Consider the following 114,431-nt stretch of genomic DNA (forward strand, 5'->3'; position numbering starts at 1 on the left):
CCGCGTTGGCGACGGCCGTCGACCCTGCCGTGGCGATCACCGTGGCCGCGACTGTCGCCGCCACCATCCTGAACAGATTCGTTCGTCTCATCACTGTCCTGTCGTTGGGGGGACGGTGCCGCGACGGGCTGGCCACGGCGTGGGGCGTGATTCGGCGCGTCGTCGGCCGACGCGCGGGGGCGTGCCGGCCGGTGTGGGGAGGTGCCGAGGAGGCGAGGGTGGTGGTGGCAGCGGGAAAGGGGAGAAAAGACGCCAAAGAGTCAGCCCGCCGAAACTTGCGGCCCCATGCAAAGAATCAAGCACATCTTTGTCGAGATTTTGCATGACGTTGACCAGATGTTACTGACGTGCTACGAGGGCGTCAACACTTCGACCACCGTGACTATTGACGGCCGCCCATCCGTCGGCGTTCGGCGGAAATGAAGGGGCCCCTGTCAACGCCTGACGTCGACAGGGGCCCTTCCTTCGCGTCGCTGGCGGTGGTCAGTCGGTCGGGGCGGGCAGGACGAAGGTCTCCAGCTCCTCGCCGCCGTACCAGTCGGTGCGCCGGCCCACGTGAGCCATGCCGAGTCGCCGGCAGACCGCCATCGACGGATCGTTGCCCGGCGAGACGACCGCGTAGATCTGCGGGGTGCCGGTGACGAACTCCCGCGCCGTCACCGCGCGGGCCGCCTCGGTGGCGTAGCCGTGACCCCACGAATCCGGGTGCAGGTGCCAGCCCACCTCGATGTCATCGGTACGCCGCGCCTCGTCCCGCCCCGGCAGCGGCTTGAGCAGCACCGTGCCGACCACCAGACCGGTATCGCGCACCTCGATCGCCCAGGTGCCGTACCGGCCATGGTCGGCGGCGTGGCGGTCCCGCCAGATCCGCAGCCGGTCGGCGGCCTGCGCCGGGTCGGTCAGCGGCAGCCCGGGTGCCGCGCCCAGCCATCGCGTGATCTCGGGGCGGGAGTAGATGTCGTAGATGCGGGCCAGGTCGACCGGGTCCGCGGTCCAGTCGCGCAGGATCAGGCGTTCAGTGGTGAGAACGGTCATGGCGGGCGATCTTAATGAGTGACCGATCCTGGACAGGCAAAGGCATCAGCGGCCGGCTGGTGCACCGCGGCGACCGCCCTGGTGCTGGTGATACCGATGGCGCCGCCGACCACCACGCCCCGGAATCCGCCCGAGCCGGCCACGACGCCCACCCCCTCGTACCGGACCGGTGTGCCGCCGCCCGGCTGCGGGTGACGTTACCGAGACAGCCGGCACCCCGTACGGCGATCACGGACCTCGGCCGTTGCCGAAGGGTTGGGAAAAGTGCGGCGATAGTCGTTGGGATTCGTAACAGCGCCGGTCCCTTCGATTGCGTTACATTATGGAATCTGGGCCGCCCTATTTCATGCTTTGCGCATTCGAACTAATGACGTGTACCGGCCAGTTCGGCGCTTAGCGCACCTGGCAGGGTCGCCGGAGAATGAGCGACGGCAATATGCTCCCCGACGCGCCCCTTCCCTTGTCAATAGAGGAATGTCAATCAATCCTTTCCCCATCCACGATCGACGCACGAAGCGGAAATCGAAAATAGGACTGCCGCCCAGAGCGGATGCGCCACCATTGGGGGACACATGGCCGTCGTCGTAGTGCTCGATATCGATGAAACTCTGCGCGAGCAGCACTGCCTGACGATCGAAGTCCGCTCGGACGACGCCGGTGTGCCCGTGGCGGTGGCCGCACTCCGGCAGGCTCTGCTGCGGCTCGAAGCGACGGGAGCCGGCGGGGAGCCGGTGGGCCCGGCCGTCGTCTCGTCACCGATCGCCTTGCCCGGCGCGCTGCTCCTCGTGATCGACTTCGGCCCGCTCCCCGCCGAGCATGTCCTCGCCATACCGGAGATGCTGGCCCGGCAACTGCGCGATGCCGGTGTGCGCGACGCTCTGGTCTCGGTGGCCCGGCGCGGCCCGAGCCACGACATCGAGGAGTTCGGCGTGTCCGCGCGGGCCTACCTGCGCGGGCCACTCGGCGCGCCGTTCGGCGACGCCTCGTGCCAACTGCCCCCGCCCCTGCTGAACGTGGCGCTCGACTGGTTGCACGCCGAGCGCGGGCCCGCGGACGAGCTGAGCGCGGTCGTGCTCGGTGTGCGGGTTCCGCTCACCGCCGAGGCGGCCGGCTCGGCCACCGCCGCCGTACTGTCCACCCTGCCCACAGCCATCACGGTGACCCTGCTCGCCGGCGACCTCACCAACCGGCTGGTGGCCGCGACCGTCGGCGGCTACCACGACGTGCTACCCGCGGCGGCGTTCACCGTCGCGCCGCCGCGCGCCGACCCTACTGACGCTGGCGACCTGGCCGGGTCGATGCACCGGCTGCGCGACAAGCTGCACGCACACAGCGGATTGCTGGCCTGGGCCGGGGTGAACGCCGAGCCGGACAGCCGTCGGGTGACCACGCCACAGTGGTCGCAGTGGCTCCCGAGCGACGGAATGCCGGTGACCCGGCGGCCCGGGGTGGAGATGCTCGCTGACGCGCTCATTCCCGACGCCATGTGGTATCAGATCCTCTCCGCCGGGCACCTCGACCGGCTCGGCGGCCTGCCACCCGGGGCGACGCCGCTGCCCGGCCGGCGGGCCGAGTTGACCGTCGGGGACGCCGAGCAGTGGCTGCCGGGTCACCCCGACGCCCTCGCGGTCCTCGCCCGGGGCCGCGAGCTGCTCGCCGGCTGCCTGGTCGACGAGGCGCAGGCGTGGCAGATGACGGCCGACCGGATCCGCCGTGCCACGCCACCCGCCGGCCATTGGTCGCGCCGTCGCGATACGAGAGGTTGAGGCGCAGATACCAGCGGACCGCGACCACGATCACCTCGGTCGGGAACAGGAACCCGGCGAACGCCGACGTCGGAGGCAACCACGGGCGAGAGCGGGTCGATGACTTCACCGCTCAGGCCCGCCTCGATCTTGCCAACGCTCATGCAACGGTGCCGCGCAGTGTCACGTGCGTCCAAGTCCGCCTGGTGTCGTATGAACTTTCGCGTTTGTGCCATCGCTCAGTAGTGGTCGCTGTTGAATCGTGGATGGGATGCGTCCTGATCGGGAGCTTAGTGATCACGAGGTGAGGCGGGGGTGGGGGACGTGCAAGGTGGTGTCAGATTCGCCAGGCCGGGGCGGGGTGCGTTGGCGTGGTATGCCAGCGCGGGTGTGCTGGCGTTGGTGGCCGCGACCGGTGGCGCGGGCCTGGTGTCGGAGGTGGCTGACGCATCGAGTCACCGGGAGGCGCCGTTGATCGCGGGCGATCCGGAGGTGGACAACACCGACGTGTATGCCTTCGTCAGCCCCGACAAGCAGGACACGGTGACGCTGATCGCTAACTGGCTGCCGTTTCAGGAGCCCAACGGGGGGCCGAACTTCTACTTCTTCAAGCCCGGCGCCCAGTACGACATCAACATCGACAACAACGGTGACGCCCGCGCGGACGTCACCTACCGGTGGGTGTTCGCCAACGACGACAAGCGCGATGGCACCACCTTTCTCTACAACAACGGCGTGGTCAACAACCTGAACGATCCGACGTTGCTGTTCAAGCAGACCTACACCCTCAGCGAGATCAAGGGTGGGCAGTCGCGGGTGCTGGTGCGGGACGGGATCGTTGCGCCGTCGAACGTTGGCCCGGCCTCGATGCCGGACTACGGACGGCTGCGGCAGCAGGCCGTGACGTCGGTCGAGGGTGGCGGTCAGACGTACGCGGGTCAGGCCGAGGATCCGTTCTTCCTGGACCTGCGGGTGTTCGACCTGATCTACGGCGCGAATCTGTCCGAGCGGGGGCAGGACACCCTGGCCGGCTACAACGTGCAGACCGTGGCGCTGCAGGTGCCCAAATCGGCGCTGGCGTTGAACAACGACGACACCCGCAACCCGGTGATCGGCGTGTGGAGCGCCACCTCGCAGTCTGGGATGCAGGTCTCCGACCCCAAGGCCGGCGGGGATCAGGTGCAGGTGTCGCGGCTGGGTAATCCGTTGGTCAATGAGCTGGTGCCGGCGGCTAACCAGAAGGATGGCTTCAACGCCAGCACGCCGGCGGACGACAGCAAGAACCAGGCGCTGATCGACCGCGTCCTCAACCCGGAGTTGCCGCGGGTGATTCAGCAGATCTACAACATTCCGGCACCGGCCACGCCGCGCAACGATCTCGCGGAGATCTTCCTGACCGGGATCGCGAAGAACGCGCCGACCCTGGACGGGTCGACGCCGCCGATCCAAGCGGATCTGAACTCGCAGATCCTCAACGCGGACGTGGACGCGAAGTCGTTCGTGCCGGCGGAGGAGCTACGGCTGAACATGAGCGTGCCGGTGACGGCCAACCCGAACCGCCTGGGTGTGCTCGGCGGTGACCTGCAGGGCTTCCCGAACGGACGCCGGCTCGCCGACGACGTGCTGGACATCGAGCTGCAGGCCTTCGAGGGCGCGGCGCAGACCGGGCAGCTCGTTCCCGCGCTCGCCGCCGGGGACAAGGTCAACACGAACAACGTGCCGTTCGGAAACACCTTCCCGTATCTGGCGCTGCCCAGCAACGTGGCGGTGAACCAGATCGACGCCGACGGGATGCCCTCCGGTGGCGTGCCCAGCGGCGCCGGCGGCACCGCGTCCACGGGCGTGGTCTGGGTGAGGATCGCAGGCGGCCTCGCTGCGGCGGCCTGTTTCGGCGCCGGCCTGCTGGTCAGCCGCCGCCGTCACCGGCTGACCGTCTCGAGCCCTGCCAGCAGCTGATTGAGGGGTGCGGCGCGGCCAGGTGGGCGCGCCGCACCCTGGCGCCCGAGCCGGGCGGGCGGAAGCCGTCGGCGGCGCTGGGCGGGGCCGGACTGTGGTCAGCCGATCTGAGGCGGGAGAACTCTTTGATGGTTGCCATGCGGCTGCGCAGACGCGCACGACTGGCCGTACTGCCGTTGAGGCGGCGACCCCTGCGCGCGCTGCTCATGATCGTTGGAGGACTCATCGTGCTGATGACAGTCGCGCTTACGGCGGTCGAGCGACCCTTGACGGGAGCACCCGGGGTGCCGGCCGCAGCGCCGCCGGGTGCGCTGGCCGCACCCCTGGATCCCCGTCCCGGCCAGAGCGGGTCCGGGTCGCCCGCACAGCCGACTGAGGTGGCGATACCGTCGATCGGGGTGCGGTCTGAGCTGGTCGACCTGGCCCGTGAGCCGGACGGCTCACTTCCTGCCCCCAGCGACTATCAGGTGGCCGGTTGGTATGCGGGCGGCCCGATGCCGGGGGAGCCAGGAGGTCCACCGGCGGTGATCGTGGGTCACGTGGACTCGCACACCGGCCCAGGAGTCTTCTACCGGTTGCGGGACCTGGTGGTGGGCAGTGAGGTTCAGGTCCGCGACATCGCCGGGTCGGTGATGAGTTTCCGGATTTATCGGCTCGACGAGTATCCGAAGGACAGGTTTCCCGCTAGCGCGGTCTACGCCCGCAGTGAGCGGGCGGAATTGCGGCTGATCACCTGCACCGGCACGTTCGACCGGCGGGCGGGCAGCTATCGGGACAACCTCGTCGCGTACGCCACGCTTGTCGGCGGTGGCTCATGAGCCGTCTGCGGCGTCGGCTGTCCGTCGTGTGCCGGGGGCTCACCCGGCTGCCCGTCGTGTTGCTGCTGGCCGGCGTCGTGCTGCTGGTAGGCACCCCGATCGTCACGGGTCAGCTGCAGGAACAACAACGTTCCCCGGGCCCGGTCGGCCCGCCCGCGCGGACCGGGCCGCAGGCGGGTGCCGACGCCCTGCGATCCACCATCGCGAAAGCCCAGCGGCGGCTCGTCGATGTGCCAAAGGACTGGTCGACGTGGGCCGAGCTCGGCTCGGCATACGTGCAACAGGGCCGGATCACCGGTGACCCGTCGTACTACCCGAAGGCCGACGGCGCGTTGCGGCGCTCGCTGGAACTGGAGAGCGCCACGAACTGGAAGGCGATGGTCGGCACGGCGGCGCTGGCCAACGCCCGCCACGACTTCAGCGCCGCACGTGACTGGGGACGCCGCGCCGAGGCCCTCAACCCCCACTCCGGCAACGTCCACGGCGTGCTGGTCGACGCGCTCACCCAACTCGGCGACTACGACGGCGCGCGTGTCCAGGTGCAGCGCATGCTGGACGTCGAACCAGGGGTGGCGGCGTTCACCCGCGCCTCCTACGACTTCGAACAGCGCGGGCAGGTCGCGGCAGCCCGCGACGCGCTCAACCGTGCCCTGGCCCAGGCCAGCAGCCCCGCCGACCGGGCCTTCTGCCGCTACTACCTCGGCGAGTTGGCGTTCCACAACGGCGACCCGCAGGCAGCCCTGCGGGAATACGACGCCGGCCTCACCGCCGATCCCACCTACCAGCAGCTTTACGCCGGACGCGGTAAGGCGCGCGCCGCGCTCGGCCAGAACGACGACGCCCTCGCCGACTACGCCCGCGCCGTGCAGGCACTCCCGCTGCCCGAGCTGCTGATCGAATACGGCGACCTCCTCACCGTCACCGGCAAGGCCGACCAGGCGCGCCAGCAGTACGACCTGGTCGCCGCAGCCCGGCAGCTGTCCGCCGCCAACGGCATCTCCGATCACCTCACCGCGGCGACCTACCTCGCCGACCACGACCAGGCCGCCGAAGCATTGACCGAGGCACAGGCGGAATGGTCCGCCCGTCGCACCGTCCTGACCGCTGACGCCCTGGCATGGGCGCTGCACCGCAACGGACGTGACGCCGAGGCTCTGGACTACTCCCTGCAGGCCACCCGCCTCGGCTGGCGAAACGCCACCTTCTACTACCACCGTGGTGTGATCCGCCACGCCCTCGGCGACCGGGACCACGCTCGCGAAGATCTCAGCCTCGCGATGACGATCAACCCGCACTTCGACGTCGTTCAAGCGCCGATCGCGCGACGCCTGCTCGACATTCTCGGCGGCGGCGGATGAGGCGGCGACAGGCCGGCGCCGCGGTGGCGGTGACCTTCATCGCGGTCGGGTGCGCTCTGGCACCGACGAGTCCGGCCACCGCCCACCCGCTGGGAAATTTCTCCGTCAACCACTATCACGGCCTGCAGCTGCATCCCGACCGGATCGAGGACCTGGCCGTCCTCGACGAAGCGGAGCTGCCCACCCTGCAGCAGAAACCCGCCGTCGATCGGGACGGCAACGGCACGATCGAGCCGGCCGAGGCGGCAGCCCGCGCTGCCACCACCTGCGCGGCGATGGCAGGCGCCCTACACGCCGAGGTAGCCGGCCACACCCTGACGTGGACAGTTCTTGCCAGCAACCTCACCTACCACTCCGGGGCGGCGAACCTGGTCACCGGTCGAACCGAGTGTCACCTCACCGCCACCGTCGACCTGCGGCGGGCCACCACGATCAGCTTCGAGGACACCTTCCGCACCGACCGCGTCGGCTGGCACGAGGCCACCGCCGTCGGACACGGGATCGGACTGCGCGACTCGCCGTTGCCGAGCACGAGCATCTCCGACGAGCTGCGCACCTACCCCAACGACCTGCTGTCATCACCGCTCAACCACCGCTCGGCGCGGATCCAGGCCCTGGGCGCAGGCACCGCCTCCAGCGGCGAACGTCAGTTCGCGATCGCCGCCGCCGGCCCGATCGCCCGATCGATGACCGCCCTCGGTGACCGACTCAACACGATTGCCGGCGCGGACCGACTCACGCCGCTGGCCGGCGTACTGGCGATCCTCCTGGCCCTGCTGCTCGGCGGCGCCCACGCGATGCTGCCCGGGCACGGCAAGACGGTCATGGCCGCCTACATCGCCGGCCGGCGCGGCACCTACCGCGACGCCTTCACTGTCGGCGCCACCGTCACCGCCACCCACACCGCCGGCGTCCTGACCGCAGGGCTGCTGCTCACCACCGCGTCGACCCTGGCCGGTGAAACCCTCCTCGGCTGGCTCGGTGTAGTCAGCGGCCTGCTCATCGCCGGCATCGGCGCCAGCCTGCTCCGGTCAGCGCTCCCCGCCCGGAGGAAGCACCAGCTGCCACAGCCGCAAACACTTGTCCTCGCGGGATCGGCACCCGGCGCCCACGTCACCGCCGAGTCCGACGTCACGGCATCGGGTCACCATCACGGTGACAGCCACCGCCACGACCACGATCACGAACATGAGCATCACCGTGGGCACCACCACCATCACCATGCCCGCGGCAGGGCCGGCCTACTCGGCATGGGCATCGCCGGCGGCATCGTGCCCAGCCCCTCCGCGCTCATCGTCCTGCTCGGCGCAGTCGCGCTGGGCCGAACATGGTTCGGCGTTCTCCTGGTCCTCGCCTACGGCCTCGGCATGGCCGCCACCCTGACCCTCGCCGGGCTCCTACTCGTCGGACTACACCAACGACTGCATCGCGGAATTTCCCCGCGGCCGGGGAGCTGGACCGGCCGACTCGCCACCGCCACCCCGATCCTCACCGCCAGCCTCGTCCTCGTCGTCGGCGCCGTCCTCACGCTGCGAGCGGTATGGCCCCTCCTGACACCTACGACATAGCCATTCCCGCGGATGCCTCAGCCGCTTCGCGTCGACCGACGAGTCGGCAGGTCTCAACGTCAGGTCCCTCCAGGCCAGGACGCCGGCGCGCCCCGGGCGGTGGCCGCGCTGGTCAACGCCGGGGCGGTTCACGTAACTGAGCCGCTGGGCGGATTTCGACTTCGTCGAGGTGGCATAGCCTGGGCGGGAAGGGCTGGGCTTTGAGCAGGCCAGGTCTTGTCGGTGGATTCGCCTAAGGTCTTCTGACCATGCGCAGTCATGAACAGATCCGGGCGGCACTGGTCGGCTTCGTTGCCCGATGGCAGGCCTACGCCGGCACCGAGCGTTCGGAGGCGGAGACCTATCTGGACGAGTTGTTCGAGTGCTATGGGGTCAGCCGCAAGGACCGCGGTGCGGTCTTCGAAGACGCACACTCGTCCACGGGGATCGTGGACCTGCACCTGACCGCTCAGCTCATCGTGGAGATGAAGGCGCCGAAGGAGACGACGCGCCTCGTCCAGCACCGCAAGGACGCGCTGGAGCACTGGCGCGACTGGACGAGCGTAACCACCAGGCGTCGTCCGCAGTTCGTCATGCTCTGTTCGTTCCACCGCTTCGAGATCTGGGCGCCGGACGCGTATCCCAAGGCTCCGCTGTGTGACTTCCCGCTCGCCGAGTTGCCGGACCGGTACGGGTCGCTCTGGATGCTGCCCGGCATCTCCTTCGTACAGGCTCAACACCCGCCGGACAAAGCACAGCGGATCACCCTGAACGAGGGAAAATGTCAACAGGGCCCGAGCCCGATGGGTAAGGGCTTCATCCTGACCACCGAGGAGGCGAGGTCACTCCTCGATCGGACGGATGCCTCGTACCCGGACGTGGTCCGGCCCTATCTGATGGGTGACGATATCGCCGACGATCCGGCTCAGCGGCCCCGGCGCTGGATCATCGACTTTGGCCTACGGCCTCTTGAAGAAGCTATGAGGTATCCAGCCGCCCTGGAGATCCTGCGAGATCGAGTCAAACCGATCCGCGACAATGACCGCCGCAAGGACAGACGCGAAAAGTGGTGGCAGTTCGGCAAGGATCATGGCCTGCGGGTTCGGTGGTATTACCTTCCTCGCTACATCGCTGTGCACGTACGAGACACACGCCTACTGACGACCTGGTGTGAGCCTTGGACCTGCCCCAGCAATCAGATAGTCACCATCACTCTTGATGACGACTACTCGATGGGAATCCTCTCCTCCTTCACTCACGGCGCCTGGGCGTGGTTTCAGTCCTCGACTGTCAAAGACGATCTACGCTATGCCCCGACCTCCACATTCCTGACGTTCCCGTGGCCTTCCCCCGTCACGGACGACCAGCGGGCGCGGGTGGCGGAGGCAGGTCGGCGGGTGATCGCCCGCCGGCAGGAGATCTGCGCCGAGCAGCAGTTCGGGCTGAACAGGCTCTACGACCTCGTGGACGAGGGCGCCTACGCCGACCTCAGGAAGCTGCACAGAGAGCTGGACGAAGCGGTGGCCGCCTGTTACGGATGGCCCACGGCGATCGCCCAGGACAAGGACGAGATCGGCCGACGACTGTTCGCTCTCAACGTCGAGATCGCTCGGGGGCGAGGCTATGACCCGTTCGCTTGGCGGGCCGGCGAAGCGTCCGCCGAGCAACTCGGTTTCCCGGCCGTTTGACGCCCCGATCTCCGGCGCCCGCACGGGGCGGGGCACCGGAGGATCGTCACAACGGGCGGTCGAGGGTTCCCGACCGCGTCACCGACCCCCGCCACCTCGACACAGTCCCCGTCCCCGCCGGATCGGGAAGACGTGCGCCACGCACCGCCGCAGGGACCGCCACCGGGAGATTCATGAAGGTCTCTTTCAATCATCGATGGTTGTTGGTTGAATATCTTCACCCAACCGACCTTCGTGCCCCTTCGACCCTCGGAGAGACCTCGTGAAAATCGCCACCGCCGCGCGCGCTCTGATCACCGGGGTGACGGCGGCCGCCATGGTGCTGTTCGGGCCGGTGGGATCCGCGTCCGCGGCGACCACCACCGTGGACAACGCGACCGCCGGACGCTTCACCGCCAGCGCCAACTGGGGCATCTCGTCCTGGTCCGGCCAGAAGTACGGAGCCGACTACCGGTTCGCGACACCCTACACCGGCGGCAGCGACGCCGCCTGGTTCTCCGCCTCGATCCCGACTGCCGGCGCCCACCTCGTCGAGGTGTGGTACCCGGCGGACGCCGGATACAACAGCGCCACCCCGTTCATCGTGGCGACCACCGGCGGCAACCAGACCGTGGTCGTGGACCAGCGCTCCAACGGAGGCCGTTGGGTCGGCCTCGGCACCTTCACGCTGGCCGCCGGCGACCACCCCGTGGTCGGGGTGAGCCGCTGGAGCACCGGCACCGGCTACGTCGTCGCGGACGCCGTCCGGATCACCTCCACAACCGGCGGCTCCGGCTTGTCCTTGCCGCTGACGAAGAGCGCGCTGCCGCGCTCCGAGTACGACGACCCGCACCACGACTACCCCGCCATCGACCTTCCCGTCGGCACCGGCACCCGGGCGTACGCCGTGCGGGCCGGCACCGTGACCATCATCAACGACAGCTCCTGCGGCCAGGGCGTCAACCTCACCGGCACCGACGGAGCGGTCTACACCTACTGCCACTTCTCGGCGTGGTCGGTGAGCAACGGCGCGTCGGTCGCGCCCGGCCAGCAGCTCGGCCTCACCGGCAACACCGGCAACTCCACCGGGCCGCACCTGCACTTCGGTATCCGCACCGGCAGCACCCGGCGGTGCCCGCAGAACTTCCTGCTGGCGCTCTACGACGGGGTGACCCCGCCGGCGGCGACGAGCCTGCCCACCACGGGCTGCTTCTACACGAGCCTCGGCGCGGCCCGGAGCCTGCCGCTGGGCTGACCACCGGCGCACCGTACGCCGGAGCCGCCGGATGACATCCGTCCGGCGGCTCCGGCATGCGGCACGGCGGGCGATCCCGTGCGTGACGGGAGGCGGTACGGGGAAAGGAACCCCGATGGGCGGCGGGCTGCAACAGACAAAGCGGATCATCAGTGCGGCGTTCCGCCCTGTGCAGGGGCGGGACCTGTCGCTGCACGCCGCCGCGATCACCTTCTACGGCGCGATCGCCGTGGTGCCGGTGGCTCTACTGGCGATCTGGCTCACCTCTCTGGTCGCCGGGGCCGACCGGGTAAGCAGGCTCACCTCGTACGCCGTGGAGGCGCTGCCCACCGCGATCGGCGCGCCCCGGGCGGTGGCCGCGCTGGTCAACGCCGGGGTGGAGTTGACGCCGCTGCTGGCGCTGGCCTCGCTGCTGCCCGCGTCGCTGTACGGCGAGGGCCTACGGCGGGCGTTCGTCTCGGTGGCCGAGCCTCGCTCGGACGAGCACCTGGTCGGATGGCGGGGCCGGCTGCTCCTGCTACCGCTGCTCGCGCCGGCCCCCGCGCTACTGCTGTCGATCCTGCTGGCGCTGCCGCTCACCACCGGCCTGGTCAAGCAGGGCGGCTGGGTGGGTGCGTTGGGCGTGGTGGTGTCCTTCCTGGCGGTCTGGCTGGTGCTCACGCCGGTGCTGCTATGGGTGTTCCGCGTGGTCGGGCCGGCGTCACCGGACTGGCTCTCGGCGCTCGCGATGGGGTCGTTCACGGCGGCGAACCTGTCCGGTTTCATGCACGGCTTCGTGCTCTTCGCCTCCCTTCCGCTGGACCTGGGTGTGCCGTTCGGCGGCTTCGACGAGATCGGCGCCGGCGTCGCCGTGCTGCTCTGGCTCTACCTGTTCCACGTCATCGTGCTGTCCGGCTACTCAGCCACCCTGGTCCTGTCCCGCTGGCGCGCCCAGCGCAGCCCCCAGCGGGTCAGCGGCGGAAGGGGCCGGTGACCTCGTAGGTGATGCCGCCGCTGCCGGTGGAGGTGCCGGAGGGGCCGCGCTGGGAGGAGAAGTAGAGGCGCGATCCGTCCGGGGAGAAGGCCGGGCCGGTGATCTCGGAGGAGGACTGCCCCAGGATCCGCACGACCGGCGCGACCACGCCGGCCGGCGTGATGACGTTGATTTCCATGTTTCCGCCGTCCTCGGCGACGTAGAGGTCACCCGCAGCGGTGCCGGTGATGTTGTCCACGCCGGTCAGCGGTGCGGTGCCGGCCGGCACCAGCGAATCGTCGTAGGCCAGGTCGAGGCGCTGGTTGACCGCGTCGTACGCCCACACCCGGTTGTCGCCCTTGGTGGTGAACCAGCAGGTCCCCCGGTCGTACCAGCAGCCCTCACCGCCGTCGAAGTGCTTCGCCGCGCCGACCTGGAAGCGGGTGGGGATCGGGAAGCCGTCCCGGTCCGGCACGTCCCGCCACGTGACCGGGCCGGCGACCTGCCCGGCCGGCGCACAGAGCACCTGGACGCGTCCGGTGCGCAGGTCGCCCCAGGTGTCCGGCACGAACCGGTAGAAGCAGCCGTCCTCCTCGTCTTCGGTCAGGTAGACCACCCTCCGGTCCGGGTCGCAGGCAGCGGCCTCGTGGGTGAAGCGACCCATCCGGGTCCGCTCCTCGGCCGCCCGGCTGCCGTCCGGCCACGTCTCGAAGACCCGGCCGAGCGGCACCTCCTCACAGGAGAGCCACGTGCCCCACGGAGTGGGGCCACCGGCACAGTTGACGTTGGTGCCGCCGAGGATCCGGTACGCCGAGGCGACCGAGCCGTCCGCGTCGAACCGGACCGCCGAGGCACCGCCCACCAGCGGGATTTCCGAGTTCGACACATAGATCCAGCCGTCGCCGGCCGGGAAACAGGCACCCCCGTCCGGCGCCCAGTGCCAGAGGTACGAGGTGCCGGCGACCCGCTGACCGGAGCGGGCGATGACCCGGCTGGTGAAACCGGCGGGCAACTGGACGCCATTGGCGTCGGCTTCCAACAGTTCCCCGTAGGGACCGGGCCCGGGCTGGGCGGGGGCGGCCAGCGCCGCCCCGGCCCAGAGACTGCCGGAGAAGGCGGCCGCCCCGGCGACGGCGGAACGCAGGACAGTACGACGATCCACGGATACCTCCAAGATGACGGTCGATGCCCCGATGACGCTAGGGCCATCGGGGCATCGGTCGCATCCACTATCCGGTAAACGCGAAATGACGCCTCCCGGGCTCCGTATCCCGCCGGCACCCCCACAACCGGCCCGGCGCGACTAGGCTGCCCGGGCATGAGCAGCCCCGATGCGCTTCCCGCTCGCGCCGACGTCGTGATCGTCGGTGCCGGGCACAACGGCCTGGTCTCCGCCATCCTGCTGGCCCGCGCCGGGCTGGACGTCCTGGTGCTGGAGGCCGCCGACGTGATCGGCGGTGCGACCCGCACCGAGACCCCGTTCCCGAAGGTGCCCGAGCTGCGTCACTCCACCGGGTCGTACCTGCTCGGGCTGATGCCACCGGAGCTGCTCGCCACGCTCGACGTGCGGATCCCGGTGCTGCGCCGCGACCCGCACTACTTCCTGCCCACGCCGGGCGGCCTCGGCTCGCCCTACCTGCTCTTCGGCAGTGACACCGCGGCGACCCGGGCGCAGCTCGCCGAGTTCTTCTCCCCCGCCGATGTGGCCGCCGACGACGCCATGCAGGCCGAGTTGGCCGCGCTGCGCGAGGATCTCGCCCCGGCCTGGCTGGCCGAGCCGCTGACGGCCCAGGAGACCGCCGAGCGGCACGTCCGCCCGGCGCTGCGCCAGGTGTTCGTCGACCTGGTCCAGGGCTCGGTCGCCGACTACCTCGCCCGCTTCGAGTTCCGCTCCGAACTTCTGGTCAGCATGTACGCGGTGACCGACGGGCTCTCCGGGCTCAACGCCGGCCCGGACGACCCCGGCACCGGCCACAACTTCCTGGTCCACAACATGTGCCGGCTGCCCGGCTCGGGCGGCACCTGGATGATCGCCGAAGGCGGGATGGGCACCGTCTCACGTACGTTCGCCGACGCCGCCCGCGCCGCCGGCGCGACCATCCTGACCGGTACGCCGGTCACCGCGGTGACCCTTGACGGCGGCGCGGCGAGCGGTGTCGTGCTCGCCGACGGCCGGCAGGTCGCCGCCCAGGTGGTGCTCGGCGCGTGCGACCCGTACCGGCTGATGGACCTGTTGCCCGACGGCGCGCTACCGGCGCCGCTCGGCGAGCGGATGGCGGCGGTCCGCCGGCCCGGCACCACGCTGAAGCTCAACCTGGCGTTGACCGGGCTGCCGCACTTCTCCTGCCTGCCGGCCGGCACGCCGAGCCCGTTCGGCTCGACCATCCACCTGCTGCCCGGCTCCGCGTCACTGGTCGGCGGGGAGGCCACCTCGCCCATGACCGCGCTGCGCGCCATGTGGGCGGACGTGCAGGCCGGCCGGCTACCGGCCGAACCGACCATCGAGTGGTACCTGCACACCACCGTCGACCCGTCACTCTCCGACGCGGCGGGGCACCACTCGTCGGCGCTCTTCGTCCAGTCGGTCCCCTACGAGCTGGCCGGCACCACCTGGGACGCGGCGCTGCCCGGCTACGTCGACCGGCTGATCGAGATCGTCGAGCGGTACGCCCCCGGCACCGGCGACCTGATCGCCGACGCGGTGCCACTGCCCCCGCCAGGCATCGAGGCCCACTTCGGCATCACCGGCGGGCACATCCACCACGTCGACAACACCGTCTCGTTCACTGACCGGATGCCCTACGCCACCGGGATCGACGGCGTGTACGCCGGCAGCGCCGGCTGCCATCCGGCCGGCAGCGTGATCGGCGCCGCCGGCCACAACACCGCCCGCCGCATCCTCGCCGACCTAGGCCGCTGACCCCTCCCTGGACGGGCCGGCGGACGGCCGAAGGTCGCCGGGACCCCCGATCAGGTAGAAGGCGACCAGCAGGAGGTACGCGCCGAGGCTGAGGATGGGGTCGATGAAGACGAAGGCGAAGGCGACCAGGTAGAGCAGGGGCTTTATCAGGATCCGCCGTGCGATCGCCCGGGCCAGCCGGGGATCCAGGTCGGGGTGGAGCAGCCCGCGCCGACGGGCCCACCACCAGCTCAGGTTGACGAAGAGCGCCTCACCGAGCACGGTGCCGAGGTAGAGGGCGGCGGTCAGCCGCTGCTCGGTCGCACTACCGCGCAGGTTGTCCGACAGCAGGTCGGCGGTGAACGGGATCGTGGCGATGAAGAGCAGCACGAGCAGGTTGAGGACCAGCAGCATCTGGTCGACCCGGACCACGTACCGCCACAGGTTGTGGTGGGCGAGCCAGACCTGCCCGGCGATCGCGAAGGTGATCACGTACGCCAGGTAGGACGGCCAGGCGTGGGCGAGGGCGTCCGGAAGCTCCCGCCCGCCCTCCCGGGCCGGGCCCGTCTGGAGCAGCTCGACGGCCATCACCGTCAGCACGACCCCAAAGACCCCGTCGCTGAACGTCTCCACCCGGGCAGCGTCCCGAGCCTTCTCCCGGCCGCGCCCGTACCGGTACTCGTTCTCCCGCGCGTCCGCCCCCGCCACGACCGCCCCACTCTCGGTGGTGTCCGGCTGCTACCGGCCCGCGGCTTTCGCCACTCCACTGATCGTGGCGCACGCAGGGGCCGCGCGGACGCGGATCGAGGTGCGACCGGGGCACGACGTCGCGCGCCCCGGCCGACTCGTCAGATCACGGCTTCGCCGGCCGGGGCGGGGGCCTCCGCGTCAACGCGGTGGGCGCGGACCTTGTGGCCGACGCTGGTCAGGCAGCGGCCGCTGGGCAGGTCGAAACGCCAACCGTGCAGCTGACAGGTGAGCTGGTCGCCCTCGACGATGCCGAACCGGGTCAGGTCGGCCTTCAGGTGCGGGCAGCGCCGCTGGATCACCCAGTCGCCCAAGGTGACGTCCTCGGCGTCGGTGCTCCGCTCGTGCTCGTCGTACCAGCCCTCGGCGTACTGGAGCCGCTCCTCGGAGAGGCACTTGAAGAACGCGTAGACGAACTCGTTGTACTGGCCGATCCGGGCCGCCGAGAACCGGCAGGAGAGGAAGAGCGAGTTGACCCAGTCCACCTCGTCGATGAACAGCAGGTGCTCGATCAGCGCCCGCTCGGTACGGAACCGGTAGCGGACCTTCTCGTCGGCGTACGGACGGACCTCCTTGCCCGGGAAGTCCACCACGATGGATTCGACACTCTCGCCGTCGTAGCCCACGAGGTCGAAGCGGACCGGGCCTCCGACCCCCTTGGCCAGGTAGATCGACTCGTCGAGCAGCGGCTCGATCCGGGCCTTCATCTGGCCGAGCACGTCCACCTCGGGGTGCCGCCAGGACGCCTTCTCCGCCTCGATGATGGGGCGCTTGCGCTCCCGCATCTCCTCCAGGTGGGCGACCTTGTTCGCGAAGAACTCCTCGATCGGCACCGGGTGGGTGGTGGTCGCGCCCTCGGTGGTGACCTCGGTGACGCTGCCCGGCAGCAGCACGATCCCGTTGGTGCCGCCGACCTTGGCGTACTCCGCCAGGAAGACGGACTGGTCGGGGAAGATGTTGCCCTCGTCGCCGTGGATGTCGTTGAACTGCCACAGCGCGTCGTCGAGGAAGCACGGCGGGCCGGCGATGGGGAAGACGTGCGACGCCTTCAGGTCGTCGATGTAGCGCCAGGTCCGGTCGAACTGCCGCTCGCGCTTCTGCTTGCCGAACGCGGTCTTCGCCGCCTGCGGCAGCTCGTAGACCATCGGGTACCAGATCGCACCGGAGAACTGGAGCATGTGCGCGTGCACGTGCCCCAGCTCGGTGAAGACGCTCAGGTCGGTCGGGCGGGCGTCGTTCTGGTTGAGCAGCCGCACCCCGTCGTACTCCACCCAGAGCGAGGAGTCGCCGATCGGGCCGTCGGTGGGGCTGGTCAGCGCCTGGATCATGACCTTGAGCCCGCCGTCCAGCTCGACGACCTGCTCGTTCGGCGCCTTGAGGAACTTCGTGAAGCCCAGCTCCCGCAGCTCGTCCTCCATCTCGGAGGTGGGGAACTCGGGCAGCAGCACGGTCGCCTGCTTCGACACGTACCGCCTCAGGTGCTCCGCGTCGAAGTGGTCCCGGTGCAGGTGGGAGACGTACAGGTAGTCGACCTGGCCCAGGTTCTCCCAGTCCAGCAGAGAATTATCCGGGAATGGGAACCATGAGGCGAAATAGGCCGGATTGACCCACGGGTCGCACAGGATGCTGCCCGCGGCCGTGTCGATCCGCATACTGGCGTGCCCGGTTCCGGTCACTCGCACCGCACAGTCCCCCTCAAACAGACAATCAGGTGTACGCCAAACGCTACCGGAGGGAGTCTGACCGCCGCCCCGCGACGCCCGTAGTGCCATTGGGCCCGGGCCGGCAGGGCCTGACGGCCGGGAAACCCCCACCGCGCCGCCCCGGGCAGGAGGCGTGCCAGACTAACCAAAGATCCGATCGCGAGGGAAGGACCGACAGTGGCAGGAAGCGAGCCGGTAACGTCGCCAGACCAGCACAAGCCCGGGCACCGTAAGTCCGGGCGCATTGGCGCAGTGCTCTCCGCGCTGGCGCTGCTGGCGATGATCTGCGGCAACCACGAGGGCAAGGTCGAGGACATCTGGCTGGTCGGCCTGGCCGCGCTGCTGCTGATCATCGTGATCGGCGACGCCGTGCTGCGGCGCAACGGTCTGCGCTCCTGACCGACCGACCGTCGGACAACCGGCCGACAACGCCGAGGGCCCGCCCCCACCCGGGGGACGGGCCCTCGTCCGTACGCGCCGGGGTCAGCGCCCGAAGAGGATGTCCTGCACGTCCTTGAGCGCGGCGTCGACCTCGGCCTCGAAGTAGCCGCCGGGCACCAGGCCGAACCGGAGCGTGTCCAGGTCCTTCGGGTTGACCGGCATCGGGTTGCGGCCCTGCATACCGCCGAGCAGGGTGTCGAAGAACCGGTCGACCTGGTCCGGGTCGTACCCGCTGCCGAACCGGCGCACCTGGAAGCTGCGCCGGATCTGATCGACCCGGTACAGGTCACTGCCGGGCGGGCCGGCCATCGGCGGACCCCCGACCGGCGGGCCGGCAACGGCGGGCGGACCGGCCATCGGCGGGCCACCGATGCCCTGCTGCGGCATCGGGGGCGGGCCGGCCGGACCACGCCGCATGTCGCGCAGGTCCCGCTCGGGCATCCGGATCTCGGCGGTCATGTCGGCGCGACCGTGCCGACCGGCCTCGAAGCCGTCGAAGCGCGGCTCCTCCGGGGGGTAGCCGCCGGGCGAGCGCTGGTCATCGGGAGGGCCGTAGCCACCCGGCATCCGCTGGTCGTCGGGGGGGCCGTAGCCACCGGGCATCCGCTGGTCATCCGGGGGGCCGTAGCCGCCGGGACCGGCGGGCAGGCCGCGCTGCGGGGCACCATGCCCACCCATCGGGCCGCCAGGCCCCATCGGGCCGGGGCCGCCCGGACCGCGTGGCCCGTCGTAACCACCGCGGGGGGCGTCATACCCGCCGGCGAAGGCGCCGGTCGGCTCGTCGTAGCGGCCGTAGCGATCGGCGGGTGGGCCGGCCTGCGCCGGCATCGGCCGGGGCGGCATCGGCTGCGGAACCATGCCCCGGTCGTCGCGCATCGGCGGACCCAGCCGGTCCGGCGGGCCCATCCGGTCACCCATCCGGGGGTCGCCGCCGCGCCCGGCGGCACTGCGCTCCTCCAGCTCGGCCAGCTGCCGCTCGACCCGGTCCAGGTGCAGGTCGACCTGCCACTCGTCGTAGCCGTTGAAGCGGACCCGGAAGACGACGTCGTGGACCTCCTGGGAGGCCACCGGCGCGCCGACCTGTCGGCCGTCGAGCGTCGCCTCGACCCGGTCGAGGAAGGCATCCACCTCGTCGACCTTGTATCCCCGGCGGAGCGCCTTGCGCCGGAAACGCTGACCCTGACTCGCCACTATGTCTCCTGGTCTCGTTCGCCACGCCCGGTCACGCCGGTGCCTCTCCGGCGCGGTCGGTGTCGGTGTCGGTGTCCTCGGCGGCGGCGAGCTGGCCACACGCGCCGTCGATCTCGCGACCTCGGGTGTCCCGTACGGTGGTGGACACCCCGGCGTCGCGCAACCGCCGGACGAACTCCCGCTCAACCGGCTTCGAGCTCGCGTCCCAGCGACTGCCCGGCGTCGGATTGAGCGGGATGAGGTTCACGTGCGCCAACTTGCCGGCCAGCAGCCGCCCGAGCAGGTCGGCTCGCCACGGCTGGTCGTTCACGTCCTTGATCATCGCGTACTCGATCGACACGCGACGGCCCGTCCGGGCGGCGTAGTCCCACGCTGCGTCCAGCACCTCGGCTACCTTCCAGCGCTGGTTTACCGGCACGAGTTCGTCGCGCAGATCATCATCGGGCGCGTGCAACGACAGCGCAAGGGTCACTGAGAGGTCTTCGCTGGCCAGTCGGTGGATGGCCGGAACCAGGCCGACCGTGGAAACGGTGATGTGCCGCTGGGACAGGCCGAGCCCCTCCGGAGCCGGGCTGACCAGGCGACGGATCGCGCCGATCACCCGAGAGTAGTTGGCCAGTGGCTCGCCCATACCCATGAAGACGACGTGCGACAGTCGCGGCGGAGAGCCGGCGACTGCGCCGGAGGCCGCGACCCCCGCCAGGTACACCGCCTGGTCGACGATCTCGGCGGTGGACAAGTTACGGGTCAGCCCGGCCTGGCCGGTGGCGCAGAACGGGCAGGCCATGCCGCAGCCGGCCTGGCTGGAGATACAGACGGTGACCCGGTCCGGGTAGCCCATCAGCACGCTCTCCACCAGCGAGCCGTCGTGCAGCCGCCAGAGCGCCTTGCGGGTCGCGCCATCGTCGCAGGCCAGCTCCCGCACCGGGGTGAGCAGCTTGGGCAGCAACTGGTCGGCCAGCCGCTCCCTGGTCGCCGCCGGCAGGTCGGTCATCGCCTGCGGGTCGCGGACCAGCCGCCCGAAATAGTGGTTGGAGACCTGCTTGGCGCGGAAGGCCGGCTCGCCCAGGCCGGCGACCAGCGCCTGGCGGCCGGCAAGGTCCAGGTCAGCGAGGTGCTGAGGTGGCATCGAGGCTCGGCGTGCGGCGGGGGCGTCCGAGGTGGCGGGGATCAACGGCAGGCTCGTCATGGCTGGTCCAGTGTGTCACGCCATCGGCGACACGTACCTGTCCGGAGGTGTCGAACCGGCCCCGACCGCTGGATCGGGCTGACCGCGCCGACGTGTTCCATGCCTCACTTCACCAACGGCACGAAGATCGCCAGCAACAGGTACGCGGTCGGCACCGCGAAGAGGATCGAGTCCAGTCGGTCCATCAGCCCGCCGTGGCCGGGCAGCAGGTTGCTCATGTCCTTGACCCCGAGGTCGCGCTTGATCATCGACTCGGCGAGGTCGCCGAGGACCGCCGCGCAGGAGACGGCCACCCCGAACACCGCACCCCACCAGAGAGCCACGTCGAACATCAGCCACAACAGCAGGGCACTGCCCAGCGCCGCCGCGGTGACCGAACCGGCGAAGCCCTCCCAGGACTTCTTCGGGCTGATCGACGGCGCCATCGGGTGACGACCGAACGAGACGCCCGCGGCGTAGCCGCCGGTGTCGGAGAGGACCACCGCGATGAGCGTGGCCAGGATGCGCAGCGGGCCGTCGTCCGGTGCCGCCGCCAGCAGCGCCGCGAATCCGGCGAGGAACGACACGTAGACGGCGATCAGGGTGGCCGCGGTGAGATCCCGCTGAAAACCGGCCGGGCCATCGCCCAACCGCCAGATCATGGTGCCCAGGACGGTGACCAGCAGCCCCAGGCTGAGCGCGTCCGGGCCGGCGAACCAGGCCAGACCCACGGTCAACACGCCGCCAGCGATCAGTGGCACCAGCGGCGGGTGCGCGCCGCTGCGCCGGACCGCCCGGGCCATCTCCCAGATACCGACGCCGACGGCTGCGGCGATCACGAACAGGAACGCCAGCGGGTAGAACACCAGCGGCACCACGATCAACGCGCCGAGACCGAGACCCACCCCGATCGCCGCCGGCAGGTTCCGGCCAGCCCGCCCGGTGCCCCCCTGCTGGGTGGCCGGTCGGTCGGCGCTCGCGCGGCGTCGGCCCTTCGACCGCCGGCCGGGCGGAGGCTCCGACTCGGTCGCCGGGTCCTGGTCCGGCCCGAGGTCGTCCCGCACCGGTTCGAGCTGTGCGGTCGGATACCCGGCATCGTCGTCGTACCGGACCGGGCCATCGCGGTCGTCGTGGCGCATCGGGCCGTCGTAACGGTCAGGCCCGTCGTAGCGCTCGGGGGCGTCGTAACGCTCGGGGCCGTCAAAACGGGCCGGGCCGTCGCCGCCAGCGGGCGGTCGGGCGTCGTACTGGCCGACACGGCCCCGCTCGTCGTACCGGTCCGGCTGGTTGCGGTCGTCCTCGTACCGGCCCCGGCCGTCGAAGCGGTCGTGCCGGTCCCGGTCGTCCGGGCGGACCGGCCGGCCGGGCTCGTCGTACGGCTCTGCCGGATACGGGCCGGCGGGGTACGGCTCTGCGGGATACGGGCCGGCGGGGTACGGCTCAGCCGCGTACGGGTCGGCGGGGTACGGGTCGGCCGACGGGCGGGTGCGCGGCTCGGCATACAGCTCAGCGCCGGCAGCCGGACGGCGGCTCCGATGGCCCGGCTCGAACTCCGGCTCGGGCCAGGGCAGGGCCACCGGGTGCTCCGGCCGGTCCCAGCTACGAGGCTCGCTGCTGTAGGGGTCGGGGTGGGACATCACGCACCGCGACGCGGCACGAGTACCACCACATGACGCAAGACCACAAGCATCCCCTACACGCGCGACTTTTGTTCCTCCGGTTGACCGCCCCGACGGTCGGTCGATTCCCGGTGTTCACCGCCCGGTGGCCGGGAATCCTGCCGAGCCTACTGCACCGGCCTCCGGCGCGAGGTGGACGATGGCGCCCCCGCCTCCCCGCCCTGGCAGCGAGCGGGGCGAAGGCGGCGCCGGCCAGGGCCCACCCGGACCGGCGGATCCCTCGCTGACCGGCCGGATCCCTCCCTGACCAGACGGCAAGAGGCCCGTCCCCGAATGGGGTCGGGCCTCACGTCGACTGCACACCCGGCGGATGCCGGGCCGGAGGTCAGACCTCCAGCAGCTCGGTCTCCTTGTGCTTGACCAGGTCGTCGACGCTGGCCGCGTAGCGCTGCGTCAGGTCGTCCAGCTCCTTCTCGGCGCGGCGACCGTCGTCCTCGCCGGCCTCGCCGTCCTTGACGATCCGGTCCAGCTCCTCCTTGCCGCGGCGGCGGACGTTGCGGATCGCCACCTTGGCCTCCTCACCCTTGTGCCGGGCCACCTTGATCATGTCGCGGCGGCGCTCCTCGGTCATCTGCGGGAGCAGGATGCGCAGCTGGGTGCCCTCGTTGTTCGGGTTCACCCCGAGGTCCGAGTCGCGGATCGCCTTCTCCATCGCGTTGATCTGCGAGTTGTCGTACGGCTTGATGATGGCCATCCGCGGCTCGGGGATCGCGATGGACGCCATCTGGGTCAGCGGCGTCGGGGTACCGTAGTAGTCGATAATGATCTTGGAGAACATGGCGGGGTTGGCGCGACCGGTACGGATGGCGCCGAACTCCTCCTTGGCGTGCTCCACCGCACGCTCCATCTTCTCCTCGGCCTCGAGGAGGGTGTCGTCGATCACCGGTCTCCTCGCCTCCTTCTGTGCTCGTCGTGGGCTCTGCTGAAAGTCGCCGGGACCGCTGCTGCCGTCGCCGCGGGCGGGGCCGGGCTCAGGCGGTGATCAGGGTGCCGATCTTGTCGCCACCCACCGCGCGGATGATGGTGTCGTCACCCTGCGCGCCGAAGACCAGCATCGGCAGGCCGTTCTCCATGCAGAGGCTGAACGCGGCCGCGTCGGCCACCCGCAGGTTGCGGCGCAGCGCCTCGGAGAAGGTGATCGAGTCGAGCTTGCGGGCGGTGGGGTCGATCCGGGGGTCGGCCGTGTAGACGCCGTCCACGCCGTTCTTGCTCATCAGCACCACGTCAGCCCGGATCTCCAGCGCCCGCTGAGCGGCAACGGTGTCGGTGGAGAAGTACGGCATCCCGGCGCCGGCGCCGAAGATGACCACCCGGCCCTTCTCCAGGTGCCGGATCGCCCGCAGCGGAATGTACGGCTCGGCGACCTGGGCCATAGTGATGGCACTCTGCACCCGGGTCTCGATGCCTTCCTTCTCCAGGAAGTCCTGCAGGGCGAGGCAGTTCATCACGGTGCCGAGCATGCCCATGTAGTCGGCGCGGGCCCGATCCATCCCGCGCTTCTGCAGCTCCGCGCCGCGGAAGAAGTTGCCGCCGCCGACCACCACGGAGACCTGCACACCGCGGCGGACCACGGTGGCGATCTGCCGGGCGATGGCCTGGACGACGTCCGGGTCGACGCCGATCGCGCCGCCACCAAACACCTCACCGGAGAGCTTCAGCACCACCCGGCGGGCCCGCCCGGGCGGCGGTGCCGTCGGATCGTCCGCCGCCAGCGTCCGGTCACTCACAACCTGCGTCATCCGCCCCGCCCTTCCCCACGCGCACGCCCCGTGCGCCGCGTACAGCGAACCTGCCGCTGCCGACCTTATGTGACGAGGAGGCCGCGGTGCCTGTCACGTACACCGGCGGCCTCCTCGTCGACGTTTCCTGCCCACGGGCGCCTGCGGCGCCCGGTGGCGGCTCAGGCCTGGCCGACCTCGAACCGCACGAAGCGGGTGACCTCGATGCCGGCCTCGGCCAGCACCTGCTTCACCGACTTCTTGTTGTCAGTGACCGACGACTGCTCGACCAGGACGTAGTCCTTGAAGAAGGCGTTCACCCGGCCATCGACGATCTTCGGCAGCGCCGCCGCGGGCTTGTTCTCCTCGATGGCGGTCTGCTCGGCGATGCGCCGCTCGGACTCGACGACCTCGGCCGGCACCTCGTCACGGGTGAGGTACTTCGGCCGCATCGCGGCGATCTGCATCGCGACGCCACGAGCGTCGGCGTCGCCGGCCTCGTCCGCCTTGCCGGAGTACTGCACCAGCACGCCGACCGCCGGGGGCAGGTCCTGGGCCTTGCGGTGCAGGTAGACGGCCGTGGTGCCGTCCAGCTTGGCGAAGCGGTTGAGCACCAGCTTCTCGCCGATCTTGACGGACTGCTCCTGGATCAGGTCAGCGACCGGCTTGCCGTTCAGCTCGCTGGCCAGCAGCTCCTCGGCGCTGTTCACGCCGGAGCGCTCGCCGTGCTCGACCAACTGCTGGGCCAGGGCGATGAACGAGTCGGTCTTGGCCACGAAGTCGGTCTCGCAGTTGAGCTCGAGCAGCGCCTGGCCGGAGTGGGCCACCAGGCCGTTGGCGGCCGTCCGGCCGGCCCGCTTGCCGACGTCCTTGGCGCCCTTGACGCGCAGGATCTCGGTTGCCTTGTCGAAGTCGCCCTCGGCCTCGGTCAGCGCCTTCTTGCTGTCCATCATGCCGGCGCCGGTGAGGTCGCGGAGCTTCTTGACGTCCGCGGCGGTGAATTGGGACATGGCTCTCTCTTCGGTGTTGAGACGGCGTGTGGATGGTCAGAGGTGCCGGTTACCCGGATCCGGGCCGATCGTGCCCGGCATACCGCCGCTGCCCCGCCGTACGAAAAAACGGACGGCGGGGCAGCGACGGGGCGGTCACTCCGCGGTGGCGGTCGCCGGCTGCTCGGTGGCGGCCTGCGCCGGCTGCTCCGGGGCGGCGGTCGGCTGCTCGGTGGCGGCCTGCGCCGGCTGCTCGGCCGGGGCGGCCGACTCGTCGGCCTTCTTCGGCTCCTCGAGCAGCTCGCGCTCCCACTCGGTCAGCGGCTCGTCGCTCGCGACACCCGGCTCGGGCTTCTCGTCGGTGCCCCGACGGCGGCCGGAACGCGCGATCAGACCGTCCGCGACGGCGGCGGCGACGACCTTGGTCAGCAGCTCGGCCGAGCGGATCGCGTCGTCGTTACCCGGGATCGGGAAGTCGACCTCGTCCGGGTCGCAGTTGGTGTCGAGCACCGCGATCACCGGGATGCCCAGCTTGCGGGCCTCGTCGACGGCGATGTGCTCCTTCTTGGTGTCGACGATCCAGACCGCGGCCGGCAGCTTCTGCATGTCCCGCAGACCACCCAGCGTGCGGGTGAGCTTGATCTTCTCGCGGGAGAGCTGCAGCGTCTCCTTCTTGGTGTACCCGGCGGCCGTGCCGCTCAGGTCACCCAGACCCTCCAGCTCCTTCATCCGCTGGAGCCGCTTGTACACCGTCTGGAAGTTGGTCAGCATGCCACCGAGCCAGCGGTGGTTGACGAACGGCTGGCCGACCCGGGTCGCCTGCTCGGCGATAGCCTCCTGGGCCTGCTTCTTGGTGCCGACGAACAGGATGCTGCCGCCCTCGGCGACGGTGCCACGGACGAACTCGTACGCCTTCTCGATGTAGTCGAGGGTCTGGCGCAGGTCGATGATGTAGATGCCGTTGCGCTCCGTCATGATGAAGCGCTTCATCTTCGGGTTCCAGCGCCGGGTCTGGTGCCCGAAGTGGACACCGCTCTCCAGCAGCTGGCGCATGGTCACGACGGCCATGGTGGGGTACTCCTCAAGATCCCTGGTTGTCACGCCCGGCCGGTGGCCGGGCGTCCTGGCGCCTGGTCGCCGGCCATGGTGCTCCCGACAAGATCGGGACCAGGGAGGCCGTCGCTCCACGACGATTCGTGGAGAGGGCGCGCGAGGTCGACCGCGCAAGGCGGTCGCCAGTTGGCAGTGTACGCCCCTCACCCGTCCGACCGCCCCGGGGTGCGCGCCGCCCCACTCTGGCCGCACGGCCCCCGCCGGCCCCGTCCGCCCGCCGCGCTGCATGATCCGCACTACTTCCAGGAAAGAGTGGCCTCCGCGTCCCCCGAGGCCACTCTTTCCAGGATGTTGCGCGGATCATGCAGTTTCGGCTTGGCGTGGCCGGGCCGCGGCCCGGTCCGACGCGGCCCCCGGCCCGGCCCAACACGGCACGGCCCGGCCCAACACGGCCCGGCCCGGTCCGACGCGGCGCGGGCGCGGCCACTCCCGAGCGGTGCGGCCCGCCCGGGAGTGGCCGCGGCGGGTCAGCCGGCGGCGAGCGCGGCGGCGACGAAGAGCACCAGGCCGGCAATCAGGTAGGCCGCCGGTGGGCGCAGCCAGCCCCGGCCGTCGGAGAGTGCCAGACCGCCGGTTCGTAGCCCATACAGCCCGGTCGCGAGGATCGGCAGACCGGCGACCAGGGCGATGCCCGTCACCACGTTCCCGGCCGACAGCGGATCACCGGTCACACCGGCCAGTAGCACCCGCAGCGCCGGGACCTCGAAGATCAGCACCAGCAGGGTGAAGAGCGCAGCCAGTGCCGGGCGGCGGGTCCGGTAGACGCCGTCGGCGACCGGCGGGTACGCCGGCGGCTCCCCCGCGGGCAGATCGCCGCCCCGGGGGCCGACCGGGGCCATCGGACCGGTCGGCATCTCCAGCGGATGCGGCTGATCGCCGCTCCGGGCCGGTTCGACGATCGGGTACCCGCCGAGCGGGGCCGGACGAGTCTGGTCGGCGAGCAGACCGGCCGCCGGGTCGCCGACGGGTGCCGCCTCGCGGGCGCCGGTCGGCGGCGTCGACTCCCGGCCGGCGACCAGCGGCGAGCCCGCCGACGCCGCGTCCCGGGCAGCCCGCCGCCCGGGTAGCTCACCGGAGACCTCCGACGGGTCACGCTCTGCCCGCCGTGAACGGGTCGCCCGGTAACCGTCGGCCTCCGGCCGGCCGTCACTCAACGGGTCGACCACGCCGAACCGTCCCGACTCAGGCTCCGACGTACCGAAGCGGCCAGCCTGAGCGTCGACGGCGCCGAAGCGGCCAGAGTCCGGCTCTGGCGTACCGAAGCGACCGGTGTCCACCGCGCCGAAGCGGCCGGAGTCGGGCTCTGGCGTACCGAAGCGACCGGTGTCCACCGCGCCGAAGCGGCCGGAGTCGGGCTCGCCGAGCCGGTCGGGCACCGCCGCGAACCGGCCCGAGGTGCTCTCGGGCGGCGTCAGGTCGGTCCCGGTCGAGCCGACCCGAGCCGACTCCCGGCGCCGACCCGCACCGGTGTCCTCGCCGTAGCGCCCCTCGTCGGCACCGCGCTGCTCGGGAACCTCGTCGTCCCGGTACCGCGGTTCGCCCGCGCCACGCCACTCCGACTCGCCGTAGCCGCGACCCCGCTCGTCGGGATTCCAGCGAGACTCCTGATCTTCCGGAAAGCTCCGTCGTCCGTCCACGTCCGGCACCGTATGCGACCAGCCGCGACCGCGCCATTTCAGCCCCGCCCGCCGCCACCGCTGCTGACCCCTCCACGCGTGCGGCGACGCGGTGCGGGCAGGTCACGCAAGGTGGGTGGTGACGCGGCGGCTCAGCGGTCCGGCCGCCAGAGCAGGTCCACATCGGCGAGGAACGCCAGACGCTGATCCCGCGTTCCCACGTGCGCCTAGCACAGGGCGGGCTTGATCGTCCGGTTGTCCACATGACGCCCGTCATCCACAGCCGTCCACCGGAAGGGTCGCGGTGTGTGTGCCTCGGGGGGCACCGTGCCGGCCATGACGAAGCGGAACCAGGCGGTCGGCGCGTACGGCGAGCGCTGTGCCACCCGGCACCTGATCGGCGCGGGACTACGGCCAATCGCCCGGAACTGGCGCTGCCCGGACGGGGAGATCGACATCATCGCCTGGGACGGGCCGGTGCTCGCCTTCTGCGAGGTGAAGACCCGCCGGGGCGACGGTTTCGGCACCCCGGCCGAGGCGGTTGTGCCGGCCAAGGCCCGCCGCCTGCGCGGGCTCGCCGCGCGCTGGCTGGCCGAGACCGGGACGACCGCTGACGAGGTGCGGTTCGACGTGCTCTCGGTGCGGCTGCCCGACGCCGGTCCGGCCCTCGTCGACCACTTGAAGGGCGCCTTCTGAGATGCAGGCTGCGGGAGAGCGGGTCGGCGGTGACGCGCCGTGAGCTATGCGAAGGTGCTCTGTGTGGGGCTGGTCGGGGTCACCGGTCACCTGGTGGAGGTGGAGGCCGACCTGGCGGCCGGCCTGCCGGCGGTGGTGATCTCCGGGCTGCCGGACACCGCCCTGCACGAGGCCCGGGACCGGGTCCGCGCCGCCGTGGTCAACTCCGGCCAGCGCTGGCCGAACCGGCGCATCACCCTGAACCTGCTGCCGGCGACGCTGCCGAAGTTCGGCTCGGCGTTCGACCTGGCCATCGCCGCCGCGCTGCTGGGCGGCTCGGGTGAGTTGCCGCTGCTCCCCCTGGAGGGCGTGGTGGTCCTCGGCGAGCTGGGCCTGGACGGGACGGTCCGGCCGGTGCGCGGCGTGCTGCCGATGGTCGCCGCCGCCGCACGGGAGGGCATCGGGCGGGTGATCGTCCCGGCCGGCAACGCCGCCGAGGCGGCGGTCATCCCGGGGGTACGGGTACGAGCGGTGGACAACCTGCACCGCCTGGTCGCCTTCGTCCGGGACGGCAGCCCGTTGATCGAACCCCCAGCGGACATTCCGGAGCCGGCCACCGGTGGTCCGGACCTGGCCGACGTCGCCGGGCAGGAGATGGGCCGGCGTGCACTGGAGGTCGCCGCCGCTGGCGGGCACCACGTGGCGCTGCTCGGCCCACCGGGTGCCGGCAAGACGATGCTCGCCGAACGGCTGCCGTCGATCCTGCCCGAGCTGGACGACGACGCGGCGCTGGAGGTCACCGCGCTGCACTCGGTCGCCGGGCTGCTGCCACCGGGCGGCCGGCTGCTGCGCCGCCCGCCGCTCCAGGCACCGCACCACACCGCGACCGTGCCGTCGCTGGTCGGTGGCGGTTCGGGGCTGGCCCGGCCCGGCGCGGTGTCACTGGCCCACCGCGGGGTGCTCTTTCTGGACGAGGCGCCGGAGTTCAGCAAGGGCGCGCTGGAGGCGCTGCGCCAGCCGCTGGAGCACGGCCGCGTCCAACTGGCCCGCAGCGGGGGCGGCACCGTGTATCCGGCCCGGACCCAGCTGGTTCTGGCCGCCAATCCCTGTCCGTGCGCGAAGCCGGCCGGCGACGCGCACTGCGAGTGCACGCCGCTGGTCCGCCGCCGCTACCTGGGCCGGCTGTCCGGGCCGCTGCTCGACCGGATCGACGTCCAGGTGCGGCTGATGCCGGTACGGGCAGCGGAGCTGATGGCGTCCGAGAGCGACGCCGAGTCCTCGGCCACGGTCGCCGCGCGGGTTTCGGTGGCCCGGCAGGCGGCGGCCACTCGCTGGGCTGGCCTCGGGCGACGGCTCAACGCCGAGGTGGACGGCCCGCACCTGCGCCGACCGCCGTGGCGGCTGCCCGCCCGGGACACCGCCGAGCTGCGCGGCCGTCTCGACTCCGGCTCGCTGTCCGCACGCGGCTTCGACCGGGTGATCCGGATGGCCTGGACGATCGCCGACCTGGACGGCCGCGACCGGCCGGACCGGGAGGACGTCCGGGAGGCGATCCAACTACGGACAGGGGAGGCGACGTGAGCACCGACGAGGAACGCAGGCTGGCCCGGGTCGCACTGACCTGGCTGGCCGAGCCGGGCACCCGCGCGGTGCACCGGCTGGTCGAGCGGCTGGGCCCGGTGGCAACGCTGGATCTGCTGCTCGACGGTGGCAGCCCGGACGGCTGGCTGCACACCACCGTGGCCGCCCGCTCGGCTGCCGGCGACGCTCGGGCGGTGGCGGCCGAGGCGCTGGACCGGGCGGACCGGCTCGGCGCCCGGCTGGTCACCCCGGACGACGAGGAGTGGCCAGTCCGGGTGGCCGGCCTGACCACCCTGCAACTGCCGGACACCACCAGGCGGGTGGACGGCGAGACCGCCCCGCCGCTCTGCTTCTGGGTACGCGGGAGCTGGCCGCTGGGCGAGGCGCTGGAACGCTCGGTGGCCGTCGTCGGGGCGCGGGCGGCCACCGGCTACGGCCAGCATGTCGCCACCGAGTTGGGGTACGGGCTGGCCGAGCGGGACTGGACCGTCGTCTCCGGTGGCGCGTTCGGCATCGACGCGGCCGCCCATCGGGGCGCCCTCAACGCCAGCGGGCTGACGGTCGCGGTGCTGGCGTGCGGGCTTGACCGGCCGTACCCGGTGGGCAACACCGCTCTCTTCGACCGGATCGCCGACACCGGGCTGCTGGTCAGCGAGTGGCCGCCCGGTGCCGAGCCGCTGCGGCCCCGGTTCCTGATCCGCAACCGGGTGATCGCCGGCGGCACTCTCGGCACCGTCGTGGTGGAGGCGTCAGCGCGCAGCGGCGCGACGCAGACCGCCCGGCGGGCCATCTACACCGGCCGGGCGGCCATGGTGGTGCCCGGGCCGGTGACCTCGGCGATGTCCGTCGGCGCGCACGAACTGCTCCGCGAGTTTCCCAAGGCCCGGCTGGTCACCGGGGTGGGGCACGTGCTCGAGGAGGTGGGCCGGATCGGCGCGGACCTGGCCCCGGTGGCGCGAGGCCCGCAGCGGCCGGCCGACGGGCTTGACGACGATGCCCGATCGCTGCTGGAGGCGCTCCCCCGCCGAGGCGCATTGGGCGTGGACAGGCTCGCCGCCCGAGCCGGGGTCGGGGTGCGAATCGCGCTGCGCAAGCTGTCCCTCCTGGAGGAACTGTCGCTGGTCGTCCGCCGCGAGGACGGCTACGCCCTCGCCCCGCCCACTCGACCCAAGCGCGGGACGCCGGCACCGGAGACGCCGACGGCAGCAGCGCACGGAACGCCGACCACAGGGGCGGTGAACACACCGGCGGTGACCACAGTGGCGCGGCCGGCGGTGGACGACGCTCGGCCGTAGGCTGGTGCCGTGCCAGCTGTCAGCGGGGATGCGCGGGCCGATCGCCCGGCCCGCACCGCGACGCCGCCGGCCGGGCCGCGATGAGCCGGCCTGCCCGGGGCACCCGGGCCGTGCACCAGGAGTTGCCGCCTGCGCTGCGCGATGCGGTCGACGACTTCGCCGAGCACCTGTCCAGGGTCCGCAACCGGTCGGCGCACACCGTCCGCGCGTACGTCACCGACCTGGTCTCACTGCTCGACCATGCCGTCCGGATGGGCTGCGTCGACCTGGCCGAACTGGACCTGTCCGTGCTGCGAAGCTGGCTGGCCCGACAGCGGACCACCGGTGCCGCCCGTACCTCGCTGGCCCGGCGGGCCGCGTCGGCGAGGGCGTTCAGCGCGTGGGCGCACCGGGCAGGGCTGCTCCCCGCCGACGTGGGCGCCACGCTGGCCAGCCCTCGCGCGCACCGGGAGCTGCCCTCGGTCCTGCGCGCCGACCAGGCCGCCGCCCTGGTCGAGGCACCGACCCGGCTGCCACCCGTCCCCACATCAACGCTGAAAACACCGGCCGGCCCGGCACCGGCGGGGCAGACGCCCGGCCGGGCAACGCCGGGCGGGCCGACACCGAGCAGGGCCACGCAAAACAGCGCAACGCCGGGCGGGCCGACACCGGACGGGACAACGCCGGATGCGACGCCTGGCACGGCAGAAGGTGCGGCGGCCGAGGCGGTCCCGTTGCGCGACCGGCTGCTGCTGGAACTGCTCTACGCCACCGGGGTGCGGATCAGCGAGGCCTGCGGGTTGGACGTCGGAGACGTCGACCACGGCCGCCGAGTGATCCGGGTGTTCGGCAAGGGCGGGCGGGAGCGCTCGGTGCCGTACGGGGTGCCGGCACAGCGGGCGCTGGATGACTGGCTGCGTCGGGCGCGCCCGATTCTGGCCGGCGCCCGCTCGGGTGACGCGCTGCTGCTCGGCGCCCGGGGCGGCCGGCTCAACCCGACCACCGCGCGGCAGATCGTCGGCGGGTACGCCGAGGCCACCGGCCTGCCCCGGACCAGCCCGCACGGGCTGCGCCACTCCGCCGCCACCCATCTCCTGGAGGGCGGCGCGGACCTGCGCGCCGTGCAGGAGCTGCTCGGCCACTCGTCGCTGGCCAGCACACAGATCTACACGCACGTCTCGGTGGAGCGGCTACGCGCTGCCTACCGCCAGGCCCACCCCCGCGCCTGACCCCGGCGGCCGGCTCCGCATTGACGCAGCCCAGCAGATGCAACAGCGAACGCCACCAGCGGCCGCAGCCAGCGACGAGCAGCCAACCGAGCCACGGCGGATCGGCGCCGGCCCTGCCCGGTTGGCGAACCGCTCGGTGATGATCGACCGGCGGTTACGCTCATCGGGTGAGCGTCCCGCAACCCCCCGAGCCGATCCCGGGCGCCCGCCTGCTGTTCGCCCTCGACCCGGCGGTCAGCCATCTCAACCACGGCTCGTTCGGGGCGGTGCCGATCGGCGTGCAGCGCGCCCAGCAGCGCCTGCGCGACGAGATGGAGAGCAACCCGCTGCGCTTCTTCACCCAGGGGCTGGTCGATCGGATCGCGCACACCCGCCGGCACCTCGCCGGGTTCCTGGGTGCCGACCCGGATGGCAGCGCCCTGGTCGGCAACACCACCACCGGTGTCGCCGTGGTGCTCCAGTCGCTGGGCCTGCAACCCGGTGACGAGGTGCTCAGCACCGACCACGGGTACGGGGCGGTGAGCCTGGCCATCCAGCGGGAGTGCCGCCGGACGGACGCGGTCAGCCGGGTCCTGCCGGTCCCGCTGGCCGCCACCGACGAGCAGGTGGTGCAGACCATCCGTGCCGGCCTGCGCCCAGGGCGGACCCGGCTGCTCGTCGTCGATCAGCTCACCTCGGCCACCGCCAAGCTCTTCCCGACCGCCGCCATCGTCGGGGTGGCCCGTGAACACGGCGTGCCGGTGCTGGTGGACGCCGCGCACGCGCCGGGCATGCTGCCGACCCCGGTGAGCAGCATCGGTGCCGACTTCTGGGCGGGCAACCTGCACAAGTGGGGGTACGCCCCACGCGGGACCGCCCTGCTAGCGGTGGCCGAGACGTGGCGGGACCGGATCGAGCCGCTGGTGGTCTCCTGGGAGCAGGACTCCGGCTTCCCGGCCCGGATCGAGTGGCAGGGCACCCTCGACTACACCTCCTGGCTGGCAGCCCCGGCGGGCCTGTTCACGTTGCGCAGTCTCGGCGTCGACCGGGTGCGGGCGCACAACGCCGCGCTCGCCGCGTACGGCCAGCGGGTGGTGGGCGACGCGCTGGGGGTGTCCCCCGCCCACCTGCCCGACCCGGGCGGACCGGGGGTTGCTCTGCGTCTCATTCCGCTGCCAGCTGGCACGGCTACCACCATCGACGCTGCGCGGGCGCTGCAGACGCGGATCGGCGAGCGGCTGGCTGCCGAGGTGGCGGTGACGAACTGGAACGGGCGGGGGTGGCTGCGGCTCGCCGGTCAGGTCTACAACACCGCCGACGAGTACGAACGGTTGGCAGTGCGGCTGCCGGCGCTGCTCGCCCAGCGCTGACCCCTCCGAGAGGGAGCAGTCGGACCGGTCCGAGGCCGAGCAGGGCCAGCGGGTCGAGGTATTCCGTACCTCGGCGCAGCCCCCAGTGCAGGCAGACCACGGCCGGGCAGCCCGGATGCCCGGGCAGCAGGTCGCCCAGTGGCGCACCGGCGGTGACCGGCTGGCCGGGGCGTACCGCCGGGCGCACCGGCTCGTGGGTGGTCCGCAGCCCGCCGGCGTGCCCGACGGTGACCACCGGTCGACCGGCCACCGGGCCCGCGAAGAGCACGGTGCCCGGCCCGGCGCTGCGGACCACCGCTCCCGGCGGGGCGGCCAGGTCCACCCCCCGGTGCCCGGCCAGCCACGGCCGGGGCGGCGGGTCGAACCGGCGCACTGGGCGGGGCGGCCCGTCGACCGGCCAACGGAACCGCCCCGGCCCGGCCTCGGCCGGGACGGACGCCACCACCGCGACCGGCACGACCGGTGCCGGTGGACGACCGGGCACAGCCGCGACCAGCAGCGCGAGGCAGCAGAGCTGGATGGTGAGCGCGAGTGGAAAGGCGGCGCAGAACAGCACGGTGCGGCGGATCGAGCCGGTACGCGGGGCGGGTGGCGGTCGCATGACGGCAGCCTCCGACGGGCCCCGGTCGCCCACCACCCCGGGCGGCCGAGCTGTGGATGACCGGCGGTGCTGTGGACGACCACCCGAAGCCGTCGACGATCTGCTATGTCAGAGCCGCCCGAGGCTCCATAGGCTGGGCGGATGAACCGGGACTGGCTCGCCTGGCACAGCGACTACGACCAGCCGGGTTCGGCGCTGGCCGCCCGGCTGGCCGAGGTGCGGGGTCAGGTCCGGGCTGCCCTGGACCGGGCGCCGGCCGGGCCGCTGCGGGTGGTCAGCGCCTGCGCTGGCCAGGGTCGGGACCTCATCCCGGTCCTCGCCGTGCACCCCCGCCGCGACGACGTGACCGCCCGCCTGGTCGAGCTGGACCCGCGCAACGCCGCAGTGGCCGTGGACGCCGCCGAGGCGGCCGGTCTCCCGGCGTGCAGGTGGTGGTCGGCGACGCGGCGGTGACCGACGCGTACGCCGATCTGGCCCCGGCCGACCTGGTGCTGCTCTGCGGGGTGTTCGGCAACGTCTCGGACGCCGACGTCCGGGCCACCATCGGACACAGCGCCGCGCTCTGCGCGAGTGGCGGCACGGTGATCTGGACTCGGCATCGGCGTGAGCCCGATCTGGTGCCCACCATCTGTGACTGGTTCGCGCAGGAGGGGTTCGCCCCGGTCGCGGTCGGTACCCCGGCGGACGGGGTCGGTGTCGGCGTGCACCGCCAGCTCGGCTGTCCCCGGCCGCTGCCGTCCGGGGTGACGATGTTCCACTTCCTCCCCCGCTGACCCTGCCCGACCACGCCGCCGACCCGCCAATCTGCCGCTCCCGTCGCGCGACCGGCCGGCCCTGCTGCCGGCAACTCCCTCCGCTCCGGGAGGCCGCGCACGGGGCAGTGCTGGGACCTTCGCGGAGGGCCTAGGCTGGGCCGCGAGCGCGGCGCAGCGCCGCCGCACGGACCGGGGAGGCCCACATGACCGTTGTCGATGACCGGAAGTCGGGGCCGGGCAAGGACGACAGCACGCCGTACCCCGGGGCCGTCGGCGCGCCGACGGTGGCCGACGTGAGCGGCCCGTCCCGGCTGGCCGAGGCGGACGAGGCGATCAGTGCCGAGGAGTTGCAGCTCGCGGCTCGCAACCACGGCATCCCGTTGGAGGCGCTGCGCTACGACGTCACCCCGGCCGGGCTGCACTACCTGCTCATCCACTACGACATCCCGGAGCTGGACCCGGACACGCACGCGCTGACCCTCGGCGGTGCGGTGGACCGGCCGCTGACCGTCACCCTGGCCGAGTTGCGCGAGCGGCCCCGGGTCACCCAGCAGGTCACGCTGGAGTGCGCCGGCAACGGTCGGGCCCTGCTGCACCCCCGGCCGGTCAGCCAGCCCTGGCTGGTCGAGGCGGTCGGCAACGCCGAGTGGACCGGCACCCCGCTGGCGCCGCTGCTGCGCGAGGCGGGTCTCGGGCCGGACGCGGTCGACGTGGTCTTCACGGGCGCCGATCACGGCGTCGAGCGCGGGGTGGAGCAGGACTACCAGCGGGCGCTGCCGGTCGCCGACGCACTGCGTGAGGAGGTGCTGCTGGCGTACGAGATGAACGGGTCTCCCCTGCTGCCGCAGCACGGCGCGCCGCTGCGGCTGATCGTGCCGGGCTGGTACGGCATGGCGCACGTCAAGTGGGTCCACTCGATCGACGTCCGGACCGAGCCGTTCGAGGGCTACCAGAACGCGGTGGCCTACCGGGTGCGCCGTGACGCCGACGACCCGGGGGTGCCGGTCACCAGGATCGAGCCGCGCGCGCTGGTCCGCCCGCCCGGCTTCCCCGACTTCATGTCCCGCCGTCGGGTGCTTCGGGCTGGACCGTGCACTCTGGACGGTCGGGCCTGGTCGGGGCACGCGCCGGTGGTCGCCGTGGAGGTGACCACCGACGGCGGGGCGAGTTGGGCACAGGCCGAGCTGGACCCGGCGGAGGGCGGGGATTTCGCCTGGCGGCGGTGGCGCCACGAGTGGACCGCGACGCCGGGCCGGTACGTGCTCGGCGCGCGGGCGACCGACGCGTCCGGGCGGACCCAGCCGGTCGAGCAGCCGTGGAACCGTGGCGGCTTCGCCAACAACCTGGTGCAGCGGGTCGAGGTCGTGGTGCCGGCCGAGTGACCGGTCGCGAGGGCTACGCCACGGGTGGGGGGCCCGTGGTACGCCCGGGCGGGACGGGCGCGGTCAGCCGCCGAAGCCGGAGTCGGCGGGCAGCGAGATGTCGGGCTTCTCCAGCTCCTCGACGTTGACGTCCTTGAAGGTCATCACCCGGACGTTCTTCACGAAGCGGGCAGGACGGTACATGTCCCACACCCAGGCGTCGTGCATCTCGACCTCGAAGTAGACCTCGCCGTCGGAGTTGCGCACGTGCAGGTCGACCTGGTTGGCCAGGTAGAACCGGCGTTCCGTCTCCACCACGTAGGAGAACTGGCGGACAATGTCGCGGTACTCCCGGTAGAGCTGCAGCTCCATCTCGGTCTCGTACTTCTCGAGATCTTCCGCGCTCATCGCACTCCGCCTTCCATGACCACATCTTCCCCCACCGGCGCCGGAGGCCGAGGCTGCTCGCCCAACGCCACGCCGACGGTACCCCCTGACGCCCAGGAGCGCTCCATCGGCTCGTCCGCACCGGGACCGACGGGCCGACGGGCGCGCGGCGGCCGGCCGTCACGGCCGGAGATCGCGGCGACATTGATGTACGAGAACCGGTGCTCCCGGCACGGCCCGTGCTCCCGCAGCGCCGCGGTGTGCTCCGGGGTGATGTAGCCCTTGTGCTCGGCGAAACCGTACGCCGGGAACACCCCGTCCAGCTCCACCATGATCCGATCCCGGGTGACCTTGGCGAGCACGCTGGCCGCCGCCACGCAGGCGGCCACCCGGTCGCCCTTCCACACCGCCAGCCCCGGCACGCCCAGGCCGTCCACGCCGAAGCCGTCGGTCAGCACGTACTCCGGTCGGGTGGTGAGCGAGGCGAGCGCCCGGCGCATCGCGGCCAGGTTGCACACGTGCAGACCTCGGGAGTCGACCTCGTCGGCCGGAATGACCACCACGGCGTACGCCAGTGCGCGGTCCACGACCTCCGCGTACACCCGCTCCCGGCTGGCCGGGGTCAGCAGCTTCGAGTCGGCCAGCTCGTCGATCTCGCCGCGCCGCCCCTCGGGAAGGATCGCCGCGGCGGCGACCAGTGGACCGGCGCACGCGCCTCGGCCGGCCTCGTCGGCCCCGGCCACCTGCCGGAAGCCGCGCCGTTGCAGCGCCCGCTCCAAGGCGTACAGCCCGGCCTCCCGGCGCACGACGGTGCGCGGCGGGGTCAGCACGACGCCTCGTCCCGGCCGGCGCCGGCGGTCGGGCGCAGGAGCCGCGTCAGCAGGGCTGGCAGCTCGGCCGGGTAGTACCGCTCACCGCTGGCCGCCAGCTCATCCGGCGGCCACCACCGGTGACCGGCGATGCTGCGCTGCTCGATGTCGTCGAAGCCCGCGGTGTCCACCTGCCACGACGGCACCCGGAGCAGGAAGAAGTCCTGCTGCTGGCGGTACCACCTGCCGTCGAACGGAAACTCGGTGGTGTCGGACCAGACCGGCTCGCCCAACTCGGCGGGGTCGAGCCGCAACCCGGTCTCCTCGGCCAACTCCCGGGCCGCGCCGGCCGCGGGCGACTCCGCCGGATCCAGCCCGCCGCCCGGCGTGAACCAGTAGCGGTGCCCGGGGCGGGCCGGGTCGAAGCCGTGAAAGAGCAGGACCCGGCCGGCCGCGTCGACGAGCAGCACGCGGGCCGCGCGTCGAGGGGTGTAGACGGTCACCGCCCCAGCCTGCCAGACCGACGGCGGATCGCCCACGCCCCGGTCGGCCTACGGCTTCGGGATGCCCTCGAACTGCTCCGGCACGGTCAGCCAGGTCGCCCGGTTGACCGGCCAGAAGACGGTGAACGCCCGCCCGACCACCTCGTCCTCGGGGATGGTGGCATCGGTGATGTTCTGCCCGGACTGCTGCCAGTGCTCCAGCGAGTCGCCCGAGGCCGAGCGGTGGTCGCCCATCACCCACAGCCGACCCTTCGGCACGGTGATGTCGAACTCCTGGTCGGCCGGCTTGTCGCGGACCCCGTCCATCGAGAAGATGTACGGCTCGTCGAGCGCCTTACCGTTGATCACCAAGCGCTCCTGCGGGTCGCAGCAGACCACGTGGTCGCCGCCGACGCCGATCACCCGCTTGATGAAGTCCTCGCCCTTGGGGTTGCCGCTCCACTCGATCGGAGCCTTGAACACGATCACCTCGCCGCGGTGCGGTGATCGGAAGTCATAGACCAGCTTGTTGACCAGCACCCGGTCATCGATCTTGAGAGTGTTCTCCATGGACGGGGAGGGGATGAAGAAGGTCTGCAGCACGAAGGCGCGGACCAGCACCGCGACCAGGATCGCCACACCCAGCAGGATCGGCAGCTCCTTCCAGAAGGAGCTGCGGGGCTTGTCGGTCTGCTCGTCAATCACGCCAAGGAGCCTACGTTGCCGGACTGGACGGCACCGTCCGGAACGCGCGAGAACCACGCAGCACGGCTATCAAAGGAAGAAGCAGCAGCACACCGCCCTGCGGAGTCGGTCGGACCGGGGGCGCCCCGGAGGACGCGGCGGCCGGCCCGGCCACGTCGTCGAACGTCGACGGCACCGACAGCGCGGTCCACCGGGAGGACGGCCAGACCACCATGAAGGCCCGGCCCACCACGTTGTCGATCGGCACCGGGCCCTGGCAGCGCGCGTCCTGGGAGACCTCCCGGTGGTCGCCCATCACGAAGATCTGGCCGGGTGGTACGACCACCTCGTCGAAGCGCCGGGAGCGGCACTCCCCCGGGTTGGGTGGCAGGTCCAGCGGGGAGTCCCGCAGCACGTACGGCTCGTCGAGCGGGGTGCCGTTGACGGTGACCCGGCCCTGGCTGTCGCAGCACTTGATCCGGTCGCCGGGGAGGCCGATCACCCGCTTGATGAAGTCCTTCTCACCGGGGCGGCTCACCCCGACCAGGTCGCCGACTGTCCGGGTGAGCTTGCCGGCGAAGCCCGGCTCGGGCTGCTCGTCGACCTGCGGCGCCCAGCGGTCGGTGCCCCGGAAGACGACCACCTCGCCACGCACCGGGTCGCGGACGTCGTAGACGACCTTGTTGACCAGAACCCGGTCACCGATCAGGAGGGTGTCCTCCATCGAGCCGGACGGAATGAAGAACGCCTGGAGCAGGAAGGTGCGGATCAGCACCGCGAGGCAGAACGCGACGACCAGCAGCAGCGGCAGCTCCTGCCAGAGGGGCATCTGCCGGCGGGTGCGCCGGGCCCGTCGGCGCCACGGATCGACGGTGCCGTCCTCGTCAAGCGTCTGCACCACGCCACTCCCCGGTCCGCAGATACACAACCGCCCGGGAGCCTCGTCGAGGCTCCACGGGCGGTTGTGGACGGCTGCCCGCCACGTGGGCGGGGCCGCCGCCTCGCTGCGCCCGTACGACCAGGGTAGTGCGGTCCGGTCGGTACGGCATACGCGCAGTTCAGGCGGCGTGGCGAGCGTGAAGTCAGCTGGGCTGCTTCTCCCGCTTCTCCTTGATCTTGGCCTTCTTGCCGCGCAGCTCGCGCAGGTAGTACAGCTTGGCGCGACGCACGTCACCGCGGGTCACGATCTCGATCCGGTCGATGCCCGGGCCGTTGATCGGGTAGGTCCGCTCGACGCCGACACCGAAGCTGACCTTGCGGACCGAGAAGGTCTCGCGCAGACCGTCACCCTGGCGGCGGATGACGACGCCCTGGAAGATCTGGACACGGGACCGGTTGCCCTCGACGACCCGGGCGTGCACCTTGACGGTGTCACCGGCCCGGAAGTCGGGAAGGTCGGTCCGCTTCGACTGGGCGTCAAGGGCGTCCAGGATGTTCATCGCTGCGTCCTCGTAAGGCTCACGGCGCACCGTCACTCGGCGCGCGGGTGGGTGATTCTGATCTCCGGGTGGTGGTCGGCGAGCCGACCCCGGTCGGGGATCCTCGCAACCGCCCGCGGGCGCGGACGGATGCGGCAACCCCCCTACTTTGCCACATCATCCGGTGGCGACTGAAATCCGGCCCGGTCCAGCGCCGCGATGTCCCGTTTGTCGAGCTGATCGGGCGGCAGGGCGGCGAGCAGGTCCGGGCGCCGGGCGGCGGTGCGCAGGAGCCCCTCCTCGCGCCGCCAGCGGGCGATCTTCCCGTGGTCGCCGGAGCGGAGCACCTCCGGCACCTCGTGCCCGCGCCAGCTCGGCGGCTTGGTGTAGATCGGTGCCTCCAGCAGCCCGTGCGCGTGCGACTCCTCGTCCAGCGAGCCGGCGTTGCCCAGCACGCCGGGCAGCAGCCGGGTGACCGCCTCCAGGATCACCAGCACCGCCACCTCGCCGCCGAAGAGCACGTAGTCGCCGAGCGACACCTCGGTGACCGGCATCCGGGTCGCGGCGTGCGCCAGCACCCGCTGGTCGATCCCCTCGTACCGGCCGCAGGCGAAGAGCAGGTGCGGCTCGGCGGCCAACTCGTAGGCCATGGCCTGGGTGAACTGGGCACCGGCCGGTGAGGGCACCAACAGCCGGGGCGGCGGGGCCTCGGCCGGCGCGAGCGCGTCCAGCGCCTCACCCCACGGCTCCGGGCGCATCACCATTCCCGGCCCGCCGCCGTAGGGGGTGTCGTCGACCGTGCGGTGCACGTCGTGGGTCCAGGTCCGCAGGTCGTGCACGGCGAGCTTGAGTACGCCGTTGGCCCGGGCACGTCCGATGAGCGACAGGTCCAGCGGAGCGAAGTACTCCGGAAAGATCGACACGACGTCGACGCGCATGCGGGGGTGCTCCAGCGGGCTAGAGATCGAGCAGTCCGGCCGGCGGGTCGACGATCACACGTCCACCGGCCAGGTCGACCTCCGGAACGATCGCCCGGACGAACGGGATCAGCGCGGTACGCCCCTCGGGGCGCCGCAGCACCAGCAGGTCAGAGGAGGGCGCGTGGTCGATCCGGGCCACCTCGCCCAGCCGCTCACCGGTTGGGGTGACCACGGCCAGCCCGACCAGCTGGTGGTCGTGGAACTCCTCCGGGTCCTCCGGCGGCTCCACGTCGGCGCTGTCCACCACGAGCAGGGTGCCGCGCAGCGCCTCGGCGCCGTCGCGGTCCAGTACACCGTCGAACGCCACGAGCATCCGCCCCTGGTGCCAGCGGGCCGCCTCGATGGTCAGCTCCGCCGGGACCCGGAACAGCACCCCGGGCCCGTCCGCCGGCTCGGGCGGCGGAGCCGCCCCCGGCTCAGTGCGCAGCACACCAGTGCTCCGCTCGGATGCAGTCGGGGGCGTCGCCCCCGGCTCAGTGCGGAGCACTGTGCCAGGGGCGAACCGCGCTTCGGGCTCGTCGGTCCGCACTTCCACGGTGACCTCACCGCGGACGCCGTGCGGCTTGCCGATCCTGCCAATGACGAGCTGCATCAGTACGAGTCGACGATGTCGACGCGTACCCCGCGCCCGCCGATGGAGCCGATCACCTGGCGCAGCGCCTTGGCGGTCCGGCCGGACCGCCCGATCACAGTGCCGAGGTCCTCGGGGTGCACGCGGACTTCCAGCCGCTTGCCCCGACGGGAATCGACCATCCGCACCCGGACGTCGTCCGGGTGGTCGACGATGCCCTTGACCAGGTGCTCCAACGCCGGACGCAGAGGCATGTCAGGCCTGCTCACCGGCGTCGGCAGCGGCGGCCGGGGCCTCGGCCGGGGCCTCGGTCTTCGGAGCCTCGGCCGGGGCCTCGGTCTTCGGAGCCTCGGTCTTCGGGGCCTCGGTGGCCTTGGCGGCCTTCTTGGCCGGCTTGGCCGGGGCCTCCGGGGCGAGCCCGGCGGCGGCCTTCGCCTCAGCCTCGTACGCCGCCTTGCGGTCGGCCCGCTCGGGGGCGACCAGCAGCGGCGGCGGGGCCGGCAGGCCCTTGAACTTCTGCCAGTCACCGGTCAGCTCCAGCAGCCGCTGCACCGCCTCGCTCGGCTGAGCGCCGACGGACAGCCAGTACTGGACCCGCTCCGACTTGACCTCGATGACCGAAGGGTCCTCCTTCGGCTGGTACACCCCGACGAACTCGATCGCCCGACCGTCACGCTTGGTGCGCGAGTCGGCGATGACGATGCGGTACTGCGGGTTGCGGATCTTACCCATCCGCAGGAGCCGGATCTTTACGGCCACAGTTGTTTCGCTCCTGTTGCGATCTCACCAGCCCGGCACGGGCGGTGTGTATGGGTGAGCGCCGACGGCACAGTGGGGTTGGGCCGGAGACCACTCGGTGGACTGGCAACGCGCCTGGGTTAGAGGGCGCCGGACGCGCGCCGGATACCAGCGACCCATTCTGCCAGATCCGACGCCGATCTCTCGCACCGGACCCGGACACCGCGCCCGGCTCACCCCGGCCGGTGACCGGGGACACCTCTCAGCGCACCGGCGGGCGGTCCCATCCCGGCGGCAGTTCGTCCGGTACGTCCCAGTCGTCCGGAGGTGCGAAGTCGCACCAGGTGCCGTCGAACGGGAACTCACCCGCCTCGGCGAGCGCGATCACCCGCTCCCCCTCGGCCCGGACCGCCTTCTCGTCGGTCACCCAGTAGTCGTCGGGGAAGGCGAGACGCTCGACGAACTCCTCCTCGTCCTTCCACTGCCAACGGCGATCCGGGCGAACCAGCACGTCGAGGTCCTGGTCCACCACGTCGACCCCGGCCACCGGGCCGTCATCCCAGCAGACGCCGGGCTCCTCCAGGTTGACGTACCAGTGGGCGAACCGGCCCTGCTCATCGCGGAACCACCAGACAGAGTGCGCCGCCCCGGTGGGCAGGAACTTCAGCAGCGGCGGCCCGTTCCAGCGGCCGTGCGCCAGCCGGTACGTCGACGAGATCCACTGGGCGAACGGCATCGCCCGCATCCCCAGCCCCGCCTCGGTGACCTCGTGGGCCACCGGCGAGTCCCGGGCGATCCAGACCAGCAGCCCGCGCTCGTCGTCGCTGACCACCCGGCCCGGCCGGACCCACCCGATCCGGCCGTGCCGCACGTTGCGGTGCATGATCAGCCGACCCGGCGCAAACCGGTCGGCGGGGCCGCTCGGACGCACCTCAGTAGGCGCGGGCGAGGATCGCGACCAGGTCGGGCTCGTCCTCGGAATCCGGCACCGAGCCATCGGCGCGGAGCAGGCAGCGCACCGTGACGCCCTGGCCGTTCGCCTCGGCCTCGCCGGCCACGCCGACCGCCGACCACGGCACCCGCGCCCAGCCGGTCGCGGCGGCCTCGATCGCCTCGGCGAGGGTGGCCACCTCCACCGTGCGCGACTCCCGGTTGGCCAGCGCCTGGTCGTGCAGCACCTGCTGGTCGGTCTCCAGGGCGGCGAGCACCGCGCCGACCACGTCGGCCACCGGCGTGGGAGCCTTCGATCCGTCGGTACGGCGCACCACCACCGCCTTGCCGGCGGCCAGGTCGCGGGGGCCGACCTCGACGCGTACCGGATAACCACGCAGCTCGGCGTCGACGGCCCGGCGGCCGAACGGGGTGTCGGTCCGGTCGTCGAGCGCGACCCGGACACCGGCGTCGCGCAGCCCGTCGCGCAGCTTGGCCGCCGCCTCGCGCACGCCGTCGCCGTCCTTGACCACCATGACGTACGCCTGCACCGGCGCCAGCTTCGGCGGCACGCGCAGGCCGTTGTCGTCACCGTGGGCCATGATCAGGCCACCGAGCATCCGGGTCGACGTGCCCCAGGAGGTGGTCCAGGCGTGCTCCCGACCGCCCTCGGCCGAGGAGTAGCTGATGTCGAACGCCTTGGAGAAGTTCTGGCCCAGCTCGTGGCTGGTGCCCAACTGGAGCGCCTTGCCGTCGCCCATCATGCCTTCGCAGGTGTACGTGGCGGTCGCGCCAGCGAACCGCTCGCGGGCCGTCTTCAGGCCCACCACCACCGGGATGCCGATCACGTTGACCATCAGGTCCTCGTACGCCTCGTGCAGGATCCGCCGGGCATAGGCCCGGGCGTCCTCGCGGGTGGCGTGCGCGGTGTGCCCCTCCTGCCAGAGAAACTCACTGGTACGCAGGAAAATCCGCGGGCGCAGCTCCCACCGGACCACGTTGGCCCACTGGTTGAGCAGCAGCGGCAGGTCCCGGTACGAGTCGATCCACTTGGCCATGAACTCGCCGATCACCGTCTCGCTGGTGGGGCGCACCACCACCGGCTCGGCGAGCTGCTTGCCGCCACCGTGGGTGACCACCGCCAGCTCCGGCGAGAAGCCCTCGACGTGCTGGGCCTCACGCTTGAGGTAGCTCTCGGGGATGAACAGCGGGAAGTACGCGTTCTCCGCGCCGGCCGCCTTGATCCGGGCGTCCATCTCGGCCTGCATCCGCTCCCAGATGGCGTAGCCGGCCGGTCGGATGACCATCGTGCCGCGGACCGGGCCGTTGTCGGCCAGCTTCGCCTTGGCGATCAGGTCCTGGTACCAGCGGGGGAAGTCCTCCGCGCGGGGAGTGAGCACGCGTGCCATGACCGCATATCCTATGCGTCGCACGGAGGGCCGCCGCGTCCGGGAGGCGTCGCGCCGCGCCGGGCGGTGTTCCGCACCCACTCGTCGCGGCGACTGTGTCGGCCCCTGGGCGCGCCGCCGGGGCGACCGTACACTTCGACCACCATGACTGCATCGACGGACTCACCGCGACAGCGACTGCGGGACACGATCGTGGACGCCGCCCGCGCGCGGACCATCGCCGCCGGCTGGGACGCGGTCCGGATGGGTGGGGTGGCCACCGCGGCCGGGGTGAGCCGGCAGACCGTCTACAACGAGTTCGGCAGCAAGGCCGGCCTGGCCGAGGCGCTCGCCCGACAGGAGGTCGACCGGTTCGTCGGCGACGTCCGGGCCGCGCTGGTCGCGAACGGTCCCGACGTCCGGGCCGGCGCGTACGCGGCGATCGCGCACACCCTCGCCGCGGCGGCGGACAACCCGCTGGTCAAGGCGATCCTGACGAGCGCCCGGGGCGGCTCGGACGAGCTGCTGCCGTACCTGACCACCCGGGCCGAGGTGGTGCTCACCGAGGCGTCCGGCGCGCTGATCGAGTGGGTCGGCGACTACCTGCCAGACGCCGACCCGGCCGCGCTGGCCTTCGCCGCCGACACCATCGTCCGCCTGGTGGTCAGCCACATCGTGCTCCCCCGGGACCCCATCGACCAGACCGCCGCAGCCCTGGCCGACCTGGCCGTGCGTCTCTTCATGACGGCCGCCCGCGCGCCCCGCTGACCCCCACGGACCAGCCCGGCACACCACACCACCCACAAGATCAACCCACGCGCGGCTCTGCCGCCCCGCAAGGCCACCCACCGAGGGGCGCTGCCACCCCGCAAGATCGCGCTGCTTCCTGGAGCTTGTCTCATCCTGTTTGGGCTGGTGGGGTGGTGTTGACAGGACGAGTCGTGGGGTCGCGGCGCTGGTCAGGGTGTGGTGATCTTCGCTGATGATCGACTGCCCTCGGGAAGGTTCGATCTGTTCCGGTGTTGCGCGTGGCTCATAGCAGGGCCCTCGGTGAGGGTTGCAGGTCGTGACACACGACAACACGCCCACCGAGGGCCATGCTCTGGTCTACCAGGTCCATCTGCCCTTGTCGACGAAGTCGCTGACCATGATCACTCAAGCGATCCGCCGGTATCGCCGTGGTGTGCGCTCGCGGTGGCGCAAGCTGCCCGATGAGCAGGTCGCCCTCATCGTGCTGGCCGTGCTCCGCCATGATCAGCGTCCCGCCGACCTCGCCGCCGCCTACGGGGTGTCGCATCACAGCGTGCGCCGCTGGGTTCGGCAAACCATCACCACTCTCGCCGCGATGGCGCCCCGCCTGGACCGAGTCCTCACCCACACCGCCCGCACCAGCAGTGAGGACCCGCTGCTGTTCGACGGCACCTGCCTGCCCGTGCACCGCCCGAGCGGCCGCGCCGAACGACGCCTGTGGTGCGGCAAACACAAGGCTCACCACCTACGCGTACTCACCCTCACCGACCACCACGGCCGGCTGCTCTGGATCTCCGCCGCCGCCGGCGCCCGCACCCACGAAGCCACCCAAGCCAAACGCCTACGCCTACCCACCCGGCTACGCCGTCATGACCTCGCCGTCATCTGCGACCGCATCCACACCCGCCTCGACGACCAACCCGAGAACCCCACCGTCATCACCGGACGACGCGGCAACCGCCACCACCCCTCACCCCCGCCCAACACAGCGTGAACACCCTGCTCAGCCGCGAACGCGCGGCCAATGAACACGCCCACGCTCACCTCAAGAACTGGCGCATCCTCACCCGACTACGCCACGGCTGGCGCCCACACGCCACCACCCTGCTACGCGCCCTACTCGTGCTGACCAACACCGAAATCAACCGCTAGACAGATGATCAACACCGAAGATCCACACCCGCACACCAGCACCCCAACCACACCACCACGACCTGTCAACCATCCCTGAGCAGCCCAAACAGGATGAGACAAGCTCCTGGATGTAGTGGCATCCTCTTGACATCCTCCACCGCCCTGAAGGGCGGGGATTCCCTCGGTCACCCGAGGGGGTTCCTGCTTCACCGGGCCGCGCCTTCACCGCTTTCGCGGGTCGGGTCTCACCGTCCCTCCACAGGCGTTTCACCTCTCCGCCAGCCCGGCGGCGAGAATGTTCCTGGCGGCGTTGACGTCCCGGTCGTGCACGGCATCACAGCCGGGACACGTCCAGACACGAACGCCGAGAGTCATCGCCGTGTTGATCCGCCCGCACGCCGAACAGGTCTTCGTGCTCGGATACCAGCGGTCAACGGCGATAACGGTCCGCCCGTACCAGGCGGCCTTGTACTCGATCATGCCGCGCAGTTGCGTCCACGCCGCGTCGGAGATGGCGCGGGCCAGACTGTGGTTGCGCAGCATGTTGCCCACACTGAGACCTTCGATCACGACCGTTTGATTCTCACGGACGAGTCGAGTCGACAGCTTGTGCAGGTGATCCCGCCGCCGATCGGCGATGCGGGCGTAAATCCGGGCCACCGCGAGGCGGGCTTTCGCCCGGTTGGCGGAGTCCTTGGCCTTGCGAGACAGGTTGCGTTGCGCCTTCGCGAGCTTGCGGCGGTCAGCGCGCTCGTGGCGCGGGTTGGTGACCTTCTCCCCGGTGGAGAGGGTGACCAGGCTGGTGATGCCCGCATCAACGCCCACCGCCGTGCTGAGCGGGGGAAGCGGCTTAACGGTGGAGTCCTCGACCAGCAGGGACACGAACCACCGGCCGGACGCGTCGCGGGACACCGTGACCGTGGACGGCTCGGCGCCGTCGGGCAGAGGCCGGGACCACACGAGGGTCAGCGGGGCGTCCATCTTGGCCAGGGTGAGCTGCCCGTCGCGCCAGCGGAACGCCGAGCGGGTGTACTCCGCCGACGCCCGAGACTTGCGCTTGGACTTGAAACGCGGGTACCGCGACCGCTTGCCCCAGAACGCCGCGAACCCGGCTTGCAGGTGCCGCAGCGCCTGCTGCAAGGGCACGGAACTGACCTCATTGAGGAACGCCAACTCCTCGCAGCGCTTCCACTCCGTCAGCCACGCCGACGACTGCACGTAGGTGCTGCGCTGCCGGTCAACCGCCCACGCGCGCGTGCGCGCCTCCAGCGCGAGGTTGTAGACCTTTCGCACACACCCGAAGGTGCGATTCAACTGTTCAACCTGCTCAGGGGTCGGATAGAAGCGGTACTTGTACGCCCGCTTCACCACCTCACCCATGTCTCACATCCTAGCAGTCCATTCTGTAAGACGATTATCGAGGTGAGAGGGCGGCGATTCCTCCTCCGCCCGAGGGCGGAGGTATCCACGCCGCGATCCTGATGACGCCGAGGCCACTACATCCAGGATCGAGCGCGATCTTGCAGGCCGCGCGGGCCGTGCGCGGACCCACGACCGCGCGGGCCGCGCGGGCCGCGCGATCTTGCAGGACAGTGCGGGCCGCGCGTGTGTCAGCGGATGACGTGGCCGCGGAGGATGGTGCGGGACGGGGCGCGGACGACGCGCAGGTCGTGGCGGGGGTCCTCGGGATAGACGGTCAGGTCGGCGAGGCCGCCCTCGACCAGGCCGGGGAAGCCGAGCCACTCCCGGGCGCCCCAGGAGGCGGCGGCGAGCACGTCGAGCGGTGCCATTCCGGCCCGTTCGTGCAGCAGCAGCATCTCCTCGGCGGCCAGCCCGTGGTCGATGCCACCGCCCGCGTCGGTGCCCACGTAGATCGGCACGCCCGCCTCGTGCGCGGCCCGCACCACCTCGGGGAAGCGGTCCCGCAGTGCCAGCATGTGTTCGGCGTACCCGGGGAACTTGTCCCGCGCCTGCTCGGCGATCCCGCCGAAAGTGGCAATGTTGATCATCGTGGGGATCAGCGCGGTGCCCTGGCGGGCCATCTCGTCGATCAGGTCGAGGCTCAGCCCCGTGCCGTGCTCCACCGAGTCCACCCCGGCCCGCACCATGATCTCCACGGCCGACTCGGAGAAGGTGTGCACCGCCGCGCGTACCCCGGCGTCGTGCGCGGCCCGCACGGCCGCGGTGAGGGTGTCCGCGTCCCAGGCCGGCGCCAGGTCGCCCACGCCGCGGTCGATCCAGTCGCCGACCAGCTTGACCCAGCCGTTGCCGGCGCGCGCCTGCGCGGTCACCGTGGCCGCCACCTCGGCCGCGCCGACCTCCACCCCGATGTCGCGCAGATAGCGCTTCGGCGGCGCCACGTGCCGGCCGGCGCGGGCCAGTCGCGGCAGGCCCGGCTCGTCGTCCAACTCCGGGTACGGGTACGGCGAGCCGGCGTCGCGGATCGCCAGCACCCCGGCGTCCCGGTCGACATGGGCCAGCTCGCAGGCCTGGTCCAGGGAGGTGATCGGCGCCCCACCACGGGCGATGCCGATGTGACAGTGCGCGTCGACCAGCCCCGGCAGGACGAAGCCACCGTCGGAGACCGTCTCCGCTCCGGGCACCGGAGTGAAGGTCACCCGGTCGCCGACCAGCCAGAGATCCCGGACCTCGTCGTCGGGAAGCAGCACACCGCGCACATGAAGAGCCATGTGCACAGTCCTACCGGATCATCCCGTCGTCCGCGATGTCGCCCGCCCTCACCGACACCCGTTCACCGGGGACGGTTGTCGCCCTTGCCGAGCTTGTTGAAGTCGATCTTCGGGAGCTTGAAGCCGGGTGGCAGGCCCTGACCGCCGGCCAGGTCGTTCGGGTCCATCCCCGGCGGGAGCTGCGGCATGCCACCCGGGAAGCCGCCCGGCATCCCCGCGCCCGCCCCGGTACGCGGCCGACCGCCACCCTTGGTGCCCTTGCGCTTGTTCTTGGGCGACTTGGTCGCCTTGCGCCGGCCACCGCCGGGCAGGCCCATCATGCCGCCCATCTGCTTCATCATCTTCTGCGCGTCGGCGAAGCGGTTGAGCAGCTGGTTGACGTCCATCACGGTGACCCCGGAGCCGTTGGCGATGCGCGCCCGGCGGGAGCCGTTGATGATCTTCGGGGTGGTGCGCTCGGCGGGGGTCATCGATCGGATGATCGCGGTGACCCGGTCGAAGTGGGTGTCGTCCAGATCCGCGAGCTGGTCCTTCATCTGCCCCATGCCCGGCATCATGGCCAGCACGTTGGCGATCGGCCCCATCCGCCGCACCGCGATGAGCTGGTCGAGGAAGTCCTCCAGGGTGAACTGCTCGCCGCCCATCAGCTTGGCGGTCATCTTCTCCTTCTGATCGGAGTCGAAGGCCTGCTCGGCCTGCTCGATCAGAGTGAGGACGTCGCCCATGCCGAGGATCCGGCTGGCCATCCGGTCGGGGTGGAAGACGTCGAAGTCCTCCAGCTTCTCGCCGGTGGAGGCGAACAGGATCGGCTGCCCGGTCACCTCGCGCACCGACAGCGCGGCACCGCCGCGGGCGTCGCCGTCGAGCTTGGAGAGCACCACGCCGGTGATGCCGACGCCGTCGCGGAACGCCTCTGCGGTACGGACGGCGTCCTGACCGACCATCGCGTCGATGACGAAGATGACCTCGTCCGGGTTGACGGCGTCGCGGATGTCGGCGGCCTGCTGCATCATCTCGGTGTCGATGCCGAGCCGGCCGGCGGTGTCGACGATGACGATGTCCCGGGCGGCCCGCTTGGCGTGCTCGATCGAGTCGCGCGCGACCTGCACCGGGTTGCCGACGCCGTTGCCGGGCTCCGGGGCGTACACCTCGACGCCGGCACGGCCACCGAGCACCTGGAGCTGCCCGACGGCGTTGGGGCGCTGGAGGTCGGCGGCGACCAGCAGCGGCTGATGCCCCTGGCCCTTGAGCCAGCGGGCCAGCTTGCCGGCCAGGGTGGTCTTACCGGAGCCCTGGAGGCCGGCCAGCATGATCACCGTCGGCGGCTGCTTGGCGAACTGGAGCCGCCGGCCCTCGCCGCCGAGCACGTTGATCAGCTCTTCGTTGACGATCTTGATGATCTGCTGGGCCGGGTTCAGCGCCTGGGAGACCTCTGAGCTGCGCGCCCGCTCCTTGACGTTCGCGATGAAGCCCTTGACTACCGGCAGCGCGACGTCCGCCTCCAGCAGCGCGAGACGGATCTCGCGCGCGGTGGCGTCGATGTCGGCGTCGGTGAGCCGGCCCTTGCCGCGGAGCTTGGTGAAGATCCCGGACAGGCGGTCACTCAAGGTGTCAAACACGCGAACATCCCGTTTGTCAGTGTTCCGGCGGGCACAACGCGGCCGGCAGTGCGGAGTCCGGCCACCGCAAGGGTAACCGGCCGGCCGCACGGCCGCTGTCGGCCGGCCCGGCCCCGCGTCCCGGCCGCCCCGGCCGCGCCCCGCGCCGGGCCGCCGGCGCCGTCAACCGGACACCAACCCCGACTGGTACGCGAAGACGACGAGCTGGGCCCGGTCCCGGGCTCCCAGCTTGCCCATCGCCCGGCTGACGTGGGTCCGCGCGGTCGCCGGGCTGACCACCAGCCGGGCGGCGATCTCCTCGTTGTTCAGCCCTTCACCGACCAACCCGACCACCTGGCGCTCCCGGTCGGTCAGCGCGTCCAGTCGGGGGTGCGGACGGGCGACCCGGGACGGCCGGGTGGCGAACTCCCGCACCACCCGACGGGTGACCGAGGGCGACAGCAGCGCCTCCCCCTCGGCGACCAGCCGGATCGCCCGCAGCAGCTCGGCCGGTCGGGTGTCCTTGGTGAGGAACCCGCTCGCACCGTGCCGCAGCGCGTCGAAGACGTACTCGTCCAGCTCGAAGGTGGTGAGCACCACCACCCGCGTACCGGCCAGGTCGGGGTCGGCGACGATCCGCCGGGTCGCCTCGATCCCGTCGATGCCGGGCATCCGGATGTCCATCAGCACCACGTCCGGCCGTTCCTGGCGGGCCAGCTCCACCGCGCGCAGCCCGTCGGCCGCCTCGCCGGCCAGTGCCAGGTCGTCCTCGCTCTCGACCAGCGCGCGCAGCCCGATCCGGACCAGGTCCTGGTCGTCGGCGATCAGCACCCGGATCACGGGGACGGCTCCACCGGCAGCCGGGCGTGCACCCGGAACCCGCCGTCGGGGCGCGGCCCGATGGCCAGCCGCCCGCCCAGCGCGTCGACCCGCTCGCGCATCCCGGCCAGACCGTGCCCGCCACTCTCGTCGCCGGCATTCTCGAACCCGGCGCGGGCGGCGCCCGTGCCCCGGTCGGTGACCTCGACGGTCACCTCGTCGGAGCGGTAGCCGACGGTCACCTCCGCGCTGGCCACCCCGGCGTGCCGCAGCACGTTGGTCAACGCCTCCTGCACCACCCGGTACGCGGCCAGATCCACCGCCGCCGGCAGCTCCCGGGGATCACCGACCAGCCGCACCTCGACGGCGAGCCCGGCCCCGGCAAGCCGGTCACGCAGCGCCGGGAGCCGGGCCAGGCCGGGTACCGGCCCACGCTCCGCTCCCCGCCGTACGGCGCCCAGGGTGACCCGCAGCTCGTCCAGGGCCTCCCGGCTGGTCCGGCTGATCGCGGTGAGCGCGGTCTCCGCCTGCTCGGGCCGTTTCGGCAGCAGATGCAGGGCGATCTCCGCCTGCATGCTGATCGCGGCCAGCCCGTGTCCCACCACGTCGTGCACCTCCTGCGCGATGCGCAGCCGCTCCTCGTCGGCCTGGCGCCGGGCCTGCTCGGCACGGGTGCGGGCCTGCTCGGCACGGCTGCGCTCGGCGGCCTCGCGGTTGACCCGCACCACCACTCCCACCGCGAACGGTACGACCGCCCAGGCCGACGCGGGCAGCACTCCGGCCCAGCCGGGCGCCGGGCCCCGGGACCAGAAGACGTGGGTCAGCAGCAGCACGAACGCGCCACCGATGGCGAGCGACGCCGGGCGCACCGGCAGCCGCACCGCCACGGTGTACACCGCGACCAGGAAGGTGAGCAGGACCGGCCCGTACGGGTACCCGAGCACCAGGTACGTCGCGGTGGCCACGGTAACCACGGCGAGGGTCGCGACCGGAGCACGCCGCCGGGCCAGCAGGGCCAACGCGGCGAGCGCGATCAGCACCCGGCAGGTGGCGTCCACCGGTCTCGACCCCGGCTGGTTGTCCCCGGCCAGGCCGGTGGCGAGCAGCCCGAATCCGAGCAGCACCAGGGCGAGCACGGCATCGGGAGCCGCCCGCCTCGCCCACTGCCCACTCCGCCGCATGGCCGTCATTCTGCCGGCGTCGACGCCAGTCGGCGTGCGTCCACGGGCGGCACCGCCACTACGCCCCCGGACGTACCCGCCGCCCCAGCGCCACCACGCCTCCCTGTTTGCCCCGCCCCGCCGAACCCCGCCGCGCCGGCTGGCACTCCCGCCAGCGCACCCGTACAGCCCACCGGCCGCGCCCAGCAGGCACTGCACGTTCTGCGGGGCGATGTGCCGGTCGGACAACCGCGCCGTCACCACCGCCTCGGTCGGTCAGCGCACCCGGCAACGCGCCCCGGGCGACGCACCCCGCTGCGACGCACCCGGGGCGGCGAAAGCGGGCGGAAGTCTCGGTCGCACCGGGTCTGTGGCGGACAGCCTAAAGAGCGTGATGACCCTGAGGCATGAATATGACTCTGAGGTATCACGCTCGTGGGAGTGACCGGCTGGAACGAGGGTCCGACGGCCGAGCATCCAGGGGGCACCGCGCGCGGCAGCCGGACAGCGACTACCCCCGGGGCGTCTGCAGCACGCACGAGATCCGAGGGCAGCGCGGCGGCTAGGCAAACGCCGCGCAGGGCCGTGAAGCGCCGCGCAGGGCCGGGTGGCAGGCCGGATCCGAGGGTGGTTCAGACGGCGGCCAGGACCGCGGCCTCCAGGCGGGCCCGGGTGGCGTCGTCCGGCCAGCCGCCCACCAGGTAGAAGGCGTCGACCACGTCGGCTCCGAGGGTGGAGATGCGGGCCGCGCGGACCAGGGCGCCTGCTTCGTCGAGCGCGCAGGTGACCCGGTAGAGCAGCCCGGCGGCGTCCGCGGCGCGCAGCTCCAGCAGCACGGCGTCGGTGGCCGCCTCCCGGTGCCAGACCACCCGGGGGGCCGCGCCGCCGCTCCGGGCGGCGAGCGCACGGCCGCGCAGTCGCTGGGTGACCGACACATCGCCGGCGACCGCTCTGCGCAGGTCGGCGCGGAGCGAAACCGGGTCCGGCGGCAGCCCGTAGCGGGGCTGCACCCGGCATTCGACCAGGGCGCGCCCGTCAACCGCGGAGGCGTCCGCGGAGATCACTTCCAGCCGGTGCAGGGCCAGGCAGCCGGCCACCGTGGCGAGCAGGCCCCGACGGTCCGCGGCGGCCACCGCCACCCGGTCCCCGGTCAGGTGGACGACCGGCAGTGGCCCGGCCAGCAGCGCCGGGTCGGGGGCCGGCGGTTCGGGCAGCACGCCGGTGTCCAGCGCGGTGCGGACCCGGGCGACCAGCTCTGCGACCAGTCGACCCTTCCAGTCCGACCAGGCCGCCGGCCCGGTGGCCGCCGCGTCCGCGCGGACCAGCGCGTGCAGCAGGTAGAGGGTGCCGGTGTCGCCGACCGCCTCGGCCACCGAGGCGATGGTGACCGGGTCGGCCAGGTCCCGGCGGGTGGCCACGTCGGGCAGCAGCAGGTGCAGCCGGACCAGCTTGCCGATCAGCTCGGCCTCGGCGGTGGGTAGACCGATCCGGGTCGCCACCGCCTCGGCCAGCGGTACGCCGACCGTGCTGTGGTCACCGGGCAACCCCTTGCCGATGTCGTGCAGCAGTGCGCCCAGCAGCAGGAGGTCGGGCCGGTCCACTTCGCGGGCGTGTCGGCTGGCCTCGTGGGCGGTCTGCACCAGGTGCCGGTCGAGGGTGTACCGGTGCACCGGGTTGTGCTGGGGCAGGCTGCGCAGCCGGGTCCACTCGGGCAGCCAGCCGTCGACCAGCCCGTACCGGTCGCAGGTCTCCCAGGCCGGCACGAGGCCGGGCCCGGCGCCGAGGAGCGTGGTCAGCGCGGCCCGGGCCTCGGCCGGCCAGGGCGCGGGCAACGGCGGGCAGTATGCCGCCAACCACTCGCAGGTGGCGCGGGCGATCGGCAGTCCGGTGGCCGCCGCGGCGGCGGCTACGCGCAGCGACAGGCTCGGGTCGGGGCGTGCGCCGATCGCCGTGCGGGCGAGGACCAGCTCGCCGTCGTGCTCGACCACGTCCCGGGCCACCGGGCGGCGGGCGGGGCGGGTGTTCCCGCCCCGGGAACGGCCCGAGCGCAGCCGGTCGGCGGCCCGGAAGGCGTCGTCCAGGGCGTGGCTGACCGTGCGCGCGTCGCCGGCGACCCGGCGCAGGAGGGTGTCACCGTCCTCGACGACGGCTCCGGGTCGCCGCGCGGGGTCAGACCCGCCCAGCTGGAGTTGTCGGAGGCCGAGTAGCGCGGCCACCCCGTCCCGTTCCTGGGCCAACAGCCGGTCGACCCGGCGGCCGACCTGCTGGTGCAGGGCGTCCCGGGTGTCCAGCAGGCGCAGGTGGGCGGCGCGCACGGCGGGGCGCAGCGCGTCGGTGATCCCGGCGGCGGAGATCGCCCGCAGCAGCCCCACGTCGCGCAGCCCGCCGGCGGCCTCCTTGAGGTCGCCCTCCAGCAGGAAGGCCAGCTCACCGTGGGCCTGCCAGCGGGCGGCGGTGACCTCCCGCAGCCCGGGCAACTGGCGGACGGCGGTCCGCCGCCAGTGGTCGGCGGCGGTGCGGATCAGTGCGTCGGCCAGCGACCGGTCACCGGCCACCAGCCGGGCGTCGAGCAGCCCGAGGGCGACCTTGACGTCGTCCTGGGCCACCGAGAGCGCCTCGGCGACGGTACGCACCGAGTGGTCCAGCCGCAGGCCGGCGTCCCAGATCGGGTACCAGACCGAGGCGGCCAGCTCGTCCGTGCCGGGCACCCCGGCGTGCAGCAGCACCAGGTCGAGATCGCCGTACGGGGCGCACTGCCGCCGGCCCAGCCCGCCGACGGCGACCAGCGCCACCCCGTCGCCCTCGGGCAGCAACCCCCGCAGGAACCTGTCGTACGCCGCGGCACGGGCCAGCCGGGCCGGCTCGCCGATCCCCCCGGGTACGCCGACGACCTCGTTGATCAAGAGGTCCGCGTCGCCGTCACCGGCGTGCCCTGACGCGTTCCCCTTGATCAACGAGGTCATGTCGGTCGTGGTCCGGGTCAGAGTGCGTCGAGGCCGCGCTCGCCGGTACGCACCCGGACGACCTCCTCGACACCGGTGACCCAGACCTTGCCGTCGCCGATCTTGCCCGTGCGGGCAGCCCCGACGATGGCGTCCACGATTTTTTCCACGTCGATCTCGTCGGTGAGCACCTCTACCCGGATCTTGGGCAGGAACTCGACCGTGTACTCGGCACCCCGGTAGACCTCGGTGTGCCCCTTCTGCCGCCCGTACCCCTGTACCTCGCTGACGGTCAGCCCGGCCACCCCGAGGGCGTGCAGAGCCTCCTTCACCGCGTCCAGTTGGTACGGCTTGATGACTGCGGTCACCAGCTTCATGTCCAACCCCTCCATCCCAGGAACGTTAACCGGCTACCTTCGCGCTGACCGGCTCGGCGGAGTCCGCCTCCGGCTTGGCACCGCTCGCCGCGCCGCCACCGGGGGTGCCGATGCCGGCCATCGCGAACGCGCTGCCCGTGCCGCCGCCGGACGGGGACAGGTCGTAGCTGCTCTCGGCGTGCTCGGCGATGTCGATGCCATCGACCTCAGCCTCGCCCTTGACGCGGAAGCCGATCGTCTTTTCGATGACGAAGGCGAGCACCCAGGCGATGCCGAACGACCAGACGGAGACGATCAGGCCGGCGAGCGCCTGCCGACCCAACTGGGTCGCGCCGCCGCCGTAGAAGAGGCCGTCCGAGGCACCCACCACGTCGCTGATCGCGGCGTTGACCGAGTTGGTGGCGAAGAGACCGAGCCAGAGCGACCCGATCCAACCGCCGACGAAGTGCACGCCGACCACGTCGAGAGAGTCGTCGTAGCCGAGCTTGTACTTGAGGCTGACGGCGAGCGCACACACGGCTCCGGCGACGATGCCGAGCAGGACGGCGGCCCAGGGTGCGATGAAACCACAGGCCGGGGTGATGGCGACCAGGCCGGCCACGGCACCGGACGAGGCGCCGACCATGGTCGGCTTCCGGTCCTTGATCCACTCGACCGCGATCCAGCCGAGCACCGCCGCCGCCGTGGCGAGCTGGGTGTTGATGAAGGCGAGCCCGGCGACCGAGTCGACGGTCAGCTCCGAACCGGCGTTGAACCCGAACCACCCGAACCACAGCAGGCCCGCACCGAGCGCGACCAGCGGGATGTTGTGCGGCTTCATGCCCTCGCGCGGCCAACCGAGCCGCTTACCGAGCACCAGCGCCACAGCCAGCGCGGCCGCACCGGCGTTGATGTGCACCGCGGTGCCACCGGCGAAGTCCAACGCGTGGATGTCACCGCCGATGATCCCGCCGCCCCACACCCAGTGGGCGACCGGGAAGTAGACCAGGGTGGCCCAGCCGAAGGCGAACAGCAGCCAGCCGGCGAACTTGGCCCGGTCGGCGATGGCACCGCTGATCAGCGCGACGGTGATCACCGCGAAGACCATCTGGAAGGCCATGAACACGTAGAGCGGTACCCCGATGCCGCTGGGGTTCTCCGCCGTCGCGCCCCACAGGTCGGTCTCGGCGAGGAAGGTCTTGGTGCCGAGGTACGCGCCCGGGTCGCCCCAGAATCCGTTCACGTCGGTCCCGAAGGCGACGCTGAAGCCGTAGAACCACCACAGAATAGAGATGAGCCCAATGGCGGAGAAGCTCATCATCATCATGTTGAGTACGCCCTTGGCCCGGTTGAGGCCGCCGTAGAACAGCGCCAGTCCCGGGGTCATGAGCAGCACGAGCGCGGTCGAAACCAGCAGCCAAACGGTATTGGCGCCGCCGATCGTCGGTGCTTCAGGCACGCTGGCCTCCTAAAGGTGAAGTCCTCCTTCGCGGCTTTCCGGGGCAGCGTCGCCCGTAGGCCGGTTGCGCGGAAGCTTCGCGGCCGGCTGTTTCACCCAGGGTCTCGTGCCGGTTTCCGTTTCGTGACGGGTTGTTTCGTACGTGTCACGAAGTCCGCACAGCCAGCGGCATGGACGGTGGTGGATCATCCAGACGACGTACGCCGATGGCTGACCGGCCAGGCACATCGACCGACGCGCTCACCGAGGCCGGCCGGGCATCGACCGGCCAGGGCTCAGCGGAGGGCGTTCTCCAGCGCGTGCCGCTCGTAGTCGAGCAGCCGCAGGTCGCGCATCGGCCGGCGCAGGTGCCCCTTGTGCACGATCCGGACGAAGGCCGGCTCACCCGCGGCGGCCATCCGGCGGATCCCCTCGACGTGGTCCACGATCCGCTTGCGAATGGTCCGGATGAGCCGGTGCCGGTCCCGGGGGATCAGCCCGTACGCGTCGGCGAAGAGCCGCAGCCGGCGCGGCCGGTCCGGACGCTTCCAGCCCAGCGTGATCGAGTCCCGGTCGGCGAAGATCGGCACCCAGGTCCAGGCGGCGTACGCCACGTCGTAGATCCGGGAACCCGGCGAGGCGAGATCGAAGTCGATCAGCCCGAGCGTGCCGTCCGGCCGCCAGATCACATTGTGCGGCGCGGCGTCGTGGTGGCAGATCACCTCGGTGTCCGGTGGCGGCGGCCCGAACGAGCGCCAGACCGCCCCCTGCGGCGGGGTGAAGCCGTACTGCGCGTCGTGGAACATCCGCAGCATGGTGGCGACGGTGACCAGCGCCTCGTCGGTCACCCAGTGCGGGGCGAGCGGGTACTCCCCGCACTCCCCCTCCAGGTACGACAGCACCTCGCGGTTGCGCTCGTCCATGCCGAGCGCCCGGGGGGCGCCGGTGAACCCGACGTACTCCAGGTGCCGCAGCAGGGCGTGCACGGACGGGGTCCACGGCCCGGCGTTGCGGCGGACCGTGTCTCCGACCCGGACCACGGTGCTCACGTTGCCGCCGTGCAGCGGGATCTCCTGCGAAGTCACGTACGGTCTCCCGAGGCGCTGCGAGGGGTGGCCGGGGTCGCGCCAGCCCGCGTACGCGCGATCGTCGGTGGTCACCCGAGACTACGCGTCCCGTCCGGCGGCCTCGGTCCCCAGCAACGCGTCCACGAACTGCGCCGGGTCGAACGGGGCCAGATCGTCCTTGCCCTCACCGAGGCCGACGAGCTTCACCGGGATGCCGAGCTTGCGCTGCACGGCGATCACGATGCCGCCCTTCGCGGTGCCGTCGAGCTTGGTCAGCACCACGCCGGTCACGTTGACCACCTCGGTGAAGACCCGTGCCTGTTCCAGGCCGTTCTGCCCTGTTGTGGCGTCCAGGATGAGCAGTGTCTCGTCGATCGGCCCCTGCTTCTCCACGACCCGCTTGACCTTGCCCAGCTCGTCCATCAGGCCGATCTTGTTCTGCAGACGACCGGCGGTGTCGATGAGCACGGTGTCCACGCCGGTGTCGATGCCGCGCTTGACCGCGTCGAAGGCGACGCTGGCCGGGTCGGCGCGCTCCGGGCCGCGGACGGTCTCCGCACCGACCCGCGACCCCCAGGTCTCCAGCTGGTCGGCGGCGGCGGCCCGGAAGGTGTCGGCCGCGCCGAGCAGCACGCTGCGGCCGTCGGCCACCAGCACCCGGGCGATCTTGCCGCAGGTGGTGGTCTTGCCGGCGCCGTTGACGCCGACGACCAGCAGCACCGCCGGCACGCCGTCCTTCGGCGCGGTCCGCAGGGACCGGTCCAGGCTCGGGTCCAGCGCGTTGACCAGTTCGGCGGCGAGCAGCGCGCGCAGCTCGGAGGCCGAGCGGGTGCCGAGCACCCTGGTCCGCTCGCGCAGCCGGTCGACGATGTCGCGGGTGGCGTCGACGCCGACGTCGGCGGTGATGAGGCTGTCCTCGATCTCCTCCCAGACGTCCTCGTCGAGGTGGTCGCGGGCGAGCAGGCCGAGCAGGCCCTTGCCGAAGACGTTCTGTGAGCGGGACAGCCGGGACCGGAGCCGGACCAGCCGCCCGGCGGTCGGCTCGGGCACCTCCACGGCCGGCGCGGGCGCCTCGATGACCGGCGGCTCGACCAGGACACCGGTGGACAGATCGGACTCCGGTGCCTCGACCGGCGGGCCCGCGAGATCCTCTTCGGCCCGGGTGTCGACCTCGGTGCGCGGTAGCGGAGGCTGTGGCCGCCGCCGCAGTCGCGGCACCACCAGCCCGACTGTGCCGACGATCAGCACACCGAGCAGGACCAGAACGAGGACGAGATATTCGGCCATGCCGGAATCCTGTCAGATGCCGGCGATGGCGTCCCAGCCACCGCACCCGACCGGTGCCAGGAACCGGCGGTAGGCTCGGCCGCATGCCCGCCCCACACCTGCTCATCGGCCCCCTCCTGCGGCGAGTGGTGGACACCCGGGCGACCATCTGGGTGGAGACGGCGGCGCCCGCCGTGGTCACGGTCCGCACCGCGTCCGGCGCCGGCGGCACCACACCCACCTTCTCGGCGTACGACCACCACTACGCGCTCGTGGTGGTGGAGGGGCTCACCCCGGACAGCGCGACGACCTACGAGGTGCTGGTCGACGACGAGGTCGTCTGGCCGGTGCCGAGCAGCGGCTTCCCGCCGAGCGTGATCCGCACCCGGGCCGCCGACGACCGGGACCAGCCGGTCAGCCTGATCTTCGGCTCATGCCGGGAGACCACCCAGCACGCCACCACCCGCAAGCTCCCGCCGGACGCGCTGGACGCGTACGCCCGGCGGTTGATGGCCGACCCGGAGTCGGCCGCGCGGCCCGACCTGCTGGTGCTGCTCGGCGACCAGGTCTACGCCGACGTCACCTCGCCGACGGTGCGCCGGCTGCTGCGCCGGCGCCGGCGGCGGCCGAAGGGCGCCCCGGCCGACCAGGTGGTGAGCTTCGACGAGTACACCAAGCTCTACCTGGAGTCCTGGCGGGATCCGGAGATCCGCTGGCTGCTCTCCACCGTGCCGAGCGTGATGATGTTCGACGACCACGAGATCATCGACGACTGGAACACCTCGGCCAGTTGGCGGGCGGAGCTCCGCGGGCAACCGTGGTGGGCCGAGCGGATCGGCAGCGGGCTCGCCTCGTACTGGGTCTACCAGCACCTGGGCAACCTCTCCCCGGACGAGGTCGCCGCCGACCCGGTCTTCGCCAAGGTCGTGGCCGCCGAGGACGCCACCGGCGTGCTGCGGGATTTCGGGCACCGGGTCGACCAGGAGTCCGACCTGGCGCACGACACCGAGCGCTGGCGCTCGGTGCAGTACCAGTGGAGCTACGCACTGGACCTGGGCCGGACCCGGCTGGTCATGCTGGACAACCGGTGCAGCCGGGTGCTCGACCAGGGCAACCGGGCCATGCTGCCGCCGGGCGAGTGGTCCTGGTTCCTCGACCAGGCGCACGGGGTCTACGACCACCTGGTGGTCGGCGCCTCGCTGCCCTGGCTGTTGCCGCAGGGCATCCACCACGTCGAGGCGTGGAACGAGAAGCTGGCCGACTCGCACCGGCCCTGGGTGGCCCGCGGGGCGGAGAAGCTGCGCCGCGCACTGGACCTGGAGCACTGGGCGGCCTTCCGGCAATCCTTCGAGGCGCTCGCGGAGACCTTCGCCCGGATCGGCACCGGCACGCCGAGCGAGCCCGGCGCGCGGGTCGGCGCAGGGCCGGCGTACGCCCCGCCAGCGTCGATCAGCGTGCTCTCCGGTGACGTGCACCACTCGTACGTGGCGAGGGCCCGGTTCGCCGATCCGACGGTGGTCACCCCGGTGCACCAGCTCACCTGTTCGCCGATCCACAACCAGGTACCGGCCGGCATGCGTCCCGTGATGCGGCTGGGCTGGTCGTCCGGCCCGGCCGGGGCCGCCCGGGCGCTGGCCCGCTCGGCCGGTGTCCGCCGGCCGGGGGTGCGCTGGCGCAAGCTGGCCGGCCCGTACTTCGGCAACGCGGTGGCCACACTGACCCATCAGGGCCGGGGGGCCGACGTGACCATCGAGGGCACCACGAGTGACGGACGACTACGCCCGGTGATGGCCCGCCGACTCTCCCACGACGGCTGATCCGACCCGACCGTAGTCTTGAGCCCGTGGACGAGCACCTGTCGGAGCCGATCCGGGCGGTCGAGCACGAACTGACCGCCCTGCTGCGCCGTGGTCGGGCGGTTTCCTGGGAGATCGGCCGGGAGGTGCACCCGAACCTCGAACCGAACACCTACGGGCTGCTGCTCTGGCTGCGCCGGAGCGGGTCGATCCGGTTGACCGAGTTGGCGGCGCGGCTCGGGGTCGGCAAGGGAACGCTGAGCCGGCAGATCAACGGGTTGGAAGCGCTCGGCCTGGTCCGCCGCGACCCCGATCCGAGCGACCGGCGGGCCGCGCAGATCAGGTTCACCGAGGAGGGCCAGCGCCGGTTCGATGCCGCCCGGTCCGCGCGGGTGGGAGAGTTCCTGCGCACCCTGAACGACTGGCCAGCACGGGACGTCGAGGAGTTCGCCCGGCTTCTCGCCCGGTTCAACGACACCCGGAAATGACCCCCGCCGACCCGGAATGTTCCTCCCCTCCGACAAGTTGTTGCTTGAGGCAACCAAGAGGCATGGTTGCCTCAGGCAACTCCCAGGCGGCCGCCGCACCGCAGGCCCCCGCCGTTCCACCTCGACTCCACTCGGAGGCAGCAACGATGAGCCAGGCGACAGCGCCCACCCGGGCGACCGGCGTCGACATGACCCACCGGCAGATTCTGGAGGCTCTCTCCGGGCTGCTGCTGGGCATGTTCGTCGCAATCCTCTCCTCCACGGTCGTCTCGAACGCGCTGCCGCGGATCATCACGGAGCTGCACGGCGGTCAGTCCGCGTACACCTGGGTGGTCACCTCGGCCCTGCTCGCGACCACCGCGACCACCCCCATCTGGGGCAAGCTCGCCGACCTCACCAGCAAGAAGCTCCTGGTCCAGCTCTCCCTGGGGATCTACGTGCTGGGTTCGGTGCTGGCCGGCGCCGCGCAGGGCACCGAAGAGCTGATCGCCTGCCGGGTGCTCCAGGGCATCGGCGCCGGCGGCCTCACCGCGCTGGCCCAGGTGATCATGGCGACCATGATCGCGCCACGCGAGCGCGGCCGCTACAGCGGCTACCTCGGCGCCGTGATGGCCGTCGGCACCATCGGCGGCCCGCTGATCGGCGGCGTGATCGTGGACACCTCCTGGCTCGGCTGGCGCTGGTGCTTCTACGTCGGCGTCCCGTTCGCCATCGCCGCGCTGGTCGTGCTCCAGAAGACCCTGCACCTGCCCGTCGTGAAGCGGAAGGCGCAGATCGACTGGTGGGGCGCCACGCTGATCACCGCGGCCGTCTCGCTGCTGCTGATCTGGGTCTCGCTCGCCGGCAACCAGTTCGCCTGGGCCTCCTGGCAGAGCGTCGCCATGGTGGTCGGAGCCCTGGTGCTCGCCGCGCTGGCGATCCGGGTGGAGACCCGCGCCGCCGAGCCGATGATCCCGCCACGGCTGTTCCGCAACCGCACCATCACCCTGGCCGTCGTCGCCAGCATCGCGGTCGGCGTGGGCATGTTCGGCGCCTCGGTCTTCCTCGGCCAGTACTTCCAGATCAGCCGCGGCCAGAGCCCGACCATGTCCGGCCTGATGACCCTGCCGATGATCCTCGGCCTGCTGGTCTCCTCGACGCTGAGCGGCCGGATCATCACCCGTACCGGCCGCTGGAAGCGGTTCCTGGTGATCGGCACTGCGCTGCTCACCGTCGGCTTCGCGATGATGGGCACGCTCCGGGCCGACACCAGCTTCACCCTGCTCAGCGTCTACATGGCGCTGGTCGGCATCGGCCTGGGCATGACCATGCAGAACCTGGTCCTCGCCGTGCAGAACACCGTCGGCACGCACGAGCTCGGCGCGGCCAGCTCGGTGGTGGCGTTCTTCCGCAGCCTGGGCGGCGCGATCGGCGTCTCCGCGCTCGGCGCGGTGCTCGCCCAAAAGGTCACGGGTTACACGTCAGACGGCCTGGCCCGGCTCGGCATCTCCGCGTCCAGCTCGGGCAGCGGTGGTGTCCTGCCCGACGTGCACACTCTGCCCGGCCCGATCCGGGCAGTGGTGGAGAGCGCGTACGGTCACGGCGCCGGCGACATCTTCCTGGCCGCCGCCCCCTTCGCGCTGATCGCGCTGATCGCGGTGAGCTTCATCAAGGAGGTGCCGCTGCGGCAGCACAACAGCTCCCCGGTCGGTGCCGAGATCGAGCAAGAATCAACCATCGCGGCCGGCGCTGGTGCCGCCGTGGTCCGTACCGGCGAGCAGAGGTGAGGTAGCCAGCCATGAGCGTGGGAGCACCGGACCGCGAGGAGTACGGCCCCCGGACCCGCCCGCTGCCGTTCGAACGCGGCACGGACGGGCCCCGGGTGGTCCTGGTCGGCGTGGACGGCACCCGCACCTCCGAGCGGGCCGGCTGGTACGCCGCCGGCCTGGCCCGCCGGCAGGGTGCCGCGTTGGTGGTGGTCTTCGTCAGCTCAGCGAGCGGGTTGACCGCCCTGGTGCCCGGGATGGACGCCGGCGCGGTGCAGCGGACCCACAACGAGCTGGCCGACGAGCTGCGCCGGGAGTGCCGGCGCGGGGCCGAGGAGCTGGGCGTACCGGTGACCTTCCTGTGCCGGCGCGGCGACGCGTACGGCGAGCTGCGGGCGGCGGCCGACGAGTTCCAGGCCGACATGGTGGTGGTGGGCGCCTCCGAGCAGGCCGGTCACCGGCTGGTCGGCTCGGTCGCCACCCGTCTGGTCCGCACCGGGCGCTGGCCCGTCGTCGTGGTGCCCTGACAACCCGTCGCGGACTGTCCGGGACGCCGGGCAGGATACGCGGCATGACCTGGACCGCACCGGAGATCACCCGGACCCCCGAACCGTACGTCGGCGACGAGCGCACGATGCTCGAGGGCTGGCTCGACTACCACCGCCAGACGCTGCTGCTCAAGTGCGCCGGGCTCACCGAGGACCAGTTGCGCACGCCCAGCGTGCTGCCCTCCGGGCTGACCCTGCTCGGCCTGGTCCGGCACCTGGCCGAGGTGGAGGCGTGGTGGTTCCGGGAGAGCTTCGCCGGCCAACCGGTCGACTACCCGTACTTCACCCCGGAGACGCCGGACGCCGATCACGACGTCAGCGCCGCCGACGCCGAGGCGGACTTCGCCATCTTCCACCGCGAGGTGGCGTTGGCCCGGGAGGCCGCCGCCGGGCACTCGCTCGACGAGACCTTCACCGAGGTCGGCGCCAAGAAGCGCGTCTTCAACCTGCGTTGGGTCTACGTGCACATGATCGAGGAGTACGCCCGGCACAACGGCCACGCCGACCTGATCCGGGAACGCATCGACGGCGCCACCGGCGAGTGACCCGCGCTCAGTACGCCAGCGCCGCCCGCAGGTAGCGCAGGTCGCCGTGGCCGCCCCAGCGGTGCGCCGACAGCCCGGCCGCGCGGGCGCCCCGGATCGCCCAGTCCTCGTCGTCGACGAAGAGCACCTTGGCCGGCAGGATGCCCAGCGCCGCGCAGGCCGCCTGGAAGTACTCCGGTGCCGGCTTGTGCACGCCCAGCGTGGAGGAGTTGACCACCACGTCAACCTCGTCGGTGAGGCCGAGTGCGGCCAGGTCGGCGTCGAGCAGGTCGGTGGCGTTGGTGGCCAGTCCGACCCGGATCCCGGCGGCGCGTACCTCACGGACGAAGTCGAGCACCTCGGTGTCCACCTCGCCCCGGTAGCGCTGCCACTGCTCCACCGCCGCCCGGGCCTGGTCCGGACCGCCGGCCGGCTCGGCCAGCGCATCGGCCACGCTGCTCACCCAGTCGGCGTGACTGACCTGACCGGTGAGCACCGGCTGGAGCCGCCCCCACTGCATGGCGATCTCGGTGAGCACCCCGTCGGCGAGGCCGAACTCCCGTTCCACCCCAGCGGCCACCGCCGGGTCGAACCGGCGCAGCACGCCGTCCAGATCCAGCAGCAGCGCCGTCGCGCGTTCCCGAGCCACTACCTGTACTCCTCGCCGCGGTCCTGCCGCTGGTCGTCCTCGTCGGCCCGGTTGAGCCGTTGGCTGATCACCTGGGTGACGCCGCTGCGCATGGTCACTCCGTAGAGCGCGTCCGCGATCTCCATTGTCCGCTTCTGGTGGGTGATGACGATCAGCTGGCTCTTCTCCCGCAACTGTGCCAGCAACGTGATCAGCCGGCCCAGGTTCACGTCATCCAGGGCCGCCTCCACCTCGTCCATGATGTAGAACGGGCTGGGCCGGGCACGGAAGATCGCCACCAACATGGCCACCGCGGTGAGCGACCGCTCGCCACCGGAGAGCAGGGACAGCCGCTTGATCTTCTTGCCGGGTGGGCGGGCCTCGACCTCGACGCCGGTGGTGAGCAGGTCCTCCGGGTCGGTGAGGATCAGCCGGCCCTCGCCGCCGGGGAAGAGCACGGTGAACACCTGCTCGAACTCCCGCGCGGTGTCCTCGAACGCGCTGGCGAAGACCTCCAGGATCCGCTCGTCCACGTCCTTGACCACGGTGAGCAGGTCCCGCCGGGTGGCCTTGAGGTCCTCCAACTGCTCGGAGAGGAACTTGTAGCGCTCCTCCAGCGCGGCGAACTCCTCCAGCGCGAGCGGGTTGACCTTGCCGAGCAGGGCCAGTTCGCGTTCCGCCTTGCCGGCCCGCTTCTCCTGCACCGGCCGCTCGTAGCGGACCGGCTCGGGCACCGGCAGCCCGTCACGTTCGGCGGCCGCGACGTCGGCCTGGGTGGGCGGGACGGGCTGGGTGGGGCCGTACTCGGCGACCAGGGTCTCCACGTCCAGCCCGAAGTCCTCGGCCGCCTTGGCCTCCAGCTGCTCGATGCGCAGCCGCTGCTCGGCGCGGGCCACCTCGTCCCGGTGCACCTGACTGGTCAGCCGCTCCAGCTCCGCGCCGAACCGCTTGGCGGCCCCGCGTACCTCCTGGAGCTCCGCCTCGCGGGCGGCCCGTTCCCGGGCCACCGCGTCGCGGTGCTCCTCGGCTGCCGCGATCGAGGTGGTGAGCCGGGTGAGCGCCTCCCGGGCGCCGCCGGCGACGGCCCGGGCGATGCCCGCGCCCCGGGTGCGCGCGGCCCGCCGGGCTGCGGCACGTTCCCGGGCTGCCCGCTCCGCGGTGGCCTGCCGGGCCAGCGAGTCGGCCCGGCCGGCGATCGAGGAGACGCGCTCCTCGGCGGTACGCACCGCGAGCCGGACCTCCATCTCGTTCTGCCGGGCCTGCGGCACCATCGCGGCGAGCTGGTCCCGCTCCTCGGCCGAGGGCTCGGCGTCGACCGGGGTCTCCTCGGCCAGCCGCAGCCGTTCCTCCAGCTCGTCGAGCGCGGTGAGGTCCCGCTGCCGGGCCGCCTCGGCGCGGGCCCGGGACTCACCGAGCCGGTCGGTCTCCGCCTTTGCCGAGCGGGCCGCCGCGCCCAGCTCGGCCAGCCGGCGGGCGGCGGCGTTGCGGTGGCTCTCCGCCTCGCGCTTCTCGGCGGCGGCGTGCTGCACGGCCTCCTTGGCAGCGGTCACCTCGGCACGCGCCTCGACGAGCTGGTCGCGCAGCTCCGCGCCGCTGCGCTCGGCGGCGAGCCGGTTGGTGCGGGCCTCCTCGACGGCAGCCTGCACCTCGATGTAGCTGGGCGCCTTGGCCGACCCACCGGCCGCCGCGTACGCCCCGACCACGTCACCGTCCGGGGTGACGGCGCGCAGTTCGGGGTTGCCGGCAACCAGCTCGGCGGCGGCGGCCAGATCGTCGACGAGCGCCACGTCGCGCAGCGCGCGGTGCACGGCGGGGCGCAGCTCGGCGCTGCACTCCACCAGGTCGGGTGCCCACCGGGCCCCGTCGGGCAGCTTCGGCCGCAGCGCGTCGGCGGAGCCGGTCATGCCCGGCCCGGCGGGGCTGCCGACCAGCAGGCCGGCCCGGCCAGCGTCGGAGATCTTCAGCAGCCGCATGGCCTCGACGGCCTCGTCCACCCCGCTGACCGCGACCGCGTCGGCGAGGCCGCCGAGCGCGGCGGCCAGCGCGGCCTCGTTCCCGGGCGCGACGGTGAGCAGCCCGGCGAGGCTGCCGAGCAGGCCGGGCACGTCGCCGGCACGGGCGAGCAGCGCACCCGCGCCGTCCTTGCGCCGCAGGCCCAGGGCGAGCGCCTCCTCCCGGGCCTTCCAGGTGGCCGCGTCCTTCTCCGCCGCCCGCTCGGCGTCGGCCAGCGACCGGGCGGTGGCTTGTGCCCGGTCCTGCACGGCGACCGCCTCGGCGTGCCGGGCGTCCAGGTCGGCGTTGTCCCGATCCGCCTCGGTGGACTGCGCGGCCACCGCGTCCAGGTCGGCCTGCGCCTGCTCGGCGCGGCCCAGCGCGTCGGCGTGCGCGACGGCGAGCCGTTCGATCTCTTCGCCGGCGCTGGTGGTCCGGGCCCGGGCTGAGTTGACCTGGCCGGTGAGCCGGGCCATGCCCTCCCTCCGGTCGGCGATGGCCTTGGCGGCGGCGACCAGTTCCCGTTCGGCGGCGGCGAGCTGCCGTTCCAGCTCCTGGCGGTGCTCCACCGCCTCGGCCAGTCGGATCTGGTCGTCGGTGAGCGCCCCGCGCAGCTCTTCCTCCTGCTCGCGGACCCGCTCAGCCTCGGCCTCCAGCTGGTCCGGGTCGCGGCCGGTCCGCTCGTCGTCGCCGCTGGTGCTCAGGTGCCGCAGCCGCTCCCGGGCCAGCTGTTCGATCGAGCGGAAGCGTTCCTGCAGGGCGGAGAGCTTGTACCAGGTGTCCTGGGCGGCGGCGAGCAGCGGGGCGTCCTCGGCCAGCGCGGCCTCCAGCTCACCGAGCCGGCCCTGCACCTCGGCGTGCTCGGCCTCGACCTGCTCGCGCCGCTCCCGCACCGCGGTCTCGTCGGCGATCTCCCGATCGAGGGTGCTCCGCAGGGTGGCCAGGTCATCGGCGAGCAGCCGCAGCCGGGCGTCGCGCAGGTTGGCCTGGATGGCGGCGGCACGGCGGGCCACCTCCGCCTGCCGGCCCAGCGGCTTGAGCTGGCGGCGCAGCTCGGCGGTGAGGTCGGTCAGCCGGTTGAGATTAACTTGCATCGCGTCGAGCTTGCGCAGCGCCTTTTCCTTGCGCTTGCGATGCTTGAGGACTCCGGCCGCCTCCTCGATGAACGCCCGGCGGTCCTCCGGCTTGGCGTGCAGCATGCCGTCGAGCCGGCCCTGGCCGACGATGATGTGCATCTCCCGGCCGATGCCGGAGTCGGACAGCAGCTCCTGGATGTCCAGCAGCCGGCAGGTGCTGCCGTTGATCTCGTACTCGCTCTCGCCGGAGCGGAACATCCGGCGGGTGATGGAGACCTCGGTGTACTCGATCGGCAGCGCGCCGTCGGTGTTGTCGATGGTGAGGGTGACCTCGGCGCGACCCAGCGGCGCCCGGCCGGCGGTGCCGGCGAAGATCACGTCCTCCATCTTGCCGCCACGCAGCGCCTTGGCGCCCTGCTCGCCGAGCACCCAGGCGATGGCGTCGACGACGTTGGACTTGCCGGAGCCGTTGGGGCCCACCACGCAGGTGATCCCGGGCTCCAGCTTCAACGTCGTGGCGGAGGCGAAGGACTTGAAGCCCTTGACCGTCAGGCTTTTGAGATACACCTTCTCGATCCTCGTCCGGTGGCCGCCGTACCGTCGCCGGCTGCGCGGACCTGGGTGAACCCGCAGACTAACCCGGTGGCGGGAACGGTCGGGCACTCGACCCGCCCCGGGTCACACCCGTCGTGAGTGCGGGAAGCGACCGCGAGCCGGTCGCGCTGTTGTTGCGGTGGTGACGAGAAAGGCAAACACCATTCATGATCGACCCGCCAGCCGACACCTTTTCGGAAACAGTCGGCGCGGTTCCCAAGCGGTCAACAACAAGATCATAAATCGTCGTCCGCGATAGGAGCCGGACAGCGTTGCGCGCCGGCACAGAGGTGTCGGCGCGCATTTTTGCGATGGTGCGATTCAGTTTTCCGACCCCGAAGATCAGGTCAGCGCCGGCTCGGCCAGACGGAGCAGGTCGTCCGCCTCCGCCGCGGCCGCCGCGAGCCGATCATTGTCGGCACGCAGACGCGTGATCTCGAACTCCAGTGCCTGAACCCTGGCACGCAGTCGGGTGACCTCGTCGAGCAGACGCCGGTCGGGCGCTGCACCTACGTGGCCGTAGAGGGCCTTCGCCATGCTGACTCCTTGATATGCGCTGCCGGAAAGGCCGGCCAACGCGCGCCCATTTGTACGCGGCTGTCATTCCAGCTGTATCTGGGCATGACCGGGCGCGACTGGCGACACCTATATATTGAGCCGCAAACCCCTCCTTCGTCAAGTTCTCGCAGGCCGTAGATCATCTCTACGTCGACCTGTCCACTTGTCGGGGGGCTGCCTCAAGGCACGGACACTCTCTGTCCGGACACCTTTACTGTACGCCGTGATTGCCGGAAGTCCGCACCTTGGCGTCCGACTTCCCCTTAACTCTTCCTTAGCCACGTTGCCGCAGGTAGCGGGCTAGTCGTAGCGTCACCTCGGCCTATAACCGACCCCGTGGAGGCAGTGCGTGTACGGCTGGACCGACCCGATGGACCCGAACGGCGCCCCGCGGCGCGCTGAGCGGCCGACCGACGAGCCGGACTGGCTGAGCGACCGCCCGGAACCCCGTTCGGCGTACCTGTTCGGAGACGACCCCGACCAACCCGGCGACGAGTGGCACCGCGCGGAGCCCACCGGCCGTTGGCAGTCGGAACCGGCAACCCCCGCCGGGCTGGCCGACGGCCCCACCGCTGCCTGGCCGGCGTACGCGCCCGCCAACCGACCGGGGGACGAGACCACCGGCGACTGGCGCGCCAGTCGCCCGCTCGAGGAGACCACCGGCGGCTGGAGCACCGACGCTGGCGACGAGACCACCGGCGGCTGGCAGACCGATACGACCGGCGCGGGCCGTTCCAACGAGGGCCGGCACCGGTCCCAGCGGCGCTGGCGCCGCCCGTTGATGATCGGCGGCGCCGCCGCAGCGGCCACCCTCGTGGTGAGCTTCGGCGTCGGCGCGCTCGCCCTGCCCGGCGGAGACGGCGCGGCCAGCGAGCCGAGCGCTGTCGACGACACCCTCGCCGCCGCCCCGGCGGTGCCGACCGAGGAGCCGGTGGGCGACAACCTGGTCGCGCCCTCCCCGACCGGCTCGCCCAGCCCGGCGCGGCCGAGCCCGACGCCGAGCAAGGTCGTCAAGCCGACCCCGGAGTCATCGCGGACCACCGCCGCCTCGCGGCGCAGCACCCCGCGCACCAGCGCGCCGAGCACCACCACCGGCTCGGGCTCCGGCTCCAGCGGCGGCACCGTCAGCGCCCAGGCCCAAGAGGTGGTGAACCTGGTCAACGCCGAGCGCACCAAGGCCGGCTGCAAGGCGCTGAGCATCGACGACAAGCTGATGACCGCGGCACAACGGCACAGCCAGGATCAGGCCGACCACCAGAACATGTCGCACACCGGCAGCGACGGCAGCAACGCCGGCGTCCGGCTGGACAGGGTCGGCTACACCTGGCGCACCTACGGCGAGAACGTGGCGTGGAACCAGAAGACCCCGGCCGCCGTGATGGACGCCTGGATGAACAGCTCGGGCCACCGGGCCAACATCCTGAACTGCGCCTTCACCGAGATCGGCGTTGGCATCGCCAACAGCAACGGTCCGTACTGGACGCAGGTCTTCGCGGCGCCGCGCTGACCGCGCGTCGTTCCCGCCCCCGCGCTCGTTTGACCCGGTGAGGTACGTCGGGCCGGAGCGTGGGGGCGTCGGCGTACCGGTGAGGGCGGCGACGGGCCGCCCGCGACCCGGGAGCTGCCGATGCGGATCCGGCCGCGGCGACGCGCCGCCGTACGCCCGCTGCGCCGGATCCTGTCGGCCGCCGTCGCGCTCGTCCTGGTGGTGCCGGTGTACGGCTGCCGGGTCGACCTGCACACCCCGCCCGGTGCGCCCACCCCGTGGCCGTCCGACCAGGCTCGCCACTGGCAGTGGCAGTGGCAGCTCAGCGGCACGCTCGACCCGGCGGTGGACGCCGACGTCTTCCTGCTCGACCCGGTGGTCACCACGGCCGCCCAGACCGCCGAGCTGCGCTCCCGGGAGCGCCGGCTGATCTGCCAGGTGCACGTCGGCTCGGTTCGCTCGGTCGACCCGGACGCCAGCCGGTTCCCGGTGGCCGTACAGGGCTCGGTCGGCCGCCGGCCCGGCAGCCGGTGGCTGGACGTCCGGGGGTGGGACGCGCTGGAGCCGGTGCTGGCCGACCGGTTCCGGCTCTGCCGGGGCAAGGGCTTCGGCGCGGTGGCGCTGGCCGACGCCGACGGGTACGCGTCTCGCACCGGCTTCCCGCTCGACTTCGACGACCAACTGCTGTTCAACCGCCGACTGGCGCAGCTGGCCCGGTCGCTGGACCTCTCCCCCGGGCTGGTCAACGACGTGCCGCAGCTCGCCGCGCTGGCCCCGGACTTCGACTTCGCGGTCAACGAGGAGTGCGTCCGGCTGGACCAGTGCGCCAAGCTGCTGCCGTTCGCCGACGCCGGCAAGCCGGTCTTCCACGTCGAGTACACCGGCTCGACCGACAACTTCTGCGTCACCACCGTCGGCTACGGCTTCGCGTCGATCCGCAAGGAACGGGCGCTGGACGCTTGGCGGGCAGCCTGCCCGCTGCCCTGAACGTTCGAGGGCCGACAAGGGCGCGACGGTGAGTGAGACACCGCCGGGCCGAGCCGCGGTCGCGGCTCGGCCCGGCGGCACGTGCGGGTCAGGGCACCGCCACCAGCTCTGGGGAGGGGGCCGGCGGTTCGGTGGGCGCGGGCGCCGGACGCCGCCGAAGGAAGCGCGGAGTCCACCAGTTCGCGTCGCCAAGCATGGTCATCAGCGCCGGCAACACCACGCCCCGGATGATCGTGGCGTCCAGCAGGATCGCCGCCGCCAGGCCGATGCCGAGCTGCTTCATGTCGATCGTGCTCAACGTGGCGAAGATCGAGAACACCCCGACCATCACGATCGCCGCGCTGGTCACCACGCCGGCCGACGAGGTGATCCCGTACGCCACGGCGTCCCGGTTGGACATGCCGGCCCGGATCCCCTCGCGGATCCGGCTGACCACGAAGACGTGGTAGTCCATCGAGAGGCCGAAGAGCACCACGAAGAGGAACAGTGGCAGCCAGGACACGATCGCACCCATCGAGGTGAAGCCGAGCGGCCCGGCCGCCCAGTCGCCCTGGAAGATCAGCACCAGCAGCCCGTACGCGGCACCGGCGGAGAGCAGGTTCAACGCGATCGAGCTGGCCGCCACCACCACCGACCGGAACGTGAACATCATGACCAGAAAGGTGAGCACCAGCACGAAGCCCATCACCAGCGGCAGCTTGTCCCGGATGTGCTGTGCGTAGTCCTCGCTGTCGGCCACGCCGCCGCCGACCGCGTACTCGATGCCCGGGATGTCCCGCAGTTCGGCCGGGACCAGGTCCTCACGCAGTTTCTCCAGCGACTGCACGGAGCGGTCGTCACGGCTGGCGTACGGGGTGGCGACGTCCAGCACCGACACCCGCCGGTCGGCCGACACCTCGATCTTCGGGCCGTCCGTCTCCGTGGGGGCGAACAGCGGGTCGCCGGCGGCCCGGGCGGCCAGGTCGGTGAGCGCGGCGTGGACCCGGTCGGCCTGCTCGGCCGGTGCCCGGACCGCCACCACGTGGTTGGTGCCGGTGCTCGGGAAGGCGGCGGTGAGCCGGTCGTACGCCTGCATTGCCGGGGTGGTGCGTGGCAGGTCCTCCATGCCGGGGAACTTCAGCTTCATGCCGAGCGCCGGGGAGGCCAGCGCGAGCAGCAGACCGACCGAGATGACCAGGGTCGGTACCGGAGCGCGCAGCGCGGGCCGGAGCACCGCCGGCCAGAGCCGGGGCGAGCGAGGCTCGCCGTGCCGGCCGGCGCGCGGCGCGGTCAGTCGCCAGAGCAGCGGCACCCGGGGCCGGTCAACCCAGCGACCGAGCTTGGCCAGCAGAGCGGGCAGCACGGTCAGCGAGCCGACCACCGCGACCGCGACCACCAGGATCGATCCGACCGCGAGCGACGAGAAGACCACGTCGCCGGCGAGCAGCAGCCCGGCCATCGAGATGATCACGGCGAAGCCGGAGACCACCACGGCGTGCCCGGAGGTCTCCGCCGCGATCTCCACCGCGTCCAGCCCGGAGCGGCCCTTGGCGCGTTCCTCCCGCTCCCGGCGGACGTAGAACAGCGAGTAGTCGACCCCGACCGCCATGCCGATCAGCAGGATCACGGGGGCCGTGGTGTCGGTGGCCGGCACCAGGTGCGAGGCGAGGGTGGACAGACCCATCGCGGCGGCCACCGAGGAGAGCGCCAGCAGCACCGGCACGCTGGCCGCGATCAGCGCGCCGAACGCGATGATCAGGATGGCCAGGGTGACCGGCAGGCTGAGCAGCTCGGCGCGCTTGAAGTCCTTGCCCAGGGTGTCGTCGAGGGCCTGGCCGATCGACGGCCCACCGACCTGCTCGACGCGCAGTTGCGGGTGCGCGTCCTGCACGGTGGCGGTGGCGTCGCGCAGCGGCTGCACCCGGTCCGACGCGGTGTCCGGGTCGCCGGACATGGTGATCGGCAACAGCAGCGCCGAGCCGTCCCGGGAGAGGACCGGCTGACCGACCTCGGCGACCCCGGTGACCGTACGCAGCCGGGCCGCCGCATCGTCCGCCGCCGACTTCGCCGCCGCCGGGTCCAACGCGCCGCCCCGGGAGGTGATCAGGACATTGTCCACGGCCGGGTCTTCGAAGGCGCCGGCGTCCACAATCAGGCCGGCCCGGCCCGCCTCCCCGATCGCCTGGTCGCCGCTGGTCGCCTCGTTGAGGCCGGCGGCGTTGCCACCGACGAAGCACACCGCCACGAACACGGCCCACAGCGCGATCGCCCGCCACGGGTGCTCGGCGCTCCACCGCGCCATCCGCACCGTCACCGGTCTCGTCCCCATCTCGGGTCCCCCTGTCACGTCAGCCCCCTGTCAACGGTGCTGACGCTAGGGACGTGACGAGGCGGACGCATCCGGGATCGGCCCCGGCCGTCCCCGGAGTCCGGTCCCCCCACATCGAAGGGACCGCTCGGGCGGCGCGGCGGGCATCAGCCCGCGATTCGGACAACCGCCGGGGTCCAGCCCGGAGCGGTCGGCCGCGACCCGCCGGCACCGACCCGGAGCCGACTCCGGGTCATCCCCGAAGGGAACCCCGGGGCCGCGGCTGACAGCGTGGGCAGCTGTACGAGGACCGGTTCATGAACGCCTCGCGGCGGACCGGCGCGCCGCACCGCCGGCACGGCTCACCCTCCCGGCCGTAGACGTTCAGCTCCCGGTCGAAGTAGCCGCTCTCGCCGTTGACGTTGACGTAGAGGGCGTCGAAGCTGGTGCCGCCCTCCTTGATCGCCTCAGCGAGCACGTCGCGGACGTGGCCGAGCAGGCGCTGCGCGGCCGGGCCGGTCAGCGCGTCGGTGGGACGGGCACCGTGCAGCCCGGCGCGCCAGAGCGCCTCGTCGGCGTAGATGTTGCCCACGCCGGAGATCAGGGTCTGGTCGAGCAAAGCCCGCTTCACCTCGGTCCGCCGGCGGCGCAGCGCGGCGACGAAAGCCGCGTCGGAGAACTCCGGGTCCATCGGGTCGCGGGCGATGTGCGCGATCTCCGCGGGCAGCTCGGCACCGCCCTCGCTGACCGAGAGCCCGCCGAACGTGCGCTGGTCGACGAAGCGCAGCTCCGGCCCGTCGTCGGCGAACCGGAACCGCACCCGCAGATGGGTCTCGTCCGGCGTGCCGGGTGGCTGGAGCAGCAGCTGACCGGACATCCCGAGGTGCCCGATCACCGCGTCGCCGCTGTCCAGGGGCAGCCACAGGTACTTGCCGCGGCGGCGGACGTCCAGCACGGTCCGGCCGGCGAGCACGTCGGCGAAGTGCACGCCGCCGGGGATGTGCCGGCGGACCGCACGGGGGTGACGAACCTCCACCGACGCGATCCGGCGGCCGGTGACCCACTGCGCCAGCCCCAGCCGGACGGTCTCCACCTCGGGCAGCTCAGGCACGGCGTCGCCCCGTCTCACGGCCTTCGGTCGCTCCGGCCCGGTCGGCGCCGGCCGTCTGGGCACCGTGGCCGCCGGCGGCCGGACCCGCGCCATTGCTGCTCGGACCGGCGCCGTTGGCCCGCTCCGCCGCGACGTCGGCGGGCATTGCCTGCGCCGCGTGGTCGGCCTCCTCGGTCCGGGCCACCCGTGCGGCCCGCTCCATCGGCCCGATCGGCCCCTCGCGGTCGGCCGAGCCGTCCAGGTTGGTCCGTCCGTCCGCTCCAGCCTGGCCGTCCTGGCCGTCCTGGCCGTCCTGGCCGTCCTGATCGTCCTTGTCGTCCTTGTCGTCCTTGTCGTCCTTGTCGTCCTGGTCGTCCTGGTCGGCGAGCATCCGCCAGGCCGCCTCGGCTGCCCGCTGCTCGGCCTCCTTCTTGCTGCGCCCCTCGGCGCCGCCGTACCGGTTGCCGGCCACCACCACCCAGGCGGTGAACGTCTTGAGGTGGTCCGGACCGGTGCCCTCGATGCGGTACTCCGGCACGCCGAGCCCGAGCGCCGCAGTCAACTCCTGGAGGCTGGTCTTCCAGTCCAGGGCGGCGCCCCGACCGGCCGACTCGGCCATCAGCGGGTCGAAGAGCCGGTGGATGACGATCCCGGCGGTGTCCAGCCCGTACTGGAGGTAGATCGCGCCGAGCAGCGCCTCCAGGGTGTCGGCGAGGATGCTCGCCTTGTCCCGGCCGCCCGTGGTCTCCTCGCCCTTGCCGAGCAGCAGGTACGCGCCGAGGCCGTCCGGGCCCAGACCACGGGCCACATCGGCGAGCGCGCGCATGTTGACCACGCTGGCCCGCAGCTTGGCCAACTGCCCCTCGGGCAGGTCCGGGTGATTGTGGAAGAGCGCTGTGGTGATCACCACGCCGAGCACCGAGTCGCCGAGGAACTCCAACCGCTCGTTGGTCGGCAGGCCGCCGTTCTCGTACGCGTACGAGCGGTGGGTCAGCGCGCGTTGCAACAGGTCGGGTTCCAGGCTCACGCCGAAGGCGGCTTCCAGGTGACCGACGGACGCCTGCCGCCGCTTGTCGTTGCTCATGATGTGCGTACCTCGGTGTCGGTGGAACGGTCTGTGCGGTCCGTCGCGGCGTCGCCGTCGAGCAACGCGGAGATCAGGTCAGTGGCGCGCCGCCGCCACAGGTGGGCGGCTAGGGCTATGCCGGAGGCGACGTCGTCGGCACGGGCGGCGCCGTGGCAGACGACCACCGTTCCGGCCACTCCGAGCAGGGCGGCGGCGCGGGGGGCGACACCACCGACGGGCGGGCCGCCGGCCATCGCGTACGCGCCCTCGATCGCCTTCAGCAGCACGTTACCGGTGAAGCCGTCAGTGACCACCACATCGGCGCGCGCGCCGAGGGCCACGTCGTACCCCTCGACCAGGCCGACGTAGCGCGCCCCGCGGGGCAGCGGCTCGACGGCGAGCAAGGGGTCGGAGGCGCGGCGAACCCGGTCGCCCTTGCCGGCCTCGGTGCCGACGGAGAGCAGCCCGACCCGAGGCTCGGCGATCGAGTGCGCCACCGCGGCGTACGCGGCGCCGAGCACGGCGTGCCGGGCGAGGGTGGCCGGACGGGGCTCCAGCGAGCCGCCGACGTCGAGCAGGACGACCGGCCCGGCGACAGCGGGCAGGGTGGCGACCAGGGCGGGCTGGCGGATCTCCGGCCAGCGGCCGAGGCCGAGCACGGCTGCGGTGACGGTCGCGCCGGTGGCACCGGCGGAGACCAGGGCGTCGGCGGTGCCGTCGCGGACGGCGGTGACAGCGGCCCGGACGGTGCTCTCCGCGCGGGCGGCGCTCGGATGGTCGGCCATGCCGACGGCGTCGCGAACCGGCCGCACCGTGATCCGGGCCCGTTGGGCCGGATCGAGGGCAGCAATCAGCTCGTCGGCCACCTCACTCGGGCCGACGAGCAGCAGATGCAGGTTGGGGTCGGCGCGCACGGCACGCAGAGCGCCGTCAACCACGACGGCGGGAGCGTCGTCCCCGCCGAGGAGGTCAACGGCGATCCGCGCGGTGCCCGGCTCCACCGGGACGTCGACCGGAGTAGGCCGGCCGGCGTCGGAGGGAGCCGGGGCACCGGGCGAATGCCAGGGTGCGCGCGCCGCCCGACCTGGGGTCGGGGGCGTCACTCGGCGTCCAGGTCAGACCTCGAGAACCTGGCGGCCGTTGTAGGTGCCGCAGACGGAGCAGGCGGCGTGCGGCAGCTTCGGGGACTTGCACTGCGGGCACGCGACGGTCGCGACCACGGTCGCCTTCCAGTTCGCCCGGCGGGACCGGGTGTTGCTGCGCGACATCTTGCGCTTCGGGACGGCCACGGTTCTTACTCCTCTGTACGGGTCAGTTGCGTCAGGCCCGCCCAACGCGGGTCGATCTGCTGGTGACTGTGGTCGGCCGGCAGATCGTCCCAGTGCACCCCACACTCAGGGCACAGTCCTGGGCAGTCCTCCCGGCAGAGCGGGTTGGTCGGCAGCGTGAGCACCAACGCGTCCCGCAGCGCCGGCTCCAGGTCGATCAGATCGCCCTGCATCCGGCCCACCTCGTCCTCGTCGGTCGTGACGTCCGTGGTGCTGTTCTCGTACGCGTACAGCTCCTGGATCGTCACGGCCATCGATTCGTTGATCTCGCGTAGGCAGCGCCCGCACTCGCCCCGGATGGGACCGGTGATGGTCCCGGAGACGAGCACACCCTCGGACACCGACTGCAACCTCAGATCGAGGTCGAGGCCCGCGCCCTCCGGCACGCCGATCAACTCCACACCGAGGTCCGCCGGTGCCGGCACGACCCGCTGGACCTCACGCAACGCGCCAGGGCGGCGCGGCAGGTCCCTCGTGTCGAGGACCAGCGGCGACCTGGGGTCGAGTGTCGATGGCGAGTGCTTGGGCATAGTCAGACTCCGGCCGGTGAGAGGCCGACAAAAAAGGTTACCTGGGCGACCGCCGGACCGTCGAACCGGGGGCGACGCCCGCCCGAGAATGTCGGCTGGTGAGGTGCCGCTCAAAAGGGTAGCGGGCGTTCGGCCTCATCCCCACCGAAGGTGCCGATCTCCCGAAGCGCGTGCATCTTGTCGCGGCCACGCTCTATCGAGGCGAGCGCCCGGGTGAGGAACTGCTCGAAGTTGGCCAGCGCCGTGTCGACGTAGTCGTCGACCTCATCGCGCAGGCGCTGCGCCTCCGCCCGAGCCTCGGCGATGATCCGGGCGCCCTCGTGCTCGGCCGACACAGTGATTTCGTTCACCGAGACCAGGCGGGCGTGTTCCGCCTCACCCTCGCTGATGATCCGGTCCGCCTCGCGCTTGCCGGCTTCCATGATCTTGTCGCGCTCGTCCAGCAGCGCGGCCGCACGACGCAGGTCGGCGGGGAGGTCGGCGCGCACCTCGTCGAGGGCCGCGATCATCTCACCCCGGTCGACCATGCAGTTGTTCCGCGACATCGGGACGGAGCGGGCCTGCTCCACCATGGCGATCAGTTCGTCGATGCGATCGAGCGGGTCCACCGGTACCTCACTCCCTGTCATTCTTCGGCCGACCTCCATGATGCGGGCTACGGCCGGTTCCCCGCTCTACCAATCATGTCGTGCCCGCCCCACACCTGCCCCATCCACCCCAACCCGGCGCGTCGCGACATCATGACATTCCGCGACCACCCACGATTCAGCCCCGTCGATCTTGCACTGCCACGACCGGACCCGCCCGGTCGCCGCAGGGGCGCGCGATCCACCGACCGCAACTGCAGACCGGCGGCGCGGAGGGTTACGGGCGGGGGCCGAGGCGGGACTGGAGGGCTTCCCGGACCGGGTCGGGGACGTGGGCGGAGATGTCGCCGCCCCACTTGGCCACGTCCTTGACCAGGCTGGAGGAGAGGAAGGAGTAGAGGGGGTTGGTCGGCATGAACAACGTCTCGACCCCGGCCAGCCCGATGTTCATCTGGGCCATCTGCAGCTCGTAGTCGAAGTCGCTGACCGCCCGCAGGCCCTTGATCAGCACGCTCGCCTGCTGGGCGCGGCAGAAGTCGACCAGCAGCCCCCGGAACGACTCGACCCGCACGTTGCCGTACGAGGCGGTCACCTCGCGGAGCATGTCGATCCGCTCCTCGACGGTGAACAGGCCACTCTTCGACTGGTTTATCAGCACGCCGACGATCACCTCATCGAAGAGCCGACTGGCCCGGCCGATGATGTCGAGGTGTCCGTTGGTGACCGGATCGAACGAGCCGGGACACACCGCACGTCTCATGATCGGCGACCGTACCAAAGGGTGGTCTCGCCGTAACGGCGACTGCGCTCGGCAGTGATCCCGTCCACCCAGTCGACCGGCCCGGTGCGGCTGGACCGCTCCACCACCACCAGGGCGTCAGGCACCAGCCAGCCGCCGTCGACCAGCGTCGTCTGCAGCGCGGTGATCTCCGCATCCGGCACGGCGTACGGCGGGTCGGCGAAGACCACGTCGTACGGCCCACCGTCCGGGCCGGCGGCCAGCGCCGTCGCCACCTTGCTGGCCACCAGGCGGACGGCCGGGCCGGCCCGCAGGGCCGCCGCGTTCTCCCGGATCACCCGGGCCGCCCGAGCGTCGGACTCGACCAGCAGGACGTGCCGGGCCCCCCGGGAGAGCGCCTCCAGCCCGACCGCGCCGGAACCGGCGTACAGGTCCGCGAAGCGGGCGCCATTGAGGTCGACCTCGGCCTCGACGGCGCTGAAGAGCGCCTCCCGGACCCGGTCGGAGGTGGGTCGGGTGCCGGCGCCGGGAGGCGCGGCGATCCGCCGGCCGCCGAGCGTCCCGGCCACGATCCGGGTCACCGTTTCCTCCTGCTCATACCCCGACGCTACGCGAGCCGGCGGAGACCACGACCGACACCGTAGGTATCGCCTGGGAGAGCACATGATCACTATTCGTATATCAATGATCTCACATTCATAACATCCGTCTTAACGAATCCTGAGGGCTGTATCACTCACGGCGATCTCGCTAGGGTCTGCCGGGTGTCGACGGCCACCCGTCGGCCCGCGGCTCGGGAGGGCGCCCGACATCCGGACGTGCAGTTACCGTCCGTCCACTGCGCTCCCGCGCCAACACCCCTGACGCTTCAGCACTCCAGGAGTACCCGTGATCCGTCCCAAGCTGTCGCTCCGGCGACCGCTGGCCGTCCTGGGAGCCGCCCTCATCGGCCTCACCGGGGCCGTCGCGGTGGCCGCCCCAGCCAGCGCCCACCACACCACCATCACCGCCACCGCCGACTGCGATCGACTCACCGGCGAGCGCGTGATTACGTGGAAGGTGGAGAACAGCGAGCGCGACAAGGCCGTCACCCTCAAGAAGGTGACCCCGACCCCGGCCACCCCGGTGACCGTGCCCGTCGAAGGCGCCGAGGCGGTCGCCCTGGAGGGCTACGTCATCGCCAAGGGCGGCGTCGTGAAGGCCGTCCAGCGGGTGCCCGGTGACACCGCCACCGCGAAGCTCGTCGTGCACGGCAAGTGGAAGAAGAACGGCCAGGAGGCCACCAACGAGGGCAGCATCAACCTCGCGGCCGACAGGTCCTGCACGCCGGCGCCGAAGTGCATCGACGCCAGCAAGGCCAAGTACAGCCACACGTTCGACGGTCCGAAGGGGACCGCCACCGTCAAGCTCGACGGTGACCTGCCGCTCTGCGGCGAGGGCAAGCAGTGGTTCACGCTGGTGTCGTACTTCGCGCCGCGGCCGCAGTTCGCCACCCCGCAGTACGTGTACGGCACGCCGGACAGCGACTGGATCGGCGGCACCCAGACCGAGATCGACCTGAAGGTCGAGATCCCGGACTGCCACACCCAGGTCGACCTGATCTGGGGCGACGCGGAGCAGGTCATCGACCCGCTGGTCGAGGGTGGCAAGCGGTACGACAACAAGAAGCTGGGTTCGCCGGGCGCCCCGGGTAACCGGTCCAGCGGACCGCAGGGCTGGTACAACGGCGGCGACAAGAGCTGCACCACCCCCGCCACGACCTTCACCTCCGCCTGCGACGGTTCGGTGGCCGTCTCGCTGAGCAACGACGGCAAGATCAGCAAGTACCCGGTCGAGTTCGAGGTCAAGGGCGAGAACGGCTTCTCCAAGAAGGTCTCCGTCGCGGCCGGCAAGGCCGACAACAGCATCGTGGTTCCGGCCGCCGACGCCGGCAAGATCGAGGTGCTGGTCGACGGCAAGGTGATCGAGAACGGCACGTACTCGTGGCAGCGCCCCGAGGACTGCCCGCTGCCAGTCGTGACCACCGAGGCCGACTGCAAGAACTTCACGCTCACCGTGACCAACCCCGAGGGTGGCCTGCCGGTCAAGGCGACGTTCACCTACGGCGACAAGACCGAGACCCGGACGGTCGCGGCCGGCGGGTCGGAGAAGGTGACCTTCAAGGCCAGCAAGGCCGAGACCGCTCTGGTCGCCCTGCCTGACCTGGACCTCGAGATGGAGGCGGTCTACACGCCGGAGCAGGACTGCGGCGGCGGTGGCGGGGGCGGCGACGAGCCGGGCCTCCCGGTCACCGGCGCGGCGGCGGGCGGCATCGCCGCTGGCGCGATCGCTCTGCTGATCGCGGGCGCGGTGCTCTTCGTCATCGCTCGGCGGCGTCGGGTGACCTTCACCGCCTGATCTGAACTGCGCTGAAACCGAGGGCGCGTCGACCATCCGGTCGGCGCGCCCTCGGCCGTTCCCCGTCATCGACGGCATCGCCGGGCCGGTGGACGCGCGTGCCATGCGTCCCGTGAGCACTTGCTGCGGAGCGGCTCGAACCGCCACGGCCGGACCGGACGTCAGCCCTTTTCCAGGTACTCCGCGCGGTCCTCGTCGACCAGGGCGGTGACTGACGCGGCCAGCGCCGGATGCCGGGTCAGCTCCGGGTCCTCCTCGACCAGGGCGATCGCCTCGGCGCGGGCGTCGCGGATCAGGTCGGCGTCGCGCAGCAGGGACAGCAGCCGCAGGTGCGAGCGGCGTCCGGACTGGGTGGCGCCCAGCACGTCGCCCTCGCGGCGCTGCTCCAGATCCAGCTCGGCGAGCTTGAAGCCGTCGCTGGTGGACGCGACCGCGTCCAGCCGCTCCCGGGCCGACGACCCCTCGGCCGCCTCGCTGACCAGCAGGCAGAGCCCTGCGGCGGCACCTCGACCGACCCGGCCTCGGAGCTGGTGCAGTTGGGAGACACCGAACCGGTCGGCGTCCAGCACGATCATCACGGTCGCGTTCGGCACGTCCACACCGACCTCGACCACCGTGGTCGCCACCAGCACGTCCAGGTCACCGGCGGCGAAGGACCGCATCACCGCGTCCTTCTCGTCGGCCGGCAGACGCCCGTGCAAGACCCCGATCCGCAAACCGTTCAGCGGCCCCTCGGCCAGCAGCGGTGCCACCTCGGTCACCGCCAGCGGCGGCCGGCGCCCGTTGTCGTCCACCGGCGGCGGCTCCTCCTCCGACGCCGGGCCCTCCCCGATGCGCGGGCACACCACGTACGCCTGGTGGCCGGCGGCCACCTCCTCGCGCAGCCGGCGCCAGGCCCGATCCAAAAAGGCCGGTCGCTCGGCGGCCGGCACCACGTGCGAGGCGATCGGCGAGCGACCCCGGGGCAGCTGGGAGAGGGTGGAGACCTCCAGGTCGCCGTAGACGGTCATCGCCACCGTGCGCGGGATCGGGGTGGCCGTCATCACCAGCACGTGCGGCGGTTGGTCTGCCTTGGACCGCAGCGCGTCACGCTGCTCCACCCCGAAGCGGTGCTGCTCGTCGACCACCACCAGACCGAGGTCGGCGAAGTCCACCCCCTCGTAGAGCAGCGCGTGGGTGCCGAGCACTATCCCGGCGGCGCCGCTGGCCACCTCGCCGAGCGCCCGGCGGCGGGCCGCCGCGCCCAGCGAGCCGGTGACCAGCTCCACCCGGGTGGCGTTGTCGGCGGAATCCAGCTCGCCGGCCCGCCCGAGCGGCCCGAGCAGGTCGAGCATGCCGCGGTGGTGCTGACCGGCCAGCACCTCGGTGGGCGCCAGCAGAGCCGCCTGCCCGCCCGCGTCGACCACCTGGAGCATCGCCCGCAGCGCCACCACCGTCTTGCCCGAACCCACCTCGCCCTGCAACAACCGGTGCATCGGGTGCGGGGCGGCCAGGTCCGCGGCGATCTCCACGCCGACGTCGCGCTGACCGGCGGTCAGCTCGTACGGCAGCCGGGCGTCGAAGGCGTCCAGCAGCCCACCGGCGCGTGCCGGACGGGGCCGGGCCGGCCAGTCAGCGGCCCGGTGCTTGCGCTGCACCAGGGTCACCTGGACGGCGAACGCCTCGTCCCACTTGAGCCGCCGCCGCGCCCGGTAGAGCTCCTCCTTGCTGGTCGGCCGGTGGATCTCCCGCAGCGCGGTGCCCAGCCCGACCAGGTTGCGGCTGGCCAGCACGGTGGCCGGCAGCGGATCCTCCGGCGGGGTGAAGGTGTCCAGCACGACCCGCACGCAGCGGGCGATCACCCAGGTCGGCACCGCCGCCGCGGCCGGGTAGACGGGGATCAGCGCGCCAGCGAACTCCTCGATCTCGTCGCTGAGCGCCGCCTCGCCTTCGCCGCCCTCGCCGAGCAGGACGTACTCCGGACCGTTGAGCTGACGCTTGCCCCGGAACTCGGTGACCTTGCCGGCGAACAGCCCCCACCGGCCCGGACGCAGCTCCCGTTCGCGCCACGCCTGGTTGCCGAAGAAGGTCAGCGTCAGCAAACCGCCCGAGCCGTCGCCGACGGTCACCTCCAGCAGGTTGCCCCGGCGCTGGCGCATCGGGCGCACCGCGGTGCGCTGCACCTGGGCCATCACGGTGACCTGCTCACCGACGTCCAGCGAGCGGATGTCGGTGTGCTCGCCGCGCTCGTCGTAGCGGCGCGGGAAGTGGTAGACCAGGTCACCCGCAGTGTGCAGGTCGAGGTGAGCGGCCAACGCCTTGGCCGTCTTGTCCCCGACCAGCTTCTTCAACGGAGTGTCCACCGTGGCCGGCTCGCTCATTCGACTCCCACCAGGAGCGGATAATACGGCTGGCCGCCGGGGTACGCCTGCACCTCGACGAACGGCCAGCGCCGCGCGACGTGCGCACGGACGGCATCGGTGAGCCCGGCCGGCGCGTCCACCCCGGCCAGCAGGGTGACCAGTTCCCCGCCGCCGCCGAGCATCCGGTCGACGACGGCCGCGCAGGTGTCGGTCAGGTCGGTGCCGATCAGGTGCACCTCCCCCTCGACCAGCGCCAGCACGTCGCCAGGGCGGCAGGGGCCGGCCACGGTCAGCGCCTCCCGGCTGGCGTGGCAGACCTCGGCGTAGCGGCAGGCGCCGGCCGCCTCGGCCATCGCGATCACGTCGTCCTCGAAGCGGCGGGCGCCGTCGCGGACCGCGAGGGCGGCCAGCGCCTGGACCGGCGAGCGGGTCGGCACCACGCTCACCTTGATGCCGTACCGGTGTGCCTCGCGGGCCGCCGCGCTCGCCACGGCCTCGGTGTTCGGGTCGTTGGGCAGCACCACCACCCGGGCCGCGCCGGTGCTGCGCACCGCGTCCAACAGCTCGCCGGTGGACGGGTTGCCCGGCACGACGGTGGCGCCCTCCGCGGCGAACAGCCCGGCGATCCCGACGCCGGTGGCCACCACCACGGCGGCTCGGCCGTCCGTCGCCGGGCCGAGGGACGGCTCCGGCTGGTCGGCGAAGCGGGTCACCGAGATCCGGTACGGGCGACCGGCGGCGACGCCCGCCTCGACCGCCGCACCCACGTCGTTGACGTGCACGTGCACGTTCCAGGTGCCTTCCGGCTCACGCCCGTCGCCGACGACGACCAGCGAATCCCCCAGTGCGTTCAGCGCCTGGCGCATCCCGGCCACCGCCTCGGCGTCGGCGTCGAGGAGGAACTGCACCTCGTAGGCGTACTCGTCGGAGCCTGTCTCCCGGGCAACGGTGGCCGCCGGCCGGGCGGAGCGCGGCGCCGGCGCGAGCCGGGCGGCGACCTCCCCGGTGAGCACCTCGACCAGGGCGTCGAGCAGCACGCAGAGCCCTCGGCCGCCTGCGTCGACCACGCCGGCGCGGGCCAGGGCCGGCAGCTGCTCCGGGGTCCGGGCCAGCGCCTCGGCCGCCGCCCGCGCCGCGGCCCGGGCCACCGCCGGCAGGTCGTCGCTGTCCGTGCGCTCGGCCGCGAGAGCGGCCGCGCCGACCACGGTGAGCAGGGTGCCCTCCACCGGCCGGGCGACCGCCGTGTACGCGGCGGCGGTGGCGGACCGCAGCGCGGTGGCCAACTCCCGGCCGCGCACCGCCGGCACGGCGACGACCGCGTCGGCGAAGCCGCGCAGGATCTGCGACAGGATCACCCCGGAGTTGCCGCGTGCGCCGAGCAGCGCGCCCTGGGCCATCAGCCGCAACGCGTGCCCGTGCGCGGTCGGCCCGCTGTTTGGGAGGGTGTCCAGGTCCATCGCCAGAGCCTGCTGGGCCGAGGTGAGGGTGAGCACCAGGTTGGTGCCGGTGTCGCCGTCAGGCACCGGATAGACGTTGAGCTGGTCGATCTCACCCTGGTGGCGCTTCAGCGCAGCCAGCCCGCTCGCGCACCAGCGGCGGACCGCGGCGGCGTCGAGGGTGTCCAGCACGGCCAGAAGCCTACTGGCGCACGCCGACACCCGTCGGACTCGTCCGGCGTGTCCGGTCGCCGCCGGACCGGCGGTGATCCTGGCGCCGGTGGTCAGGGCTTCCGGTACCGTTGCCGCCGGACCGGCCCACCAGACGGCGGAAGTGCCCAGCACCACCTGCGGGCTGGGGCGCGGGCGGTCGCCCGACCGGGCCGGTTCGCCGGGTCGGCGGGTCATCGGGTAACCTGACCAGGTTGCCCGGGCAGCACCTGCCGGCGACCTCATGAACGTTTCAATCCCAGGAGTATCCCGTGGCTAGCGTGTGCGACGTCTGTGGCAAGGGACCGGGCTTCGGCCACAACGTGTCCCACTCGCACCGGCGGACCAACCGCCGCTGGAACCCGAACATCCAGTCGGTGCGTACCCCGGCCGGTGGCGGCAACACCAAGAAGTTGCAGGTCTGCACCTCGTGCATCAAGGCCGGCAAGGTCACCCGCGCCTGACGCGGTAGCACCCACCTTCTCGTACGGCTCAGCCGGCGGACCCCTGTGGTCCGCCGGCTCTGTCGTGTCCGCGCGGGGTCGCTGACGAGTACGCGACGCGGCTGCCGACCCGGGCCGCCGTCCGGTTAGGGTCGCGCTGCGCCGGCCGTCCGGTCCGGCGCGGGCGGAGGGGTGACGGGTGCAGCTGGACCTGGGCCGGGACGAGATGGTCATGGTGGGCGCCGCGTTGGACCTGCTGCGCGGGCTCGGCGAACTGCTGCCCACCGGCAGCGTGGTGGTGGTCGAGGAACCCGACCTGATCCGCCGCCGCGACCTCGACCGGCACTGCGCCGCGCTGCCGTTCGTCTCCCGGGTGGTGGCCGCGGAGTACCAGACCGACCTGGACCCGGCGGCGCTGCTCGCCCGGGAACCGGGGCTGACCGCCGCGCGGCTGGTGGTGCCCGGCCAGGAGTACGGGGTGCTCGCCGCGGCTCGGCTGGCCGACGCGCTCGGCCTGCCCGGTGCCGGCGTCAAGGCCGCCGAGATCTTCACCGACAAGCACCGGATGCGGTTGCTCGCCGCGGCGGCCGGCCTGACCAACCCTGCGTTCGCGCTGGTCGGCACCGCCGCCGAGGCGACCGCGTTCGCCCACCGACAGGGTGGGCGGTGCGTGTTGAAGCCGACCCGCCGCGCCGGCAGCCTCGGCGTGCAGATCGTCCCCGATCCGGCCCTGGTCGCCGCCGCGTGGGCCGCCAGCGCCGACCCGGAGACCTCCCCCGACACCACCAGCCGTGGCCTGCCGACCGCAGTCCTCGCCGAGCAGGTGCTGATCGGCACCGAACACAGCGTGGAGCTGCTGGTGGCCGACGGCGAGGTGCGCTTCGGCAACGTCACGGACAAGCGGGTGCTGGCCGGTGGGCGTCCGGTCGAGACCGGGCACACCGTGCCGTCCGCGCTGCCCGAGGATGCCCGGCGGGAGTTGCTCGACGTGGCGGCCCGGCTGGCCGGCGCCGCTGGCTTCCGCACCGGCGTGCTGCACAGCGAGTGGATCCGTACCGCCGACGGCCCGGCGTTGGTGGAGTGCGCCGCCCGGCTGCCCGGTGACCTGATCACCGCGCTGATCTCGGTCGCCTACGAGTGCGGGTTCGTGGCGGCGTACCTGCGGACCCTGCGCGGGGAACGCCCGGACCTGCCGGCGCGGCCGTCCGGCGCGGCGGCGGTGGAGTTTCTGCTCGCCCCGCCGGGCACCGTCACCGCCGTGGACGGGGTACGCGCAGCCCGTCGGGTGCCCGGTGTGCTGGACGTCGGGGTGGGCGTGGCGGTGGGCGACCAGGTGGCCGAGGTCACCTCGTCGGTGCGGCGCAGCGGCCAGGTGCTGGCCTGGGGCACCGACCCGGCGGAGGCGACCGGCGCGGCCGCCCGGGCAGCCGGCGGGATCCGGATCACCACCGGCTGAGCACCGCCGCCCGCGCCCGTCGGGTCAGAGGGTGCGGCCGAAGGAGACGCAGCCCTCCGCGTCCTTGTAGAAGCCGAAGTTCGGGATCTGGTCGTAGCCGGCGGAGGTGTACATGGCGATCGCCTCGGGCTGCTTGTCCCCGCACTCCAGGACCATCCGCTTGCGGCCCTGCTCGCGGGCCGAGCGCTCGACGGCGGCCAGCACCGTCCGGGCCACACCGCGCCCACGGGCCACCGGGGCGGTGTACATCCGCTTCAGCTCCGCGGTGTCCGCGCCGTGGCTGCGCCAGCCGCCGCAGCCGACCGGTTCGCCGGCCAGAAAGGCGATGAGGAAGGCGCCGTCCGGCGGCTCGAACTCGGTCGCGTCCACCGGGGTGTCGTCGCCGGTGCCGCCGTAGCGGGCACCGAGGTCGGCCAGCGCGGCACTGATCAACTGCTGCGCCACCGGCGCGTCGAACCGCGCCACCCGGATCTCGATCTCACTCACGGTATCCAGCGTACGACGGGCCTGGAGCCTCACCGGAAGTGGTCCCAACCGCGCGGGCCGTCGTAGGCCGCCCCGTCGACGGTGACCCCGGCACCGGCCGTGACCAGGCCGATCGGCCGCCACTCCGGCGGCAACGCGACCGCCGGGGGGAAGGTCGCGGCCAACGCGTGGTCCTCGCCACCGGCCAGGATCCAGGTGTACGGGTCGACGCCGAGCGCCTGCGCGGCGTCGGCCATCTGCCGGGGTACCTCGAACGCGTCCCGGCGCACGTCGATCGCCACCCCGCTGGCCGCCGCCACGTGCCCGACGTCGGCGAGCAACCCGTCCGACACGTCGATCATGGCGGTGGCGCCGAGCCGGGCGGCCTGCGGCCCGGCCGAGTACGGCACCTCCGGCCGCCGGTACGCCTCGACCAGCAGCCGGGGGGTGCGGAAGCCGCGGGTGAGCACGGTCAGTCCGGCCGCCGCGTACCCCATGCGGCCGGCCAGGGCCAGCACGTCGCCGGGGCGGGCGCCGGAGCGCACCACCGGCGGGCGGCCACCGAGGTCACCCAACGCGGTGACCGCGATGGTCAGGGTGGGGCTGGACGACATGTCCCCGCCGACCACGCTCGCGCCGACCGTGGCCGCCTCGGCGCCCAGCCCGTCGGCCAACTCCTCGGCCCAGCTGGTCTCCAGGTCCGCGGGCATGCAGAGGGCGACCAACAGGGCGGTCGGGGTGGCGCCCATCGCCGCGATGTCGGCCAGGTTGGCCGCCGCCGCTCGATGCCCGACGTCCCGCGCCGAGCACCAGTCCCGCCGGAAGTGCCGCCCGTCGACCAGCACGTCGGTGGAGGCCGCAACCCGGCCATCCGGGGCGGCCACCACCGCCGCGTCGTCCCCTGGGCCGAGCAGGGTCATCGGCCCGGACGGCAGCCGGGCGGTGATCCGCCCGATCAACCCGAACTCGCCGATCCCGGCCACGCTGGCGCCACTGCCGGCGTTCCGCCCGTTCTGCCCGGCTCCGCCGCGCTCGCTCACTGCTTCTCCTTGACCACCGATAGGGATCAGACCTGGTCCGTAAGGTAGTTTCACCCTTCGGGCCGCCCCGGGGCGGCGACGGACGGAGGTCGAGTCGTGGTACAGGCGTACATCCTCATCCAGACCGAGGTCGGCCGGGCACGTGACGTGGCCGGTCTCATCGCGGACCTTGCCGGCGTGGTGCGCGTCGACGCCGTCACCGGGCCGTACGACGTGGTCGTCCTCACCGAGGCGAACACCGTCGACGAGCTCGGCAAACTCATCGTCAGCAAGGTGCAGATGGTGCCCGGCATCACCCGCACCCTCACGTGTTCGGTGGTGCGGCTGTAAGTGGACGAGATCAGGCCCTCCTCCTCCGCACTCGACGGCGACGGGTCCGACGCGACGCGTGACGTGGCCGACGGGACCGGGCCGGCTGACGGTATCCGCGAGCCGGCCGAGCCGGCCACGGACGCGCCGGCCGGCCGGGACCGGACCATTCGCGGCGCCGCCCTGCTGGCCACGTTGATCGCGCTGCCGGTCACGCTGCTGGTGGCCGTGCTGGCCTTCGCCAAGCTCTCCCCGGCCGATCCGGCCGCCGCGCCCAGCCCTTCCGCGACCACCGCCCGGGTGCAGTCCACCGCCCCGGTCGAGATGGCCGCCCCGGCGTTGGCCGCCCGCCCGGCCACGGTCTGCCGCGCCCTGCTCTCCCAACTGCCGCAGAGCATCCGCGACCTGACCCAGCGCCCGGTCACCGCCGGCCCGGAGCAGAACGCCGCGTACGGCGACCCGGCGCTCACCGTCGCCTGCGGCGGCACCGAGCCGGCCTTCCCGGCCACCGACGAGGTCTGGCGGGTGAACTCGGTCTGCTGGCACCCGGTCGTGCAGGGCGACGCGACCGTGCTCACCACGGTCGACCGGGAGACGCCGGTGACGGTGCGCGTTCCACTCTCGTACGAGCAGCCGTTGCAGTGGGTGTCGCCGCTCTCCGACGCGGTCGTGGCATCGGTGCCCTCCGGGGGCGCCATCCCCGCCGGCTGCCGGGCCTGATCCGACCGGCGTCCGGCCCCCGAGCGGAAACACGGCCGGCCCCGTCGTCGTACTGGCCGCTCCGCAGCGGCCCCGTCGTCGTGCTGGCCGCTGCGGAGTGGTGGCTGCTCAGTGCAGGCCGACGCCGCGTCGCTGGGCGGTACGGATCAGGCGGTTGACCAGCTTCGGGTACTCCAGGCCGGAGGCCGCCCACATCCGCGGGAACATCGACGTCGGGGTGAACCCGGGCATCGTGTTGATCTCGTTGAGGTAGATGTCCAGCTCGGGGGTGACGAAGAAGTCGGCGCGGGCCAGGCCGGCGCAGTCCAGCGCGGTGAACGCGCGGACGGCGTACTCCTGCACCTGGCGGGTCACCTTCTCCGGCAGCCCGGCCGGAATGTCGTACTCGCAGGAGTCGTCGAGGTACTTCGCCTCGAAGTCGTAGAAGTCGTGGTCGGCGACGACCCGCACCTCGGCCAGCACGGACGCCTCGGGCGCGCCGCCGGCCTCGCCCTCCAGCACGCCGCACTCGATCTCGCGGCCGACGATCGCGGCCTCGATGATGACCTTCGGGTCGAACTGCCGGGCGGTGGCGACGGCCGCGTCCAGCTGCGCCCAGTCGGTGACCCGGGTGATGCCGAACGACGAGCCGGCCCGGGACGGCTTGACGAAGATCGGCAGGCCGAGCCGCTCCTTGTCCTGCTCGCTGAGCGTCATGCCGTTGCGCAGCACCGCGTACGGGCCGACCGGGATGCCCTCGACCGCGCAGAGCTTCTTGGTGAACTCCTTGTCCATCGCTGCGGCGGAGGCGAACACGTTCGCCCCGACGTAGGGGATGCCGGCCATCTCCAGCATTCCCTGGATGGTGCCGTCCTCGCCGTACGTGCCGTGCAGCACCGGGAAGACCACGTCAACGTCGGCCAGCGCCCGGGGGCCCTCGGTCGGGTCGAGCACCATCAGCCCGTTGCCGGTCGGGTCGGCGCGCAGCACGATGTCCTCGCCGGAATCGGCGGTGATCTCCGGCAACTGGCGGGCGTTGATCGCGAGCTGGGCGGGATCACCGCTGGTCAACACCCACTGGCCAGCCCGGGTGATGCCCACCGGCACCACCTCGTACTCGTCCGGGTCGAGCGCGCCGAACACGCTGCCCGCGCTGACGCAGGAGATGCCGTGCTCCGGGCTGCGGCCGCCGAAGACGATCGCCACGCGGGTCCTGCCTGGGGTGGTCACTCCGGTCACCTCTTCGTACGCGACTGCGGCTGGTCGTGCTCGCCGGTGGCGCTCACCCGGTTGACCTTACTGTGCGTGGCGGTGGGGCGAGGCGATACCCGGCGAGCCACGGCACGACACGGCATTCGGTCAACAGAGGATATACGGTGCGTGACGGGATGTTCGACGGAGCGCGGGGCGCTGGTCGGGGTGGTCAGTCGCGGGAGTGTCGGCGGCCGACCGCGATCACCTTGACCCGCTGCCGGCCGGCCCGGACCATGCCCAGGGCCATGAACGCCCCGGCGATCCGGTCGGCGGCTTCCCGATTGCTGGCGCCGACGACCTGCCGGCGCCGCTCGGGGGCGGTCCGCTCGTTGCGGTCGATGCCCTCGACGGGACGCACGTCGGTGAGCACGACCAGGAAGCGGGTCATCGCCGGCCGTCCGGGGGCACGGCGGGGGGCTCCTGACCGGTACGCACGTCGTCTCCTTCCGGTGGGCCGGGATGGCGGCGGCACGCGGCGATCGAGTACGGGGGAGAAACCCGATCGCCGCGTGCCCCATCCCCTCCGGTCGCTCACCACCACCGTCGCCACGACAACCGGCAGTGAGGACGCGATGACAGATTGACACGTGTACAGCAATGAATGCAACTCTCATCGACGTTCTCTCATGCAGACGTTCCCGCAGATGTGTGCGACCATCGATGCATGGCTCCGAAGACCGCCCGTGCCCGCCGGCTCGGCATCGCCCTGCGCCACCACCGGGAAGCCGCCGGGCTCACGCTGGAGACCGCCGCGGACGAGATCAACAGCACCCGCAGCACCCTGTCCCGGTACGAGAACGCGCAGACGCTGATCAGCCCGGCCACCGTGCGCGCCCTGCTCACCTCGTACGGGGTGGGCGCCGACGAGGTGGCCGCGGCGGTGCAGCTCGCCAAGGACGCCCGCAAGCCGGGCTGGTGGGTGTCGTACTCCTACCTGCTGGACCCACGCACCATCGACTTCATCGCCCTGGAGGCCGAGGCCACCGCGATCGCCAACTTCGAGCCCTCGGTCGTGCCCGGCCTGCTGCAGACGGCGGACTACATCCGAGGCGTGATGCGCGGCGGGCCGCACACCCTCGGCGACGACCTGGTGGAGCAGCGGGTCAAGGTCCGCCTCGACCGGCAACAGCGGCTCACCAGTGACGAGCCGCCCATCCTCGACGCGATCATCGACGAGGGCGCGCTGCTGCGCCCGGTCGGCGACCGGTCGGTGATGGACGGGCAACTACGCCACCTGGTCAAGATGGCCGAGCTGCCGAACATCACCGTCCAGGTGATCCCGCTCTCCGCCGGCTACCACCGGGGCACCCGCGGCTCGCTGCACATCCTGGAATTCGCCGACCCGGAGGACCCGATCATCGCCTCGGTGGAGACCGTCGCCGGCCAGATGATCCTCGACCGAGCCGGCGAGACACGCACCTGCACCAAGATCATGGAGCACCTGCGGAGCGTGGCGCTCAGCCCGGCCGACAGCCGCGACCAGCTCCTGACACTCCTGAAGGGACGGTAGGACCGATGACACCGACGATCACAGCGGCGCTGGCCGCGGCGGCATGGCGCAAGAGCAGCCGCAGCGGCGACGAGGGCGCCTGCGTGGAGGTGGCCGCGATCCCGCGGCTGGTGGCCGTCCGCGACTCCAAGGACCCGGCCGGCCCGGCCCTGCTGTTCCCGCCGGCCGCCTGGGCCGCCTTCGCCCAGGCACCGCCCCGCCCCTGACCGGGCGAGGTGGGCCGGGCCGGGCTCAGGCCACCAGCGGCCTGGGCTCCGGCACGGCACGTAGCGCCTCCAGCGCGGCGATCGCCACCCCGCGGGCACCGGCCATGTCCCGCTCCGGCACCAGGGCGAAGGTGGCCACCGCCGCCTGCTCCTCCCGGAGCACGGTGTGCTCGCGGACCGTCGCCAGGAACCAGTCGCGGAACTCCGGCGCCGCCTCCACCACCCCGCCGCCGACGAAGTACGCGTGCGGGTCGGTGAAGTTGGCCGCCACGGTGAACAACCGGGCCAGCGCCATCGCCTGCTGGGCGAAGAGGTCCCGGGCCAGCGCGTCCCCCCGCTCGCCGTAGCCCCGGACCAGCTTCGCCGCCCGGGCCACCGGCTCTGCGGTGAGCGGGTGGTCGGGATACCGGGTCAGCCAGTACGGCAGCAGATTGCGCTCGATGCCGGTCAGCGAGGCGACGCTCTCGACGTCCCCGACGAAGCCGCAGGCGCAGGTGGGCTCCGGCTGCCCCGGGCCGAGCAGCCCGGTCAGCGGGATGTGCACGTGACCCAACTCCCCGGCCATCCCGGCCGCGCCGGCGATCACCCGACCGCTCTCGACCACCCCGCCGCCGAGGCCGGTGCCGACGATCGCGGAGACCGACGACCGGTTCATCGCCTCGGCGCCGAAGTACACATGGTGGGCGTAGAGCGCGGCTGCGTTGCCGTCGTTGTGGTAGACCACCGGCAGGCCGAGCCGCCGCTCCAACGCGCCGCGCACGTCGAAGCCGCGCCAGGCCGGCTGGGAGAAGTTGGTGGAACCCCGCGAGGAGATGACGCCGGTGGCGCTGGCCGGGCCGGGGGTGTCCAGCCCGACCGCCCGGACCAGCTCACGCGGCACACCGGTCTGCGCCAGGGCCCCGTCCAGCGCCCGGGCCAGCGCCTCGATCGCCGCGTCCGGCCCGTCCCGCACCTCGCTGGGGATCTCCAACAGCCCGTCCACCAGGAAGCGGCCGTCGACCGTCAGCACCGTGGCGTTATTGCTGGTGCCGCCGTTGTCCAACCCGACGACCACCGGCACCCCTGCGCTGCCCACCGAAACCGCCTCCCGCCGTCGTGAGTGTGAGCCGAGGCTAGTGCGTGGGCCCCTCCCCCGCCACGCCCGCCCACCCCAACCGGGCTCAGCCGGGGCTGCGGGCGGTCACCGCGGTGGCGTCCAGGTCCTCGTCGTGCCGTACGGCCGGCACCAGCCCGGCCGCGCGGAGCGCCGCGCAGAGCGCATCCGCCTGCCCGGCGCTGACCTCCACCGCCAGGTGTCCACCGGGTGCCAGCCACCGGACCGCGCCAGCGGCCACCCGGCGCAGGACGGCCAACCCGTCCGGCCCACCGTCGAGCGCCACCGGGGCCTCGTGCAGCCGCGCCTCGGGGGGCATCAGCGCCACCTCGGCCGTCGGCACGTACGGGGCGTTGGCGACCACCAGATCCATCCGACCCCGCCAGTGCGACGGCAGCGGTGCGAACAGGTCACCCTCGAACACCTCGGCGGCCAGCCCGGCGAGGTTGCGGCGGGCGCACGCCACGGCCGCCGGGTCGATGTCGGCGGCGGCCAGCCAGCGGGGCGCGAGCCGGTGCGCCAGCGCCACCGTGGTGGCCCCGGAGCCGCAGCAGAGGTCGACCACGGCCGGCGCCGGGCCGGTCACCGCGGCCGCCGCCTCGACCAGCAGGGCGGTCCGGCCGCGCGGCACGAAGACGCCTGCGGCGACGGCGATCCGCCGGCCGCAGAACTCCGCCCAGCCGAGCAGGTGCTCCAGCGGTTCGCCGGCCACCCGGCGGTCGGTCAGGGCGGCCAACTTCGCCGGGGTGTCGGCGGCGGCCAGTAGCAGGTCGGCCTCGTCCTCGGCGTAGACGCAGCCGGCGGTGCGCAGCCGGTGCACGAGGGCGGGTCGGTCGGTGGAAAACGGTGGTGCCATGGGAAACCTCCGGGAAACGCTCGCCGGCGCTCCCGCGGCCGCTATCGCGGCGGGCACACGGGAGGAAGCGCCGGTCCTCTGGGCTGGCGGATCGGACTCACCTCCTCCGGTCTGGGCCCACTGTGGCGGGCCGCCGACACGATAACTCAGACCGGCCCGGCGGCGTCCAGCGCGGCCGCGATGTCGGCCACCAGGTCGGCCGTGTCCTCCGCCCCGCAGGAGAACCGGACAAAGCCGGGGGAGGTGTCGTCGCCCCACTGCGCCCGCCGGTCGGCGGTGGTGTGCAGGCCACCGAAGGAGGTGGCCGCCGCCACCAGCCGGGCGGCGTCGATGAAGCGGCCCACCCGGTCGGCGTCGCCCAGGTCGAACGAGAGCACCCCGGGTATCCGTCGCATCTGCGCCGAGGCAACCGGGTACGCGGGGTCGTCCCGCCGACCCGGCCAGCGCAGGCCGGTCACGTCCGACCGACCGGCGAGCAGGTCGGCGACCGCGGCGGCGTTCGCGCTCTGCCGGGCCAGCCGCAGGTCGAGGGTGGCCAGCGACCGGTGGGCCAGCCAGGCGTCGAACGCACCCGGGACCGCCCCGGTGGTGGAGCGCCAGACCGTCATCGCCTCGATCAGCTCGGCGGACCGGCTGGCCAGGTAGCCCAGCAGCAGGTCGGAGTGGCCGGTGAGCGCCTTGGTGCCCGAGGCGACCACCAGGTCGGCACCGAGGTCCAGCGGGCGCTGGCCGAGCGGGGTGGCAGTGGTGTTGTCCACCGCGAGCAGGGCGCCGGCAGCGTGCGCGCGCTCGGCCAGGGCGGTCACGTCGACCACGTCCAGGCCCGGGTTGGCCGGCGTCTCCACCAGCACCAGGCGGACGCCCTCCAGCGACGGGTACGGCCCGACGGTCGGGACGAAGAGCACCCGGACACCCATCGTCTCCAGCACGCCGGTGGCGAACGCCCGGACCGAGAAGTATCCGTCGCTGGGCAGCAGCACGGTGTCCCCCGGGCACAACAGGGTGAGCAGCATCCCGGTGATGGCGGCCTGACCGGTGGAGAAGACCAGGCAGTCACCGCCCTCCAGCTCGCCCACGGCCGCCTCCAGCAGCCGCCGGGTCGGGTTGTCGGGGCGGCCGTAGCCGTTCGGCGAGCCGGCCGGGCCCTCCCACGGGTCGAGGTGGTACGGCGCGGCGAAGACCGGCCCCGGCAGGAACGGGTCCCCCGGTGCCGGCTCGGGCAGCCCGGCGCGTACGCAGCGGGTGCCGTCTCCCAGATCGCTCATCGAATCCTCACTCGTACGACTCGGGCTTGGCTGTCCGGCTCATCAAGTTCTCCACGGCGAGACGCGGGTCCATCCCCTCGTGACAGATCCGCTCGACGTGCTCGGTGATCGGCATCTCGACCCCGTGTGCCCGCGCCAGGTCACGGATCGCCAGGCAGCTCTTCACGCCTTCGGCGGTCTGCCGGGTGGCGGCCTGGGCCTGCTCCAGCGTCTCGCCCCGGCCCAGGTGCTCCCCGAAGGTGCGGTTGCGGGCCAGCGGGGACGAGCAGGAGGCGACCAGGTCGCCCATGCCCGCCAGGCCCGCGAAGGTGATCGGGTCGGCGCCGAGCGCCACGCCCAGGCGGGCCGTCTCGGCCAGCCCGCGGGTCATCAACATGGCCCGGGTGTTGTCGCCGAACCCCATCGCGGTGGCGATGCCGTACGACAGGGCGATCACGTTCTTGACCGCGCCGCCCAGCTCGCAGCCGATCACGTCGTCGTTGGTGTACGGGCGCAGGTACGGCGTCCGGATCGACGCCTGCACGAGCGCGGTGCGGTGGCCGTTCGTTCCGGCGACCACCGTGGCGGCCGGCTGCTCGGCGGCGATCTCCGGGGCCAGGTTCGGGCCGGAGACCACCACCACGCGGTCCGCGGCCACCCCGGCGGTCTCCACGATGACCTCGCTCATCCGCTTGGTGGTGCCGAGCTCGATGCCCTTCATCAGCGACACCAGGGTGGCGTCCGGGTGCAGGTACCCGGCCCACTCGGCGAGGTTGCCGCGCAGGGTCTGCGACGGCACGGCCAGCACCACCACCTCGGCACCGGTGATCGCCTCGGCGGCGTCGGTGGTGGCCGTGACCCGGGCCGGCAGCAGCAGGTCCGGCAGGTACTCAGGGTTGCGGCGCTCGCTGCGGATGCTCTCGGCCACCGGCGCCCGGCGGGCCCAGACCGTGACGTCCCGCCCGGCATCGGCGAGGATCTTGGCGAACGCGGTGCCCCAGGAGCCGGCGCCGAGCACCGCGACGTGGCCGTGTCCGACGGTTCGCCCGCTGCGCTCGCTCACGCGGCACCACCCTGCTGCTGGCGCTCGGCGGACGGCCGGGCCGGTCGTTCCCACAACGGCGGCGGGGTACCGCCGCGGATCTCGGCGAGCATGTCCCGCAGCCGCAGCATGATGGCTTCCGTCATCTCCTCGAGGGTGGCCCGGGTCGGTGGGGCGTCCGCCCACCGGCTCAGGTCGATCGGTTCACCGGCGACCACGGTCACCGGTATCCGTGGGCGCAGGTTGAGCCGGGTGGTCCGCGGGTCGAAGATCTTCTCCGGCCCCCACATCACCAACGGCACCACGGGCGCGCCGGTGGCCAGCGCCAGCCGGGCGGCGCCGGTCTTGGCCTTCATCGGCCACAGGTCCGGTTGCCGGGTGGTGGTGCCCTCCGGGTAGATCACCACGGCGCCGCCCTCGTCGAGCGCGGCGACCGAGGTCTCCAGCGAGCGGACCGCGTCGACGGTGCCCCGCTCGACCGGGATCTGCCGGCACCTGTGCAGGATCCAGCCGACCACCGGCACCCGGAACACGCTGGCCTTGCCCAGGTACTGCGGCCACCGCCCGGAGTCGTAGACGAAGTGCGCGGAGACCAGCGGGTCGGCGTGCGAGATGTGGTTCGCCACGATGATCACGCCGCCGTCTCCGCCGAGGTGCTCCAGGCCGCGCCAGGTACGCCGGGTCCAGACGATCATCACCGGCTTGACCAGCGCCACGGCGAACCGTTGCCAGAACCCCAGCCTCCGCCGTGCCACTGTGCCTCCTCGTCGCGCCCCGGCCCCGCCGCGGAACCCCGCCCGCGACACCCGCAGCGGAAATCATGCCTGCTCGCCCCCGGTACGGCCAGAGAGGGTCCCAGCGGCCGGCTGGCAGGATTGCGGGCGTGAGTCAGCCGAGGTGGGCCGTGGTGGTGCCGGTGAAGCGTCTGGCCGCCGCCAAGAGCCGGCTGCGGGGCGGGCTGCCCGGCGTACCGCACGAGGAGCTGGCGCTGGCACTGGCGGCCGACACGCTCCGCGCGGTGCTGGCCTGCCCGGCGGTCGCCGAGGCCCTGGTGGTGACCGACGACCCCCGGGTGGCGGCGGCGGCCCGGGCCGCCGGCGCACGGGTGCTCCCCGACGAGCCGGACGCCGGCCTGAACGCCGCCTTCCGGCACGGCGCGGCGGGCGCGACCACCGGGTGGGTGGCCGGGCTCACGGCCGACCTGCCGGCGCTGCGCCCGGCCGAGCTGGCCGCTGCGCTGCTCGCGGCGCAGACCGGCCCGGCCGGGGTACGCCGGTTCGTGCCGGACGCCCCGGGCGGCGGCACGGTGCTGCTCGCCGCGCCGCCGGGTGTCCCCCTGGACCCGCGGTTCGGGGTGGGGTCGGCGGCGGCGCACGCGGCGAGCGGAGCGCTCCCGCTGACCGGCGACTGGCCCAGCCTCCGCCGGGACGTGGACACCGCCGCGGACCTGACCGCCGCCGCCCAGCTCGGGCTGGGGCCGCACACCGCCGCGCTGACCGACGCGGGCTCCCCGGCGCACTCCGCGGGCTGACCCGCCCGGTGTACGGTGCCAGCATGCAAGGCACGGTGGCCAGCTACGACGCGGCGACGCGCAGCGGGGTCCTGCTGCTCGACGACGGCACCGAGATGCGCTTCCCGGCTCGGGCCTTCGACGCCTCCGGGCTGCGGCTGCTCCGGCTCGGCCAGCGGGTCCGCATCGACACCGATCCCGACGGCGAGGTCGTCCGGGTGACATTGCCGACGATGAACTGAGCTGGCGAAGCCAAGTTCATTTTGCGTTAACCAGAATCGGGTGATTATGAGCGGGTGAGCACCCCTCGCGAGCACCCGGCCAGCCCGCCCACCACCGACCCCCTCAACGGCGTCCGCACGCGCGGCGCCGACGGCCGCTTCCGCCCGTCCAGGGCCGAGAGGGCTGGCGCCGCCCGCGCCGACGCGCTCGACACCGACCCGGCCGCCGCCTCCTCCGGCCTGGACGAGGTCATCGACCCCGCCGCCGAGCCGACCGAGACGGACGGGCCGGAGGCCGGTGGGGTACGGCCGTACGGACCGCAGACCGGCGGCGAGCCGGACGACGAGCCGCCGGCGCCCACGCCGCTGCCGGAGGACCGGTTCCTCAACCGCGAGCTCTCCTGGCTCGACTTCAACGCCCGGGTCCTCACGCTCGCCGAGGACCAGCGCACCCCGCTGCTGGAGCGGGCCAAGTTCCTGGCCATCTTCGCCAGCAACCTCGACGAGTTCTACATGGTGCGGATCGCCGGTCTGAAGCGGCGGCTCTCCGCCGGCCTGCCGGTACGCGGCGGGGACCGGCTGCCCCTGCGTACCCAGCTGGATCTGATCTCCGAGCGGACCGCCGAGCTGGTGGCCCGGCACGCGGCCTGCTTCGGCGACGACGTGCTGCCCAAGCTGGCCGGCGAGGGCATCCGCATCCTGCGCTGGAGTGAGCTGGGCGACCCTGAACGGGAGCGGCTGCGCACCTACTTCCGGGAGCAGATCTTCCCGGTGCTGACGCCACTCGCGGTGGATCCGGCGCACCCGTTCCCGTACATCTCCGGGCGGTCGCTGAACCTGGCGGTCGCGGTCCGCGACCCGGACGGCGGTTCGGAACTGTTCGCCCGGGTGAAGGTGCCCAACAACGTCCCCCGCTTCGTACGGGTGGACCGGGAGCAGCCCGGTGTGCGGATGCTGCCGGTGGAGGACCTGATCTCGGTGCACCTGGGGCAGCTGTTCAGCGGCATGCAGGTGGTCGAGTGCCACCTGTTCCGGGTCACCCGCAACGCCGAGGTGGAGGTCGACGAGGACCGCGACGAGGACCTGCTACAGGCTCTGGAGCGGGAGTTGGCCCGGCGCCGCTTCGGCCCGCCGGTCCGGCTGGAGGTGGCCGCGTCGATCTCCGACCACATGCTGGAGCTGCTCGTCCGGGAGTTGGACATGGACGACCAGGACGTGCTGCGAGTGCCCGGCCTGCTCGACCTCTCCGCGCTGTGGCAGGTCTACGGCGAGGCCGACCGACCCGATCTCAAGGACCCGCCGTTCGTGCCGGCCACCCACCCCCGGCTCACCGAGGGCGAGGTGCCGCGCAGCGTCTTCGCCACCCTGCGCGACGGGGACATCCTGGTGCACCACCCGTACCACTCGTTCGCCACCAGCGTGCAGCGCTTCATCGAGCAGGCCGCCGCCGACCCGAACGTGCTGGCCATCAAGCAGACCCTCTACCGGACCAGCGGAGACTCCCCGATCGTCGACGCGCTGGTCGACGCGGCCGCCGCCGGCAAGCAGGTGGTGGTGCTGGTGGAGGTGAAGGCCCGCTTCGACGAGGTCGCCAACATCGGCTGGGCCCGCACGCTGGAACGCGCCGGGTGCCACGTGGTGTACGGCCTGGTCGGCCTGAAGACGCACTGCAAGACCGCGCTGGTGGTCCGGCAGGAGGGCAACCAGATCCGCCGGTACTGCCACATCGGCACCGGCAACTACCACCCGAAGACCGCCCGTCTGTACGAGGACTTCGGCATGCTCACCGCCGACCCGGAGATCGGTGCCGACCTCACCGACCTGTTCAACGTGCTCACCGGCTACAGCCGGCAGACCGCGTACCGGCGGCTGCTGGTCGCGCCGCAGGGCATCCGCAGCGGCCTGATCGAGCGGATCGAGCGGGAGATCTCACACGTCCGACTGGGCATGCCGGGCCTGGTCCAGTTCAAGGTCAACTCGCTGGTCGACGAGGGGGTGACCGACGCGCTGTACCGGGCCTCCCAGGCTGGTGTGCACGTCGACCTGCTCATCCGGGGCATGTGCACGCTGCGCCCGGGGGTGCCGGGGCTGTCGGAGAACATCCGGGTCCGCTCGATCCTTGGCCGTTTCCTGGAGCACTCCCGGGTCTTCCGGTTCGGCAACAACGGCGAGGCCGAGTTCTGGATGGGCTCGGCGGACCTGATGCACCGCAACCTGGATCGGCGGGTGGAGGCGCTGGTGCAGGTGAGCGACCCGGTCGCCCGAGCCGAGCTGGACCACGTGCTGGCCCTGGCGATGGGCCCCGACGTGGACGCGTTCGAGCTGGCCGGCGACGGCCGCTGGACCCGGCGCACCGGCGACGATGCGGCCCGCGTCCATCTCCAGGAACTGCTGCTGCGCCGCGTCGGTGGCACCGCCGGCTGACCGGGTAGCGACATAGGGTGAGCTGATGGTGGAGGAGGAGCAGAAGTACGAGGTGGACGACGCCTACGTGCTGCCGGACCTGTCCGCCACGTCGCCGGACGGTGGCCGGGTCCGGGCGCTGCCGCCGGTGACGCTGGTCGCCCGCTACCTCGACACGGTCGACCTGCGGCTGGCCCGCGCCGGGGCCTCGTTGCGCCACCGCCGGGGCGACGAGCTGCCCTGGACGGTGAAGCTGCCCACGTCGACGCCCGGCGTCCGGCACGAGATCTCGCGGCCGGGGCCGGTCAAGCAGCCGCCGCCGGAGTTGGTGGAGATGGTCACCGCCCTGCACCGGGGCGCGCCGCTGGCGCCGGTGACGGTGGTACGGACCGTTCGGCACGCCCACGAGGTGTGCGACAAGGGCGGCACGGTGCTCGCCGAGGTGGTGGACGACCACGTGACCGTGCTCGACGACTCCGGCGCCACGATCGGCTCCTTCCGGGAGTTGGAGGTGGAGCGCAAGGCCGGCGACCGGAAGCTGCTGGACCACGTCGGCACGGTGCTGCGGAAGGCCGGTGCGCGGGGCGGGTCGTTCACCCCGAAACACGTACGGGCGTTGGGCGCGGCGGCGCGGGCCGAGCCGGATCTGGTCGCACCGGCCGGGCTGAGGGCCGACCCGAGCGCCGGTGACGTGGTGACCGAGGCGGTCCGCAAGGAGGTCCGCCGGCTGCTGGCGCATGACCCGCTGGTCCGGCTGGGCGTACCGGGCCGCGGGGGCGACAGCGCGGTGCATCAGATGCGGGTTGCCTGCCGGCGGCTCCGCAGCGACCTGCGCACCTTCGCGCCGCTGGTCCGCAGGAAGTGGTCCCGCCCGCTGCGTGCCGAGCTTCGCTGGCTGGCCGGGGTGCTCGGCGCGGCCCGCGACGCCGAGGTGCTGCGCGACCGGCTGCGGCGCACGGCGACCGCTGATCCGCTCAGCCCGCTCGACCCGGGGGCGGTGGACCGGCTGGACGAGGCGCTCGCCGAGCGGCAGCGGCAGGCGCTCGCCGCCGTCAACGAGGCGCTGCGCTCCGCGCGCTATCTGGCCCTGGTGGACGCCCTGGTACTGGCCGCCAACGCTCCCCGGCTCACCAGCCGCGCGGCCGCCCCGGCGACGCGGGCCCTGCCCGGGCTGGTGGCCCGCCCCTGGCAGCGGCTCACCGGGCCGGACGGCGTCGACGCGCTCGACCCGCTGGCGCCCGACGACCGCTGGCACGCCGTACGCAAGGAGGGCAAGCAGGCCCGGTACGCGGTCAACGCGGTGGCCCCGGCGCTCAGCAAGGCCGCGCGCCGACTGTCCCGCGCGCTCGCCGGGGTGCAGGACGTGCTCGGCGAGCACCAGGACGCCGCCGTTGCGGCGGACACCTGGCTGGCCATCGCCGCCGAGCGGCCGGAGGATCACGAGATGGCGGTCACCGCCGGGCGGCTGGCCGAGCGGGAACGCGCGACCGTACGCCGGATGCGGGGCCGTTTCCCGGCGGCCTGGCACCTGGCCACCCGGCGGCGGCGGACCAGTTGGCTGCCGTGACCGGCATCCGGGCGGCCGGCGGGGTCGTCTGGCGGCCGTCCGCCGACGGCGCACAGGTCTGCCTGGTGCACCGCCCGCGCTACGGGGACTGGACGCTGCCGAAGGGCAAGTTGGAGCCGGGCGAGCATCCGCTGGTCGCGGCGGTCCGCGAAGTCGCCGAGGAGTCCGACGTCCGGGGTGTGCCGCAGGTCCGACTGCCGTCGGTGCGCTACCGCAGCGAGGGCCAGCCGAAGCTGGTCGACTACTGGTCGATGCTCGCGGTGGGCACCGGCGGTTTCCAGCCCGGCACCGAAGTGGACGACACGCGCTGGCTCGCCGTGGACGACGCCATCCGGCTGGTCAGCTATCCGCACGACGCCGAGGTGCTGGCCGCGTTCGCCGCACTGCCACCGGTGACCGGGACGATCGCGTTGGTCCGGCATGCGCACGCCGGCAAACGGACCACCTGGACCGGCCCGGACACCGGCCGGCCGCTGGACGCCGAGGGGTGGGCCCAGGCGAACGCGCTGGCCGGGCTGGTGGCCGTGGTCCGGCCGGCCCGGCTGCTCTCGGCCTCGCCGCGCCGCTGCGTGCAGACCCTGGACCCGGCCGCCGCGCTGCTCGACCTGCCGATCGAGATCTGCGGTGACCTGGACGAGCCACAGCCGGGCCAGCAGCACGACGAACAGGTCCTCGCCACCGCCGCCCGACTGCTCGAGTTGGCCGGCGCCGGCGGGCAGGTGGCGGTGTGCAGCCAGGGCAAGGTGCTGCCGGGCGCGTTGGAACGGCTGACCGGCCGCGACGACGAGGACTTCACCACGCCGAAGGGCGGCGGGTGGCTGCTCGCCTTCACCGCCGACCGGCTGCTCGCCGCCGACCGCCTGTAGCCCCCGCCGACCCCGGGCGTCGTGGAGCGGGGTCAGCGGGGCGGGAGGGTGAGGGTGACCGCGACCGGCAGGTGGTCGCTGGCCGTGCCGCGCGGCGCGACCGGATCGGTGGGCGTCAGGCCGGGCGATACGAAGACGTGGTCGATCTGCTCGCGCGGGTCGTCGGCCGGGCTGGTCGCCAGCGGTCGGGCGGCCGCCAACGCGTCGACCAGACCGGCCTCGGTGAACTGTCCGAACGCCTCGTCGCCCGGCTCCGTGTTCAGGTCACCGGCCACCACCAGCGGCCAGCCTGCCGCGTACCCGGTGGCGAAGTCGGCGACCGCGCGGGCCTGGACCACCGGGCCCTGGTCGGGCGGCGGTTGCAGGTGGGTGCTGACCACGGCGGTACGGACACCGTCGCCGAGGTCCAGGGTGACGGCGAGGGCCTGCGCCCCGGTGGGCGCCCCGACGGCGGGCAGCGGCAGGGTCCGCGGATCGGTCACCGGCCAGCGGCTGAGCACCGCGTCGCCCCAGACGGGGTCGGCGGCCGGCCCGAAGACGTACGGCATGCCGAGCCGGTCGGCCAGCAGGTCCAGGGTGTCGTGGCCACCGTTGAGCAGCCAGCCCCGGTCCACCTCGCTGAGCAGCACCACGTCGGGCGCCTGCCGTTGGACCGCATCGGCCAGCCCGTCCAGGTCGAGACGACCGTCCAGCCCGAAGCCCATCCGGATGTTGTACGCCACCACGGTCAGCCGCTCGGGCGGACCGTCCCGGTTGCCGGCCACCGGCACATCGTCGGCGAGCAGCGGCGCCAGCAGGGCCAGGGCGGCGACCACGGCCGTGGTCCGCACCGGCGGCAACGGTGCCGGTGCCGTACGGCCGACGGGACCGGCGGTGAGGGCCACGACGGCGACCAGTCCGGCGACCACCACCGGCACCGCGGCGTTGGGGTAGCCGAGGTCGTAGGCGGAGTAGTACCCGACGGCGCCCAGCACGAAGACGAGCATGCCGGCGGCGACCGCGTACCCCCGGCGGCCCGCCCACCGCGCGCTGCCTGTCGCGCCGGCCGGCGGCCCGCCAGCAGCGGCGACCTCGGGGCGACCGGCATCGCCGATTCCGCCGGCCTCGTCGGCACTCCCGGTCGCGCCGGAAGTGTCGGTGCCGCCGGCCGCATCGGTGCCGCCGGCCGCATCGGTGCCGCCGGCCGCATCGGTGCCGCCGGCCGTGTTGGTGGCTCCGGCCGTGTCGGTGAGGGCCAGGCAGGCGCCGAGACCGACGGCGGCGAGCAGGACGGCCGGGACGAGCAGGTCGCCCCGGTCGAGGGCGAACAGCAGCGCTCCGGCCAGCAATGCCGCCGGCCCCAGCACGCGGCCCCACCGCCCGGGCGGGCCGGTCAACGCGGCCAGCAGGAATCCGGCGACGGCCACCGGCACCGGGGCCAACCCGAGCAGCGGCGAGCGGGCCAGGCCGTCCTCGGCGACCAGGTACGAGGTACCGGTGCGGGCCAGCGCCGGGGCGAGCGCCACCATCCCGGCCAGCAGCAGTGCCGGACCGGCCAGCAGCCAGGCCCGGGCGCCGCCGGGGCCGGCCGGCGCGGTGGGCAGCGCCGTACCGAGCAGGAACAGCGTCACCGCGACGGCGCTGAGCAACCAGGCCAGCCAGTCGCCCCGCCAGACCAGGTCGTGGGTGTCCAGCAACGCGTGTACGGCCGCGTTGACCGCCAGCCCCAGCGCCAGCCCCGGCACCGGCCGGTCGGTGCTGGCGGCGACGCCGAGGAGCCAGACCAGCCCGGCGAGCAGCCCGGCGGTGGCCAACCAGAGCTGCGGACGCCCGCCGGGAGTGGCGGTGAGCGCAAGCCGGGCGGCAGCCAGCACAACGGCCGCGACGACGGTGACCGGGCGGACGCCCACCCGGCGGACCAGCGCCGGTGCGGCCAGCGCGAGCACGAACCAGCCCAGGGCGAACGCGCCCATCAGCTCGGCCGGAGTGGACGCGGCCTGGCCGAAGATGGTGATGATGCCGGGCAGCCAGACCCGCAGCACGTCGATGAACAGGATGACGCCCAGCGCGAGCGATCCGGTGGTCAGCAGGCGGTAGCGCACCGGCGCCCTCTTCCCGTCGACGGGCCGGCCGAGGGGGCCGGCACGGCGATTCTGCGCGTGCCGGCCGGCCCGGTCAACGGGTCGGTGACGGCGAAAGGGCGCCCACCCTACGGGTGGACGCCCTTTCGTGACGGTCGATCAGCGCTTGCTGGCCGCCTTCTTGGCCGGAGCCTTCTTCGCCGGGGCCTTCTTGGCCGCCGCGCTCTTGCTCGCCGCCGCGGTGGTCTTCTTCGCCGCGGTGGATCTGGTCGCCGCGGTGGTCTTCTTCGCCGCGGCGGTCTTCTTGCTGGCGGACGTCTTGGTCGCCGTGGTGCTCTTGGTCGCCTTGGCCGGGGCGGTCTTCTTGCTGGCGGCCGTCTTGGTCGCCGTGGCGGTCTTGGCCGCCTTGGCCGGGGCGGTCTTCTTGGTGGCCGCCTTGGCTGCGGTGGCCTTGGTGCCCGCTGCCTTGGTGCCTGCCGCCTTGGTGCCTGCCGCCTTGGTGCCCGCCGCCTTGGTGCCGGCGGCCTTGGTTGTGGTGGTGGCGGTCTTCTTCGCCGCCGCCGCGACCTTCGGCACCTTGCCGCTGGCCACCATCTCCTTGAACCCAGCGCCGGGGCGGAAGGTCGGCACGGACGTCTTCTTGACCTTCACCGCCTCGCCGGTACGCGGGTTGCGCGCTGTTCGCGCGCCACGCACACGCTTTTCGAATGCTCCGAATCCGGTGATCGCCACCTTCTCGCCCTTGGTAACCGCCGCCTGGACCTCGGTGAGGACCGCCTCGAGGGCGTTCGTCGCCGTCTTCCGGTCCCCCAGGCGAACGGCGAGCGCCTCGATGAGCTCGGCCTTGTTCACGACTTCCTCCCGATTGTGCAACTGACTCGACGCGAGCCATTCTGCGCGCACGGTATGCCCTGTGCTGCCGGGACACAAACATTCGGTAGAAAAAAGCCCTTGTGTCGTAACGGATTCACCCCCACCGGTTGCCCCGATGGGGGTGGAATCCAGTGTGCGGTCGGGCGTACGGCTATGCCACCGAGGGCAGGAACGGCAGTCGGCCTGTCTCGTAGGCGTCGATGTCGGCGGCGTGCCGAAGGGTGAGTCCAATGTCGTCCAGGCCCTCCAGCAACCGCCACCTGCTGAAGTCGTCCAGCGGGAATGACCAGGTGAGATCCCCGGCCCGGAGCTGACGGGCGGTCAGGTCGACGGTGATCTGGGTGCTCGGATCCGCCTCGATCAGGCCCCACAACTCTTCGACGGCTTTCAATTCCAACTCGACCGGCAGCAGACCCTCCTTGAGTGCGTTGCCGCGGAAGATGTCGCCGAAGCGCGGGGCCACCACCGCGCGGAAGCCCCAGTCCCGCAAGGCCCAGACGGCGTGCTCACGGGAGGAGCCGGTGCCGAACTCCGGGCCGGCGATGAGGATCGACGCTCCGGAATACGTTTGATCGTTGAGAACGAATGCCGGATCTTCCCGCCAAGCGCTGAACAGCCCGTCGGCGAAACCGGTCCGGGTCACCCGCTTGAGGTACACGGCCGGGATGATCTGGTCGGTGTCCACGTTGGAGCGGCGCAGCGGCACGGCCGTCCCGGTGTGGGTGGTGAACGACTCCATCGGTCGGGTCCCTTCTACAGGTCGGCGGGGGCGGCCAGCCGGCCAACCACGGCGGTGGCAGCGGCGACCGGCGGGGAAACCAGGTGGGTACGCCCACCCCGGCCCTGACGGCCCTCGAAGTTGCGGTTGGAGGTGGAGGCGGACCGCTCGCCCGGCTTCAGCGTGTCGGGGTTCATCCCCAGGCACATCGAGCAGCCGGCGAACCGCCACTCGGCGCCGGCGTCGGCGAAGACCTTGTCCAGCCCCTCGGCCTCAGCGGCCTCCCGCACGGCGGCGGAGCCGGGTACCACGAGCATCCGGACCCCGTCGGCGACCCTGTGGCCGCGCAGCACGTCGGCGGCGGCCCGCAGGTCCTCCAGCCGGCCGTTGGTACAGGAACCCACGAAGACCACGTCAATGGGCAGCTCGCGCAACGGGACGCCGGGACGCAGGTCCATGTACTCCAGCGCCCGGCGGGCCGCGGCGCGCTCCGAGTCGGTGGCGAACTCCTCCGGGTCCGGCACCGGCGCGCTCAGCGGCGCGCCCTGCCCGGGGTTGGTGCCCCAGGTGACGAACGGGGTGATCTGGCTGGCGTCCAGGGTCACCTCGGCGTCGAAGCGCGCGCCCTCGTCGGTGGGCAGCGTCCGCCACCACGCCACCGCGGCGTCCCAGTCCGCGCCGTGCGGCGCGTTCGGCCGACCCTTGAGGTACGCGAAGGTGGTCTCGTCCGGCGCGATCATGCCGGCCTTGGCGCCCCACTCGATGGACATGTTGGCGATCGTCATCCGCCCCTCCATGGAGAGCGAGCGGATGGCCTCACCGCGGTACTCGACGATGTGCCCGCGACCGCCGCCGGTGCCGACCTGCGTGATCAGCGCGAGCACCAGGTCCTTGGCGGTGACCCCGGGGGCGAGTCGGCCGGTGACGTTCACGGCCATGGTCTTCGGCCGGCTCTGCGGCAGCGTCTGGGTGGCCAGCACGTGCTCCACCTCGCTGGTGCCGATGCCGAAGGCGAGCGCGCCGAACGCGCCGTGGGTGGCGGTGTGCGAGTCGCCGCAGACGATCGTCAGGCCCGGCTGGGTGAGCCCGAGCTGCGGGCCGATCACGTGCACGATGCCCTGGTTGTCGTCGCCGAGCGGGTGCAGCCGCACGCCGAACTCGGCGCAGTTGCGGCGCAGCGTCTCGATCTGCGTACGCGACGTGGGATCCGCGATGGTGAGCAGGTCACCACGGCGGAGCCGGAACGCCGGATCGGCGTACCCGGTCGGGGTGTTGTGGTCCTCGGTCGCGAGCGTCAGGTCGGTACGGCGCACCCGGCGCCCGGCGAGCCGCAGCCCGTCGAACGCCTGCGGGCTGGTCACCTCGTGCAGCAGGTGCAGGTCGATGAAGAGCAGGTCCGGCTCACCAGCGGCGGACCGTACGACGTGCGCGTCCCAGACCTTCTCGGCCAGGGTCCTCGGCTCAGGAGTGACTCCCACCATCTGGACATCCTAAATTCTGGGAGGTAAGTTTCGGCTTGTGGGACACAGTATGAGCGGTGTCGGCGTTCTCGACAAGGCGGTGGTCATCCTGGCCGCCTGTGTCGACGGCGCCAGCCTGGCCGAACTCGTTGAACGTACGAAGCTGCCCCGGGCCACCGCACACCGGCTGGCACAGGCACTGGAGATCCACCGGATGCTGGTCCGGGACACCCAGGGTCGCTGGCGGCCCGGCCCCCGGTTGGGTGAGCTGGCCAACGCCGCGCCGGACGTCCTGCTGACCGCCGCCGAGCCGTTGCTGGCCGCGCTGCGCGACGCCACCGGCGAGAGCGCACAGTTGTACCTGCGCCGCGCCGACGAGCGGATCTGCGTAGCGGCGGCGGAGCGCGCCAGTGGCCTGCGGGACACCGTTCCGGTCGGCTCGGTGCTGCCGATGACCGCCGGTTCGGCGGCTCAGATCCTGCTCGCTTGGGAGCCGCCGGAGGCGGTGATGCCGCTGCTGCCGCGCAGCAAGTTCACCGGCCGCACCCTTGCCGAGGTACGCCGCCGTGGCTGGGCGCAGAGCGTCGCCGAGCGTGAGGCCGGTGTGGCGAGCGTCTCCGCCCCGATCCGCGACCGCACCGGCCGGGTGATCGCCTCGGTCAGCATCTCCGGCCCGATCGAGCGCCTCGGCCGCCGCCCCGGCGAACGTCACGCCATGGCGGTGGTGCGAGCCGGCCAACGCCTCTCCGGCCTCTGACCGACGCGTGATCATGAAGTTGGCGTCACCCGCACCGGCGTGTCGCACCGCTAACTTCATGATCAACGTGGGTGGGTGGGGGTGGGACGGGAAAGGCTCGTCTCGCGCAGCGAGACGAGCCTTTGGTTTGTAGCCCCGACCGGATTCGAACCGGCGCTACCGCCTTGAGAGGGCGGCGTCCTGGGCCACTAGACGACGGGGCCAGAACTTTCCTGCTTCACCGCCCTCGCGGGCGGTGCGGCTGTAGTCTAGCGGCACCGCACCCGGGGGTGAGCCCGGGGTGCGGGGCGGCCGGCGCACTCCGCTGGACACGAAACAGCCCGCCTCACCAGGTGAGACGGGCTGTGCACAGATGTAGCCCCGACCGGATTCGAACCGGCGCTACCGCCTTGAGAGGGCGGCGTCCTGGGCCACTAGACGACGGGGCCAGAACTAATTCTGCTCCTCAGCCCTCGCGGGCGGAGGAGCTGCACTCTACCAGAGACCACTCTCCGCCCCCGAAGGGGCGGAGTCGAACTCCGTCAGAATCCAGCGTTCCGGGATTCTCGCGAATCCCAGCTGCGCTGGGGTACCAGGACTCGAACCTAGACTAACTGAACCAGAATCAGTCGGGCTGCCAATTACCCCATACCCCATTGGCCCCTTGCGGCGCCGGGAGTGAACATTACCCTCCCGGTGCCGGCAGGCCAAATCCGATCCCCCCGAACCACGCGTGAGCTGTGGAAACAGGGGCATCGCGCGGATCAGGCGACGGGGACCACGGTGTTGCTGAGTTCGCCGATGCCCTCGATCCGCACGGTGACGGTATCCCCCTCGACGAGCGGGCTAACCCCCGCCGGGGTGCCGGTGAGCACCACGTCGCCGGGCAGCAGAGTCATCACATGCGAGATGTACGACACCAGGCCCGGCACGTCGAAGACCATGTCCTTCGTCCGGCCGAGCTGGCGTACCTCCATCTCCTCCGGGTTGCGGCCCACCTCACACCGGATCTCCAGGTCGGAGACGTCCAGGCCGGTGGTGATCCACGGACCGATCGGGCAGAACGAGTCGAAGCCCTTGGCCCGGGTCCACTGCCCGTCCGAGCGCTGGAGGTCCCGGGCGGTGACGTCGTTGGCGCAGGTGTAGCCGAAGATGGCGCGCTCGGCGGCGGCCCGGTCGGCCCGGCGCGCCCCCGGCGCGCCGATCACCACCGCCAGCTCCGCCTCGTGCTCGACCTGCTTGGAGAAGATCGGCAGCCGGATGGCGTCCCGGGGGCCGATCACCGAGGTGGACGGCTTGAGGAAGAGCAACGGCTCCTTGGGCACCTCGCTGCCGTGCTCGGCGGCGTGTTCGGCGTAGTTGCGACCCACGCAGACCACCTTGCTGGGCAGGATCGGCGAGAGCAGCCGGACGTCGGAGAGGGCCCAGCGGGCCCCACTGAAGGACAGTTGGCCGAACGGATGACCCTCGATCTCGGCGATGGTCAGGCCCTGCAGCCCAGCCTCCGCCTCGCCCTCGACGACCCCGAACGACATTCCCTTGGCATGAGCGAAACGAGCGATACGCACCTGGCCAATCTAGCCCCGTCGACGGGCCTGCCGGCCAGGACCGGCTGCTGGGTGTGCTCAACCCGTCAGGGCGGGGCACCCTACCCGAGGTGGCAACGGCCGGGGCGGACTTCCCGACTTCGTACCCGCACGGAGGGAGCCCGCCCCTAGCGTCGGCTCCGGAGGTTCGTTCGTATGCCTGCATCGACACGACACCACAGAGCCCTCGCAGTGTTCGTGCACTGCCTCGGCATCCTCGCCGCCGTGCCGGCCCTGCCGGCGGCGGCTCCGGAGGCGGCGGCCGCGCCACGACCACCGGCCGTCACGCCACAACCAGCGGCAGCCACGCCACGACCGACGACGGCGGCCACGCCCGGTTCGGCGGCGGCCACGCTGCCACCGGTCACCAGCACGCCGCCACCGGTGGCGGTGGCCGCGCGGGCGCCCACGGCGACCGCGGAGCCAACACCACCCTCGGCCCCACCGGCGGTGGCGCCACCCGCCCGGGTACCGGCGTCGACGCCGCCGCCACCGGTCACGGTGGCGGTCGCCCCGGAGAGCAGCCCGGCGCCGCGGTACCGGATCCACGTGCGCAACGTGGGCAACTCGCCGGTCGACACCACCGTGCGCCAGGAGCTGCCACCCGGCTCGTCGGCCACCTCGATCAGCGCTGGCGGCCGGTCCACCCGGGCCGGCGGGTCCGCCGCAGAGGTGACCTGGCGGTTGAGGCTGCCTGCGCACAGCACCACCACGCTGGGCACCGCGCTCACCGCGACCGCGCCCGGCCAGCCGCTGACCGCGCCGGCCTGCGCGTTCACCAGCGACGGCAGCCGGCCGTACGACTGCGGCACGGCCACCTGGCAGGCGGCAGCGCCACCCCCGGCCAAGGTCACCGAGACACCGCCCTGGCAGCGGATCCCGGTGCTGCTGGCGGGAGCGGCCATCCTGCTGCTGCTCAGCGCCGGTCTGGTCTGGGTGTGGCGACGGCGGCGCGGGCGTCGGGTGACGGCCGCCGCCCTGGCCACCGGCGGCGGGCCAGACGCTGGACGGGGAACGATCTACCCGCGCCCGGCCGCACCCAGCCCGGCGAAGCGCCGGCGTACCCCGCCGGTCTGGTTGCTGGTGGGCGTTGCCGTGGCGGTGCTGGCCGGGGTGATCGGCGCGGCGGGGTGGACGGCGACCCAGCGGGTCGCGGCGATCGACACCCAGAAGCAGCCGACCAGCGGCGCGTGGATGGGCACCGGAGTCTCCGGGCCGGTTGGTGTGCCGCTACGCGAGTCGGCGTTCGAGTTCACCGTGTACGGGATGTCCTGCGGCTCGGCCGGCGCCGCCCGGCCGGCTGACGGGGGCGGTGCGGCTCCGGCCGCCGGTCGACGCTGCCAGGCCACCGTGGGCGTGCGCAACGTCACGGGCGACCACCAGCCCTGGCACGGTCAGCTGCAACGGGCCTACCTGCCCGGGGGACGCTGGGTGAGCACCGACGAGTCGGCCACCAGGGCGGCCAACCTCGGTCGGGACGTCTTCGCCGACCCGATGGCGGCGGGCAGCCGGGTGGTGCTCCCGCTGGTCTTCACCGTCGACGGTCGGGACCCGCCCCGGCAGTTGGAGCTGCGCAGCGGGGTGTTCTCCGCCGGCGTGCGGGTGGACATGCCCTGACCGGCGGGCGGGCGGCGGTCGTACCCTGGGGTCCGTGACCGCCGCCCTCGCCCCCGCCGTGCTCGACGTGGCGACCTGGCAGGCCCGCCGCCGGGCCCACGAGGAGCGGGTGGACGTCTGGCTGACCCCGCACCTGGCCCGCCGACGCCGCGGTGAGCGGCACCCGGTGAACGACTTCCTGTTCACCTACTACTCGCACCGTCCGGCCCAACTGCGTCGCTGGCACCCGGGCGCCGGGGTCGAGCTGCACGGCGCGGATCCGGCCGAGTTCGGCCGGGACTACCGCGCCACCACTGCCGGGGTCACCCTCGACACCGAGGCGGTACGCGCGCGGCGCGGCGAGTCGATCGGCTGGATCCGTTCGCTGCTGGCGGCCACCGCCGGGCGGGCGCCGCATTTCGGCTGCTTCGGGATGCACGAGTGGGCGATGGTCTACCGGCAGACCCGCGAGGAACTGCGGCACAACGCCTGGCCGTTGCGGCTGGACCCGGAACGGACCGCGGCGATCGTCGAGGAGCGGGGCGTGCGGTGCAGCCACTTCGACGCGTTCCGGTTCTTCACCCCGCCGGCCCGGCCGTTGAACCTGCTCACTCCGACCCGGGAGACCCAGCACGCGCACGAGCAACCGGGCTGCTTGCACGCCAACATGGATCTGTACAAGTGGGCGTACAAGCTCTCCCCGCTGGTCAGCTCGGAGCTGGTGGCCGATGCCTTCGCGCTGGCCCGGGAGATCC

At 72.5% G+C, this 114,431-nt stretch carries 106 protein-coding genes, 3 tRNA genes and 2 pseudogenes (2 of these 111 cut by a window edge); 43 read left to right on the plus strand and 68 right to left on the minus strand.

Going from position 1 to position 114,431, the window contains the following annotated elements; translation table 11 throughout:
• Together OG990_RS22280 and OG990_RS22285 are read right to left on the minus strand one after the other, a co-directional pair.
• Positions 1-67, minus strand: partial view of a CARDB domain-containing protein gene (locus OG990_RS22280; protein ID WP_406077033.1) — the start only. 3,881 nt of this gene lie to the left of the window's left edge; only the first 67 of its 3,948 coding nucleotides appear in the window; the start codon lies at positions 65-67; the stop codon falls past the left edge of the window.
• Positions 68-483: 416 nt separating this feature from the next.
• Positions 484-1,035, minus strand: a complete 552-nt coding sequence (locus OG990_RS22285) for a GNAT family N-acetyltransferase (protein ID WP_406077034.1) — start codon at positions 1,033-1,035, stop codon at positions 484-486.
• Positions 1,036-1,607: 572 nt separating this feature from the next.
• Here OG990_RS22285 and OG990_RS22290 point away from each other — a divergent pair.
• From OG990_RS22290 to OG990_RS22315, 6 genes are all read left to right on the plus strand, one after another.
• Positions 1,608-2,801 carry a hypothetical protein gene (locus OG990_RS22290; protein WP_386989737.1) on the plus strand — a complete coding sequence of 398 codons (1,194 nt, stop codon included), beginning with the start codon at positions 1,608-1,610 and terminating at the stop codon, positions 2,799-2,801.
• Between the two features lie 417 nt (positions 2,802-3,218).
• Positions 3,219-4,736 carry a DUF4331 domain-containing protein gene (locus tag OG990_RS22295; RefSeq protein WP_406077035.1) on the plus strand — a complete coding sequence of 506 codons (1,518 nt, stop codon included), beginning with the start codon at positions 3,219-3,221 and terminating at the stop codon, positions 4,734-4,736.
• Positions 4,737-4,969: 233 nt separating this feature from the next.
• On the plus strand, positions 4,970-5,554 hold the full coding sequence (locus tag OG990_RS22300) for a class F sortase (protein WP_406081846.1): 585 nt from the start codon (positions 4,970-4,972) through the stop codon (positions 5,552-5,554).
• Positions 5,551-6,912: a tetratricopeptide repeat protein gene (locus tag OG990_RS22305; RefSeq protein ID WP_406077036.1), complete on the plus strand. Its 1,362-nt coding sequence runs from the start codon at positions 5,551-5,553 to the stop codon at positions 6,910-6,912. Before OG990_RS22300 ends, OG990_RS22305 begins: the two co-directional genes overlap by 4 nt.
• Positions 6,909-8,480, plus strand: a complete 1,572-nt coding sequence (locus OG990_RS22310; protein WP_406077037.1) for a sulfite exporter TauE/SafE family protein — start codon at positions 6,909-6,911, stop codon at positions 8,478-8,480. Before OG990_RS22305 ends, OG990_RS22310 begins: the two co-directional genes overlap by 4 nt.
• A 248-nt stretch (positions 8,481-8,728) precedes the next feature.
• The gene (locus OG990_RS22315; protein WP_406077038.1) at positions 8,729-10,147 is read left to right on the plus strand and encodes a type IIL restriction-modification enzyme MmeI; all 1,419 of its coding nucleotides are present in this window, start codon (positions 8,729-8,731) and stop codon (positions 10,145-10,147) included.
• Here OG990_RS22315 and OG990_RS22320 read toward each other — a convergent pair.
• Positions 10,081-10,341 (minus strand): DUF397 domain-containing protein, encoded by a 261-nt coding sequence (locus OG990_RS22320; protein WP_406081847.1) that lies wholly within the window; start codon positions 10,339-10,341, stop codon positions 10,081-10,083. The two genes, OG990_RS22315 and OG990_RS22320, sit on opposite strands and share 67 nt — an antisense overlap.
• A gap of 68 nt (positions 10,342-10,409) precedes the next feature.
• Here OG990_RS22320 and OG990_RS22325 point away from each other — a divergent pair, with 68 nt between their 5' ends.
• Complete coding sequence (locus OG990_RS22325; protein ID WP_406077039.1) at positions 10,410-11,381, plus strand: peptidoglycan DD-metalloendopeptidase family protein; 972 nt, start codon at positions 10,410-10,412, stop codon at positions 11,379-11,381.
• A gap of 115 nt (positions 11,382-11,496) precedes the next feature.
• Complete coding sequence (locus OG990_RS22330) at positions 11,497-12,354, plus strand: YhjD/YihY/BrkB family envelope integrity protein (protein ID WP_406077040.1); 858 nt, start codon at positions 11,497-11,499, stop codon at positions 12,352-12,354.
• Here the strand turns inward: OG990_RS22330 and OG990_RS22335 are convergent.
• Positions 12,332-13,495 carry an alkaline phosphatase PhoX gene (locus OG990_RS22335; protein WP_406077041.1) on the minus strand — a complete coding sequence of 388 codons (1,164 nt, stop codon included), beginning with the start codon at positions 13,493-13,495 and terminating at the stop codon, positions 12,332-12,334. The genes OG990_RS22330 and OG990_RS22335 overlap by 23 nt on opposite strands.
• 156 nt (positions 13,496-13,651) lie before the next feature.
• On the opposite strand from OG990_RS22335, the gene OG990_RS22340 reads away from it, so the two are divergent.
• On the plus strand, positions 13,652-15,253 hold the full coding sequence (locus OG990_RS22340) for a phytoene desaturase family protein (protein ID WP_406077042.1): 1,602 nt from the start codon (positions 13,652-13,654) through the stop codon (positions 15,251-15,253).
• Here the strand turns inward: OG990_RS22340 and OG990_RS22345 are convergent.
• On the minus strand, positions 15,242-15,940 hold the full coding sequence (locus OG990_RS22345) for a TMEM175 family protein (protein ID WP_406077043.1): 699 nt from the start codon (positions 15,938-15,940) through the stop codon (positions 15,242-15,244). The genes OG990_RS22340 and OG990_RS22345 overlap by 12 nt on opposite strands.
• Before the next feature lie 140 nt (positions 15,941-16,080).
• Positions 16,081-17,661 (minus strand): Rieske 2Fe-2S domain-containing protein, encoded by a 1,581-nt coding sequence (locus tag OG990_RS22350; protein ID WP_406077044.1) that lies wholly within the window; start codon positions 17,659-17,661, stop codon positions 16,081-16,083.
• A gap of 198 nt (positions 17,662-17,859) precedes the next feature.
• Here OG990_RS22350 and OG990_RS22355 point away from each other — a divergent pair, with 198 nt between their 5' ends.
• Positions 17,860-18,081: a DUF2631 domain-containing protein gene (locus OG990_RS22355; RefSeq protein WP_328424558.1), complete on the plus strand. Its 222-nt coding sequence runs from the start codon at positions 17,860-17,862 to the stop codon at positions 18,079-18,081.
• A gap of 84 nt (positions 18,082-18,165) precedes the next feature.
• On the opposite strand, the gene OG990_RS22360 is transcribed toward OG990_RS22355, so the two are convergent.
• The 8 genes from OG990_RS22360 to OG990_RS22395 form a co-directional block, all read right to left on the minus strand.
• Entirely contained in the window at positions 18,166-19,314 is a 1,149-nt protein-coding gene (locus OG990_RS22360) for a DivIVA domain-containing protein (RefSeq protein WP_328424556.1), read from the minus strand.
• A 31-nt stretch (positions 19,315-19,345) separates the two neighbouring features.
• On the minus strand, positions 19,346-20,503 hold the full coding sequence (gene rlmN / locus OG990_RS22365) for a 23S rRNA (adenine(2503)-C(2))-methyltransferase RlmN (RefSeq protein WP_328424554.1): 1,158 nt from the start codon (positions 20,501-20,503) through the stop codon (positions 19,346-19,348).
• Positions 20,504-20,607: 104 nt separating this feature from the next.
• Positions 20,608-22,119: a phosphatidate cytidylyltransferase gene (locus OG990_RS22370; protein WP_406077045.1), complete on the minus strand. Its 1,512-nt coding sequence runs from the start codon at positions 22,117-22,119 to the stop codon at positions 20,608-20,610.
• Between the two features lie 367 nt (positions 22,120-22,486).
• Positions 22,487-23,044 carry a ribosome recycling factor gene (frr, locus tag OG990_RS22375; protein ID WP_328424550.1) on the minus strand — a complete coding sequence of 186 codons (558 nt, stop codon included), beginning with the start codon at positions 23,042-23,044 and terminating at the stop codon, positions 22,487-22,489.
• An 88-nt stretch (positions 23,045-23,132) separates the two neighbouring features.
• Complete coding sequence (gene pyrH / locus OG990_RS22380; RefSeq protein WP_386989763.1) at positions 23,133-23,900, minus strand: UMP kinase; 768 nt, start codon at positions 23,898-23,900, stop codon at positions 23,133-23,135.
• A gap of 161 nt (positions 23,901-24,061) precedes the next feature.
• On the minus strand, positions 24,062-24,889 hold the full coding sequence (tsf, locus tag OG990_RS22385; RefSeq protein ID WP_406077046.1) for a translation elongation factor Ts: 828 nt from the start codon (positions 24,887-24,889) through the stop codon (positions 24,062-24,064).
• 135 nt (positions 24,890-25,024) lie between these two features.
• Positions 25,025-25,936: a 30S ribosomal protein S2 gene (gene rpsB, locus OG990_RS22390; RefSeq protein WP_328424544.1), complete on the minus strand. Its 912-nt coding sequence runs from the start codon at positions 25,934-25,936 to the stop codon at positions 25,025-25,027.
• Between the two features lie 512 nt (positions 25,937-26,448).
• Complete coding sequence (locus OG990_RS22395; RefSeq protein ID WP_406077047.1) at positions 26,449-27,618, minus strand: hypothetical protein; 1,170 nt, start codon at positions 27,616-27,618, stop codon at positions 26,449-26,451.
• A gap of 315 nt (positions 27,619-27,933) precedes the next feature.
• Between OG990_RS22395 and OG990_RS22400 the strand changes: the two genes are divergently transcribed.
• The 5 genes from OG990_RS22400 (at position 27,934) to OG990_RS22420 (ending at position 33,705) form a co-directional block, all read left to right on the plus strand.
• A complete protein-coding gene (locus tag OG990_RS22400; RefSeq protein ID WP_406077048.1) occupies positions 27,934-28,293 on the plus strand; it encodes a YraN family protein in 360 nt (119 codons plus the stop codon).
• Positions 28,294-28,332: 39 nt separating this feature from the next.
• Positions 28,333-29,853, plus strand: coding sequence for a YifB family Mg chelatase-like AAA ATPase (locus tag OG990_RS22405; protein ID WP_406077049.1), 1,521 nt, complete (start codon positions 28,333-28,335; stop codon positions 29,851-29,853).
• Positions 29,763-31,148, plus strand: a complete 1,386-nt coding sequence (locus OG990_RS22410) for a DNA-processing protein DprA (RefSeq protein ID WP_406081848.1) — start codon at positions 29,763-29,765, stop codon at positions 31,146-31,148. Before OG990_RS22405 ends, OG990_RS22410 begins: the two co-directional genes overlap by 91 nt.
• Before the next feature lie 80 nt (positions 31,149-31,228).
• Positions 31,229-32,356, plus strand: a complete 1,128-nt coding sequence (locus tag OG990_RS22415; protein ID WP_406077050.1) for a tyrosine-type recombinase/integrase — start codon at positions 31,229-31,231, stop codon at positions 32,354-32,356.
• Positions 32,357-32,523: 167 nt separating this feature from the next.
• On the plus strand, positions 32,524-33,705 hold the full coding sequence (locus tag OG990_RS22420; protein ID WP_406077051.1) for an aminotransferase class V-fold PLP-dependent enzyme: 1,182 nt from the start codon (positions 32,524-32,526) through the stop codon (positions 33,703-33,705).
• A gap of 1 nt (position 33,706) precedes the next feature.
• On the opposite strand, the pseudogene OG990_RS22425 reads toward OG990_RS22420, so the two are convergent.
• Positions 33,707-34,306, minus strand: a pseudogene (locus OG990_RS22425) (murein hydrolase activator EnvC family protein); the annotation flags it as partial.
• Between the two features lie 141 nt (positions 34,307-34,447).
• Between OG990_RS22425 and OG990_RS22430 the strand changes: the two are divergent.
• The 3 genes from OG990_RS22430 (at position 34,448) to OG990_RS22440 (ending at position 36,443) form a co-directional block, all read left to right on the plus strand.
• A complete protein-coding gene (locus OG990_RS22430) occupies positions 34,448-34,759 on the plus strand; it encodes a hypothetical protein (RefSeq protein WP_406077052.1) in 312 nt (103 codons plus the stop codon).
• Complete coding sequence (locus OG990_RS22435; protein WP_406077053.1) at positions 34,729-35,079, plus strand: hypothetical protein; 351 nt, start codon at positions 34,729-34,731, stop codon at positions 35,077-35,079. Before OG990_RS22430 ends, OG990_RS22435 begins: the two co-directional genes overlap by 31 nt.
• Before the next feature lie 185 nt (positions 35,080-35,264).
• Positions 35,265-36,443 carry a sulfite oxidase gene (locus OG990_RS22440; RefSeq protein WP_406077054.1) on the plus strand — a complete coding sequence of 393 codons (1,179 nt, stop codon included), beginning with the start codon at positions 35,265-35,267 and terminating at the stop codon, positions 36,441-36,443.
• 63 nt (positions 36,444-36,506) lie between these two features.
• On the opposite strand, the gene OG990_RS22445 is transcribed toward OG990_RS22440, so the two are convergent.
• From OG990_RS22445 to proS, 12 genes are all read right to left on the minus strand, one after another.
• Positions 36,507-36,830 carry a DUF2469 domain-containing protein gene (locus tag OG990_RS22445; RefSeq protein WP_007075222.1) on the minus strand — a complete coding sequence of 108 codons (324 nt, stop codon included), beginning with the start codon at positions 36,828-36,830 and terminating at the stop codon, positions 36,507-36,509.
• Positions 36,827-37,639 carry a ribonuclease HII gene (locus tag OG990_RS22450; protein ID WP_355614105.1) on the minus strand — a complete coding sequence of 271 codons (813 nt, stop codon included), beginning with the start codon at positions 37,637-37,639 and terminating at the stop codon, positions 36,827-36,829. Before OG990_RS22450 ends, OG990_RS22445 begins: the two co-directional genes overlap by 4 nt.
• Positions 37,633-38,121 carry an NUDIX hydrolase gene (locus tag OG990_RS22455; RefSeq protein ID WP_386989779.1) on the minus strand — a complete coding sequence of 163 codons (489 nt, stop codon included), beginning with the start codon at positions 38,119-38,121 and terminating at the stop codon, positions 37,633-37,635. Before OG990_RS22455 ends, OG990_RS22450 begins: the two co-directional genes overlap by 7 nt.
• Positions 38,122-38,169: 48 nt before the next feature.
• Positions 38,170-38,805: a signal peptidase I gene (lepB, locus tag OG990_RS22460; RefSeq protein WP_406077055.1), complete on the minus strand. Its 636-nt coding sequence runs from the start codon at positions 38,803-38,805 to the stop codon at positions 38,170-38,172.
• 10 nt (positions 38,806-38,815) lie between these two features.
• Positions 38,816-39,685 (minus strand): signal peptidase I, encoded by an 870-nt coding sequence (gene lepB, locus OG990_RS22465; RefSeq protein WP_406077056.1) that lies wholly within the window; start codon positions 39,683-39,685, stop codon positions 38,816-38,818.
• Between the two features lie 181 nt (positions 39,686-39,866).
• Complete coding sequence (gene rplS, locus OG990_RS22470; protein ID WP_091245871.1) at positions 39,867-40,223, minus strand: 50S ribosomal protein L19; 357 nt, start codon at positions 40,221-40,223, stop codon at positions 39,867-39,869.
• Positions 40,224-40,366: 143 nt separating this feature from the next.
• The gene (trmD, locus tag OG990_RS22475; RefSeq protein WP_386989786.1) at positions 40,367-41,140 is read right to left on the minus strand and encodes a tRNA (guanosine(37)-N1)-methyltransferase TrmD; all 774 of its coding nucleotides are present in this window, start codon (positions 41,138-41,140) and stop codon (positions 40,367-40,369) included.
• Between the two features lie 19 nt (positions 41,141-41,159).
• Complete coding sequence (gene rimM, locus OG990_RS22480) at positions 41,160-41,774, minus strand: ribosome maturation factor RimM (RefSeq protein ID WP_406077057.1); 615 nt, start codon at positions 41,772-41,774, stop codon at positions 41,160-41,162.
• Positions 41,774-42,034: an RNA-binding protein gene (locus OG990_RS22485; RefSeq protein ID WP_172862164.1), complete on the minus strand. Its 261-nt coding sequence runs from the start codon at positions 42,032-42,034 to the stop codon at positions 41,774-41,776. Before OG990_RS22485 ends, rimM begins: the two co-directional genes overlap by 1 nt.
• Positions 42,009-42,512 carry a 30S ribosomal protein S16 gene (rpsP, locus tag OG990_RS22490; protein ID WP_406077058.1) on the minus strand — a complete coding sequence of 168 codons (504 nt, stop codon included), beginning with the start codon at positions 42,510-42,512 and terminating at the stop codon, positions 42,009-42,011. The genes OG990_RS22485 and rpsP overlap by 26 nt, the downstream gene beginning before the upstream one ends.
• Before the next feature lie 241 nt (positions 42,513-42,753).
• A complete protein-coding gene (locus OG990_RS22495) occupies positions 42,754-43,374 on the minus strand; it encodes a DUF402 domain-containing protein (RefSeq protein ID WP_406081850.1) in 621 nt (206 codons plus the stop codon).
• Positions 43,375-43,423: 49 nt separating this feature from the next.
• The gene (gene proS, locus OG990_RS22500) at positions 43,424-44,830 is read right to left on the minus strand and encodes a proline--tRNA ligase (RefSeq protein WP_406077059.1); all 1,407 of its coding nucleotides are present in this window, start codon (positions 44,828-44,830) and stop codon (positions 43,424-43,426) included.
• 144 nt (positions 44,831-44,974) lie between these two features.
• Between proS and OG990_RS22505 the strand changes: the two genes are divergently transcribed.
• The 3 genes from OG990_RS22505 (at position 44,975) to OG990_RS22515 (ending at position 46,711) form a co-directional block, all read left to right on the plus strand.
• Positions 44,975-45,577 (plus strand): TetR family transcriptional regulator, encoded by a 603-nt coding sequence (locus OG990_RS22505; RefSeq protein ID WP_355614091.1) that lies wholly within the window; start codon positions 44,975-44,977, stop codon positions 45,575-45,577.
• 298 nt (positions 45,578-45,875) lie between these two features.
• A complete protein-coding gene (locus OG990_RS22510) occupies positions 45,876-46,553 on the plus strand; it encodes a hypothetical protein (RefSeq protein WP_406076957.1) in 678 nt (225 codons plus the stop codon).
• On the plus strand, positions 46,550-46,711 hold the full coding sequence (locus OG990_RS22515) for a hypothetical protein (RefSeq protein ID WP_406076958.1): 162 nt from the start codon (positions 46,550-46,552) through the stop codon (positions 46,709-46,711). Before OG990_RS22510 ends, OG990_RS22515 begins: the two co-directional genes overlap by 4 nt.
• 249 nt (positions 46,712-46,960) lie before the next feature.
• Here OG990_RS22515 and OG990_RS22520 read toward each other — a convergent pair whose 3' ends face one another.
• The 10 genes from OG990_RS22520 to ftsY form a co-directional block, all read right to left on the minus strand.
• Positions 46,961-48,073 carry an RNA-guided endonuclease InsQ/TnpB family protein gene (locus OG990_RS22520; RefSeq protein WP_406077060.1) on the minus strand — a complete coding sequence of 371 codons (1,113 nt, stop codon included), beginning with the start codon at positions 48,071-48,073 and terminating at the stop codon, positions 46,961-46,963.
• 230 nt (positions 48,074-48,303) lie between these two features.
• Positions 48,304-49,383, minus strand: coding sequence for an amidohydrolase family protein (locus tag OG990_RS22525; protein WP_406077061.1), 1,080 nt, complete (start codon positions 49,381-49,383; stop codon positions 48,304-48,306).
• A gap of 62 nt (positions 49,384-49,445) precedes the next feature.
• A complete protein-coding gene (ffh, locus tag OG990_RS22530; protein WP_386989796.1) occupies positions 49,446-51,002 on the minus strand; it encodes a signal recognition particle protein in 1,557 nt (518 codons plus the stop codon).
• A 162-nt stretch (positions 51,003-51,164) separates the two neighbouring features.
• The gene (locus OG990_RS22535) at positions 51,165-51,821 is read right to left on the minus strand and encodes a response regulator transcription factor (RefSeq protein ID WP_328424512.1); all 657 of its coding nucleotides are present in this window, start codon (positions 51,819-51,821) and stop codon (positions 51,165-51,167) included.
• Complete coding sequence (locus tag OG990_RS22540; protein ID WP_406077062.1) at positions 51,818-52,981, minus strand: sensor histidine kinase; 1,164 nt, start codon at positions 52,979-52,981, stop codon at positions 51,818-51,820. Before OG990_RS22540 ends, OG990_RS22535 begins: the two co-directional genes overlap by 4 nt.
• Before the next feature lie 611 nt (positions 52,982-53,592).
• Positions 53,593-55,923, minus strand: a complete 2,331-nt coding sequence (locus OG990_RS22545; RefSeq protein ID WP_406077063.1) for a [protein-PII] uridylyltransferase — start codon at positions 55,921-55,923, stop codon at positions 53,593-53,595.
• Positions 55,924-55,940: 17 nt separating this feature from the next.
• On the minus strand, positions 55,941-56,279 hold the full coding sequence (locus OG990_RS22550) for a P-II family nitrogen regulator (protein WP_007456507.1): 339 nt from the start codon (positions 56,277-56,279) through the stop codon (positions 55,941-55,943).
• Between the two features lie 25 nt (positions 56,280-56,304).
• Entirely contained in the window at positions 56,305-57,717 is a 1,413-nt protein-coding gene (locus OG990_RS22555) for an ammonium transporter (protein WP_406077064.1), read from the minus strand.
• 275 nt (positions 57,718-57,992) lie between these two features.
• Complete coding sequence (locus OG990_RS22560) at positions 57,993-58,856, minus strand: aminoglycoside phosphotransferase family protein (protein WP_328424504.1); 864 nt, start codon at positions 58,854-58,856, stop codon at positions 57,993-57,995.
• 6 nt (positions 58,857-58,862) lie between these two features.
• Positions 58,863-60,050: a signal recognition particle-docking protein FtsY gene (ftsY, locus tag OG990_RS22565; protein ID WP_328424502.1), complete on the minus strand. Its 1,188-nt coding sequence runs from the start codon at positions 60,048-60,050 to the stop codon at positions 58,863-58,865.
• An 83-nt stretch (positions 60,051-60,133) separates the two neighbouring features.
• Here ftsY and OG990_RS22570 point away from each other — a divergent pair, with 83 nt between their 5' ends.
• The 5 genes from OG990_RS22570 (at position 60,134) to OG990_RS22590 (ending at position 65,151) form a co-directional block, all read left to right on the plus strand.
• Positions 60,134-61,846: an alkaline phosphatase D family protein gene (locus OG990_RS22570; protein WP_406077065.1), complete on the plus strand. Its 1,713-nt coding sequence runs from the start codon at positions 60,134-60,136 to the stop codon at positions 61,844-61,846.
• Between the two features lie 26 nt (positions 61,847-61,872).
• Entirely contained in the window at positions 61,873-62,313 is a 441-nt protein-coding gene (locus OG990_RS22575; protein WP_328424498.1) for a MarR family transcriptional regulator, read from the plus strand.
• Positions 62,314-62,459: 146 nt separating this feature from the next.
• Complete coding sequence (locus OG990_RS22580; protein ID WP_406077066.1) at positions 62,460-64,079, plus strand: MDR family MFS transporter; 1,620 nt, start codon at positions 62,460-62,462, stop codon at positions 64,077-64,079.
• An 11-nt stretch (positions 64,080-64,090) separates the two neighbouring features.
• The gene (locus tag OG990_RS22585) at positions 64,091-64,585 is read left to right on the plus strand and encodes a universal stress protein (RefSeq protein ID WP_328424496.1); all 495 of its coding nucleotides are present in this window, start codon (positions 64,091-64,093) and stop codon (positions 64,583-64,585) included.
• A 44-nt stretch (positions 64,586-64,629) separates the two neighbouring features.
• Positions 64,630-65,151: a DinB family protein gene (locus tag OG990_RS22590; protein ID WP_406077067.1), complete on the plus strand. Its 522-nt coding sequence runs from the start codon at positions 64,630-64,632 to the stop codon at positions 65,149-65,151.
• Positions 65,152-65,158: 7 nt separating this feature from the next.
• Here OG990_RS22590 and OG990_RS22595 read toward each other — a convergent pair whose 3' ends face one another.
• The 3 genes from OG990_RS22595 to OG990_RS22605 form a co-directional block, all read right to left on the minus strand.
• On the minus strand, positions 65,159-65,779 hold the full coding sequence (locus OG990_RS22595; protein WP_328424493.1) for an HAD-IA family hydrolase: 621 nt from the start codon (positions 65,777-65,779) through the stop codon (positions 65,159-65,161).
• Positions 65,779-69,393, minus strand: coding sequence for a chromosome segregation protein SMC (gene smc / locus OG990_RS22600; protein WP_328424491.1), 3,615 nt, complete (start codon positions 69,391-69,393; stop codon positions 65,779-65,781). The genes OG990_RS22595 and smc overlap by 1 nt, the downstream gene beginning before the upstream one ends.
• A 369-nt stretch (positions 69,394-69,762) precedes the next feature.
• Positions 69,763-69,957, minus strand: a complete 195-nt coding sequence (locus tag OG990_RS22605) for a hypothetical protein (RefSeq protein ID WP_007456482.1) — start codon at positions 69,955-69,957, stop codon at positions 69,763-69,765.
• Between the two features lie 370 nt (positions 69,958-70,327).
• Here OG990_RS22605 and OG990_RS22610 point away from each other — a divergent pair, with 370 nt between their 5' ends.
• Positions 70,328-71,485 (plus strand): CAP domain-containing protein, encoded by a 1,158-nt coding sequence (locus OG990_RS22610; RefSeq protein WP_406077068.1) that lies wholly within the window; start codon positions 70,328-70,330, stop codon positions 71,483-71,485.
• A gap of 120 nt (positions 71,486-71,605) precedes the next feature.
• Positions 71,606-72,451 (plus strand): endo alpha-1,4 polygalactosaminidase, encoded by an 846-nt coding sequence (locus OG990_RS22615; RefSeq protein ID WP_406077069.1) that lies wholly within the window; start codon positions 71,606-71,608, stop codon positions 72,449-72,451.
• Positions 72,452-72,539: 88 nt separating this feature from the next.
• Here OG990_RS22615 and OG990_RS22620 read toward each other — a convergent pair whose 3' ends face one another.
• From OG990_RS22620 to rsmD, 9 genes and pseudogenes are all read right to left on the minus strand, one after another.
• On the minus strand, positions 72,540-74,759 hold the full coding sequence (locus OG990_RS22620) for an MMPL family transporter (protein WP_406077070.1): 2,220 nt from the start codon (positions 74,757-74,759) through the stop codon (positions 72,540-72,542).
• A 232-nt stretch (positions 74,760-74,991) separates the two neighbouring features.
• Positions 74,992-75,849: a bifunctional DNA-formamidopyrimidine glycosylase/DNA-(apurinic or apyrimidinic site) lyase gene (gene mutM, locus OG990_RS22625; protein WP_355606019.1), complete on the minus strand. Its 858-nt coding sequence runs from the start codon at positions 75,847-75,849 to the stop codon at positions 74,992-74,994.
• Positions 75,850-76,192: 343 nt separating this feature from the next.
• Positions 76,193-76,912, minus strand: a pseudogene (gene rnc, locus OG990_RS22630) (ribonuclease III); the annotation flags it as partial.
• A complete protein-coding gene (locus OG990_RS22635) occupies positions 76,909-77,895 on the minus strand; it encodes a phosphate acyltransferase PlsX (RefSeq protein ID WP_328424483.1) in 987 nt (328 codons plus the stop codon). The gene OG990_RS22635 and the pseudogene rnc, both read right to left, overlap by 4 nt.
• Before the next feature lie 114 nt (positions 77,896-78,009).
• Positions 78,010-78,183 carry a 50S ribosomal protein L32 gene (rpmF, locus tag OG990_RS22640; RefSeq protein WP_030335284.1) on the minus strand — a complete coding sequence of 58 codons (174 nt, stop codon included), beginning with the start codon at positions 78,181-78,183 and terminating at the stop codon, positions 78,010-78,012.
• 5 nt (positions 78,184-78,188) lie between these two features.
• Positions 78,189-78,752, minus strand: coding sequence for a YceD family protein (locus tag OG990_RS22645; RefSeq protein ID WP_328424481.1), 564 nt, complete (start codon positions 78,750-78,752; stop codon positions 78,189-78,191).
• Positions 78,753-78,862: 110 nt separating this feature from the next.
• Positions 78,863-79,360 carry a hypothetical protein gene (locus OG990_RS22650; RefSeq protein WP_386989818.1) on the minus strand — a complete coding sequence of 166 codons (498 nt, stop codon included), beginning with the start codon at positions 79,358-79,360 and terminating at the stop codon, positions 78,863-78,865.
• 256 nt (positions 79,361-79,616) lie between these two features.
• Entirely contained in the window at positions 79,617-80,099 is a 483-nt protein-coding gene (gene coaD, locus OG990_RS22655) for a pantetheine-phosphate adenylyltransferase (RefSeq protein ID WP_074317724.1), read from the minus strand.
• The gene (gene rsmD, locus OG990_RS22660; protein ID WP_406077071.1) at positions 80,096-80,659 is read right to left on the minus strand and encodes a 16S rRNA (guanine(966)-N(2))-methyltransferase RsmD; all 564 of its coding nucleotides are present in this window, start codon (positions 80,657-80,659) and stop codon (positions 80,096-80,098) included. Before rsmD ends, coaD begins: the two co-directional genes overlap by 4 nt.
• A gap of 307 nt (positions 80,660-80,966) precedes the next feature.
• On the opposite strand from rsmD, the gene OG990_RS22665 reads away from it, so the two are divergent.
• Complete coding sequence (locus tag OG990_RS22665) at positions 80,967-82,475, plus strand: cell wall anchor protein (protein WP_406077072.1); 1,509 nt, start codon at positions 80,967-80,969, stop codon at positions 82,473-82,475.
• A gap of 161 nt (positions 82,476-82,636) precedes the next feature.
• Here the strand turns inward: OG990_RS22665 and recG are convergent, their stop codons facing one another.
• Together recG and OG990_RS22675 are read right to left on the minus strand one after the other, a co-directional pair.
• Positions 82,637-84,835, minus strand: a complete 2,199-nt coding sequence (gene recG, locus OG990_RS22670; RefSeq protein WP_406077073.1) for an ATP-dependent DNA helicase RecG — start codon at positions 84,833-84,835, stop codon at positions 82,637-82,639.
• Positions 84,832-86,445 carry a DAK2 domain-containing protein gene (locus OG990_RS22675; RefSeq protein WP_406077074.1) on the minus strand — a complete coding sequence of 538 codons (1,614 nt, stop codon included), beginning with the start codon at positions 86,443-86,445 and terminating at the stop codon, positions 84,832-84,834. Before OG990_RS22675 ends, recG begins: the two co-directional genes overlap by 4 nt.
• A 290-nt stretch (positions 86,446-86,735) precedes the next feature.
• Here OG990_RS22675 and rpmB point away from each other — a divergent pair, with 290 nt between their 5' ends.
• Positions 86,736-86,927, plus strand: coding sequence for a 50S ribosomal protein L28 (gene rpmB / locus OG990_RS22680; RefSeq protein ID WP_007456456.1), 192 nt, complete (start codon positions 86,736-86,738; stop codon positions 86,925-86,927).
• Between the two features lie 178 nt (positions 86,928-87,105).
• Positions 87,106-88,362: an ATP-grasp domain-containing protein gene (locus OG990_RS22685; protein ID WP_406077075.1), complete on the plus strand. Its 1,257-nt coding sequence runs from the start codon at positions 87,106-87,108 to the stop codon at positions 88,360-88,362.
• 24 nt (positions 88,363-88,386) lie between these two features.
• Here the strand turns inward: OG990_RS22685 and OG990_RS22690 are convergent, their stop codons facing one another.
• On the minus strand, positions 88,387-88,848 hold the full coding sequence (locus OG990_RS22690; RefSeq protein ID WP_406077076.1) for a GNAT family N-acetyltransferase: 462 nt from the start codon (positions 88,846-88,848) through the stop codon (positions 88,387-88,389).
• A gap of 29 nt (positions 88,849-88,877) precedes the next feature.
• Entirely contained in the window at positions 88,878-89,810 is a 933-nt protein-coding gene (locus OG990_RS22695) for a thiamine-phosphate kinase (RefSeq protein ID WP_406081852.1), read from the minus strand.
• A gap of 153 nt (positions 89,811-89,963) precedes the next feature.
• Here OG990_RS22695 and OG990_RS22700 point away from each other — a divergent pair, with 153 nt between their 5' ends.
• Both OG990_RS22700 and OG990_RS22705 read left to right on the plus strand, forming a co-directional pair.
• Complete coding sequence (locus OG990_RS22700; protein WP_013284547.1) at positions 89,964-90,197, plus strand: Lrp/AsnC ligand binding domain-containing protein; 234 nt, start codon at positions 89,964-89,966, stop codon at positions 90,195-90,197.
• Positions 90,198-90,896 (plus strand): DUF3515 family protein, encoded by a 699-nt coding sequence (locus OG990_RS22705; protein WP_406077077.1) that lies wholly within the window; start codon positions 90,198-90,200, stop codon positions 90,894-90,896.
• A 108-nt stretch (positions 90,897-91,004) separates the two neighbouring features.
• Here the strand turns inward: OG990_RS22705 and OG990_RS22710 are convergent, their stop codons facing one another.
• A complete protein-coding gene (locus OG990_RS22710; protein WP_406077078.1) occupies positions 91,005-92,105 on the minus strand; it encodes a D-alanine--D-alanine ligase family protein in 1,101 nt (366 codons plus the stop codon).
• 193 nt (positions 92,106-92,298) lie between these two features.
• Positions 92,299-92,517: a hypothetical protein gene (locus OG990_RS22715; protein WP_328424461.1), complete on the minus strand. Its 219-nt coding sequence runs from the start codon at positions 92,515-92,517 to the stop codon at positions 92,299-92,301.
• 276 nt (positions 92,518-92,793) lie between these two features.
• Between OG990_RS22715 and OG990_RS22720 the strand changes: the two genes are divergently transcribed.
• A complete protein-coding gene (locus OG990_RS22720; protein WP_328424459.1) occupies positions 92,794-93,639 on the plus strand; it encodes a helix-turn-helix transcriptional regulator in 846 nt (281 codons plus the stop codon).
• A gap of 5 nt (positions 93,640-93,644) precedes the next feature.
• A complete protein-coding gene (locus tag OG990_RS22725; RefSeq protein ID WP_328424457.1) occupies positions 93,645-93,845 on the plus strand; it encodes a DUF397 domain-containing protein in 201 nt (66 codons plus the stop codon).
• A 25-nt stretch (positions 93,846-93,870) separates the two neighbouring features.
• Here OG990_RS22725 and OG990_RS22730 read toward each other — a convergent pair whose 3' ends face one another.
• The 5 genes from OG990_RS22730 to OG990_RS22750 form a co-directional block, all read right to left on the minus strand.
• Positions 93,871-94,920, minus strand: a complete 1,050-nt coding sequence (locus OG990_RS22730; protein ID WP_328424456.1) for an ROK family protein — start codon at positions 94,918-94,920, stop codon at positions 93,871-93,873.
• Positions 94,921-95,005: 85 nt separating this feature from the next.
• Positions 95,006-95,794 carry a putative protein N(5)-glutamine methyltransferase gene (locus OG990_RS22735; protein ID WP_406077079.1) on the minus strand — a complete coding sequence of 263 codons (789 nt, stop codon included), beginning with the start codon at positions 95,792-95,794 and terminating at the stop codon, positions 95,006-95,008.
• A gap of 146 nt (positions 95,795-95,940) precedes the next feature.
• The gene (locus OG990_RS22740; RefSeq protein WP_406077080.1) at positions 95,941-97,059 is read right to left on the minus strand and encodes a cystathionine gamma-lyase; all 1,119 of its coding nucleotides are present in this window, start codon (positions 97,057-97,059) and stop codon (positions 95,941-95,943) included.
• Positions 97,060-97,066: 7 nt separating this feature from the next.
• Positions 97,067-98,101 (minus strand): NAD(P)H-dependent glycerol-3-phosphate dehydrogenase, encoded by a 1,035-nt coding sequence (locus tag OG990_RS22745; RefSeq protein WP_328424451.1) that lies wholly within the window; start codon positions 98,099-98,101, stop codon positions 97,067-97,069.
• A complete protein-coding gene (locus OG990_RS22750) occupies positions 98,098-98,835 on the minus strand; it encodes a lysophospholipid acyltransferase family protein (protein WP_406077081.1) in 738 nt (245 codons plus the stop codon). The genes OG990_RS22745 and OG990_RS22750 overlap by 4 nt, the downstream gene beginning before the upstream one ends.
• A 128-nt stretch (positions 98,836-98,963) precedes the next feature.
• Between OG990_RS22750 and cofC the strand changes: the two genes are divergently transcribed.
• The 5 genes from cofC to OG990_RS22775 are packed head-to-tail and all read left to right on the plus strand — an operon-like array spanning position 98,964 to position 104,647.
• Positions 98,964-99,611 carry a 2-phospho-L-lactate guanylyltransferase gene (gene cofC, locus OG990_RS22755; protein WP_328424447.1) on the plus strand — a complete coding sequence of 216 codons (648 nt, stop codon included), beginning with the start codon at positions 98,964-98,966 and terminating at the stop codon, positions 99,609-99,611.
• A gap of 23 nt (positions 99,612-99,634) precedes the next feature.
• Entirely contained in the window at positions 99,635-99,832 is a 198-nt protein-coding gene (locus OG990_RS22760) for a cold-shock protein (protein WP_328424445.1), read from the plus strand.
• Between the two features lie 54 nt (positions 99,833-99,886).
• Entirely contained in the window at positions 99,887-102,235 is a 2,349-nt protein-coding gene (locus OG990_RS22765; RefSeq protein WP_386989839.1) for an RNA degradosome polyphosphate kinase, read from the plus strand.
• Positions 102,236-102,260: 25 nt separating this feature from the next.
• Complete coding sequence (locus OG990_RS22770) at positions 102,261-103,781, plus strand: CHAD domain-containing protein (RefSeq protein ID WP_406077082.1); 1,521 nt, start codon at positions 102,261-102,263, stop codon at positions 103,779-103,781.
• Positions 103,769-104,647, plus strand: a complete 879-nt coding sequence (locus OG990_RS22775; RefSeq protein ID WP_355606065.1) for an NUDIX hydrolase — start codon at positions 103,769-103,771, stop codon at positions 104,645-104,647. Before OG990_RS22770 ends, OG990_RS22775 begins: the two co-directional genes overlap by 13 nt.
• A gap of 32 nt (positions 104,648-104,679) precedes the next feature.
• On the opposite strand, the gene OG990_RS22780 is transcribed toward OG990_RS22775, so the two are convergent.
• The 4 genes from OG990_RS22780 to leuC form a co-directional block, all read right to left on the minus strand.
• Positions 104,680-106,728: an endonuclease/exonuclease/phosphatase family protein gene (locus OG990_RS22780; RefSeq protein ID WP_406077083.1), complete on the minus strand. Its 2,049-nt coding sequence runs from the start codon at positions 106,726-106,728 to the stop codon at positions 104,680-104,682.
• A gap of 138 nt (positions 106,729-106,866) precedes the next feature.
• Positions 106,867-107,559, minus strand: coding sequence for an HU family DNA-binding protein (locus tag OG990_RS22785; protein WP_406077084.1), 693 nt, complete (start codon positions 107,557-107,559; stop codon positions 106,867-106,869).
• 172 nt (positions 107,560-107,731) lie between these two features.
• Complete coding sequence (gene leuD, locus OG990_RS22790) at positions 107,732-108,319, minus strand: 3-isopropylmalate dehydratase small subunit (RefSeq protein ID WP_328424433.1); 588 nt, start codon at positions 108,317-108,319, stop codon at positions 107,732-107,734.
• 14 nt (positions 108,320-108,333) lie between these two features.
• Positions 108,334-109,779, minus strand: a complete 1,446-nt coding sequence (gene leuC, locus OG990_RS22795; protein WP_406077085.1) for a 3-isopropylmalate dehydratase large subunit — start codon at positions 109,777-109,779, stop codon at positions 108,334-108,336.
• A 49-nt stretch (positions 109,780-109,828) separates the two neighbouring features.
• Here leuC and OG990_RS22800 point away from each other — a divergent pair, with 49 nt between their 5' ends.
• Positions 109,829-110,515, plus strand: coding sequence for an IclR family transcriptional regulator (locus tag OG990_RS22800; RefSeq protein WP_007456408.1), 687 nt, complete (start codon positions 109,829-109,831; stop codon positions 110,513-110,515).
• A 130-nt stretch (positions 110,516-110,645) separates the two neighbouring features.
• Here OG990_RS22800 and OG990_RS22805 read toward each other — a convergent pair.
• The 4 genes from OG990_RS22805 to OG990_RS22820 form a co-directional block, all read right to left on the minus strand.
• Positions 110,646-110,718: transfer RNA gene (locus tag OG990_RS22805), tRNA-Glu, on the minus strand.
• Between the two features lie 152 nt (positions 110,719-110,870).
• A tRNA-Glu gene (locus OG990_RS22810) sits at positions 110,871-110,943 on the minus strand.
• Between the two features lie 135 nt (positions 110,944-111,078).
• Positions 111,079-111,150, minus strand: a tRNA-Gln gene (locus tag OG990_RS22815).
• 108 nt (positions 111,151-111,258) lie between these two features.
• The gene (locus OG990_RS22820; protein WP_328424428.1) at positions 111,259-112,062 is read right to left on the minus strand and encodes a fumarylacetoacetate hydrolase family protein; all 804 of its coding nucleotides are present in this window, start codon (positions 112,060-112,062) and stop codon (positions 111,259-111,261) included.
• Positions 112,063-112,236: 174 nt separating this feature from the next.
• Here OG990_RS22820 and OG990_RS22825 point away from each other — a divergent pair, with 174 nt between their 5' ends.
• The gene (locus tag OG990_RS22825) at positions 112,237-113,697 is read left to right on the plus strand and encodes a hypothetical protein (protein WP_406077086.1); all 1,461 of its coding nucleotides are present in this window, start codon (positions 112,237-112,239) and stop codon (positions 113,695-113,697) included.
• Positions 113,698-113,731: 34 nt separating this feature from the next.
• A protein-coding gene (locus OG990_RS22830; RefSeq protein WP_406077087.1) for a 3-methyladenine DNA glycosylase crosses the window boundary here: on the plus strand, positions 113,732-114,431 show its 5' portion. The gene runs 167 nt beyond the window's last position; only the first 700 of its 867 coding nucleotides appear in the window; the start codon lies at positions 113,732-113,734; its stop codon lies off the right edge, out of view.

The sequence above is a fragment of the Micromonospora sp. NBC_00858 genome, from assembly GCF_045207365.1.
Classification (GTDB): Bacteria; Actinomycetota; Actinomycetes; order Mycobacteriales; family Micromonosporaceae; genus Micromonospora.

What these genes read in the sequence shown, in the direction of transcription:
- OG990_RS22285 (WP_406077034.1), bottom strand. Translation starts at nt 1,035, where the DNA reads ATGACCGTTCTCACCACTGAACGCCTGATCCTGCGCGACTGGACCGCG.
- OG990_RS22290 (WP_386989737.1), top strand. Translation starts at nt 1,608, where the DNA reads ATGGCCGTCGTCGTAGTGCTCGATATCGATGAAACTCTGCGCGAGCAG.
- OG990_RS22300 (WP_406081846.1), top strand. Translation starts at nt 4,970, where the DNA reads ATGACAGTCGCGCTTACGGCGGTCGAGCGACCCTTGACGGGAGCACCC.
- OG990_RS22305 (WP_406077036.1), top strand. Translation starts at nt 5,551, where the DNA reads ATGAGCCGTCTGCGGCGTCGGCTGTCCGTCGTGTGCCGGGGGCTCACC.
- OG990_RS22310 (WP_406077037.1), top strand. Translation starts at nt 6,909, where the DNA reads ATGAGGCGGCGACAGGCCGGCGCCGCGGTGGCGGTGACCTTCATCGCG.
- OG990_RS22315 (WP_406077038.1), top strand. Translation starts at nt 8,729, where the DNA reads ATGCGCAGTCATGAACAGATCCGGGCGGCACTGGTCGGCTTCGTTGCC.
- OG990_RS22320 (WP_406081847.1), bottom strand. Translation starts at nt 10,341, where the DNA reads ATGATTGAAAGAGACCTTCATGAATCTCCCGGTGGCGGTCCCTGCGGC.
- OG990_RS22330 (WP_406077040.1), top strand. Translation starts at nt 11,497, where the DNA reads ATGGGCGGCGGGCTGCAACAGACAAAGCGGATCATCAGTGCGGCGTTC.
- OG990_RS22340 (WP_406077042.1), top strand. Translation starts at nt 13,652, where the DNA reads ATGAGCAGCCCCGATGCGCTTCCCGCTCGCGCCGACGTCGTGATCGTC.
- rlmN (WP_328424554.1), bottom strand. Translation starts at nt 20,503, where the DNA reads ATGACGAGCCTGCCGTTGATCCCCGCCACCTCGGACGCCCCCGCCGCA.
- OG990_RS22370 (WP_406077045.1), bottom strand. Translation starts at nt 22,119, where the DNA reads ATGTCCCACCCCGACCCCTACAGCAGCGAGCCTCGTAGCTGGGACCGG.
- pyrH (WP_386989763.1), bottom strand. Translation starts at nt 23,900, where the DNA reads ATGACGCAGGTTGTGAGTGACCGGACGCTGGCGGCGGACGATCCGACG.
- tsf (WP_406077046.1), bottom strand. Translation starts at nt 24,889, where the DNA reads ATGTCCCAATTCACCGCCGCGGACGTCAAGAAGCTCCGCGACCTCACC.
- rpsB (WP_328424544.1), bottom strand. Translation starts at nt 25,936, where the DNA reads ATGGCCGTCGTGACCATGCGCCAGCTGCTGGAGAGCGGTGTCCACTTC.
- OG990_RS22400 (WP_406077048.1), top strand. Translation starts at nt 27,934, where the DNA reads ATGACGAAGCGGAACCAGGCGGTCGGCGCGTACGGCGAGCGCTGTGCC.
- OG990_RS22415 (WP_406077050.1), top strand. Translation starts at nt 31,229, where the DNA reads ATGAGCCGGCCTGCCCGGGGCACCCGGGCCGTGCACCAGGAGTTGCCG.
- OG990_RS22430 (WP_406077052.1), top strand. Translation starts at nt 34,448, where the DNA reads ATGAACCGGGACTGGCTCGCCTGGCACAGCGACTACGACCAGCCGGGT.
- OG990_RS22440 (WP_406077054.1), top strand. Translation starts at nt 35,265, where the DNA reads ATGACCGTTGTCGATGACCGGAAGTCGGGGCCGGGCAAGGACGACAGC.
- OG990_RS22445 (WP_007075222.1), bottom strand. Translation starts at nt 36,830, where the DNA reads ATGAGCGCGGAAGATCTCGAGAAGTACGAGACCGAGATGGAGCTGCAG.
- rplS (WP_091245871.1), bottom strand. Translation starts at nt 40,223, where the DNA reads ATGAACATCCTGGACGCCCTTGACGCCCAGTCGAAGCGGACCGACCTT.
- trmD (WP_386989786.1), bottom strand. Translation starts at nt 41,140, where the DNA reads ATGCGCGTCGACGTCGTGTCGATCTTTCCGGAGTACTTCGCTCCGCTG.
- rimM (WP_406077057.1), bottom strand. Translation starts at nt 41,774, where the DNA reads ATGCAGCTCGTCATTGGCAGGATCGGCAAGCCGCACGGCGTCCGCGGT.
- OG990_RS22495 (WP_406081850.1), bottom strand. Translation starts at nt 43,374, where the DNA reads ATGCACCGCAACGTGCGGCACGGCCGGATCGGGTGGGTCCGGCCGGGC.
- proS (WP_406077059.1), bottom strand. Translation starts at nt 44,830, where the DNA reads ATGGCACGCGTGCTCACTCCCCGCGCGGAGGACTTCCCCCGCTGGTAC.
- OG990_RS22505 (WP_355614091.1), top strand. Translation starts at nt 44,975, where the DNA reads ATGACTGCATCGACGGACTCACCGCGACAGCGACTGCGGGACACGATC.
- OG990_RS22520 (WP_406077060.1), bottom strand. Translation starts at nt 48,073, where the DNA reads ATGGGTGAGGTGGTGAAGCGGGCGTACAAGTACCGCTTCTATCCGACC.
- OG990_RS22525 (WP_406077061.1), bottom strand. Translation starts at nt 49,383, where the DNA reads ATGGCTCTTCATGTGCGCGGTGTGCTGCTTCCCGACGACGAGGTCCGG.
- OG990_RS22540 (WP_406077062.1), bottom strand. Translation starts at nt 52,981, where the DNA reads ATGCGGCGGAGTGGGCAGTGGGCGAGGCGGGCGGCTCCCGATGCCGTG.
- OG990_RS22545 (WP_406077063.1), bottom strand. Translation starts at nt 55,923, where the DNA reads ATGACCTCGTTGATCAAGGGGAACGCGTCAGGGCACGCCGGTGACGGC.
- OG990_RS22550 (WP_007456507.1), bottom strand. Translation starts at nt 56,279, where the DNA reads ATGAAGCTGGTGACCGCAGTCATCAAGCCGTACCAACTGGACGCGGTG.
- ftsY (WP_328424502.1), bottom strand. Translation starts at nt 60,050, where the DNA reads ATGGCCGAATATCTCGTCCTCGTTCTGGTCCTGCTCGGTGTGCTGATC.
- OG990_RS22570 (WP_406077065.1), top strand. Translation starts at nt 60,134, where the DNA reads ATGCCCGCCCCACACCTGCTCATCGGCCCCCTCCTGCGGCGAGTGGTG.
- OG990_RS22580 (WP_406077066.1), top strand. Translation starts at nt 62,460, where the DNA reads ATGAGCCAGGCGACAGCGCCCACCCGGGCGACCGGCGTCGACATGACC.
- OG990_RS22585 (WP_328424496.1), top strand. Translation starts at nt 64,091, where the DNA reads ATGAGCGTGGGAGCACCGGACCGCGAGGAGTACGGCCCCCGGACCCGC.
- OG990_RS22590 (WP_406077067.1), top strand. Translation starts at nt 64,630, where the DNA reads ATGACCTGGACCGCACCGGAGATCACCCGGACCCCCGAACCGTACGTC.
- OG990_RS22605 (WP_007456482.1), bottom strand. Translation starts at nt 69,957, where the DNA reads ATGGCGAAGGCCCTCTACGGCCACGTAGGTGCAGCGCCCGACCGGCGT.
- OG990_RS22615 (WP_406077069.1), top strand. Translation starts at nt 71,606, where the DNA reads ATGCGGATCCGGCCGCGGCGACGCGCCGCCGTACGCCCGCTGCGCCGG.
- OG990_RS22620 (WP_406077070.1), bottom strand. Translation starts at nt 74,759, where the DNA reads ATGGGGACGAGACCGGTGACGGTGCGGATGGCGCGGTGGAGCGCCGAG.
- OG990_RS22645 (WP_328424481.1), bottom strand. Translation starts at nt 78,752, where the DNA reads ATGCCCAAGCACTCGCCATCGACACTCGACCCCAGGTCGCCGCTGGTC.
- coaD (WP_074317724.1), bottom strand. Translation starts at nt 80,099, where the DNA reads ATGAGACGTGCGGTGTGTCCCGGCTCGTTCGATCCGGTCACCAACGGA.
- recG (WP_406077073.1), bottom strand. Translation starts at nt 84,835, where the DNA reads ATGAGCGAGCCGGCCACGGTGGACACTCCGTTGAAGAAGCTGGTCGGG.
- OG990_RS22715 (WP_328424461.1), bottom strand. Translation starts at nt 92,517, where the DNA reads ATGACCCGCTTCCTGGTCGTGCTCACCGACGTGCGTCCCGTCGAGGGC.
- OG990_RS22720 (WP_328424459.1), top strand. Translation starts at nt 92,794, where the DNA reads ATGGCTCCGAAGACCGCCCGTGCCCGCCGGCTCGGCATCGCCCTGCGC.
- OG990_RS22725 (WP_328424457.1), top strand. Translation starts at nt 93,645, where the DNA reads ATGACACCGACGATCACAGCGGCGCTGGCCGCGGCGGCATGGCGCAAG.
- OG990_RS22735 (WP_406077079.1), bottom strand. Translation starts at nt 95,794, where the DNA reads ATGGCACCACCGTTTTCCACCGACCGACCCGCCCTCGTGCACCGGCTG.
- OG990_RS22740 (WP_406077080.1), bottom strand. Translation starts at nt 97,059, where the DNA reads ATGAGCGATCTGGGAGACGGCACCCGCTGCGTACGCGCCGGGCTGCCC.
- OG990_RS22760 (WP_328424445.1), top strand. Translation starts at nt 99,635, where the DNA reads ATGCAAGGCACGGTGGCCAGCTACGACGCGGCGACGCGCAGCGGGGTC.
- OG990_RS22770 (WP_406077082.1), top strand. Translation starts at nt 102,261, where the DNA reads ATGGTGGAGGAGGAGCAGAAGTACGAGGTGGACGACGCCTACGTGCTG.
- leuD (WP_328424433.1), bottom strand. Translation starts at nt 108,319, where the DNA reads ATGGAGTCGTTCACCACCCACACCGGGACGGCCGTGCCGCTGCGCCGC.
- leuC (WP_406077085.1), bottom strand. Translation starts at nt 109,779, where the DNA reads ATGGTGGGAGTCACTCCTGAGCCGAGGACCCTGGCCGAGAAGGTCTGG.
- OG990_RS22800 (WP_007456408.1), top strand. Translation starts at nt 109,829, where the DNA reads ATGAGCGGTGTCGGCGTTCTCGACAAGGCGGTGGTCATCCTGGCCGCC.
- OG990_RS22825 (WP_406077086.1), top strand. Translation starts at nt 112,237, where the DNA reads ATGCCTGCATCGACACGACACCACAGAGCCCTCGCAGTGTTCGTGCAC.